Origin of the sequence: Pseudomonas sp. lyk4-R2A-10 (genome assembly GCF_030209075.1) — a bacterium.
In the GTDB taxonomy this organism is placed as follows: domain Bacteria; phylum Pseudomonadota; class Gammaproteobacteria; order Pseudomonadales; family Pseudomonadaceae; genus Aquipseudomonas; species Aquipseudomonas glycinae.
Genome location: NZ_JARVSR010000013.1, coordinates 55,842 through 169,371, shown reverse-complemented (window position 1 = coordinate 169,371; position 113,530 = coordinate 55,842). Strand labels below are relative to the sequence as shown.

108 protein-coding genes (2 of these 108 only partly in view) are annotated in these 113,530 nt (G+C 61.2%); 64 read left to right on the top strand and 44 right to left on the bottom strand.

All coding sequences use genetic code 11. The features are described 5' to 3' along the window. From QRN46_RS24410 to QRN46_RS24395, 4 genes are all read left to right on the top strand, one after another. Positions 1 to 413 carry the 3' end of a hybrid sensor histidine kinase/response regulator gene (locus QRN46_RS24410; RefSeq protein ID WP_285357768.1) on the top strand. It extends 1,936 nt beyond the left edge of the window, so only the last 413 of its 2,349 coding nucleotides appear in the window; its start codon lies off the left edge, out of view; it ends in the stop codon at positions 411 to 413. 95 nt (positions 414 to 508) lie between these two features. Further along, positions 509 to 2,158, top strand: a complete 1,650-nt coding sequence (locus tag QRN46_RS24405; RefSeq protein WP_011336077.1) for an acyl-CoA dehydrogenase family protein — start codon at positions 509 to 511, stop codon at positions 2,156 to 2,158. Positions 2,159 to 2,217: 59 nt separating this feature from the next. Beyond that, a complete protein-coding gene (gene amn, locus QRN46_RS24400; RefSeq protein WP_011336076.1) occupies positions 2,218 to 3,717 on the top strand; it encodes an AMP nucleosidase in 1,500 nt (499 codons plus the stop codon). 72 nt (positions 3,718 to 3,789) lie between these two features. After that, a complete protein-coding gene (locus QRN46_RS24395; RefSeq protein WP_236676572.1) occupies positions 3,790 to 4,425 on the top strand; it encodes a pseudouridine synthase in 636 nt (211 codons plus the stop codon). On the opposite strand, the gene QRN46_RS24390 is transcribed toward QRN46_RS24395, so the two are convergent. Both QRN46_RS24390 and QRN46_RS24385 read right to left on the bottom strand, forming a co-directional pair. Next, positions 4,420 to 4,629, bottom strand: coding sequence for a DUF2788 domain-containing protein (locus QRN46_RS24390; RefSeq protein WP_003228500.1), 210 nt, complete (start codon positions 4,627 to 4,629; stop codon positions 4,420 to 4,422). The genes QRN46_RS24395 and QRN46_RS24390 overlap by 6 nt on opposite strands. Before the next feature lie 106 nt (positions 4,630 to 4,735). Then, positions 4,736 to 5,215 carry an Lrp/AsnC family transcriptional regulator gene (locus QRN46_RS24385; protein ID WP_007909658.1) on the bottom strand — a complete coding sequence of 160 codons (480 nt, stop codon included), beginning with the start codon at positions 5,213 to 5,215 and terminating at the stop codon, positions 4,736 to 4,738. A gap of 455 nt (positions 5,216 to 5,670) precedes the next feature. Between QRN46_RS24385 and QRN46_RS24380 the strand changes: the two genes are divergently transcribed. Then, a complete protein-coding gene (locus QRN46_RS24380; RefSeq protein WP_011336074.1) occupies positions 5,671 to 6,714 on the top strand; it encodes a DUF6515 family protein in 1,044 nt (347 codons plus the stop codon). On the opposite strand, the gene QRN46_RS24375 is transcribed toward QRN46_RS24380, so the two are convergent. Both QRN46_RS24375 and pmcY read right to left on the bottom strand, forming a co-directional pair. Next, positions 6,708 to 7,604: a cation diffusion facilitator family transporter gene (locus tag QRN46_RS24375; protein ID WP_011336073.1), complete on the bottom strand. Its 897-nt coding sequence runs from the start codon at positions 7,602 to 7,604 to the stop codon at positions 6,708 to 6,710. The two genes, QRN46_RS24380 and QRN46_RS24375, sit on opposite strands and share 7 nt — an antisense overlap. Positions 7,605 to 7,619: 15 nt before the next feature. Then, on the bottom strand, positions 7,620 to 8,039 hold the full coding sequence (gene pmcY, locus QRN46_RS24370) for a periplasmic Zn2+ metallochaperone PmcY (protein ID WP_011336072.1): 420 nt from the start codon (positions 8,037 to 8,039) through the stop codon (positions 7,620 to 7,622). A 108-nt stretch (positions 8,040 to 8,147) separates the two neighbouring features. Here pmcY and hrpB point away from each other — a divergent pair, with 108 nt between their 5' ends. Further along, positions 8,148 to 10,667 carry an ATP-dependent helicase HrpB gene (hrpB, locus tag QRN46_RS24365; protein WP_285357759.1) on the top strand — a complete coding sequence of 840 codons (2,520 nt, stop codon included), beginning with the start codon at positions 8,148 to 8,150 and terminating at the stop codon, positions 10,665 to 10,667. 3 nt (positions 10,668 to 10,670) lie between these two features. Here the strand turns inward: hrpB and QRN46_RS24360 are convergent, their stop codons facing one another. After that, the gene (locus tag QRN46_RS24360) at positions 10,671 to 11,585 is read right to left on the bottom strand and encodes a LysR family transcriptional regulator (protein ID WP_007958716.1); all 915 of its coding nucleotides are present in this window, start codon (positions 11,583 to 11,585) and stop codon (positions 10,671 to 10,673) included. Positions 11,586 to 11,824: 239 nt separating this feature from the next. Here QRN46_RS24360 and QRN46_RS24355 point away from each other — a divergent pair, with 239 nt between their 5' ends. The 5 genes from QRN46_RS24355 to QRN46_RS24335 all read left to right on the top strand — a co-directional run bounded on the left by QRN46_RS24355 (position 11,825) and on the right by QRN46_RS24335 (position 17,635). Beyond that, positions 11,825 to 13,318 (top strand): aldehyde dehydrogenase, encoded by a 1,494-nt coding sequence (locus tag QRN46_RS24355; RefSeq protein WP_011336070.1) that lies wholly within the window; start codon positions 11,825 to 11,827, stop codon positions 13,316 to 13,318. A 32-nt stretch (positions 13,319 to 13,350) separates the two neighbouring features. Next, a complete protein-coding gene (locus QRN46_RS24350; protein WP_011336069.1) occupies positions 13,351 to 14,721 on the top strand; it encodes an aspartate aminotransferase family protein in 1,371 nt (456 codons plus the stop codon). A 298-nt stretch (positions 14,722 to 15,019) separates the two neighbouring features. Continuing rightward, positions 15,020 to 15,997: an ABC transporter substrate-binding protein gene (locus QRN46_RS24345; protein WP_201818737.1), complete on the top strand. Its 978-nt coding sequence runs from the start codon at positions 15,020 to 15,022 to the stop codon at positions 15,995 to 15,997. A 10-nt stretch (positions 15,998 to 16,007) separates the two neighbouring features. Beyond that, a complete protein-coding gene (locus QRN46_RS24340; RefSeq protein ID WP_007958721.1) occupies positions 16,008 to 16,811 on the top strand; it encodes an ABC transporter permease in 804 nt (267 codons plus the stop codon). Beyond that, a complete protein-coding gene (locus QRN46_RS24335) occupies positions 16,799 to 17,635 on the top strand; it encodes an ABC transporter ATP-binding protein (RefSeq protein WP_221615903.1) in 837 nt (278 codons plus the stop codon). Before QRN46_RS24340 ends, QRN46_RS24335 begins: the two co-directional genes overlap by 13 nt. A gap of 2 nt (positions 17,636 to 17,637) precedes the next feature. Here the strand turns inward: QRN46_RS24335 and QRN46_RS24330 are convergent, their stop codons facing one another. Then, positions 17,638 to 18,714, bottom strand: coding sequence for an endonuclease/exonuclease/phosphatase family protein (locus QRN46_RS24330; RefSeq protein WP_221615902.1), 1,077 nt, complete (start codon positions 18,712 to 18,714; stop codon positions 17,638 to 17,640). Between the two features lie 74 nt (positions 18,715 to 18,788). Further along, entirely contained in the window at positions 18,789 to 19,463 is a 675-nt protein-coding gene (locus QRN46_RS24325; protein WP_218189661.1) for a YciC family protein, read from the bottom strand. Positions 19,464 to 19,641: 178 nt separating this feature from the next. On the opposite strand from QRN46_RS24325, the gene QRN46_RS24320 reads away from it, so the two are divergent. The 3 genes from QRN46_RS24320 to QRN46_RS24310 all read left to right on the top strand — a co-directional run bounded on the left by QRN46_RS24320 (position 19,642) and on the right by QRN46_RS24310 (position 21,637). Next, positions 19,642 to 20,373 (top strand): DUF2076 domain-containing protein, encoded by a 732-nt coding sequence (locus tag QRN46_RS24320; RefSeq protein ID WP_285357751.1) that lies wholly within the window; start codon positions 19,642 to 19,644, stop codon positions 20,371 to 20,373. A gap of 137 nt (positions 20,374 to 20,510) precedes the next feature. Beyond that, the gene (locus QRN46_RS24315) at positions 20,511 to 20,990 is read left to right on the top strand and encodes an NYN domain-containing protein (RefSeq protein WP_007958730.1); all 480 of its coding nucleotides are present in this window, start codon (positions 20,511 to 20,513) and stop codon (positions 20,988 to 20,990) included. Positions 20,991 to 21,031: 41 nt separating this feature from the next. Further along, positions 21,032 to 21,637 carry a 3'-5' exonuclease gene (locus QRN46_RS24310; RefSeq protein ID WP_285357747.1) on the top strand — a complete coding sequence of 202 codons (606 nt, stop codon included), beginning with the start codon at positions 21,032 to 21,034 and terminating at the stop codon, positions 21,635 to 21,637. 128 nt (positions 21,638 to 21,765) lie between these two features. Here the strand turns inward: QRN46_RS24310 and QRN46_RS24305 are convergent, their stop codons facing one another. Next, the gene (locus QRN46_RS24305; RefSeq protein ID WP_221615899.1) at positions 21,766 to 22,221 is read right to left on the bottom strand and encodes an Lrp/AsnC family transcriptional regulator; all 456 of its coding nucleotides are present in this window, start codon (positions 22,219 to 22,221) and stop codon (positions 21,766 to 21,768) included. A gap of 163 nt (positions 22,222 to 22,384) precedes the next feature. Here QRN46_RS24305 and yedA point away from each other — a divergent pair, with 163 nt between their 5' ends. Continuing rightward, positions 22,385 to 23,335 carry a drug/metabolite exporter YedA gene (yedA, locus tag QRN46_RS24300; protein WP_285357743.1) on the top strand — a complete coding sequence of 317 codons (951 nt, stop codon included), beginning with the start codon at positions 22,385 to 22,387 and terminating at the stop codon, positions 23,333 to 23,335. A 52-nt stretch (positions 23,336 to 23,387) separates the two neighbouring features. After that, entirely contained in the window at positions 23,388 to 24,728 is a 1,341-nt protein-coding gene (gene rhlE1 / locus QRN46_RS24295) for an RNA helicase RhlE1 (RefSeq protein WP_285357740.1), read from the top strand. A 241-nt stretch (positions 24,729 to 24,969) separates the two neighbouring features. On the opposite strand, the gene QRN46_RS24290 is transcribed toward rhlE1, so the two are convergent. Further along, positions 24,970 to 26,211 (bottom strand): TIGR03862 family flavoprotein, encoded by a 1,242-nt coding sequence (locus tag QRN46_RS24290; RefSeq protein ID WP_285357738.1) that lies wholly within the window; start codon positions 26,209 to 26,211, stop codon positions 24,970 to 24,972. 175 nt (positions 26,212 to 26,386) lie between these two features. Beyond that, positions 26,387 to 27,307 (bottom strand): histone deacetylase family protein, encoded by a 921-nt coding sequence (locus tag QRN46_RS24285; RefSeq protein ID WP_285357735.1) that lies wholly within the window; start codon positions 27,305 to 27,307, stop codon positions 26,387 to 26,389. A gap of 82 nt (positions 27,308 to 27,389) precedes the next feature. On the opposite strand from QRN46_RS24285, the gene QRN46_RS24280 reads away from it, so the two are divergent. The 3 genes from QRN46_RS24280 to QRN46_RS24270 all read left to right on the top strand — a co-directional run bounded on the left by QRN46_RS24280 (position 27,390) and on the right by QRN46_RS24270 (position 29,525). Then, on the top strand, positions 27,390 to 27,959 hold the full coding sequence (locus QRN46_RS24280) for a GNAT family N-acetyltransferase (RefSeq protein WP_285357732.1): 570 nt from the start codon (positions 27,390 to 27,392) through the stop codon (positions 27,957 to 27,959). A gap of 106 nt (positions 27,960 to 28,065) precedes the next feature. Beyond that, positions 28,066 to 28,935: an acyl-CoA thioesterase II gene (gene tesB / locus QRN46_RS24275; protein ID WP_039771793.1), complete on the top strand. Its 870-nt coding sequence runs from the start codon at positions 28,066 to 28,068 to the stop codon at positions 28,933 to 28,935. Continuing rightward, entirely contained in the window at positions 28,932 to 29,525 is a 594-nt protein-coding gene (locus QRN46_RS24270) for an HAD family hydrolase (RefSeq protein WP_201818734.1), read from the top strand. Before tesB ends, QRN46_RS24270 begins: the two co-directional genes overlap by 4 nt. Positions 29,526 to 29,554: 29 nt before the next feature. Here QRN46_RS24270 and QRN46_RS24265 read toward each other — a convergent pair whose 3' ends face one another. The 4 genes from QRN46_RS24265 to QRN46_RS24250 all read right to left on the bottom strand — a co-directional run bounded on the left by QRN46_RS24265 (position 29,555) and on the right by QRN46_RS24250 (position 34,140). Then, complete coding sequence (locus QRN46_RS24265) at positions 29,555 to 30,508, bottom strand: alpha/beta fold hydrolase (protein ID WP_201818732.1); 954 nt, start codon at positions 30,506 to 30,508, stop codon at positions 29,555 to 29,557. Continuing rightward, a complete protein-coding gene (gene ypfJ, locus QRN46_RS24260; RefSeq protein WP_039771788.1) occupies positions 30,509 to 31,396 on the bottom strand; it encodes a KPN_02809 family neutral zinc metallopeptidase in 888 nt (295 codons plus the stop codon). A 190-nt stretch (positions 31,397 to 31,586) separates the two neighbouring features. Then, positions 31,587 to 32,420, bottom strand: coding sequence for an aldo/keto reductase (locus QRN46_RS24255; protein ID WP_201818728.1), 834 nt, complete (start codon positions 32,418 to 32,420; stop codon positions 31,587 to 31,589). After that, positions 32,404 to 34,140 carry an FAD-dependent oxidoreductase gene (locus QRN46_RS24250; RefSeq protein ID WP_285357726.1) on the bottom strand — a complete coding sequence of 579 codons (1,737 nt, stop codon included), beginning with the start codon at positions 34,138 to 34,140 and terminating at the stop codon, positions 32,404 to 32,406. The genes QRN46_RS24255 and QRN46_RS24250 overlap by 17 nt, the downstream gene beginning before the upstream one ends. Before the next feature lie 177 nt (positions 34,141 to 34,317). On the opposite strand from QRN46_RS24250, the gene QRN46_RS24245 reads away from it, so the two are divergent. The 3 genes from QRN46_RS24245 (at position 34,318) to QRN46_RS24235 (ending at position 37,036) form a co-directional block, all read left to right on the top strand. After that, positions 34,318 to 35,094 (top strand): IclR family transcriptional regulator, encoded by a 777-nt coding sequence (locus QRN46_RS24245; RefSeq protein WP_201818724.1) that lies wholly within the window; start codon positions 34,318 to 34,320, stop codon positions 35,092 to 35,094. A gap of 181 nt (positions 35,095 to 35,275) precedes the next feature. Next, entirely contained in the window at positions 35,276 to 36,091 is an 816-nt protein-coding gene (locus tag QRN46_RS24240; RefSeq protein WP_201818722.1) for a sugar phosphate isomerase/epimerase family protein, read from the top strand. A gap of 66 nt (positions 36,092 to 36,157) precedes the next feature. Beyond that, positions 36,158 to 37,036: a DMT family transporter gene (locus tag QRN46_RS24235; protein ID WP_039771776.1), complete on the top strand. Its 879-nt coding sequence runs from the start codon at positions 36,158 to 36,160 to the stop codon at positions 37,034 to 37,036. A 60-nt stretch (positions 37,037 to 37,096) separates the two neighbouring features. On the opposite strand, the gene QRN46_RS24230 is transcribed toward QRN46_RS24235, so the two are convergent. Continuing rightward, entirely contained in the window at positions 37,097 to 38,434 is a 1,338-nt protein-coding gene (locus QRN46_RS24230) for an MFS transporter (protein ID WP_007958787.1), read from the bottom strand. A gap of 273 nt (positions 38,435 to 38,707) precedes the next feature. Between QRN46_RS24230 and quiC the strand changes: the two genes are divergently transcribed. Next, a complete protein-coding gene (gene quiC, locus QRN46_RS24225) occupies positions 38,708 to 40,609 on the top strand; it encodes a 3-dehydroshikimate dehydratase QuiC (protein WP_011336046.1) in 1,902 nt (633 codons plus the stop codon). A 102-nt stretch (positions 40,610 to 40,711) separates the two neighbouring features. Continuing rightward, a complete protein-coding gene (locus QRN46_RS24220) occupies positions 40,712 to 41,389 on the top strand; it encodes a TetR/AcrR family transcriptional regulator (RefSeq protein WP_011336045.1) in 678 nt (225 codons plus the stop codon). A 33-nt stretch (positions 41,390 to 41,422) separates the two neighbouring features. On the opposite strand, the gene QRN46_RS24215 is transcribed toward QRN46_RS24220, so the two are convergent. The 3 genes from QRN46_RS24215 to QRN46_RS24205 form a co-directional block, all read right to left on the bottom strand. Next, on the bottom strand, positions 41,423 to 42,277 hold the full coding sequence (locus QRN46_RS24215) for a shikimate dehydrogenase (protein ID WP_011336044.1): 855 nt from the start codon (positions 42,275 to 42,277) through the stop codon (positions 41,423 to 41,425). A gap of 5 nt (positions 42,278 to 42,282) precedes the next feature. Further along, a complete protein-coding gene (gene aroQ, locus QRN46_RS24210) occupies positions 42,283 to 42,723 on the bottom strand; it encodes a type II 3-dehydroquinate dehydratase (protein WP_011336043.1) in 441 nt (146 codons plus the stop codon). A gap of 142 nt (positions 42,724 to 42,865) precedes the next feature. After that, the gene (locus QRN46_RS24205) at positions 42,866 to 43,777 is read right to left on the bottom strand and encodes a LysR family transcriptional regulator (RefSeq protein ID WP_011336042.1); all 912 of its coding nucleotides are present in this window, start codon (positions 43,775 to 43,777) and stop codon (positions 42,866 to 42,868) included. Positions 43,778 to 43,978: 201 nt separating this feature from the next. Between QRN46_RS24205 and QRN46_RS24200 the strand changes: the two genes are divergently transcribed. Continuing rightward, complete coding sequence (locus QRN46_RS24200) at positions 43,979 to 44,407, top strand: hypothetical protein (protein ID WP_011336041.1); 429 nt, start codon at positions 43,979 to 43,981, stop codon at positions 44,405 to 44,407. Beyond that, the gene (locus tag QRN46_RS24195; RefSeq protein WP_011336040.1) at positions 44,404 to 44,850 is read left to right on the top strand and encodes a hypothetical protein; all 447 of its coding nucleotides are present in this window, start codon (positions 44,404 to 44,406) and stop codon (positions 44,848 to 44,850) included. Before QRN46_RS24200 ends, QRN46_RS24195 begins: the two co-directional genes overlap by 4 nt. Positions 44,851 to 44,905: 55 nt before the next feature. On the opposite strand, the gene trmA is transcribed toward QRN46_RS24195, so the two are convergent. Together trmA and QRN46_RS24185 are read right to left on the bottom strand one after the other, a co-directional pair. Beyond that, entirely contained in the window at positions 44,906 to 45,985 is a 1,080-nt protein-coding gene (gene trmA, locus QRN46_RS24190) for a tRNA (uridine(54)-C5)-methyltransferase TrmA (protein WP_285357715.1), read from the bottom strand. Continuing rightward, complete coding sequence (locus tag QRN46_RS24185; RefSeq protein WP_064599583.1) at positions 45,982 to 47,277, bottom strand: NCS2 family permease; 1,296 nt, start codon at positions 47,275 to 47,277, stop codon at positions 45,982 to 45,984. The genes trmA and QRN46_RS24185 overlap by 4 nt, the downstream gene beginning before the upstream one ends. A gap of 219 nt (positions 47,278 to 47,496) precedes the next feature. On the opposite strand from QRN46_RS24185, the gene QRN46_RS24180 reads away from it, so the two are divergent. Together QRN46_RS24180 and QRN46_RS24175 are read left to right on the top strand one after the other, a co-directional pair. Further along, positions 47,497 to 47,946: a DUF4879 domain-containing protein gene (locus QRN46_RS24180; RefSeq protein WP_041475613.1), complete on the top strand. Its 450-nt coding sequence runs from the start codon at positions 47,497 to 47,499 to the stop codon at positions 47,944 to 47,946. Positions 47,947 to 48,013: 67 nt separating this feature from the next. Next, a complete protein-coding gene (locus QRN46_RS24175; RefSeq protein WP_011336036.1) occupies positions 48,014 to 48,565 on the top strand; it encodes a DJ-1 family glyoxalase III in 552 nt (183 codons plus the stop codon). Positions 48,566 to 48,570: 5 nt separating this feature from the next. Here the strand turns inward: QRN46_RS24175 and QRN46_RS24170 are convergent, their stop codons facing one another. Further along, entirely contained in the window at positions 48,571 to 49,809 is a 1,239-nt protein-coding gene (locus tag QRN46_RS24170) for an MFS transporter (RefSeq protein WP_201818711.1), read from the bottom strand. A gap of 399 nt (positions 49,810 to 50,208) precedes the next feature. Here QRN46_RS24170 and QRN46_RS24165 point away from each other — a divergent pair, with 399 nt between their 5' ends. Genes QRN46_RS24165 through QRN46_RS24155 form a run of 3 tightly spaced genes read left to right on the top strand, consistent with a single transcriptional unit; the run spans position 50,209 to position 52,881 of the window. Further along, positions 50,209 to 51,645 (top strand): cytochrome ubiquinol oxidase subunit I, encoded by a 1,437-nt coding sequence (locus tag QRN46_RS24165; RefSeq protein ID WP_011336034.1) that lies wholly within the window; start codon positions 50,209 to 50,211, stop codon positions 51,643 to 51,645. A 3-nt stretch (positions 51,646 to 51,648) separates the two neighbouring features. Beyond that, positions 51,649 to 52,656: a cytochrome d ubiquinol oxidase subunit II gene (cydB, locus tag QRN46_RS24160; RefSeq protein ID WP_011336033.1), complete on the top strand. Its 1,008-nt coding sequence runs from the start codon at positions 51,649 to 51,651 to the stop codon at positions 52,654 to 52,656. 57 nt (positions 52,657 to 52,713) lie between these two features. After that, positions 52,714 to 52,881: a DUF2474 domain-containing protein gene (locus QRN46_RS24155; protein ID WP_007950992.1), complete on the top strand. Its 168-nt coding sequence runs from the start codon at positions 52,714 to 52,716 to the stop codon at positions 52,879 to 52,881. Between the two features lie 69 nt (positions 52,882 to 52,950). On the opposite strand, the gene QRN46_RS24150 is transcribed toward QRN46_RS24155, so the two are convergent. Then, the gene (locus QRN46_RS24150) at positions 52,951 to 54,075 is read right to left on the bottom strand and encodes a methyltransferase (RefSeq protein WP_011336032.1); all 1,125 of its coding nucleotides are present in this window, start codon (positions 54,073 to 54,075) and stop codon (positions 52,951 to 52,953) included. Between the two features lie 175 nt (positions 54,076 to 54,250). Then, a complete protein-coding gene (locus tag QRN46_RS24145; protein ID WP_011336031.1) occupies positions 54,251 to 54,958 on the bottom strand; it encodes a helix-turn-helix transcriptional regulator in 708 nt (235 codons plus the stop codon). Between the two features lie 304 nt (positions 54,959 to 55,262). Between QRN46_RS24145 and QRN46_RS24140 the strand changes: the two genes are divergently transcribed. Then, complete coding sequence (locus tag QRN46_RS24140; protein ID WP_011336030.1) at positions 55,263 to 56,039, top strand: ferredoxin--NADP reductase; 777 nt, start codon at positions 55,263 to 55,265, stop codon at positions 56,037 to 56,039. 32 nt (positions 56,040 to 56,071) lie between these two features. On the opposite strand, the gene mscL is transcribed toward QRN46_RS24140, so the two are convergent. Continuing rightward, positions 56,072 to 56,485 carry a large-conductance mechanosensitive channel protein MscL gene (mscL, locus tag QRN46_RS24135; RefSeq protein ID WP_285357704.1) on the bottom strand — a complete coding sequence of 138 codons (414 nt, stop codon included), beginning with the start codon at positions 56,483 to 56,485 and terminating at the stop codon, positions 56,072 to 56,074. 285 nt (positions 56,486 to 56,770) lie between these two features. Between mscL and katB the strand changes: the two genes are divergently transcribed. Together katB and radA are read left to right on the top strand one after the other, a co-directional pair. After that, entirely contained in the window at positions 56,771 to 58,309 is a 1,539-nt protein-coding gene (gene katB, locus QRN46_RS24130) for a catalase KatB (RefSeq protein ID WP_285357702.1), read from the top strand. A gap of 143 nt (positions 58,310 to 58,452) precedes the next feature. Continuing rightward, on the top strand, positions 58,453 to 59,820 hold the full coding sequence (gene radA, locus QRN46_RS24125) for a DNA repair protein RadA (protein ID WP_007950985.1): 1,368 nt from the start codon (positions 58,453 to 58,455) through the stop codon (positions 59,818 to 59,820). On the opposite strand, the gene QRN46_RS24120 is transcribed toward radA, so the two are convergent. Then, positions 59,821 to 60,189, bottom strand: coding sequence for a PilZ domain-containing protein (locus QRN46_RS24120; protein ID WP_011336027.1), 369 nt, complete (start codon positions 60,187 to 60,189; stop codon positions 59,821 to 59,823). A gap of 159 nt (positions 60,190 to 60,348) precedes the next feature. Between QRN46_RS24120 and QRN46_RS24115 the strand changes: the two genes are divergently transcribed. The 3 genes from QRN46_RS24115 (at position 60,349) to yjiA (ending at position 63,688) form a co-directional block, all read left to right on the top strand. Continuing rightward, complete coding sequence (locus QRN46_RS24115; protein ID WP_007950983.1) at positions 60,349 to 62,415, top strand: carbon starvation CstA family protein; 2,067 nt, start codon at positions 60,349 to 60,351, stop codon at positions 62,413 to 62,415. Between the two features lie 15 nt (positions 62,416 to 62,430). Beyond that, positions 62,431 to 62,628 carry a YbdD/YjiX family protein gene (locus tag QRN46_RS24110; RefSeq protein WP_003228401.1) on the top strand — a complete coding sequence of 66 codons (198 nt, stop codon included), beginning with the start codon at positions 62,431 to 62,433 and terminating at the stop codon, positions 62,626 to 62,628. 88 nt (positions 62,629 to 62,716) lie between these two features. After that, positions 62,717 to 63,688, top strand: a complete 972-nt coding sequence (gene yjiA / locus QRN46_RS24105) for a GTPase (protein WP_201818702.1) — start codon at positions 62,717 to 62,719, stop codon at positions 63,686 to 63,688. A gap of 13 nt (positions 63,689 to 63,701) precedes the next feature. Here the strand turns inward: yjiA and QRN46_RS24100 are convergent, their stop codons facing one another. From QRN46_RS24100 to QRN46_RS24080, 5 genes are all read right to left on the bottom strand, one after another. Further along, positions 63,702 to 64,397 carry a GntR family transcriptional regulator gene (locus tag QRN46_RS24100; RefSeq protein ID WP_201818700.1) on the bottom strand — a complete coding sequence of 232 codons (696 nt, stop codon included), beginning with the start codon at positions 64,395 to 64,397 and terminating at the stop codon, positions 63,702 to 63,704. Between the two features lie 24 nt (positions 64,398 to 64,421). Then, on the bottom strand, positions 64,422 to 65,126 hold the full coding sequence (locus QRN46_RS24095; RefSeq protein WP_007950980.1) for a FadR/GntR family transcriptional regulator: 705 nt from the start codon (positions 65,124 to 65,126) through the stop codon (positions 64,422 to 64,424). Between the two features lie 49 nt (positions 65,127 to 65,175). Next, complete coding sequence (locus QRN46_RS24090) at positions 65,176 to 66,489, bottom strand: C4-dicarboxylate transporter DctA (RefSeq protein WP_011336023.1); 1,314 nt, start codon at positions 66,487 to 66,489, stop codon at positions 65,176 to 65,178. 276 nt (positions 66,490 to 66,765) lie between these two features. Next, on the bottom strand, positions 66,766 to 68,019 hold the full coding sequence (gene glyA, locus QRN46_RS24085) for a serine hydroxymethyltransferase (protein ID WP_007950978.1): 1,254 nt from the start codon (positions 68,017 to 68,019) through the stop codon (positions 66,766 to 66,768). A 238-nt stretch (positions 68,020 to 68,257) separates the two neighbouring features. Then, positions 68,258 to 72,106 (bottom strand): sensor domain-containing protein, encoded by a 3,849-nt coding sequence (locus QRN46_RS24080; protein WP_285357690.1) that lies wholly within the window; start codon positions 72,104 to 72,106, stop codon positions 68,258 to 68,260. A gap of 285 nt (positions 72,107 to 72,391) precedes the next feature. Between QRN46_RS24080 and ettA the strand changes: the two genes are divergently transcribed. Together ettA and gdhA are read left to right on the top strand one after the other, a co-directional pair. Beyond that, entirely contained in the window at positions 72,392 to 74,056 is a 1,665-nt protein-coding gene (gene ettA, locus QRN46_RS24075) for an energy-dependent translational throttle protein EttA (protein WP_007950976.1), read from the top strand. A 193-nt stretch (positions 74,057 to 74,249) separates the two neighbouring features. Further along, positions 74,250 to 75,587, top strand: coding sequence for an NADP-specific glutamate dehydrogenase (gene gdhA / locus QRN46_RS24070; protein ID WP_285357687.1), 1,338 nt, complete (start codon positions 74,250 to 74,252; stop codon positions 75,585 to 75,587). On the opposite strand, the gene QRN46_RS24065 is transcribed toward gdhA, so the two are convergent. The 4 genes from QRN46_RS24065 to QRN46_RS24050 form a co-directional block, all read right to left on the bottom strand. Next, positions 75,584 to 76,078, bottom strand: coding sequence for a GreA/GreB family elongation factor (locus QRN46_RS24065; protein WP_285357686.1), 495 nt, complete (start codon positions 76,076 to 76,078; stop codon positions 75,584 to 75,586). The genes gdhA and QRN46_RS24065 overlap by 4 nt on opposite strands. 70 nt (positions 76,079 to 76,148) lie before the next feature. Further along, complete coding sequence (locus tag QRN46_RS24060; protein WP_064382109.1) at positions 76,149 to 76,505, bottom strand: hypothetical protein; 357 nt, start codon at positions 76,503 to 76,505, stop codon at positions 76,149 to 76,151. 84 nt (positions 76,506 to 76,589) lie between these two features. Beyond that, positions 76,590 to 78,443: an Lnb N-terminal periplasmic domain-containing protein gene (locus QRN46_RS24055; protein WP_285357681.1), complete on the bottom strand. Its 1,854-nt coding sequence runs from the start codon at positions 78,441 to 78,443 to the stop codon at positions 76,590 to 76,592. Between the two features lie 92 nt (positions 78,444 to 78,535). Next, positions 78,536 to 79,024 (bottom strand): DUF3015 domain-containing protein, encoded by a 489-nt coding sequence (locus QRN46_RS24050; protein ID WP_007950971.1) that lies wholly within the window; start codon positions 79,022 to 79,024, stop codon positions 78,536 to 78,538. A gap of 301 nt (positions 79,025 to 79,325) precedes the next feature. On the opposite strand from QRN46_RS24050, the gene QRN46_RS24045 reads away from it, so the two are divergent. After that, entirely contained in the window at positions 79,326 to 81,764 is a 2,439-nt protein-coding gene (locus tag QRN46_RS24045; protein ID WP_011336016.1) for a Lon protease family protein, read from the top strand. A gap of 242 nt (positions 81,765 to 82,006) precedes the next feature. Beyond that, positions 82,007 to 82,336, top strand: a complete 330-nt coding sequence (locus QRN46_RS24040; RefSeq protein ID WP_007950969.1) for a PA4575 family protein — start codon at positions 82,007 to 82,009, stop codon at positions 82,334 to 82,336. A gap of 21 nt (positions 82,337 to 82,357) precedes the next feature. On the opposite strand, the gene QRN46_RS24035 is transcribed toward QRN46_RS24040, so the two are convergent. Then, the gene (locus QRN46_RS24035; RefSeq protein ID WP_011336015.1) at positions 82,358 to 84,187 is read right to left on the bottom strand and encodes a hypothetical protein; all 1,830 of its coding nucleotides are present in this window, start codon (positions 84,185 to 84,187) and stop codon (positions 82,358 to 82,360) included. 162 nt (positions 84,188 to 84,349) lie between these two features. On the opposite strand from QRN46_RS24035, the gene QRN46_RS24030 reads away from it, so the two are divergent. The 3 genes from QRN46_RS24030 to bamJ all read left to right on the top strand — a co-directional run bounded on the left by QRN46_RS24030 (position 84,350) and on the right by bamJ (position 86,023). After that, on the top strand, positions 84,350 to 84,838 hold the full coding sequence (locus QRN46_RS24030; protein WP_007950967.1) for a TIGR00645 family protein: 489 nt from the start codon (positions 84,350 to 84,352) through the stop codon (positions 84,836 to 84,838). Between the two features lie 135 nt (positions 84,839 to 84,973). Beyond that, positions 84,974 to 85,279, top strand: coding sequence for a DUF6482 family protein (locus QRN46_RS24025; RefSeq protein WP_011336014.1), 306 nt, complete (start codon positions 84,974 to 84,976; stop codon positions 85,277 to 85,279). A gap of 126 nt (positions 85,280 to 85,405) precedes the next feature. Then, entirely contained in the window at positions 85,406 to 86,023 is a 618-nt protein-coding gene (gene bamJ, locus QRN46_RS24020) for a BamJ family beta-barrel-assembly machinery protein (RefSeq protein ID WP_011336013.1), read from the top strand. Between the two features lie 49 nt (positions 86,024 to 86,072). On the opposite strand, the gene QRN46_RS24015 is transcribed toward bamJ, so the two are convergent. The 3 genes from QRN46_RS24015 to QRN46_RS24005 form a co-directional block, all read right to left on the bottom strand. Next, positions 86,073 to 86,330, bottom strand: a complete 258-nt coding sequence (locus tag QRN46_RS24015) for a PA4570 family protein (RefSeq protein ID WP_007950964.1) — start codon at positions 86,328 to 86,330, stop codon at positions 86,073 to 86,075. A 207-nt stretch (positions 86,331 to 86,537) separates the two neighbouring features. Further along, the gene (locus QRN46_RS24010; protein WP_011336012.1) at positions 86,538 to 86,879 is read right to left on the bottom strand and encodes a zinc ribbon domain-containing protein YjdM; all 342 of its coding nucleotides are present in this window, start codon (positions 86,877 to 86,879) and stop codon (positions 86,538 to 86,540) included. A 125-nt stretch (positions 86,880 to 87,004) separates the two neighbouring features. Further along, the gene (locus tag QRN46_RS24005; RefSeq protein WP_007950962.1) at positions 87,005 to 87,973 is read right to left on the bottom strand and encodes a polyprenyl synthetase family protein; all 969 of its coding nucleotides are present in this window, start codon (positions 87,971 to 87,973) and stop codon (positions 87,005 to 87,007) included. A 241-nt stretch (positions 87,974 to 88,214) separates the two neighbouring features. On the opposite strand from QRN46_RS24005, the gene rplU reads away from it, so the two are divergent. From rplU to QRN46_RS23980, 5 genes are all read left to right on the top strand, one after another. Then, positions 88,215 to 88,526, top strand: coding sequence for a 50S ribosomal protein L21 (gene rplU, locus QRN46_RS24000; protein ID WP_003228361.1), 312 nt, complete (start codon positions 88,215 to 88,217; stop codon positions 88,524 to 88,526). 35 nt (positions 88,527 to 88,561) lie between these two features. After that, complete coding sequence (gene rpmA, locus QRN46_RS23995) at positions 88,562 to 88,819, top strand: 50S ribosomal protein L27 (RefSeq protein WP_003228360.1); 258 nt, start codon at positions 88,562 to 88,564, stop codon at positions 88,817 to 88,819. Between the two features lie 193 nt (positions 88,820 to 89,012). Beyond that, positions 89,013 to 90,236, top strand: a complete 1,224-nt coding sequence (gene cgtA, locus QRN46_RS23990; RefSeq protein ID WP_011336011.1) for an Obg family GTPase CgtA — start codon at positions 89,013 to 89,015, stop codon at positions 90,234 to 90,236. Between the two features lie 137 nt (positions 90,237 to 90,373). Continuing rightward, entirely contained in the window at positions 90,374 to 91,492 is a 1,119-nt protein-coding gene (gene proB, locus QRN46_RS23985; RefSeq protein WP_041475432.1) for a glutamate 5-kinase, read from the top strand. A gap of 10 nt (positions 91,493 to 91,502) precedes the next feature. Continuing rightward, positions 91,503 to 91,967: a CreA family protein gene (locus QRN46_RS23980; protein ID WP_011336009.1), complete on the top strand. Its 465-nt coding sequence runs from the start codon at positions 91,503 to 91,505 to the stop codon at positions 91,965 to 91,967. Between the two features lie 115 nt (positions 91,968 to 92,082). Here the strand turns inward: QRN46_RS23980 and rpsT are convergent, their stop codons facing one another. Then, positions 92,083 to 92,355, bottom strand: a complete 273-nt coding sequence (gene rpsT / locus QRN46_RS23975; RefSeq protein WP_011336008.1) for a 30S ribosomal protein S20 — start codon at positions 92,353 to 92,355, stop codon at positions 92,083 to 92,085. 252 nt (positions 92,356 to 92,607) lie between these two features. On the opposite strand from rpsT, the gene murJ reads away from it, so the two are divergent. From murJ to ispH, 6 genes are all read left to right on the top strand, one after another. Beyond that, entirely contained in the window at positions 92,608 to 94,146 is a 1,539-nt protein-coding gene (gene murJ, locus QRN46_RS23970) for a murein biosynthesis integral membrane protein MurJ (RefSeq protein ID WP_011336007.1), read from the top strand. Positions 94,147 to 94,275: 129 nt separating this feature from the next. Then, entirely contained in the window at positions 94,276 to 95,214 is a 939-nt protein-coding gene (gene ribF, locus QRN46_RS23965) for a bifunctional riboflavin kinase/FAD synthetase (protein WP_007959537.1), read from the top strand. A gap of 13 nt (positions 95,215 to 95,227) precedes the next feature. Beyond that, a complete protein-coding gene (ileS, locus tag QRN46_RS23960) occupies positions 95,228 to 98,059 on the top strand; it encodes an isoleucine--tRNA ligase (RefSeq protein WP_201818684.1) in 2,832 nt (943 codons plus the stop codon). Next, positions 98,052 to 98,564, top strand: coding sequence for a signal peptidase II (gene lspA, locus QRN46_RS23955; protein ID WP_011336004.1), 513 nt, complete (start codon positions 98,052 to 98,054; stop codon positions 98,562 to 98,564). The genes ileS and lspA overlap by 8 nt, the downstream gene beginning before the upstream one ends. Positions 98,565 to 98,571: 7 nt before the next feature. Continuing rightward, positions 98,572 to 99,009, top strand: a complete 438-nt coding sequence (fkpB, locus tag QRN46_RS23950) for an FKBP-type peptidyl-prolyl cis-trans isomerase (RefSeq protein ID WP_170928297.1) — start codon at positions 98,572 to 98,574, stop codon at positions 99,007 to 99,009. 75 nt (positions 99,010 to 99,084) lie between these two features. Then, positions 99,085 to 100,029, top strand: a complete 945-nt coding sequence (gene ispH, locus QRN46_RS23945) for a 4-hydroxy-3-methylbut-2-enyl diphosphate reductase (protein WP_007959549.1) — start codon at positions 99,085 to 99,087, stop codon at positions 100,027 to 100,029. Here the strand turns inward: ispH and QRN46_RS23940 are convergent. Next, positions 100,001 to 100,555, bottom strand: coding sequence for a GspH/FimT family pseudopilin (locus QRN46_RS23940; protein ID WP_221615877.1), 555 nt, complete (start codon positions 100,553 to 100,555; stop codon positions 100,001 to 100,003). The genes ispH and QRN46_RS23940 overlap by 29 nt on opposite strands. Positions 100,556 to 100,682: 127 nt before the next feature. On the opposite strand from QRN46_RS23940, the gene QRN46_RS23935 reads away from it, so the two are divergent. The 7 genes from QRN46_RS23935 to thiO are packed head-to-tail and all read left to right on the top strand — an operon-like array spanning position 100,683 to position 107,455. Continuing rightward, positions 100,683 to 101,156, top strand: a complete 474-nt coding sequence (locus QRN46_RS23935) for a GspH/FimT family pseudopilin (protein ID WP_011336001.1) — start codon at positions 100,683 to 100,685, stop codon at positions 101,154 to 101,156. Then, positions 101,153 to 101,602, top strand: a complete 450-nt coding sequence (pilV, locus tag QRN46_RS23930; protein WP_011336000.1) for a type IV pilus modification protein PilV — start codon at positions 101,153 to 101,155, stop codon at positions 101,600 to 101,602. Before QRN46_RS23935 ends, pilV begins: the two co-directional genes overlap by 4 nt. Next, positions 101,599 to 102,312, top strand: coding sequence for a PilW family protein (locus QRN46_RS23925; protein ID WP_201818680.1), 714 nt, complete (start codon positions 101,599 to 101,601; stop codon positions 102,310 to 102,312). Before pilV ends, QRN46_RS23925 begins: the two co-directional genes overlap by 4 nt. A gap of 10 nt (positions 102,313 to 102,322) precedes the next feature. Further along, positions 102,323 to 102,802 carry a pilus assembly PilX family protein gene (locus QRN46_RS23920; protein WP_011335998.1) on the top strand — a complete coding sequence of 160 codons (480 nt, stop codon included), beginning with the start codon at positions 102,323 to 102,325 and terminating at the stop codon, positions 102,800 to 102,802. Continuing rightward, positions 102,789 to 105,881, top strand: coding sequence for a pilus assembly protein (locus QRN46_RS23915; protein WP_041475431.1), 3,093 nt, complete (start codon positions 102,789 to 102,791; stop codon positions 105,879 to 105,881). The genes QRN46_RS23920 and QRN46_RS23915 overlap by 14 nt, the downstream gene beginning before the upstream one ends. Before the next feature lie 15 nt (positions 105,882 to 105,896). Next, positions 105,897 to 106,298 (top strand): type IV pilin protein, encoded by a 402-nt coding sequence (locus tag QRN46_RS23910; RefSeq protein ID WP_011335996.1) that lies wholly within the window; start codon positions 105,897 to 105,899, stop codon positions 106,296 to 106,298. Between the two features lie 56 nt (positions 106,299 to 106,354). Beyond that, entirely contained in the window at positions 106,355 to 107,455 is a 1,101-nt protein-coding gene (thiO, locus tag QRN46_RS23905; protein WP_285357653.1) for a glycine oxidase ThiO, read from the top strand. Between the two features lie 49 nt (positions 107,456 to 107,504). Here thiO and QRN46_RS23900 read toward each other — a convergent pair whose 3' ends face one another. The 4 genes from QRN46_RS23900 to QRN46_RS23885 form a co-directional block, all read right to left on the bottom strand. Beyond that, positions 107,505 to 108,851: a sigma-54-dependent transcriptional regulator gene (locus tag QRN46_RS23900; RefSeq protein ID WP_285357651.1), complete on the bottom strand. Its 1,347-nt coding sequence runs from the start codon at positions 108,849 to 108,851 to the stop codon at positions 107,505 to 107,507. Continuing rightward, positions 108,848 to 110,437: an ATP-binding protein gene (locus tag QRN46_RS23895; protein ID WP_011335993.1), complete on the bottom strand. Its 1,590-nt coding sequence runs from the start codon at positions 110,435 to 110,437 to the stop codon at positions 108,848 to 108,850. The genes QRN46_RS23900 and QRN46_RS23895 overlap by 4 nt, the downstream gene beginning before the upstream one ends. Continuing rightward, positions 110,427 to 110,660: a PP0621 family protein gene (locus QRN46_RS23890; protein WP_011335992.1), complete on the bottom strand. Its 234-nt coding sequence runs from the start codon at positions 110,658 to 110,660 to the stop codon at positions 110,427 to 110,429. The genes QRN46_RS23895 and QRN46_RS23890 overlap by 11 nt, the downstream gene beginning before the upstream one ends. Before the next feature lie 125 nt (positions 110,661 to 110,785). After that, positions 110,786 to 111,802 carry an outer membrane protein assembly factor BamD gene (locus QRN46_RS23885; protein ID WP_007959566.1) on the bottom strand — a complete coding sequence of 339 codons (1,017 nt, stop codon included), beginning with the start codon at positions 111,800 to 111,802 and terminating at the stop codon, positions 110,786 to 110,788. A 152-nt stretch (positions 111,803 to 111,954) separates the two neighbouring features. Here QRN46_RS23885 and rluD point away from each other — a divergent pair, with 152 nt between their 5' ends. Further along, positions 111,955 to 112,917, top strand: coding sequence for a 23S rRNA pseudouridine(1911/1915/1917) synthase RluD (rluD, locus tag QRN46_RS23880; RefSeq protein WP_011335991.1), 963 nt, complete (start codon positions 111,955 to 111,957; stop codon positions 112,915 to 112,917). Then, positions 112,914 to 113,530, top strand: the 5' portion of a protein-coding gene (gene pgeF / locus QRN46_RS23875; protein ID WP_285357647.1) for a peptidoglycan editing factor PgeF. 106 nt of this gene lie beyond the right edge of the window; only the first 617 of its 723 coding nucleotides appear in the window; it begins with the start codon at positions 112,914 to 112,916; its stop codon lies off the right edge, out of view. Before rluD ends, pgeF begins: the two co-directional genes overlap by 4 nt.

The window sequence follows — 113,530 nt, the reverse complement described above, 5'->3', positions numbered from 1 at the left end:
CGGAAGTGGAAGCCGTGCCCGCGTTCAGCCGCGACACCGTGCGTGCGCCGCAGGATTGCACCGTGTTGCTGGTGGACGACAACAGCGTCAATCAATTGGTGATGCGCGGCATGTTGCTCAAGCTCGGTTTCCGGGTGCGCACCGCCGACCACGGCGCGGCGGCGCTCGACTGTTTGCAGCGCGAGCGCTTCGATGCCGTGCTGATCGATTGCCAGCTGCCGCCGCTCGACGGGGCATCGCTGTGTTGCCAGATCCGTGACCTGCCGGGATGCGCCCATCTGCCGGTGTTCATGATCGCGCTGGGGGCGGATCGCGAGCATTGTGCGTCGGGTGGCTCGATCGACTACCTGAGCAAACCGGTGAAATTCGAGGATCTGCAGGTGGCGATGCAGCGGCGGGTGTTGAGTTGCTGACAGGGTGAAAGCGCCGGCATTTCGGCCGATATGACACTTTGATCGGTTCCGGTGCGGTGCTTAACTGAAGCTCTGGCCGATCAAGGAGCCCCGTCATGAACCTGCATCAGTTCGCCGAAACCCACGAAGTCACCAACCAGCCACCGTCGCTGGACGGCACCAACCTGTACCGCATTGATCTGCCATTGCAGGAGTGGTCGCGGCGGTTCGGCGCTGGCTGGGCCGAGTCGCGGATCGATGCCTACGGCGCGCTGGCCGGCGGGCCGCTGATGGAGGCCGGGTTCCTTGCCAACCAGAACAAACCGGTATTTGCCAGCCATGACCGCTACGGTCATCGCATCGATCTGGTGGAGTTTCATCCGGCGTATCACGAGCTGATGCGCACTGCCATTGAACATGGCCTGACGTCGTTGCCCTGGGCTCATCCACAGGACGGCGCCCATGTCGCCCGCGCTTCCATGAGCTATCTGCACAGTCAGGCCGAGGCCGGCAGTGGTTGCCCGCTGACCATGACCTTCGCCAGCGTTCCGGCGATGCGTTTGCAGCCGAATCTGGCCGAGCATTGGCTGCCGAAAATCCTCGCCACCGAATACGACCCGCGCAATGTCGGCATGGCCCACAAGGCCGGCGTCACCATCGGCATGGCGATGACCGAGAAACAGGGCGGCACCGACGTGCGTGCCAACACCACCAAGGCTTATCCGGTCGGCGCCAGTGGCCCGGGCCAGGCCTATGAACTGGTGGGGCACAAGTGGTTCTGTTCGGCGCCGATGTGCGATGCGTTCCTGACGCTGGCGCAAACCGACAAGGGCTTGAGCTGCTTCCTGCTGCCGCGCCATCGCCCGGACGACACGCGCAATCAGTTCTACATCCAGCGCCTGAAAAACAAACTCGGTAACCAGTCCAACGCCTCCAGCGAAGTGGAGTTCCGTGGTGCGCTGGCGTGGATGGTCGGTGAGGAAGGGCGCGGCGTGCCGACCATCATCGAGATGGTGGCGATGACCCGTTTCGATTGCATGGTCGGCTCCAGCTCGCTGATGCGTCAGGCGCTGACCCAGGCCAGCCATCACTGCGCCCATCGCAAGGTCGGTGGCAAACTGCTCAGTGAACAACCGCTGATGCAGAACGTGCTGGCCGATCTGGCGCTGGAAAGCGAAGCCGCGCTGGCGCTGAGCCTGCGCATGGGCAAGGCGCTGGATCATCTCGATGACCGCCATGAAGCGCAGTTCGCCCGGTTGGTGACAGCGGTGGGCAAGTACTGGATCTGCAAACGCGCGCCGGCAATGATCAACGAAGCCGCCGAATGCATGGGCGGCGCCGGGTATGTCGAAGACAGCATCCTGCCGCGTTTGTACCGCGAGGCGCCGGTGAACTCGACGTGGGAAGGCTCCGGCAATGTGCAATGCCTCGACGTGTTGCGCGCCTTGTCGAAAGAGCCGGGCGTGCTCGATGTGTTGTTCAGCGAGTTGGGCGACGGCCATGGCGACAAGCGACTGGCCGCGCACATTCAGCAATTGCAGGCGCAGTTCAAGGACACCAGTGACATTCAGTACCGCGCTCGGCAACTGACCGAAGACATCGCTTTGGGACTGCAAGCGAAGCTGCTGCTGGAGGCCGGGAATTCGGCGGTCAGCGATGCTTTTATCGCCAGTCGCCTGAGCGGTGGCGGCCGGGTCTACGGCGCGTTGCCGCGCGGGTTGGATGTCGAAGCCATCGTCGCTCGCTCCACACCACAAGGTTTCTGAAGGGGGATCGCGACAAAGCCATTACGCCACTGTTTCCGTGACGCCACGATGCAGGCAAGATGAAGCTCTGCAAGTCAGAACACAGGAAGCTGATCGTGACCGAAGCGTTTATTGTCGTTCAAACCGCCGAACAGGCCGTGGATCGTCTCGCCGAGCTGCATGAGCGGGCCACCACGGCGCTGAACTCGGCGCTCAAGCGTTATCTCAAGGATCGCGTCGAGCCCGACGCCGAGCAACGTGCCCTGTTCCGTTATCCCGAACTGCGTCTGACCTACCACTGCCAGGGCGAAGTCCCGCAGACCACCCGCGCCTACGCCAAGGTGCAGTTGCCGGGTACTTACAGCGTGACCGTTACCCATCCGAAGGCGTTTCGCAAATACCTGCTCGAGCAGCTCACGCCGCTGATGCACGACTTCACCGTGACTGTCGAAGTCGGAGTCAGCGGGCAGAACATTCCGTACCCGTACGTGGTCGAGCAGGGCGATGAACTGGCCGGCTCCGGTGTCACTGCCGCCGTGCTGGCGCGAGTGTTCCCGAGTACCGACCTGTCCGCCGCCACCGATGGCATTGCCGACGGGCTCTACGACTGGGAAAACACCGATCCGCTGCCGCTGGCGCTGTTTGACGCCGCGCGCGTCGACTTCTCGCTGCGTCGTCTGGTGCACTACACCGGCAGCGACTGGCGCCATGTGCAGCCGTGGATTCTGTTGACCAACTATCACCGTTATGTCGACCAGTTCATCGTCCATGGCCTGGAACAACTGCGCCGCGACCCGCGTTTCGTGCGCATGGTGTTGCCGGGCAACGTGATCATCGAAAAAGGCATGGATCATGGCGAAGCCTCGGCGATTGCGGCCGGCGTGGTCTGGCACCGCTATCAGATGCCGGCCTATCACCTGATCGCCAGCGATGGCCACGGCGTGACCTTGGTCAATATCGGCGTCGGCCCGTCCAACGCCAAGAACATCACCGACCACCTGGCTGTGCTGCGTCCGCATTGCTGGCTGATGATCGGTCACTGCGGCGGCCTGCGTCAGTCACAGACCATCGGCGACTACGTGCTGGCTCACGCTTACATGCGTCGCGACGGGATTCTCGACCGGGTAGTGCCGCCGAACATTCCGATTCCGGCCCTGGCCGAAGTGCAACTGGCGTTGCAGCAAGCGGCGGCCAACATCACCGGCGAAAAAGGCGAAGAGCTGAAGAAGCGCCTGCGCACCGGCACCGTGCTGACCTACGACGACCGCAACTGGGAATTGCGCTGGGCCCAGGAGCGACCGCTGATCAACCTGTCCCGCGCCGTGGCCGTGGACATGGAAAGCGGCACCATCGCCGCCCAGGGTTATCGCCTGCGGGTGCCGTACGGCACGTTGTTGTGTGTGTCGGACAAGCCGCTGCACAGCGAAATCAAGCTGCCGGGTTCGGCCAACGCGTTCTACGAACGTGCGGTCAGTCAGCATTTGAAGATCGGTATCGAAGCAGTGGATCTGCTGCGCACCGAACTCAATTCGCTGCACTCGCGCAAACTGCGCAGCTTCGACGAGCCGCCGTTCCGCTAACGGTTTGTCGTGGTCATTTGGCGGTCGGGGCACTAGCATTGTCAGCCCTGATCGCTAAATGTCTTCTCTCTTATGTCCCGTCCCCAACGTCCGCCTTCCCGCCGCCCCGGCGCGAAGCCAGCTTCTTCAGCCCCGCGCCGTGTCGCCAAGGCACCGCCCGCTGAGCCGAAGCTGATCCTGTTCAACAAACCGTTCGATGTGCTGACGCAATTCAGCGACGGTGAAGGGCGGGCGACGCTCAAGGATTACATCGACATTCCGGGTATTTACCCGGCCGGACGGCTGGACCGCGACAGCGAGGGTTTGCTGCTGCTGACCAACGACGGTCAGTTGCAGGCGCGGATCGCCGACCCCAGGCACAAACTGGCGAAAACCTATTGGGTGCAGGTCGAAGGCCTGCCTACGGCCGAGCAGTTGCAGCGTCTGCGTGACGGCGTTGAATTGAATGACGGCATGACCTTGCCCGCGCAAGCGAGGCAACTGGACGAGCCCGAACTGTGGCCGCGCAATCCACCGGTGCGCTTTCGCGCAACGATTCCGACAACCTGGCTGGAACTGGTGATTCGCGAAGGGCGCAACCGCCAGGTGCGGCGGATGACGGCGGCGGTCGGGCTGCCGACGTTGCGGCTGGTGCGGGTCAGGATTGGTGACTGGACGATCGAAGGGCTCGATCAGGGCCAGTGGAAAGAAGTGCCGGCGCGCTTATAAGGCGCCGGATTCGATCAGGCCGATCACCACGCTTTTGATGATGAACGCGGCCACGCCCAGGCCCAGCACGAAGAACAGAATGAACGAGCCGAAGCGTCCGGCCTTGGACTTCTTCGCCAGATCCCAGACGATGAAACCCATGAAAATGATCAGGATGCTAACCAGACCGGTCATCATCCACTCTTCAAATACTGCTGGATCCATCGGGCATCTCCGGCGCTGCGCGGCTGAAAGGGCGGCCGGGAGTATACGCCAGCGGTGAACGACGCAGCATTGACCTGCGTCGGTGTGCCGCAGTCATTCGTCGATTTCAGCTGCGCAGATGAGTCAGCGGCAGTTCGGTGCTGTTGAGCACCTGATTCAGCACAAAACTCGAGCGCACGCTGGTTACGCCTTCGATCCGGGTCAGATGCCCCAGCAGCAGCTTCTGATAGTGATCCATGTCCGGCACCACCACTTTCAGCTGATAGTCGGCATCCACGCCAGTCACCAGGCTGCATTCCAGCACTTGCGGCAAGGTGCGGATCGCCGCTTCGAAATTCTCGAAACGCTCCGGCGTGTGCCGGTCCATGCCGATCAGCACGTAGGCGGTCAGGCTAAGGCCGAGCATCTTGCGATCGAGCAGGGCGACCTGACGGGAGATGTAACCGTCGTCCTCCAGTTGCTTGACCCGGCGCGAGCACGGGGAGGGCGACAGACCGATGCGCTCGGCCAGTTCCTGGTTGGAGATGCGGGCGTCGCGCTGCAATTCCGCCAAAATACTCAGGTCGTAACGGTCGAGTTTGCTCATCAAACGGTCCTTTGTCTTAACTATTGCGGCGGATTATCTATCCAGGGTTAAAAATTGCGCAAGTGATGTTTATTTGAGCAATCTTCGCAATCATCTGTCGCGGCTCCGGGCCTATTCTTATCACCAGAATCACTGCTCGGTAACACAGTCCACTGCGGCCCGCCCAATCCGGCCCGCCGCGGCCGCCACCCCCACCGGGGTTGTGCCGGCCCCCGAGCTGCACACTGTCCAGAAGACGGCGTGAGGTGAGCCGACGTCAAAAGCGTCGAGCCAGGACGAAGTTCTCTAGAAGGGAGGCCGACGGGTCTCCCTTTTTTCTTGCCCGCGATTTGGCCCATCTCGCTCAATAAATAAATGACGTGACTGATAACCTGTAGCAGAACCCGGTGTGTCCATCCCCGGTCTTAGCTACACGCCCTCTTAATTTCAGGCCTTGGTCCGCAGTGAGGAATTCCATGAAGTCGCGCATCTGGCGTCTGGCCAGTGTTGGTTTGCTGTGTGTGAGTGTCGGTGCGCAAGCGCTGGCGGATGAGCCGCAGAATCGCGGCCCCGACGGCGGCGGACGCGGGCCGGAGCATCAGGGCAGCAATCAGGGCCATGGCGGTGGCAATCAGCCGCACGGTCAGAACAATCCGCAGCGGCAGAACAACGACATCATTCGTGGCGACAACAGCCGCCAGTTCGAGCACAACGGTCAGCAGAACCACGGGCAACCGAACAACGGCCAGTGGCAGAACCAGCCACGTCCGGCGTACAACCCCAACCCGGTGCGCCAGCCGCCACCGCCGCCGCAACTGCCGGCCAATGACCTGCCGATCCAGCCGCGCCCCGACACCGTGCGCCAGACCCAGGAACCTCGTCAGGGTTACTACCGCGACGAGCGCCCGCAGAACGGTTATCACCAGAACTGGCAGACCGGCAACCGCCCCAACGACAACCGCTGGCCGGGTCGTCCCGATGGGCATGGCAACGGTTGGGGCCCCGGCCCGCAGTACCGGCCGGGCCATGTGATCGACCGTTTCCCGGATCGTGACTACCGCGTGCCCTATCGCGGCCAGGACTACTTCTACTCCGGCGGCTACTGGTATCGCCCACAAGGCCCGCGCTACATAGTGGTTCAGCCGCCGCGCGGGATTCGCATCCAGTACCTGCCGGATTACGCCCGTGAAGTGTGGATCGGCGGTTCGCTGCTGTTCCTCGCCGCCGGCTCGTACTACGCCTATCAGGAAGCGACCCAGGATTACGTGGTGGTCGAGCCGCCGGTGCAGCAGCCATCGCAGCCGACCGGCAATGGTTATGACGTGGAAGCCTATCCGGCCAACGGTCAGTCACCGGAGCAGGTTCAGCGCGATGGTTACGAGTGCTATCAGTACGCGGTGCAGCAAAGCGGCTTCAATCCGCGCACCGCGACCTACCAGCCGGCGCCCGAAGTGGTGCAGGCCTACCGCCAGGCCCAGGGCAATTGCCTGAGCAGTCGCGGTTATCAGGTCAACTACTGAGCCCGAGCGGCTTTGACCACTTCCTGCGGGTCGGCGTGCACCAGCACTTCGGCCCGTGGGTAGGCTTTGTGAATGGCATCCGCCGCCTGATCGCTGATGCCGTGAGCCACTGACAGCGTCAGCTCCCCCGGCAGCTCCAGGTGCAACTGCACGAACCAGTGATTGCCGGAAATCCGCGTACGCAAATCATGCGCGCCCAACACGCCCGGTACGCCGCACGCCAGTTCGAGCATGTGCTGACTGACATCCGTCGGCAGCTCTTCATCCATCAGCACCGAAAAACTTTCCCGGGCGATCTGGATTGCGCTCCACAGAATGTATGCCGCGATCCCCAGACCAAACCACGCATCCAGCTGCTCGAAACCCAAACCGGCCAACACCAGCGCAATCAGAATGCTGCCGTTGAGCAACAGGTCCGAACGGTAATGCAGCGAATCCGCCCGCACGGCGTTGGAGCCGGTCTGCTTGATGACCCGATGCTGCAACATCAGCAGCGCCGCCGTCAGCACCAGGGAAAACACGATCACCCCGATGCTCAGCCACGGCGCGCCGAGGGGCTCGGGATTCTTCAGACGCTCATAAGCCTGAAACGCGATCAGCAGCGCACTGCCGCCAATGAACAGCGCCTGGGCCATGCCCGCCAGGGATTCAGCCTTGCCGTGGCCATAACGGTGATCGTCATCCGCCGGGCGCAGCGCGTAATGCACCGCCAGCAGATTGAGCAACGAAGCGATGCCATCGAGGGCCGAGTCGGTGAGGCCGGCGAGCATGCTCACCGAACCGCTCAGCCACCAGGCGATGGCTTTGGCGATGATCAGCGTACAGGCCACCGCCACCGAGGCGCGGGTCGCCAGCCGCAGCAGGCGGGCGTGTTCGGGGCTTGTGGTCATGGGTGCGTCAATTCCTTATGCGGCAGGTTGCAGGCCGAACATCGCCAGTTGCTGGGTGCTGCCCTTGTGCTGGATCAGGCGCGGGTCGTCCAGCGGCAGATTGCGGCCCAGCTCCGTTTCGAGAATAGCCTGCAACTTGAGGTTATCGACTTGGCCGTCCGGGCCGATGGCTTGCTTGAGCCTGGCCGGATCAACTTGCGCCGTGTGGCCCGGTTCGAAATAGATCGCGCCGGTGGCAAAGTCCACGGCAAACGCGATCACGCCCGGAAGGATATAGAACAGCAGGCCCACGGCATCGAGCACGGCGATCGCCGGGTCGATCTTGCCGTCGATCTGGCCGCGCCGGTCGGGATAGAAAATCGAACCGCACGCGGTGATCTGAGTGAGCAGGGTGGCAACCAGTACACCGCCGATCAGGCGAAAAGGTAAGCGCATGGGAATCTCCTGAGTCATCTGTTAACGAAGCGTCATCGTGTGAAGTTAAGACCCTGACGAACGCTCAGCAGTTCGCCGTTATACTCGCCGCTCTGTTTGGGAGCCAGCATGATTTCTTTGCCGATCGACGAAGTTTTACCCGCCCTGCGTGAAGCGTTGGCGACACGCCACGAAGCCGTGCTCGAAGCACCGCCCGGCGCCGGTAAAACCACCCGCGTGCCCTTGGCCCTGCTCAATGAAGCATGGCTGAACGGGCAGACCATTCTCATGCTCGAACCGCGTCGACTGGCCGCGCGCGCAGCGGCGGAACGGCTGGCCAGCGAGCTGGGCGAGAAGGTCGGTGAAACCGTCGGTTATCGCATCCGCCTCGACAGCAAGGTTGGCCCCAACACCCGCATCGAAGTGGTCACCGAAGGCATCCTCACCCGGCGTTTGCAGGACGACCCGGCACTGGAAGGCGTGGGTCTGCTGATCTTCGACGAATTTCACGAACGCAGCCTCGACGCCGATCTGGCGCTGGCCCTCAGTCTGAACGGTCGCGAGCTGTTTCGAGCTGAACAACCGCTGAAGATTCTGCTGATGTCCGCCACCCTTGAAGGCGAACGTCTGGCCGGTTTGCTCGACAACGCGCCAATCCTGCGCAGCGAGGGCCGGATGTTCCCGGTGACGATGCGCTGGGGCCGGCCGTTTCAGCCCGGCGAATACATCGATCAACGTGTCACGCAAACGGTGCTCGAAGCGCTGCACGATGAAACCGGCAGCCTGCTGGTGTTCCTGCCGGGGCAGGCGGAAATCCGGCGGGTTCATCAGCAACTGGCGGACGCCATTGGTGAGCGCAGCGACGTGATGCTCTGCCCGTTGCATGGCGAACTCGACCTGAATGCCCAGCGTGCCGCCATCGACCCGGCGCCGGCCGGCCAGCGCAAAGTGGTGCTGGCCACCAACATCGCCGAGACCAGCCTGACCATCAACGGCGTGCGCGTGGTGATCGACGCCGGGCTGGCGCGGGTGCCGCGTTTCGACCCCGGCAGCGGCATGACCCGCCTCGACACCCAACGCATCTCCAAAGCCAGCGCTACCCAGCGTGCCGGCCGGGCCGGGCGTCTGGAACCGGGCGTGTGTTATCGCCTGTGGTCGCAGGATCAGCATGAACAACTCGCGGCTTATGGCAGTGCGGAAATCCTTTCGGCGGATCTCGCAGGGCTGGCGTTGCAACTCGGGCGCTGGGGCGTGGCGCCGAGTGATTTGATCTGGCTGGATGTGCCGCCAGCGGCCGCTTATGCACAGGCTCAGGATCTGTTGCAGCGCCTCGGTGCGCTGGACGGTGAAAGCCTGAATCGCCACGGTCAGGCCATGGCTGAATTGCCGGCGCACCCGCGCATCGCTCATTTGCTGTTGCGCGGTCAGGCTCTGGGGCTGTCGAACATGGCTTGTGATGTTGCCGCGTTGCTCGGCGAGCGCGACATTTTGCGCGGTGCGGGGGCGGATCTGCACAGTCGTCTGGTGCTGCTGTCCGGCGAAGAACGCGCGGCCCGCGGTGCTCAGGGCGGCGTGCAGCGTGCCCGGCAACTGGCGCGGCAGTATTACGGCTACCTGCGCGGTAAGGCCAGCGAACCGGTCGCCGACCCGGATCATCCACGCTGGCTCGGCGCGCTGCTGGCGCTGGCCTACCCGGACCGCGTCGCCCAGCAGCGGCGGGCCGGTGGCGCCGAATATCGACTGGCCAACGGCCGCGCCGCGCTGTTCGCCGAACCCGACAGCCTGATGAAGGAACCGTGGATCGTCATCGCCGACCTCGGCAGTCGCCAAGGTCAGCGTGAAGAGCGGATTTATCTGGCGGCGGATTTCGATCCGGCGCTGTTCGATTCGGTGCTGGCGGAACAGGTGCACAACGTCGATCAACTGGACTGGGACGAACGCGAAGGCGTGCTGCGCGCCGAGCGTCAGCGCAAGGTCGGCGAACTGATCCTCAGCCGCGAGCCGCTGACCGGTCTCGACGAAAACGCCCGCAGTCAGGCACTGGTCAATCTGGTGCGGCGCAAGGGGCTGGAGCTGCTGCCGTGGACCCCGGAACTGCGCCAGTGGCAGGCGCGAGTCGCGTTGCTGCGTCAGCTCGACCTGGACGCCAAGGGCGACAGCCAATGGCCGGATGTCAGCGACGCAACGTTGCTGAAAACACTCGAAGACTGGCTGATGCCTTACCTGGGCAAAGTCTCGCGCCTCAGCCATTTCGCCAACCTCGACCTGTCGAGTATCGTGCGTAATCTGCTGCCTTGGCCACTGCCGCAACAGCTTGATGAACAGGCGCCCCATCACCTGAGCGTGCCGTCAGGCTCGTCGATTCGCCTCGACTACAGCGAGCAACCACCGATTCTCGCCGTGCGTTTGCAGGAGCTGTTCGGCCTCGCCGACACACCGCGCATCGCCGGCGGTCGGCAGGTGGTCAAGCTGCACCTGCTGTCGCCCGCACGGCGCCCGGTGCAGGTGACGCAGGATCTGGCCAACTTCTGGCGCAGCACCTATGCCGAGGTGAAGAAGGATCTGAAGGGGCGCTATCCGAAGCATTACTGGCCGGATGATCCGCTGGTGGCTGAAGCCACCGCACGAGCCAAACCGCGCGGTACGTGAGAGTCAGCGGCTGGCCTTCGCGGTCAGCTGCTCCCGACAATAATCGGCAAACAACTGCGCCGGTTTGGTCAGTTGTCCACGTTTGAGCCACGCCGCCACCAGACCTGACCCGGTGACATCTTCGACGATGTCGACGCACACGACTTTCTTGCCGTCGTAGGTGCATTCCGAATGCGGGCGGGTGACCAGGATCGAGAAGCCGAAACCTTGGCCGACCATGCCGCGCACCATTTCGATCGACGGCGAGCTGAACTCGATGCGCGGCGACAGGCCGAGTTCTTCGAACAGGCTGACGAAGTAGGTGCGGCTCGGTTGCACGTCGAGCAGGATCATCGGTTCCAGGCACAAGTCCCGCAGCGAAACCTGCTTGAGCTGGGCGAAGCGGTGATCTGCCGGGAGCAGGGCATAAGGCCGTTGGGCCGGCATCAGCGGTTCGGTTTCGATGGTGGCATCGAGGTCGTGTTTGTAGAGGATTGCCAAGTCGAAGGTGCCCGAGGTCAGGCCTTGCACCAGTTCCTGTTGTTCGCCGTCGCGGATGCGGATCTTCACCCCCGGATACAGCGCCGAGAAGCCCGCAATCAACTGCGGCAGGTACAGCGGCGCGACGGTTTCGAAACAGCCGATATCGATCTGCCCGGCCACCACGTCGTTGTCGGCGAGGGCGTTCTGTTCGAACTCCTTGGCCATGCGCAGCAGTTCCTGAGCCTTGCGGAAGAACCGCGCGCCGCTCGGTGTCAGCGACACGCCCTGAGCGTGATGACGGATCAGCAGTTGCACGCCGAAGCTGTCTTCCAGCCCCTTGATCGCCGTGGAAATCGCCGGTTGCGCGATGTACAGCTTGCGCGACGCTTCGGCGACGCTGCCGCATTCGACGGTGGTGATGAAGTATTTCAACTGACGCAGGTTGTAAGCGGCCACGGTGAACCTCAAAGCGAACGGATTTCACATCCAAGCAATTTGTAAGCCGCCGGCCTCCGTTCTGTCGGCGGTTTTTTTGTCCCTGAACAATAGCCCCATACGCGCGCGAAGGGGCCATCGGCTGGTTACCTTTTTTATTGTCTGCGAAGACATTTTTACTGGTTTTAGCGCGCACGGGCCTGAGCGACTATCGACCCCGCACTGTTCTCAAAAGAATAAAAGTCCAAGGAGCAACCACCGTGTTCGAGCTTGCAGACTGGCAGCGCAAGGCCGCTGAATTGAGCTATCCGTACCAGGCCGTGATCGACGGCAAATTGCGTGCGGCGCAGTCGGGGCAGACCTTTGCCGCGATCAACCCGGCCACCGGCCAGCTGCTGGCAAACGTCGCCGCGTGCGGTGAAGAAGACGTCGATGCGGCGGTGCAGAATGCGCGGCAGGTGTTCGAGGCCGGCACCTGGGCCGGGCGTTCACCGACCGAGCGCAAGCAAGTGCTGCTGCGGCTGGCGGATCTGATTCTGGCCCATCGCGAAGAGCTGGCGCTGCTCGATTCGCTGAACATGGGCAAACCGGTGATGGACGCTTACAACATCGACGTGCCGGGCGCCGCCGGGGTGTTCCGCTGGTACGCCGAAAGCCTCGACAAACTCTACGATCAGGTCGCGCCAAGCGCCTCGAATGTGCTGGCGACCATCACCCGCGAAGCGCTGGGCGTGGTCGCTGCGGTGGTGCCTTGGAATTTCCCGTTGGACATGGCCGCGTGGAAACTCGCGCCGGCGCTGGCGGCGGGCAACTCGGTGATTCTCAAACCCGCCGAGCAATCACCATTCTCTGCATTGCGCCTGGCCGAGCTGGCGCTTGAAGCCGGGCTGCCGGCCGGTGTGTTGAACGTGCTGCCGGGGCTCGGCGAACAGACCGGCAAAGCCTTGGGCTTGCACCCGGATGTCGATTGCCTGGTGTTCACCGGCTCGACCCAGGTCGGCAAATATTTCATGCAGTATTCCGCGCAGTCGAACCTCAAGCAGGTGTGGCTGGAGTGCGGCGGCAAGAGCGCCAACCTGGTGTTCGCCGACTGCCAGGATCTGGATCTGGCGGCGCAGAAAGCCGCGTTCGGGATCTTCTTCAATCAGGGCGAAGTCTGCTCGGCCAACTCGCGGTTGCTGGTGGAGCGCTCGATTCATGACGAGTTCGTCGAGCGACTGAAGGCTCAGGCCGAACGCTGGCAGCCGGGCGATCCGCTGGACCCGGCGAGTGCGGCCGGGGCGATTGTCGACACCCGTCAGACCGAAAGCATTCTGCGCTTCATCCACCAGGCCGAGCGTGAAGGCGCGACCCGCGTCTGCGGCGGGCGGCAGCTAAGTTTCAACGGTTCGGACAACTTCGTTCAGCCGACGATTTTCACCGACGTGCAGCCGCACATGACCCTGTTTCGCGAAGAAGTGTTCGGCCCGGTGCTGGCGGTTATTCCGTTCGATGACGAGGCCCACGCCTTGCACCTGGCCAACGACAGCGTCTACGGTCTGGCGGCGTCGCTGTGGACCGATGATCTGCACCGCGCGCACCGGGTGGCGCGGCAATTGCGAGCCGGTACGGTGTCGGTCAACAGCGTCGATGCGCTGGACGTGACCGTGCCGTTCGGCGGTGGCAAGCAATCGGGTTTCGGCCGCGATCTGTCGCTGCACTCGTTCGACAAATACACCCAGTTGAAAACCACCTGGTTTCAACTGCGCTCATGACAGCCGCTCACAACAAGAAAGGAGATCCGGCGATGACCACCTCACGTGAAACCCGCGACTACCAGGCCGCCGATGCAGCGCACCACATTCATGCGTTCGTCGACCAGAAAGCCCTCAACGACGAAGGCCCACGGGTGATGGTGCGTGGTGATCGCCTGCATCTGTGGGACAACGACGGTCGGCGCTACCTCGACGGCATGTCCGGGCTGTGGTGCACCAACCTCGGCTACGGGCGCAAGGATCTGAACGCCGCCGCGAGCCGGCAACTGGAGCAGTTGCCGTACTACAACATGTTTTTCCACACCACCCACCCGCAGGTGATCGAGCTCTCCGAGCTGCTGTTCAGCCTGCTGCCGGGGCACTACAGCCACGCGATCTACACCAACTCCGGCTCCGAGGCCAACGAGGTGCTGATCCGTACCGTACGCCGTTACTGGCAGGTGCTGGGCAAGCCCGAGAAGAAAATCATGATCGGCCGCTGGAACGGCTATCACGGTTCGACCCTGGCCGCGACGGCCCTCGGCGGCATGAAGTTCATGCACGAAATGGGCGGGATGATTCCCGACATCGCGCACATCGACGAGCCGTACTTCTTCGCCCACGAAGGCAATCTGACCCCGGCGGAATTCGGTCTGCGGGCGGCGCAGCAACTGGAAGCGAAGATCCTCGAACTGGGCGCCGACAAGGTCGCCGGGTTCATCGCCGAACCGTTCCAGGGCGCGGGCGGGATGATCTTCCCGCCGGAAAGCTACTGGCCGGAAATCCAGCGCATCTGCCGCCAATACGACGTGCTGCTGTGCGCCGATGAAGTGATCGGTGGCTTCGGTCGCACTGGCGAATGGTTCGCCCACGAATACTTCGGTTTCGAGCCGGACACCCTGTCCATCGCCAAGGGCTTGACCTCCGGTTACATCCCCATGGGCGGGCTGATCCTGTCGAAGAAAATGGCCGACGTGCTGGTGGAGCAGGGCGGTGTGTTCGCCCACGGTCTGACCTATTCCGGGCACCCGGTGGCGGCGGCGGTGGCGATTGCCAACCTCAAGGCGCTGCGCGATGAAGGCGTGGTGACGCGGGTCAAGGATGACATCGGCCCGTACCTGCAACAGTGTCTGCGCGAGGTGTTCGGCAATCACCCGTTGGTGGGCGATATCCAGGGCACGGGCATGGTCGCGGCGCTGCAACTGGCCGAAGACAAGGCCACGCGCAAGCGCTTTGCCAATGAGAACGACATCGCCTGGCGCTGCCGCACGATCGGTTTTGAAGAGGGGGTGATCATTCGCTCGACACTGGGGCGGATGATCATGGCGCCGGCGCTGATTGCCAGTCGTGAAGAGATTGACGAACTGGTGGGCAAGACGTTGAAAGCGCTGGATCGTACCGCGCAGGAATACGGTCGGCTCTGATTTGAAACCTGTGTGAAACGCTAACAATCGCAGCCTTCGGCTGCGATTTTTTTGAGCTTTGCACCCACCTCGGGCACCCCCGTCCGACACGCCCTTTCGCGGTGCGCACTACCCAGTTTTTTCATCGTTCGCGTCTAACTATTTCCTCGTTTTCCTTACGCCAAGCCTGGGTCAACATCGATTTCGCCAGCCAAGGCATTGCCCGCCAGAGTCCAGCAGAGACCGCAGCGTGCATCCGCGCCGACGAGGCTGGCCGTACTGCCCATGACAACTAAATCAACAGCGTTGGGAGTGCTCCATGAACAAGTCCTTGTTTACCCGTCTTGCATGTCCTCTGGCGATTTCCGCCCTTTCCGTCACCGCCGCCCAGGCCGGCACCTTGTCGATTGGCCACACCACGTGGGTCGGTTACGGCACCCTGTATCTGGCTCAGGATCTGGGCTATTTCAAGGAAAACGGTCTGACCGTCGAATTGCCGGTGGTCGAAGAAGCGTCGATGTACATGGCCGCCCAGGCATCCGGGCAATTGTCCGGCTCGGCCTCGACCATCGACGAAGTGCTCAAGTACCGCCCGCAGTTCTGCTTCAAGGCCGTGGCCGCGCTGGATGACAGCCATGGCGGCGACGGTGTGCTGGTCGGCAAGAACGTGAAGAGCCTGCAAGAACTCAAGGGCCAGGCCGTGGCCGTCAACGAAGGCTCGACCTCGCAGTTCTGGCTCTCGTACCTGCTGAAAAAGAACGGCATGAGGATGAGCGACATCACCGTGCAGAACATGACCGCTGACGATGCTGCCACCGCGTTCATCGCCGGTCGTGTGCCGGCCGCCGTGACTTGGGAGCCGCATCTGTCGATGGTGCGCGACAAGCAGCAGGGCAAGGTGCTGATCGACAGTAGCAGTACGCCGGGGGTGATCGTCGATGTGGTGGCGCTCAATTGCACGGTGATCGAGAAGCAGCCGGAAGACGTCAAGGCGCTGGTCGCCGGTCTCTACAAAGCGGTGCAGTTCACCAAGGACCATCCACAGAAAGCCTACGAAATCATGGCCAAGGGTGTCGGCGGTTACCTGTCCGATCCAAAGGAACTGGCCGCCGCTGCGCAGGGCGTGCGCTTCTACGATCAGGCCATGAGCGAAAAACTCCTTGGCTCGCCGGGCAAGCCGGGTGACAGCGCACCGCTGATCAAACTGGCCAACGAAACCGCCAGCGAATTGCAGGGCAAGCCCTACAACGTCAGCAACGACGATCTGGTGGATAACCGTTTCGTCAGCCCGCTCTAGGAGACTACTCATGTTCAAGCGCAATTCATGGCTGAGCCGCTGCATCACGCCGAAGACCGGGTTGCCGGTGCCGGTGGTGTGGAGCGCCAGCGGGCTGGCCTGGGTGTTGCTGGTCGGCCTGTGGGCCGGGTTGTCCTACGGCGGCATCGTGCCGGGGATGTTCCTGCCGACGCCCGGCGCGGTGGTCGAAGCCGCGGTGCGCCTGAGCCGCGACGGCACCCTTGGCCAGCATGTCTGGGCCAGTGTCGAAGTGGTGATGGTCGGTTTCATCGTGTCGTCGCTGGTGGCGGTGCCGCTGGGCCTGCTGATGGGCAGCTTTCGCATCGTCCAGGCGTTCCTCGAACCGTTGGTGAATTTCATCCGCTACCTGCCGGTGACCTCGTTCGTGCCGCTGTTCATCCTGTGGATTGGTATCGGTCTGGAGCAGCGGGTTTCGGTGATCATTTTCGGCGTGTTTTTCCAGCAACTGGTGATGATCGCGGACGTGTCCAAAGGCATCTCCAAGGACTTGATCAACGCCTCTTACACCCTCGGCTCCAACCGGCGTGACGCAGTGCTGCATGTGATCGCCCCGGCATCGTTGCCCGGTGTGCTCGACACCTTGCGGGTGACCATGGGCTGGGCCTGGACCTATCTGGTGGTCGCCGAACTGGTCGCCGCTTCCAGTGGCCTCGGCTACTTGAGCCTCAAGGCCATGCGCGGCTTTCAGGTCGATGTGATTTTTCTCGCCATCGCGATCATCGGCCTGCTCGGCCTGGTCACCGATCAACTGTTCCGCTTCTTGCGTTTGAGGATTGCCGCATGGGCTCAGTAACCGCTGCCAACCGTCGTTTCATCGAGCCGGTCGCCGAACCGGCACACGCCGCGCCAAGGTTGCAGGTGGACAAGGTCAGCCTGCGCTACACCAAACCCGGTGGCGGTACATTCACTGCGCTGGAAGAGGTGTCGTTCGAAGTGCCGGATCAGCAGTTCGCGGTGCTGGTCGGGCCGTCGGGCTGCGGCAAGTCGAGCCTGCTGTACCTCACCGCCGGCCTGGCGGAGCCGACTTCCGGCGAAATCTACGTCGGCGGCCAGCAAGTTCAGGGTCCCGGCGCGGATCGCGGGATGGTGTTCCAGAGCTACACGTTGTTCCCGTGGCTGACGGTGCGGCAGAACGTCGAATTCGGCCTCAAGCGTCGGGGCATGCCGGCGGCGCGGCGCAAGGAAATTGTCGATCACTATGTCCACGAAGTCGGCTTGTCAGGATTTGCCGACAACTACGCCAAGCAACTGTCTGGCGGCATGATGCAGCGGGTGGCGATTGCCCGGGCATTGGCCAACGATCCGCAGATCCTGCTGATGGACGAACCCTTCGGCGCCCTCGACAGCCAGACCCGCCTGCAAATGCAGCAGCTGTTATTGCGGGTGTGGGGCAACAGCAAGAAAACCGTGCTGTTCGTCACCCACGACATCGACGAAGCGATCCTGCTCGGCGATCGGGTGTATGTGATGGGCGCCAGGCCGGGGCGGATCAAGCAGATTCTGGATGTGCCGATCGAACGCCCACGCACGCTGGACATGGTGATGGAGCGCTCGTTCATCGACATGAAGCGGCAGATTTTCGGGCTGTTGCACGACGATCTCGAAGAGGCTCATTGAGGTCAGTTGGGTGGCAGGAGGAACCGCGCAATGACCGGCAAATGATCGGAGATGCGCAAGGTGTCGTCCTGCCGCACCGTGGCTTCGACCCGTTTGATCTTCGGGCTGTAGAACAGGTAATCGACCGTGCGGTCCGGGCCATTGAGGCCGGGGTCGTTGGGGTAATGGGTCAGCCACTTGGCGCGGTCGATGCCGCTGGCTTCGTTGTTGGTCGGGATCATCGGGTATTTGTCCCACAGCACATGCAGCGCACTGTCGGCGGAGTACGGCGTGCGCTGCTCGGTGGGCAGGCGCCGGTACTGGCCGAGCGGTAACAGATTGAAGTCCCCCCCGATCAGCCACGGCGTGCCGTGGCTTTCGTGTTTGTCGAGAACCTTGGCCACCGCTGTCACCTGCGCCTGCAAGGTGTCGTCCGGTTGGGTGGCGCGATCCAGATGGGTGTTGAACACCACCAGTTGCCCGCCATCGCTGAGCGGCAGGGTGGTGGCGAGCAGGGCATCTTTCGGCTGGAACTGACGGCTGATGAAATTCGCCGGCTGCACCGGCAATTGCAGGCGTTCGGCGTGTTCGATGCGGTAGCGGCTGAGGGTGGCGAGTTGCCGGCCGACGCTGCCGAAGATGTGCGGATCCGGGACGAAATCGGCCTTCCAGTCGAAGGCGTGGGCGCTGCACGGGTAGAGGTCGGTGAGGCGTTCCTGCAACAGCTTGAGCTGGTTCTGATAGTCGCTGGCCTTGGCGCCGTCATCCAGTTCCTGCAACAGCACCACGTCGGGCTGTTCGTCGCGGATCACCCGCGCCACTTCATCGAGGCTGAACGCCATGTCTTCCGGAGTCGGGGCTTCGTCGTCGCCTTGCGCCAGGTCATTCCAGAACACGTAGCGCTTGCCGGCCAGGTATTGCACGTTCCAAGTCATGACTTTCAGGGCCTGGCCGGGGACCAGCATCGGCGGTTGCCCGGTGCAACTGACCGGCAGGGTTTCCCGGGCGTCGGGGCGCCAGGTCAGGCTGTAGATCAGCGTGCCGATCAGGGCGAGGACGAACAGTACGGGCAACAGGATGTAGCGCAGTAGACGGGTCATGGCTCGGCTTATAGCGATACGGAAGTGGTCCCGAGCATACCCGAGACCCATCCATCAGCCCAAGCTCGGTGCAGTCAGACTATTCCGTCACGTTTGTCGGGCAATTCGCTGATCAGCATGAACAGGCGGAACAGCACCACGCTGGTGAACAGTTGCAGGAAGCTGTGGCCGCTGTCGATCAGCACCGCAATCAACGGATTCTGCGGATCGGGATAGACCTGCAAAGTCAGGCCCTTGAGCAGCCACAGCGGCCCCATCACACACAGAATGCACACCAGAATCCGCAGAAAATGCCCACGGCTCAGGCGCAGGCTTTCCTTCATGGCCTGCAACGGACCGTAACCGCGCAGCACCAGCAGATATTCACCGAAGGCCAGAGTGACCATCAGCCACAGCCCCGGCAGGAAGTACAGGGAAAGACCGAGCAGGATCAACAGCGTGTTCAGTGCAGTCAGCAGAGCGAAGCGCGGCCATAGACGAGCGGCCATCGCCAGCAGATCGCGGGTTTGCGGGGATTCGCCGCGGGTGCGGGCATCGAGGAAAAGAATCAGCGCGGCGGTGTACAGCGGATACACCAGCAGGCCGACGATCACGCTGATGGCCGAGTAGCCGTCCGGATCGCTGGCATGGTCTACCACCTGTTGCAGCACGGCTTCGACAATCACCAGCGGCAGGCACAACTGGACGATCCGGCCCAGATTGCGTTTGAAGAAATACAGGGAGTCGCGCAGCACATCGAAGGCATTCATCAGTCGGTATCGCAGGTCAAAAACAGTGGCCCACTTTAACCGATGATCCGTTTCGCTGCGCAAACGTAAACGTTCGGTAAAGGTCATTGAAACATTCTGTTGCTGCCTCCATTACAGAGGTGCGCCTTCTCCGACGTGGAGGAGGGCAACGTTATCCCCGGCAATCTACGAGGTCGCCATGAACAGCGAAGAACAAACCCTGATCGATGGACTGTTTTCCCGGCTGCAACAGGCCGAAACGGAGGCAGCCCCGCGCGACGCCCAGGCCGAGGCGCGGATCAAGGAACACCTGACGCGCCAGCCGGCCGCAGGTTATTTCATGACCCAGGCGATTCTGGTGCAGGAGGCTGCCCTCAAGAGCCTCGACGAACAAAACAAACAACTGACTCAACAGGTCAAGCAATTGCAGGCAGAACTGCAGTCGGCCAAGGCGCAGAGCGCGCTGCCGGCCTCCAGCGGTGGCGGCTTCCTGTCGAGCATCTTCGGTGGCAGCAGCCCGCGCCCGGCACCGACCCAGAGCGCCCCGGCCTCCACTGGCGGCTGGCGTGAACCGGCACCGCAGCAGAACTTCGGTGCGCCACCACCGGGTTATGGCCAGCAACAAGCGGCCCCGGCGGCGGGCAGCAGCTTCCTCGGCGGCGCCCTTAAAACAGCGGCCGGTGTGGCCGGTGGCGTGATGCTGGCGCAAGGCATCAGCAGCCTGTTCCATCACAACCAGCAGCCGGAAGAAATCGTCGAAGTCATCAAGGAAGAGCCGGCTCAAGTCAACGACCAGAGCAACAACGGCTGGGGTGATGATCAGCGCATGGCCAACAACGACTCCTACGGTAATGACCAGGGCGGCTTTACCGACACCGACTACAGCGATGACAACTCATCGTTCTTCGATGACGACGATTCCTTCGTCTGACTCACCATTCGTCCGGGGCGCCTGAGCGCCCCGGGCCGATTATTCGCGGAACCTTCCTTCGGGCTGGCATACTGAGCGCCTTTTTCGGGCCTGGTGCCTGATCCGGCTCATGCGCGTCAGCGCTCACAGGAACTCCGGTGAAAAAAATCGCAGTGTTCGCCGATGTGCAGAACCTCTACTACACCGTGCGTCAGGCCTATGGTTGCCACTTCAACTACGCGGCGCTGTGGGCGGATGTCAGCCAGCACGGGCAGATCGTCGAGGCCTACGCCTATGCCATCGACCGGGGCGACAGCAAACAGCAGCAGTTCCAGCAGATCCTGCGCAACCTCGGTTTCACCGTAAAACTCAAACCCTACATCCAGCGCAGTGACGGCTCGGCCAAGGGCGACTGGGACGTGGGCATCACCCTCGACATCATGGACGCCGCCGATCACGTCGACGAAATCGTCCTGGCCTCCGGTGATGGCGATTTCGACATGCTGCTCGAACGCATCATCAACAAACACGGCGTGCAAGCGGTGGCCTACGGCGTTCCCGGCCTGACGGCCAACTCGCTGATCCGCGCCGCCAGCCGTTACGTGCCGATCGAAGGCGCGCTGCTGTTGAAAAATTGAGCGCAAGCTCAAGCATTGATTTGGACGGAGTACCACCCGGTTTGGAACGCATTGCAGTCATCGACTTTGAAACCACCGGCATCTCGCCGAGCAGCAGCTGCCGGGCCACGGAAATCGCCGTGGTCATGCTGGAAAACGGCCGCATCGTCGAGCGCTACCAGAGCCTGATGAACGCCGGCGTCCGCATCCCGGCCTTCATCGAACAACTCACCGGCATCAGCAACGCCATGCTGCGCACCGCGCCTTCGGCGGAAAAGGTGATGAACGAAGTCAACGAATTCGTCGGCTGCACACCCCTGCTGGCGCACAACGCCGCGTTCGACCAGAAGTTCTGGGACTTCGAACTGGGCCGGATCAAACGCACCCGTTTGCAGAACTTCGCCTGCTCGCTGCTGCTGGCCCGCCGCCTGATGCCGGCGGCGCCGAACCACAAGCTCGGTACGCTCACGACCTTTGCCCAACTGCCGCATACCGGTCAGGCGCACAGGGCGATGGCGGATGCGGAGATGGCGGCGAATTTGCTGGCGCATCTGGCGGATGAACTGCGGCAAAAGCATGGGGTGCGGGAGCTATCGCACGACTTGCTATGCAAATTGCAGAAAGTGCCGGCAGCGAAAGTCGGCGAGCACCTGCAACGCTATCGCTGATTTTCAGGCAAACAGATTTTCCTGTGGGAGCGGGCTTGCCCGCGATGGCGTATTGTCTGTCAGCCAAATTGTCGGATGTGATGGCCTCATCGCGGGCAAGCCAGCTCCCACAGGGATCAACCCTTGCCTCAGGGTTTGCCGTTGCCCTCGATATGCCCCAACGGCACCCGCTTCTCTATCGCACTCGACAACACGATCGACGTCTTGCTGAACCCGAATTTCGCCACCCGGTTGATCAGCTCTTCCAGCTCGGTCATCGAGCCCACAGCCGCCTGCATGATCACGCACGGGTCGCCGGTGACGCGGTGGCATTCGGTGAGTTGTGGAATTCTGATCAGTTCGTCGTACACCTTCGGGTTGCCGTGCTGGTTCAGGCGCAGTTCGATGACGCACTGGATCGGCAGGCCGAGCTTGGCCATGTCGACTTTGGCCGAGTAGCCGGTGATGACGCCGCTGGCCTCGAGTTTGGCCACGCGCTCGGCGACGGCGGGGGCGGAGAGGTTCACTTTGCGGGCGAGGTCGGCGTAGGACGCGCGACCGTTTTCGAGCAGGGCGCCGAGCAGCATGCGGTCGTATTTGTCCAAGGTCGTACTCCTGAAATTGCCAGACTTTCGAAATCGCGGTTTTGGCCGTCGATCTCCGTGTTTTCAAAAGTGTACCGGCGCTATAAACAGGCTTTGTAACTTATTTTTAGCGGTTGGCCTTTCTAGAATAACCAATCCACTGAGTCTGACTTTCGAGCTGCCCATGTCTGCCTTGCGCCGTTTTTCCTTGCCCTTGATCGCTGCGTTTTTTGCGTTGTACGTGATTTGGGGATCGACCTATCTGGTGATCCGCATCGGCGTCGAGTACTGGCCGCCGCTGATGCTCGGCGGCGTGCGCTTCGTGATTGCCGGCACCCTGATGTACGCGTTCCTGCGCTGGCGCGGGGCACCGGCACCGACTTGGGCGCAGTGGAAAGCGGCGGGGATCATCGGGATTCTGTTGCTCAGTTTCGGCAACGGCGCGGTGACGCTGGCCGAGCACAGCGGCGTGGCGTCGGGTGTCGCGGCGTTGGCGGTGGCGACGGTGCCGCTGTTCACTTTGCTCTGCGGTTATCTCTGGGGGGCGCGCAACACCCGCCTGGAGTGGGCCGGGGTGGTGATGGGGATTATCGGCATCGCGATGCTCAACATGGGCTCCAACCTGCAATCGAGTCCGCTGGGCGCGGCGTTGCTGATTTTCGCGGCAGCGAGCTGGGCGTTCGGTTCGGTGTGGAGCAAATACCTGCCGCTGCCTCAAGGCGCAATGGCCAGTGCCGTGGAAATGCTGGTGGGCGGCGTGGTGCTGTTGATCGGCAGCGCGGCCAGCGGTGAACACCTGCAGGCCATGCCGCCGCTGGAAGGCTGGCTGGCGCTGGCGTACCTGATCTTCTTCGGCTCGATCATCGCCTTCAACGCTTACATGTATCTGTTGAAAAACGTTCGCCCGGCGGCGGCCACCAGCTATGCCTACGTCAACCCGGCGGTGGCGGTGTTGCTGGGGATCGTGTTTGTCGGCGAGACCATCGGCATCGAAGAGGCGCTGGCGATGCTGGTGATCATCGGCGCGGTGGTGCTGATCAGTCTCCCACAGTGGCGGCGTCCGGCGCGGCCACCAGTGGTCAGCGAGCCGACTGCCGCAGCGAAGGTCATAGCGACGGAGCAGCGTGCGAATTAGGGTAAACTGCGCGCCATCGCACACATGCTCTGATTTTTCCTACGGTACTCCCATGACTTTCGCCACCCTTGGCCTGATCGAACCCTTGCTGCGCTCCCTCGAGAAGCTCGGCTACCAGACCCCGACGCCGGTGCAGGCCCAAGCCATTCCGGCTGTGCTGGCCGGTCGTGACCTGATGGCCGCGGCCCAGACCGGCACCGGCAAGACCGCCGGTTTCGCCTTGCCGCTGCTGCAACTGCTGGCGATGGAAGGGCCGAAAGTCACCGCCAACTCGGTGCGCGCGCTGATTCTGGTGCCGACCCGCGAGCTGGCCGAGCAGGTCCACGAAGCCGTGCGTCAGTACGCAGAAAACCTGCCATTGCGCACTTACGCGGTGTACGGCGGCGTCAGCATCAACCCGCAAATGATGAAGCTGCGTGGCGGCGTCGATCTGTTGGTCGCGACCCCAGGCCGTTTGCTCGACCTGTTCCGCCAGAACGCGCTGAAATTCAACCAGTTGCAGGCTCTGGTGCTGGACGAAGCCGACCGCATGCTTGACCTGGGCTTTTCCGAAGAGCTGGCGAACATTTACCGCGCGCTGCCGAAGAAACGCCAGACACTGCTGTTCTCCGCGACCTTCTCCGATGACATCCGCCTGCTGGCCGGGCAGATGCTCAACGATCCGCAGAGCATCGAAGTCAGCCCGCGCAACGTGGCCGCCAACACTGTCAAGCAATGGGTGGTGACGGTGGACAAGAAGCGCAAGCCGAAACTGTTCGTGCACTTGATGCGCAAGAACAAGTGGAAGCAGGTGCTGGTGTTCGCCAAGACCCGTAATGGTGTGGACGCGCTGGTCGAGAAACTCCAAGGCCTGGGCGTGAACGCCGACGGCATCCACGGCGACAAGCCGCAAGCGACCCGGCAGCGGGCACTGGACCGTTTCAAACTGAGCGAAGTGCAGATTCTGGTGGCCACCGACGTGGCGGCCCGTGGTCTGGATATCGAAGACCTGCCGCTGGTGGTCAACTTTGATCTGCCGATCGTGGCCGAGGATTACATTCACCGTATCGGCCGCACTGGTCGCGCGGGTTCGACCGGTGAGGCGATTTCGCTGGTGTGTGCCGATGAAGTGAACATGTTGTCGGCGATTGAAATGCTGACTCGCAGCACATTGAAGCGTGAGATTGAGCCGGATTTCGTGCCCGAGCACCGCGTGCCGGACACCGATGCCAGTGGCCAGGTGATCAAGAAGCCGAAGAAACCGAAAAAGCCGAAAGCTTCCGGTGGCGGTGGTGGCAAGCGCAATCTGGGCAAGTGGGTGGACAGCGGCGAGACTCAGGCGCCGGAGCCTTCGATCAAGCCTGTGCGCAAGGTGCCGGTGTTCAATACCGGGCCGCGCAAGCGTAAGCCTTAAAGATTGCCTTAAAGATCAAAAGCCCCCTCACCCTAACCCTCTCCCGGGGGGAGAGGGGACTGACGGAGTTGTTTTTGCGAGTTACGCCGACCTGAAATACCGAGTCGACCTCTGGACTTAAAGAGCACTTAATCGATGAATCCATAATCGGCTCGGTCTTTCAGGTCGATGTATGACGCCAGACACCGCGGTCGGCTCCCTCTCCCTCCGGGAGAGGGCTGGGGTGAGGGGTGAGGGCGACTCAGCTTTTACGTCGTAACCAGTCCAGCATTCCCAACCCCGCCGCCCGGCCACTGGCAAAACACGCCGTCAGCAAATACCCACCCGTCGGTGCTTCCCAATCCAGCATCTCCCCCGCACAGAACACCCCCGGCAACGCCTTGAGCATCATCCGCTCATCCATCGCCTCGAACGTCACCCCGCCGGCACTGCTGATCGCCTCATCCAGCGGCCGGGTTTTCACCAGCGTCAGCGGCAAGGCTTTGATCGCCCGGGCCAACAACGCCGGATCGGCAAACGTTGCAGCATCAGTGAGTTCTCGCAACAGCGCCGCTTTCACCCCATCAATCCCCACCTGACTGTGCAGGTGCTTGGCCATCGAGCGCGAACCCGGTGGTTTGCTTAGTGCCGCCTGCAATTTATCCACAGGGCGGCCGGGCAGCAGGTCGATGTGAATGGTCGCGGCACCGTGCACATTGATCGCCTCACGAATCGGCGCCGACAGCGCGTAGATCAGGCTGCCCTCGATGCCGGTCGCGGTAATCACGCATTCACCCAGACGAGGGACGTCGTCGTTCAAACCGATGGCGATATTTTTCAGCGGCGCGCCGGCGAATTTGCTGACCATCACTTCGCTCCAGGCCTGCACCTCGAAGCCGCAATTGCTCGGCTGCAACGGCGCCAGGCCTACACCGCGCTGCTCCAGCGGCAGCATCCACGCGCCGTCGGAGCCAAGCCGCGACCAGCTGCCGCCGCCGAGGGCGAGCAAGGTGGCGTCGGGGTTGAGGGTTTTCTCGCCTTCCGGGCTGTCGATGCGCAGCGCCCCGTTTTCATCCCAGCCGAGCCAGCGGTGGCGGGTGTGGATAACCACGCCGCTGTCGCGCAGGCGCTTGAGCCAGGCGCGCAGCAGCGGTGCGGCTTTCATGTCGGTGGGGAACACCCGGCCGGAGCTGCCGATGAAGGTTTCGATGCCCAGTTCATGGATCCAGCGGCACAGTGCGTCGGCGTCGAACGCTCGCAGCAGCGGGGCGATGTTCGGGGCGCGTTCGGCGTAGCGCGAGAGGAAGGCCGGCCAGGCTTCGGAATGGGTGATGTTCATGCCGCCGACCCCGGCCAGTAGGAACTTGCGGCCCACCGAGGGCATGCCGTCGTACAGGTCGACGCGGACTCCGCCCTGGCTCAGCACTTCGGCGGCCATCAGGCCGGCGGGGCCACCGCCGATGATGGCGACGTGAGCGGAAGGGGCGGCGGAAGTCTGGGTCATGGCAGCGGCAATAGCGTGGCGGAATAAGCCGCGCATTCTAGCAGCAGCGACCCTCGTCAGGTCTGATCAAAAAACAACCAGTGCGCTGCAGGCCATGTTCAGCATGGGCTGTAGTCCCTTTCGCTCAGGTTATCCACAGGCCGTTCCACAGCCATTGTGGGTAACGCAGCACAACTCAATGACAACCCGATGACTGCCAGACGCGCTGCGCACTGTGATGCAGGATCCCGTGACGGCGGGCGAGGGCGTGGCGATCCTTGCTGTAACCGCCGCCGATCACCCCGACCACCGGGATGTCGCGGCCCAGGCAGTGGCGCATCACGCTTTCATCGCGGGCGGCGACGCCTTCGTCGGTCAGTTGCAGATAACCGAGGGCGTCGTCCTTGTGCACGTCGACGCCGGCGTCGTACAGCACCAGATCCGGCTGATACAGCGGCAGCAGATAGTTGAGCGCGTCATCGACAACCTTCAAGTAGTCGGCGTCGCCCATGCCGTTGGGCAGCGGAATGTCCCAGTCGCTTTCGGCCTTGCGTGCAGGAAAGTTCTTCTCGCAGTGCAGGGAAACGGTGATCGCTTCCGGGGTGTTGTGCAGAATTCGTGCAGTGCCGTCGCCCTGATGCACGTCGCAGTCGAAGATCAGCACCCGGTTCACCCGGCCGCTTTGCAGCAGGTAGTGGCTGATGATCGCCAGGTCATTGAAGATGCAGAACCCGGCGGGGTAATCGTAGTGGGCGTGATGGGTGCCACCGGCGAGGTGACAGGCCAGGCCATGTTCCAGGGCTTTCTCTGCCGCGAGAATCGAACCGCCGACCGCCCGCACCGTGCGTCGGGCCAGCGCTTCGTTCCACGGCAGACCGAGGCGCCGCTGGTCTTCGCGGGACAACTCGCCACTCATGTAGCGCTCGATATAACTGCGGTCATGGGCCAGGGCGAGAATGTCGGCAGGGCACAGTTCAGGGCGCAGCAGGTCTTCGTCGCGGGTCAGGCCGCTGTCCACCAGGTGATCGCGCAGCAGGCGGAACTTGTCCATGGGGAAGCGGTGTTCCGCCGGGAATTCCGGGCTGTAGTCTTCGTGGTAGATCAGCGGCAACGGCATGGTGGACTATTCATAAAGGCTGCAGGAAAGAGTGCAAAGCCTAACAGCGATGTAGACTGACGGCATCAAGCGGAGGGGCGGGATGGAACCGATACTGGAGCTGGAAAGCGCAAGGCTGCTGATGCGCCAATGGCAGGACGAGGATTTGCCGGCGTTCGCGGCAATGTGCGCCGACCCGCAGGTGATGCGCTACTTCCCCGCGCCCTTGAGCCGGCTGGAAAGCGCCGCGCTGATCGGCCGGGTGCGCGGACATTTCGCCGAGCACGGTTACGGCCTGTGGGCGCTGGAGCGCAAGGACAGCGGCGAGTTCATCGGTTTTACCGGGCTCGGCGTGGTCGGCTTCGATGCGCCGTTCACACCCGCGGTGGAAATCGGTTGGCGGCTGGCCAAGGATCACTGGGGCCTTGGATATGCCAGCGAGGCGGCGTGGACCGCGCTGCGCTGCGGTTTTGACCGGTTGGCCCTGAAGGAGATCGTGTCTTTCACCGCGCAGAGCAATCTGCCGTCGGAAAAAGTCATGCAGGCGATCGGCATGCATCACGATCCAGCCGACGATTTTGATCACCCGAAACTGGCGGTCGACCATCCGTTGCGTCGACATGTGTTGTACCGCATCACCCGGGAGCAATGGCTGCAGACCTTGCATGGCTAAGCCGACACGGACGTTTACAATGGCGCGATCATTGGCTCGCGCCAGAATCTGAATTGGCCGCCGCAGTCAGGACTGCGCGGCATAGCGTTGTGTGAGGAGAGTCTGAATGAGCCAAGTGTTGGAAGATCTGGTGGATCTGCTGACCCTCGAACCGATCGAGGAAAACCTGTTCCGTGGTCGCAGTCAGGATCTGGGCTTTCGCCAGTTGTTCGGCGGCCAGGTGCTCGGCCAGTCGCTGTCGGCGGCCAGTCAGACCGTTGAAGAAGCGCGTCATGTGCATTCGATGCACGGTTATTTCCTGCGTCCTGGCGATGCCAAGTTGCCGGTGGTCTACTCGGTGGACCGCGTGCGTGACGGCGGCAGTTTCAGCACCCGCCGCGTGACCGCGATCCAGAAGGGCCACCCGATTTTCACCTGCAGCGCTTCGTTTCAGTACGACGAAGAAGGCTTTGAACACCAGAGCCAGATGCCGCAAGTGGTCGGCCCGGAAAACCTGCCGTCGGAGCTGGAACTGACCCAGCAACGTGCGCACCTGATCCCGGAACACATGCGCGAAAAGCTGCTGTGCCCGAAGCCGATCGAAGTGCGCCCGGTCACTGAAAAAGACCCGTACAACCCGCAACCGGCGGACCCGATCAAGTACGTGTGGTTCCGTGCCGACGGCGCGTTGGCCGATATTCCAGCGCTGCACAAATATCTGCTGGCCTACGCCTCGGACTTCGGTCTGCTGACCACCTCGATGCTGCCCCACGGCAAATCGGTCTGGCAGAAAGACATGCAGGTCGCCAGCCTCGACCACGCATTGTGGTTCCACAACGATCTGCGCGCCGATGACTGGTTGCTCTACGCCATGGACAGCCCATGGGCCGGCAACTCTCGCGGGTTCTCCCGTGGCAGCGTGTTCAACCGCGCCGGGCAACTGGTGGCGTCGGTGACCCAGGAAGGCCTGATCCGTCATCGCAAGGACTGGGCATGAGTCTGGCGGAGGTGCGGCACTGGGTGTTCGACATGGACGGCACCCTGACCGTCGCCGTGCACGACTTCGCGGCGATTCGCGTGGCGCTGGCGATCCCGCCGGAGGATGACATCCTCACCCACCTCGCGGCGTTGCCGGCCGAGGAAGCAGCGGCGAAACATGCGTGGCTGCTGGAACATGAACGCGATCTGGCGCTCGGCTCGACCCCGGCGGTCGGTGCCGTGGAGCTGGTGCGCGACCTGCACGCCCGGGGCTATCGCCTCGGTATCCTGACCCGCAATGCGCGGGAGCTGGCCCATGTGACGCTGGAGGCCATCGGCCTGGCTGACTGTTTTGCGGTGGAGGATGTGCTGGGTCGTGATGAAGCACAGCCAAAACCGCATCCCGGTGGCCTGCTGAAACTGGCCGAGGCCTGGCAAGTGCCGGCGAGCGAGATGGTGATGGTCGGTGATTACCGGTTTGATCTTGATTGCGGCCGGGCCGCGGGGGCGCACACGGTGCTGGTAAACCTGCCGGATAATCCGTGGCCGGAGCTGACCGACTGGCATGCGAAGGATTGTGTGGAGTTGCGGCGGATGTTGTTCGCCTGAAAAGAAACGGGGGCTTCGGCCCCCGTTTTTTATTGCTCGAACAGTGCTTTCTGGCCTTCCGGCGAGGTCAGCATGCCGTCGCCGTTATGCCCGACGCCGGGCACTTCGATCAGTCGCTGATTGACCCCTTCAGGGTGACGACGCAGCAAGTAACCGAAAAACAGCTTCCCGCGCTCCAGTCGATATGCCCCTTGGGCTTTGGCGGCGCAACTCTTGTCCAGCGCCGGATGTTGCGGGTCGGTGTCCTGCTGGCCCAGCAGATAAATTACCTCGCGTTTGACGTAACGGCCTTCAAGCTGCGCGGGCGTTTGCCCACCCGAGTAGATCGGCGGGTCCATCAGTCCGTACTTCCAGCGGTTGAAACCCGGACACTTCGCATGATCGAAGGCCACGGGGCGTTGCTCATTGAAGTAGGCGTAGGACGACGGGTTGGCGACCACGTAGCGCAAGCGAATGCCTTCGGTCTTGAGCGCCGGTTGTTCCTGGGCCAGCAGCGCATAACGCTGCACCACCTGCGCGCCGCCGGAGTGACCGAAGATCACGATCTGCTTCACGTCTGGAAACTGCTTGCGATCGCTCAGCCGCCCGACGATTTCGTCCAGTGCGGCGTAGGAACTCAGCGGGTTCGGCCCTGTGGATAACCCGCCGCCCATCCAGTCGTTGCCTTGCCAGCGCAGCACGCTGGCGGGTAACGAGTAGAGCGACACATCGCTTTCGTTGAGAAACTGCGGGGCGATCACCAGGGTGTTGGCGGTTTGCCCGGCCAGTTCCGCCGCGACTTCACCGCTTTTGCGATAGGTCTCGGCGTTACGCAGACGGCCATGAATGACGATCAGCACGCGCTCGATTTTCGCCGGCGCCGGGCCGATGCCCACCGCCATTTCGCCGGCCTGCAATTGCAGGCGCCCGGGACTGATTGCGTCGACGCCGGCCGCTTGGGCGGTGCCGCCGATGAACAGTAAAGCCAACAGCCATTTATGCATTTACAGGTTTTTCGCCGCAAAGGTATCGCACTGGCCGACCTGGCCCTGGGCGAATCCGGTTTTGAACCAGCGCACCCTTTGCGCCGACGTACCGTGGGTAAACGAGTCCGGCACCACGCGGCCCTGACCCTGTTGTTGCAGGCGATCATCACCGATGGCGTTCGCTGCGTTCAAGGCTTCTTCGATGTCGCCCGGTTCCAGCCAGTTCAAGCGTTTCTGCGCGTTGTAGGCCCAGACCCCGGCCAGACAATCGGCTTGCAGTTCCTGACGCACAAGCAGTCCGCCGTCACCTTCCATCTGCCGGCCTTGCTGGCGGGCTGTCTGAATTTTCGCCGAGACACCGAGAAGCGTCTGCACATGGTGTCCGACTTCATGAGCGATCACGTAGGCCTGGGCGAAGTCGCCGGCGGCCTTGAAGCGTTGGGCCATTTCCTGGAAGAACGCCATGTCGAGATAGACTTTCTGGTCCGCCGGGCAATAGAACGGGCCGGTGGCCGAGGTCGCCAGACCGCAGGCGGAATTGACCCGGTTGCTGAACAGCACCAGGGTCGGATCCTTATATTGCCGGCCGGCCTGCTGGAAGATCGCGCCCCAGGTGTCTTCGGTGTCGCCGAGGATCGAGCGCACGAATTCGGCCTGTTCATCGTTGGCCGGCGGTGCCTGACGGGTTTGCGAAGTAGGGGCCGATTGTTCGGTCATCTGCCCGGTGAGCTGGCCGAGAATCTGCAGCGGGTCCTGGCCGGTGATCCAGCCGATGCCGACGATCAGCAGGATCGCCCCGAGACTCAGCCCCTTGCCACCGCCGAAGCGCATGCCACCGCCACCACCCATGTCATCGCCACGGGCATCGACGACGTTGTCACTGCGTCGGCCTTTTTTCCATAGCATGTGGGAATCCTCTGTCTGATCGTGGTGATGAGTGTTGCTGGTGTGTGAGTGTGGCGCCACTCCGGTCGTCCGTCTATTCGTACACACGCACAAAGGCCCGGCCTCGGGGTGACGAGGTCGGGCCTGTTATTGACGGGCAGGAGCGCCGGGAATTCAATCCGCCGGCGGATTTCTTTCGCCGGGTCAGGTATCAGCGGTCGAAGGCATCCCACACCGGCGCGAAGTCCGGGCTGACCTGACGTTCGCGCTTGGGCAGCGCGGCGATCAGCGCCCGGTCGTCATCATCCAGTTCGACATTCAGCGAGGCCAGGTTGGCCAGTTGATTGGTCTTGCTGCTGGCCTTGGGAATCGCCGCGACGTTGTCCTGATCCAGCAGCCACTTCAGCGCGATCTGAGTCGGCAGCACGCCGTGTTTTTCGGCGATCTGCTGAATCTGTGGAATCTCCGAGACCTTGTTGCGCGCCAGTGGCGTGTAGGCCGTCAGCGCCAGATCGTGTTGACGGGCGTAGTCGAGCAGGGCGTTTTGTCCGAGCAGGACGTGGTACTCGATCTGGATGGCTGACAGAGGGATGCCGTATTCCTCGACGACTTTGCGCAGCAGCGGCAGCGGAAAGTTCGCCACACCGATGTTGCGAGCCAGACCTTGCTCCTTGAACGACGCGAGGGTTTCAAGGGTGTGCGGCAGGTCCCAGTCAGTGGTCGGCCAATGGATCATGAACAGATCGACATATTCGCTGCGCAAGGCCTTGAGGCTGCGATCCAGCGAGTGACGCATGGCGTCCGGTTGCAACTGATCCCACCAGACCTTGGTGGTGACGTGGATCTGCTCGCGGGGTGTCGGGGTATTCGCCAAGGCTTGTCCGACTGCGTCTTCGTTGTTGTAGGCGGCTGCCGTGTCGATGTGGCGGTAACCGAGTTCCAGCGCTTGCTCCACGGCGCGGGTGCATTCGTCGCCAAGCATCGGCCAGGTGCCGAGGCCGAGTTTTGGCAGGTTCAGTCCTTGTCTGTTAACGATGTGCTGCATGGTCGATCTCCTGTTCGAAAGCCGTGACGCCCGCCATGTGCCGGGCGGCGATGTAACCGAACGTCAGCGCCGGTCCGAGGTTGATCCCGCCCGCCGGGTAATGCCCGCCCATGATGCTGGCCATGTCGCCACCGGCGGCGTACAGCCCGGGGATAGGCCGGTCTTCGGTGTCGAGCACTTGTGCATGCGGGTTGACCTTGAGCCCGGCGAAGGTGCCGAAGCAACCAGGCTGCACCTTCACCGCGTAGAACGGGCCTTGTTCTATAGGGGCCACGCACGGGTTGGGCTGTTGTGCCGGATCGCCCTGTTTGCGGTTGTACGGGGTCGAGCCGCGACCGAACAACGGGTCTTTGCCGTGCCGGGCATGGTGGTTGTAGTCATGCAGAGTGGCGCGTAAACCGATCGGATCGATGCCGCATGCGGTGGCCAATCCCTCAAGGGTATTGCCGGTTTTCAGATAGCCGCTGCGGATAAAACCTGACACCGGAACCGGAAACGGACGAGACATGCCGAGCCCGTAACGCCGCTGGAACGCGCGGGTGCAGATCAGCCAGGACGCGACCTCTTCGCCTTCGGGAGCTGCAGCGACCATGGCGCTGACATAGTCGTAATAGCCGTTGGCTTCGTTGACGAAGCGCTGGCCGTTGCGCAGCACGCCGATGACGCCCGGTTTGCCACGTTCGATGATGTGCGGGAAATGGCCGATGCTGCCGTCGGAATGTGGCACCTGCGAGACCGGGGCCCAGGCGACTGGCGAGGCCACATCGGTGTTGACCCGGCCCCCGACGGTTTCACCCAGTCGCAGGCCGTCGCCATTAACTCCCAAGGGTGGCAGCGCCCAATGTTCATGACCGGTGGGCGTACGAGGCAACAACGCTCTGCGCCGCTCGATGTCATTGGCGAACCCACCAGCGGCGAGCACCACGGCTTTGCGGGCATGGACATTGAGCGGGCCTTTTGTGGTGTTCACGCGAGCGCCGGTGATGCGTGATTCATCGCGCAGCAGTTCGGTCACCGGTGCCGACTCCCACAGCAGAACGCCGAGGTCTTCGGCGGATTTCCCCAGCCGCGCCACCAGCGCCACGCCGTTGACCAGTTGCATCGCCCGGCCGTGCAGTGCCAGGTCCAGCAGGTGGCGAGTGAAACGTCGGGTCACGTGCCAGGCTGCCGACAACGAGCGAGTCAGATTGAGAAACGCCGACAGGTCCGCACCGGCCATGATCGGCATGCCCATGAACGATGTTTCGCGCATGGTTGTGCGAAGACGCTTGAGCAGGCGCCCGACCTTTCGTCCGTCATAGGGGGCGGCAATCACCGAGCGTCCGCCGTTGCCGGCGCCCGGTGTTTCACCGTGGATGTCGGCGATGGCGTTGCCGTCGGCGAATTGCAGGGCGGTGTGTTGTTCGAAGAACGCCACCATACGCGGGCCGGCCTCAAGGAAGGCGTCGATCATGGCTGGGTCGTAATGCTCGCCGAGTTCGTGGCGCAGATAGGTGCGCGGCAGTTCCACGTCTTCAACGATCCCGGCGCGCCGGGCCAGCGGATTGCACGGCACCCATGCCCAGCCGCCGGACCACGCGGTAGCGCCGCCGAACACGGGATCCTTTTCCACCACGATGACCTTCAAGCCATGCCAGGCGGCGGTGACGGCGGCCGACAAACCGGCGGCGCCGGAGCCGACCACTAGAACGTCGCAGTCGATATCGGGAAGGGCAGGCATCAGCAAGGGCTCCAGCAATCAATTATTTTTAGAATCATGTTTCAGAAAATAACCAGTGAGGAGGAAGCAGATCAACTGACTGACGCGCAAAGTGGGCGGTTATCGGACGCCGGGTTCCAGATTTCGCATTCCTCGGGATGTCTTCTAGAATCGGCGAAATTTCATCGAGAGCGCACCATGGCCGGCAGTCAAATCGAACGGGTTTTCAGCGTGCTGGAAAGCCTCACCAGTGATCCGCGCGGGCTGCCGATGCAGACCCTGGCCGAGCAACTGGACATTCCGAAGAGCGCGACGCACCGCTTGCTCGCCGAGCTGATTCGCCTGGGGTATGTGCGGCAGAATCCGGAAACGTTGCGTTATCACCTGTCGACCAAACTGGTTGCCATGGGCTTTCAGTACCTGTCGAGCAGCGGTGCCGATATCGTGCAGCCGGTGCTCGATCGGCTGGCCCAGGAAACCGGTGAGCTGGTGCGTCTGGGCGTGATCGACGGCGAGCGCCAGACCTGGATCGCCAAGGCCCAGGGCGCGCGCATCGGTCTGCGTTACGACCCGGACATGGGCCGCGATGCGCCGCTGTTCTACACCGCGTCGGGCCATGCGTGGCTGGCGTGCATGAGCGATGCCGAGGCGTTGTCGCTGGTCGAGCGCCAGGGCGCGGAGGTGCCGGCGGATATCGGGCCGAACGCGCCGCGCTCCAATATTGAACTGCTAGAACGCCTGCGCGTGGCACGGGAACAGGGCTATGCCTGTGTCGAGGAAAGTTCGGCGGTAGGCACTTCGGCGATTGCCGCCGTAGTGAAACATCCCGCCGATGGCCGGGTGATCGGCGTGCTCAGCATCGCCGGCCCCAGCGCCCGGATGCCGGGGGTGCGATTGCATGACCTGGCGCCGTTGCTACTGACGTTTACCGAGGAATTGTCGGCAGCCAGCCTGGCCTCGGAGTTGTTCGTTTAAACAAAGCTGTGCGCTGTTCGCCCACTTTTCAATCAGGTGGGTGGGATAATCTGGAACCGGGTTCTAAATTGTCGATGGAGTGGCTATTCCCACAACAATCACAAGAGGATCGCACCTTGAACCCGCCCCTTCGAATCGGCATTGGCTACGCCACTTCACCGGAATTGGCCGAGGCGCGGCCATGAGCGAGCGAATTCTGTCCCTGGCCAGCCTGACCGTCCTCGAATTGTCGCCACCCGACATGGTCGAGGTCGCGGCCCGTGCCGGTTACAGCCATGTCGGCCTGCGCCTGGAGCCGGCGACGCCCGAGGAGTATCACTTCCCGTTGGTAGCCGATGGCGATTTGCGGCGTCAGACACTGGCGCGTTTGCGTGACACCGGAATCGGCGTGCTCGACGTGGAAATCCTTCGATTGAAACCGCAGACAGTGGTCGCGGATTTCGAGCCACTGCTCAGCGTTGGCGCGGAGTTCGGCGCCAGTGAATTGCTGGTCGCCGGTAACGATCCTGACGAACAGCGGCTCACCGATCATTTCGCAGCACTGTGCGATCTGGCAGCGCCCTACGGTTTGCATCCGCATCTGGAATTCATGCCGTGGACCGATGCGCGCAATCTCGAACAGGCATTGCGCGTCGTCGACAACGCCGGGCGCGAAAACGGTGCGGTGCTGGTGGATGCGTTTCACTTTGACCGCTCCGGTTCGCGGCTGGAAGATCTGGCCGGTGTGCCGGCTTCGCGGCTGCGCTACGCACAGTTGTGCGATGTTGCCGGGCCGAGGCCAACGGACATGGCCGAGATCTTGCGTCAGGCTCGCAATGAGCGCCGGTTTCCCGGCGAGGGCGATTGTGACCTGATCGGGTTGTTGCACAGTCTTCCGGCTAACCTTCCCCTGAGTCTGGAAATTCCCACGGTCAAATTGCTGGAGCAGGGCGTGAGCGGATTGCAGCGGGCGCAAATGGCGATCGACCGGACACGGGAATTGTTGGCCCGGCTTTAAGTCTGCTTCAAGGGGCGAGGGCGCCTGCGTCCTCGTCACCGTTTATTTTTCATTCAGAGAGAGCCAATGACCGTCAGCACTCCGCTTTCCGGCGTCAACCAACCCTTCAAGGGGATCTTGCTGATTGTCGTGGCAACCTTCCTGTTCTCCAGCCACGACGCGCTGTCGAAATACCTTTCGGGTTTTTATCCGATCGTGATGGTGGTGTGGGCGCGGTATCTGGTGCACACGCTGCTGATGGCGGGGATTTTCCTGCCGCAGTCCGGGCTGCGCGTGCTGCGCACCAAACGCCCGTTGTGGCAGTTGGCACGGGCGTTGTGCCTGCTGGGCACCAGTCTTTTTTTCACCACGGCGTTGCTGTACATCCCGCTGGCCGAAGCCACGGCGGTCAACTTTCTTGCGCCGGTGCTGGTGACGGCGCTGTCGGTGCCGCTGCTCAAGGAACGGGTGACGCGCGGTCAGTGGATCGCGGTGGTGTGCGGGTTCATCGGGGTGCTGATCATCGTCCATCCGGGCGGTGACTTGTTTACCCCGGCAATTCTGTTGCCGTTCTGCTCGGCGCTGTTTTTCTGCTTCTATCAGTTGCTCACCCGCAAGCTCGCGGAAGTCGACAGCCCGACCACCAGCAACTTTTTCGCCGGGCTGTGCAACACGCTGGTGATGAGTGCACTGGTGCCGTTCTTCTGGCAGGTGCCGAGCCTGGGGCATGCGTTGTTGATGCTGGCGCTGGGCAGTTGCGGAATGACCGCGCACCTGTTTCTGACCCAGGCATTCCGCCATGCCGCGCCGGCGTTGCTGGCGCCGTTCGGTTATTGCCAGATCGTGTTTGCGGGGTTGCTGGGCTGGTTGCTGTTTGCTCACACGCCAACCCTGATGACGGTGATCGGGATCGCGGTGATCTGTTGCAGCGGGCTGGCGGCAGCGTGGCAGCAGAGCCGGCGCTAAAAGCAAAACCGGCCTGAAAACAGGCCGGTCGGTGCAGGAAGGTTATTCAGTATTGGAAGGCTACTCAGTGACGGTAGGAATCTTGCGCGGTGCCATGAAGTACATCCAGGTCAGGGCAATGAAGTACATCGCCGGGATCAGAGTGAACAGCACGGTGTAGTTGTTGTTGGTGACGGTCAGGATGTGGCCGACGATCTGGGTCATGAACATCCCGCCGATCGCCGCGCACATGCCGCCGAAACCGAACACCGTGCTCATCATGTGCTTGGGCGTGTAGTCCATCACCAGGCTCCAGATGTTGGCGGTCCAGGCCTGATGCGCGCCGATGGCCAGGGAGATGGCGGCAACCGCGATCCACAGGTTGGCGGAGCCGGCGGCCATGACCACACCAATGATGCAGCAGGCGAACAGGAACATCGACAGCAGTCGAGCCTTGATCGAGTTCATGCCGCGACCGATCAGGAACGAAGACAGAATCCCGCCGCCCACGCTGCCGAAGTCGGCGGTGACGTAGATGATGATCAGCGGAATGCCCATCTGGGTGACGTTGATGCCCAGGTTGTATTGCTGATTGAGAAACGGCGGCAGCCAGTACAGGTAGAACCAGAACACCGGCGCGGTCAGCGAGTAGGCGAGGGCGAAGGCCCAGGTGCCGCGCATGCGCAGGATTTTCGAGAACGGCACGCGGGCCTGTTCCGGTTCGACTTCTTTCTGGATGTATTCCAGCTCCGACTGTTTCACGCTCGGGTGATCTTCAGGGTTGAAATACTTCAGGCCCCAGAACAGCAGCCAGATCCCGCCCAGCGCCGACATGCACAGGAACGCGGCCTGCCAGCCCCACACGTGAAGGATCAGTGGCAGCAGCATCGGAGTGAACATCGCACCGACGTTGGTGCCGGCGTTGAAGATGCCGGTGGCCACGGCGCGCTCGCCGGCCGGGAACCACAGGCGCGTGGTCTTTACGCAGGCCGGGTAGTTCGCCGCTTCAGTCAGGCCGAGGATGAACCGGCAGACCATGAAGCCCACCGCCGAGGTCGCCAGACCGTGGGCACCGGTGGCCAGGCTCCAGAGCAGCACCGCGCAGAAGAACACGCGCTTGACGCCGACCCGGTCGATCAGTCGTCCTTGCAGCACGAAGCCGATCGCGTAGCCGACCTGAAACCAGAAGTTGATGTTGGCGTAGTCCATCGCCGTCCAGCTCATTTCCTTGGCAAGGATCGGCTGCATGACGCCGAGGGCGGCGCGGTCGATGTAATTGAGGGTGGTGGCGAAAAACACCAGCGCCAGCATGCCCCAACGGGTCTTGCCGACGGCCATGGCGCCGCGGATCTTGTCGCCGATGCCACCCGTGGCAGTGCTCATGGCCGGAGCCATGCGGGAAGTCTGTGAAGGAATCATGTGTTCCACCCGTTTTTGGATTTGTTATTTGGTGTGCTTTTTTTGTGCACGCTGCGACCGGTGGTTCAGTTCCGGACTCAAGGTGAAAGGGATGTTGGGCAGTGGACGAAAAATCGTCAATTCGCCAAACCGGCATTGTGTTCGATAATCGCACGCAAAACTAACCGGGTAGTACAGTTTAAATTGCTCAATGAAAAACCGGGACCAATAATTCGCTCACCCTATAAAAGCGGCGCAATTTTCGTAGCCGACGTCTCCACCGGGAGTTGAAACATGCAGCGATCCATTGCCACCGTCTCCTTGAGCGGAACCCTGCCGGAAAAACTCGAAGCCATTGCCGCCGCCGGGTTCGACGGAGTGGAGATTTTCGAGAACGATCTTCTGTATTACGACGGCAGTCCCCGGGAAATCCGGCAGATGTGCGCCGACCTCGGGATTGCCATCACGCTGTTTCAACCGTTCCGCGATTTCGAAGGCTGCCGCCGCGATCGCCTGGAGCGCAACCTGGAGCGGGCCGAGCGCAAGTTCGACCTGATGCAGGAGCTGGGCACCGACCTGGTGCTGGTCTGCAGCAATGCCTCCCCCGACAGTCTCGGCGAGCAACAGATCCTCATCGACGACCTGCGCCTGCTGGCCGAACACGCGGGTGCCCGTGGCTTGCGCATCGGTTATGAAGCGCTGGCCTGGGGCCGTCACGTCAATACTTATCAACAGGTCTGGGACATCGTGCGTCAGGCCGATCACCCGGCCCTCGGCGTGTTGCTCGACAGCTTCCACACCTTGTCGCTCAAGGGCGATCCACGGGCGATCGCCGAGATTCCCGGTGACAAGATTTTCTTCGTGCAGATGGCCGATGCGCCGATCCTGGCGATGGACGTGCTGGAGTGGAGCCGGCATTTCCGCTGCTTCCCGGGGCAGGGCGAATTCGATCTGCCGGGCTTCCTCGCACCAATTATTCAGAGCGGCTACACCGGGCCGCTGTCGCTGGAAATCTTCAACGACGGCTTCCGCGCCGCACCGCCTCGCGCCAATGCGGCCGACGGTCTGCGTTCGCTGCTGTACCTGGAGGAGAAAACCCGCCAGCGTCTGGAGCAGGAAATCCGGCCTGTGGATAACCGCGACATCCTCTTCGAAACGCCGAAGGCCAGCGAATACAACGGCATCGAGTTTCTTGAGTTCGCCGTGGATGAAAGCCTCGGCGCCAAGCTGTCGAACTGGCTGGAACGGCTGGGTTTCGTCAAGGCTGGCCAGCATCGTTCCAAGAGCGTCAGCCTGTTGCGCCAGGGCGATATCAATCTGATCCTCAACTCTGAACCCTATTCGTTCGGTCACAGTTTTTTCGAGGCCCACGGCCCGTCGCTGTGCGCCACCGCCGTGCGGGTCAAGGACAGCGCCAGTGCGCTGGCCCGCGCCGTCGCCTATAAAGGTCAGCCGTATCGCGGACTGGTCGGCCCCAACGAACTGGAGCTGGCGGCGGTGCGTGCACCGGACGGCAGCCTGATTTATCTGGTGGATCAGGAGGCGGATGTCTACGGCACCGACTTCAATCTGCTGCCGGATGCGGTAGCGCGTGGCGGCCTCAAGCGCATCGATCACATGGCCATGGCGCTGCCGGCGGACAGCCTCGACAGTTGGGTGCTGTTCTACAAGAGCCTACTGGATTTCGAGGCCGACGATGAAGTGGTGCTGCCCGACCCGTACGGTCTGGTGAAAAGCCGTGCCCTGCGTAGCCGCGACAGTTCGATCCGTCTGCCGCTGAACATTTCCGAGAACCGCAACACCGCGATCTCACACGCGCTGTCGAGTTATCGCGGCTCCGGGGTGCATCACATTGCCTTCGATTGCGACGATATCTTCGCCGAAGTCAGTCGCGCGAAGGAGGCGGGCGTACCGCTGCTGGATATCCCGCTGAACTATTACGACGATCTGGCGGCGCGTTTCGATTTCGATGACGAGTTCCTCAGCGAGCTGGCGTACTACAACGTGCTGTACGACCGCGATGCGCAGGGCGGCGAGTTGTTCCACGTCTACACCGAGCCGTTCGAAGGGCGTTTCTTCTTCGAGATCATCCAGCGCAAGAACGGTTACGCCGGTTATGGCGCGGCCAACGTCGCGGTGCGGCTGGCGGCGATGGCCAAGTCACGCAGTGGTGCGGTTCGCCAGGCGAAGTTGTAGGAAATTCGTAAACGCGGGATTAAACACCGGCCGCGCGGCTTCCTTCACTGGGGCGCGCGGCCCATAATCGCCAGCCTGTGCAGTGATGGCCGTGAGCCCGCAATGACAATGACTTCAGAACTTCCCGCAGCTTCCGCTCTACCCGCGGTAGAGCCGCGCAAAAGTCGCAAGAACAACCCGGAAAAGACCCGCGAGAATATCCTGCAGGAGGCGATCGTCGAGTTCGTCCAGCAGGGGCTGTCCGGCGCTCGCGTCGATGCGATCGCCGAGCGCATCCACACCTCCAAGCGCATGATCTATTACTACTTCGGCAGCAAGGAGCAGTTGTACGTCGAGGTGCTGGAGAAGCTCTACGGCGATATCCGCAACACCGAGAACCGCCTGCACCTGGCTGAATTGCCGCCAGTGGAAGCGATCCGGCGTCTGGTGGAATTCACTTTCGATCACCACGATCGCAACGTCGATTTCGTGCGGATCGTCAGCATCGAAAACATCCACAACGCCGAGTACGTGAAGCGTTCCGACGCGATCAAGGCGATGAACAACACCATCCTCGATTCCCTGGGCGAGATTCTGCGTCGCGGTGCTGAAGAAGGCGTGTTCCGCGCCGGGCTCGACGCGCTGGACGTGCATCTGCTGATCAGTTCGTTCTGCTTCTATCGCGTATCGAACCGCCATACGTTCGGTGAGATCTTTCAGATCGACCTGCCGGACGAAAGCATCAAGCAGCGTCATCGCGAGATGATTTGCGAGTCGGTGCTGCGCTACCTGCAAGCGTGACTGAAGTCGAGGGGGCGTCGCCCCCTCACGGTTTTATCCATTCATGCTTTGAAAATGCGCGAGCATTCGCTGCGCATCCGGCACTCTGCCGCTGAACAGTTCAAACGCTTTCACCGCCTGAAATACCGCCATGTTGCCGCCGTCCAGGGTTCGGCAACCCAGGGCGCGGGCGTTGCGCAGTAGTTCGGTTTCCAGCGGGAAATACACGATCTCCGCTACCCACAACTCGGGTCGCAGCAATTCCGTCGGCACGGGCATGCCTGGCAATTTGGCCATGCCCATCGGCGTGGTGTTTACCAGGCCATTCGCCTGACTCAGTGTGCTCGCCAGATCATGCCCGGCAACCGCCCGGCCAGCGCCGAAATGCTGGTTGAGGTTGTTGGCCAGGCTTTCGGCGCGCTCCACGTCCACATCAAAAATGCTCAGTTGCTGTACGCCTTCGCTCAACAAGGCGTGGGCGACTGCCGCGCCTGCGCCACCGGCGCCCATCTGGACCACACGTTCGCGGGCGACGTCTGGCAGTCCGCGACGAAAACCTTCGGCAAAACCCAGGCAATCGGTGTTGTGGCCGACGCGTTTGCCGTCCTTCAGCACCACTGTGTTCACGGCGCCGATGCCTCGGGCTTCCGGGGACAATTCATCGAGCAGCGGGATGATTGCCTGCTTGCACGGGAAGGTGATGTTCAGCCCGGTGTAGTTCATCCGTTCGGCGGCCAGCAGCAGGTCGGGCAGGGCGTTGCTGTCCAGTTGCAGTTGATCGAGATCGATCAGCCGGTACAGGTAACGCAGGCCCTGTTCGTCACCTTCGTGTTCGTGCAGGGCCGGGGTGCGGGAGGCCTGGATGCCGGCACCGATCAGCCCGGCGAGTATCACGTTGTTGCGATTCATGCGGATCACCCCTTCAGCCGCTGGCTGAAATGTTCCAGGGCCAGGCGATAGCCGTGGCTGCCGAAGCCGCACATCACGGCGGTGGCGATGGCGGAGACGAACGAGTGATGACGGAACGGCTCGCGGGCGTGGACGTTGGACAGGTGCACTTCGATCACCGGCAATTCGCTGGCGACCAGAGCGTCGCGGATCGCGACCGAGGTGTGAGTCCAGGCGGCCGGGTTGATCACGATGCCGGCGCAGCGCTGGCGGGCGCCGTGAATCCAGTCGAGCAGTTCGCCTTCGTGGTTGGTCTGGCGAAACTCCACGGCCAGGCCGAATTCTTCGGCGGCGCGCCCGCACAGGGCAGAGATATCGGCCAGGGTTTCGTGACCGTAGGTCGCCGGTTCACGGGTGCCGAGCAGGTTCAGGTTCGGGCCGTTAAGCACCAGAACGATAGGGGGCATGGGGGGCAAACTCCACTTATTGTTTTTGGCTTGGGCCGAAGGTTTCGACCTGTGGAGTTAAATTGTACTAGATGGTTACTTTAATCAATTGCCCTGCATCGACGACCCGGTTTTGTGGGCGGTGATCGCACACTGATGCAATTCAGTGCGGCAACTGCTCCACCAGAAAATCGATGAAAGCCCTGACACGCAGCGGCATGTGGCGATTCTGCGGGTACAACAAGGTGAACGGCCGCGAGCGTCCGCTGTAGGGTTTGAGCACTTCTATCAGCGAGCCGTCGGCCAGTTCTTTTTCGACAATGAAGCGATAGGTCTGGAACAATCCGGCACCGTGCCTGGCCAGGGTCACGCCACCGAGCACATCGTCCGAGCAGCAGAAATTGCCCTCGGCGAGGATTTCCCGTGGCGTCTCTTCGTCGTAAAACAGCCAGGTGATCCGCCGCCCGTTGCTGGGTAATTCGTACTGGATGCACTCGTGCTGTTCGAGGTCTTCGAGGGTCTGCGGCGTGCCGGCGCGTTTGAGGTAATCGGGGCTGGCAACCATCACCAGCGCCGCATCTTCCAGGTGGCGGGCGATCAGGCCGGAATCGGGAATCGCCCGCACGCGGATCGCCATGTCGTAGCCCTCGCCGACGAAGTCGATGTTGCGGTTGCTGATGTGCATGTCCACCTTCACCTGCGGGAAGCGCGCGCGAAAGGCCGGCAGCAGCGGCAGGATTCGGTGATGGGCGTAGGTCGTAGGAATACTGATACGCAGGGTGCCGGACGGTTCCTGCTGCTGGCCCATGACTTCCCGCTGCGCCTCGACCAGTTGTGCCAGCGCCTGACTGCATTCTTCGTAATAGCGCCGGCCGCTGTCGGTCAGTTTCACGCTGCGGGTGGTACGCGCGAACAGCCGCACGCCCAGGCGTTCCTCCATGCGGGATACCGAGCGGCTCACCGCTGCCGGCGTCACCGAAGCCGCCTGCGCCGCGCCGGTGAAACTGCCGCACTCGGCGGCCAGGCAAAACAGCTCGATGCTGCCCAGCTGAAGATCGTCGAAGTGTCTCTGCATGATTGATTACGCCGGGGAATGAGTCTTCGTATGTAGCAAATGCGTGGCCGCTGCGAAAGAACTGCTTACCATTTTGCGCGCGGCTTTTGCGGCTCCCGCACTAGGCTCGAAAGGTAACGGCCACAACAGGCGTTGGCGCCGATGGTCGGATTTGCCAGGGAATGGCAAGTGTTGAAACTTTAAACCTAACGGATGGGTAGCATGAAGGTATGCAGTTACAAAGGACTGTCAGTGGTGATCATGTTGCATGACGAACATTGTCCGCCCCACGCACATGTGGATGCAGGCGCCTGGAGCGCCCGCTTCAAATTCAGTTTCTGGCACAACGGCGTTGAACTGTGGGATGTGCTGCCGTTGTCGCATCGACCGCCGGTCAGCCTGCTTGAAGGGCTGCGCCAGTCGCTGCGTGAAACCGATCATCTGCGGCGGGCGCGCTGGATCTGGTGGACTCGGTTGCGAACGGCCTGTCTCGACAATCAATGGTGGGACGGGCAGTCGAATCAGGTGGCGGTGCTGCGGGAAGTCACCAGCACGAGTTTCAGGATTGGCTCGGCGTATTACGAGCCGGAGGTCAACAAAACCCTGTTGGCCCTGGTCGGCGCCAACGAAGGAGTGGAAATAGAATTATGAAAACAGTCAAAGCCACGCTGCACGCGGATCGACCCGTCACGGAAAAGCGTCTGGACGAAGCGGTCGACCGTGGTGGCGTGCGCCGACGCAGCAGCCTGCAAGCCGTGTCGGTGGCCTTTCAGAAACCGTGTCTGATTATCCACTTCGAAGACAACAGTGGCGTGCTGCTCCCAGTGAATCTCTACCGGGAATTCGATGATTTCGAACCGGAAGACTTCACTGGATTGAACGTTGGCTTTGCCGGCACAGCGCTCTGCCACGACGGCAAGGATTTGCAGGTTTCCATCGCCGGCATGATCTCGGCCAGTCAGCCACTGATGGCCATGGCAGCCTCGGTGATCGCCTCCCGCAATGGTCGCCAGAGCAGCACTGCGAAAGCTGAAGCTGCACGGGCCAACGGCAGGAAGGGCGGGCGTCCGCGCAAGATCGATCCCGTGCCATGAACAGGCACAAAAAAGCCGTCGATGAGGACGGCTTTCTTGTTTCTGGCACCTGCGATCAACGTCGGGTCAGCAGCACGCCGGATTCCATGTGGTGAGTCCACGGGAACTGGTCGAACAGTGCGCAGCGGGTGATGCGGTGCGTGTCGTGCAGTTGGGCAATGTTGGCCGCCAGCGTTTCCGGGTTGCAGGAGATGTACAGGATGTTGTCGAAGCGCCGGGTCAGCTCGCAGGTGTCCGGGTCCATGCCGGCCCGTGGCGGGTCGACGAACACGCTGCCGAATTCGTAGCTTTTCAGATCGATGCCGTGCAGGCGACGGAACGGGCGAACTTCGTTCAGGGCTTCGGTCAGCTCTTCGGCGGACAGGCGCACCAGGGTGACGTTATCCACAGCGTTTTCGGCCAGGTTGCTCAGTGCGGCGTTGACCGAAGTCTTGCTGATTTCGGTGGCCAGCACTTTGCGCACGCGGGTTGCCAGCGGCAGGGTGAAGTTGCCGTTGCCGCAATAAAGCTCCAGCAGATCGTCGCTGCGATCGCCCAGTGCTTCGTAGGCCCAGTTGAGCATCTTCTGGTTGACGGTGCCGTTGGGCTGGGTGAACGCGCCTTCCGGTTGGCGATAGCTGAAGGTGCGACCGCCGACGTCGAGTTTCTCGACCACGTAGTCGAGGCCGAGCACTTCGCGCTTGCCCTTGGAGCGACCGATGATGCTGACGCCCAGATCCGCCGTCAGTTTGGTGGCCGCCGCGTGCCAGTGCTCGTCCAGCGGACGGTGATAGCACAGGGTGATCATTGCGTCGCCGGCCAGGGTGGTCAGAAACTCCACCTGGAACAGCTTGTGGCTCAGTGCTGCACTGGCCTGCCACGCCGCCTTCAATTGCGGCATCAACTGGTTGATGCGCAGGCTGGCGATCGGGAACTCTTCGATCAGGATCGGCGTGCGTTTGTCGTCCTGCGAGAACATCGCGTAATGCCGCTCACCCCCCTCGCGCCACAGGCGGAATTCGGCGCGCAGGCGGAAGTTCTGCAGCGGCGAGTCGAACACCGTCGGCTCCGGTGCATCGAACGGGGCCAGCAGGTCACGCAGGCGCGTGACCTTGTCTTCGAGTTGTGCGGCGTAGGCCTGGGAATCAAAAGTCATGCGTTGAACCAACCCAGCTTGATCACGAACAGAATCGACAGGATCACCAGCGCCGGGTTCAGCTCACGGGCGCGGCCGGACAGCAGTTTGATCGCAGTCCAGGCGATGAAGCCGAAGGCGATGCCGTTGGCGATGGAATAGGTGAAAGGCATCGCCAGGGCGGTGACCACGACCGGCGCGGCGACGGTGATGTCTTCCCAGTCTATTTCCGCCAGGCCCGAAGTCATCAACACGGCGACGAACAGCAGCGCTGGTGCGGTGGCGAAGGCCGGTACGCTGGCGGCCAGCGGCGAGAAGAACAGCGCCAGCAGGAACAGGATTGCGACGACGATGGCGGTCAGGCCGGTGCGGCCGCCGGCACTCACGCCCGCAGCGGATTCGATGTAGCTGGTGGTGGTCGAGGTGCCCAGCAGCGAACCGGCCATTGCCGCGGTGCTGTCAGCGATCAGCGCACGGCCCATTTTCGGCATGTGGCCGTCCTTGCCCATCAGGCCTGCGCGCTTGGCGACGCCGATCAGGGTGCCGGAGTTGTCGAACAGGTCGACGAACAGGAAGGCGAAAATCACGCTGACCAGACCGATGTCCAGAGCGCCCTTGATGTCCAGTTGCAGGAAGGTCGGGGCCAGCGAAGGCGGCATCGACGTCACGCCGCCGAACGGGGTGAAGCCCATCACGATGGAAACGATGGTCACCGCCAGAATGCCGATCAGCACCGCGCCGCGCACTTTCAGGGCTTCAAGGGCAACGATCAGGGCGAAACCGAGGGTGGCGAGGATCGGGGCCGGTTGTTTCAGGTCACCGAGGCCGACCATGGTCGCCGGGTTGCTGACCACGATGCCGGCGTTGTGCAGGGCGATCAGTGCCAGAAACAGGCCGATACCGGCGGCAATCGCCGAGCGCAGCGGCAGCGGGATGCTGTTGATGATCCACTCACGGATGCGGAAGATCGACAGCAGGAAGAAGCACACCGCCGAAATGAACACCGCGCCCAGCGCCACTTGCCAGGTGTGGCCCATGTGCAGCACGACGGTGTAGGTGAAGAAGGCGTTCAGGCCCATGCCCGGCGCGAGGGCGATCGGGTAGTTGGCGATCAGGCCCATGACCGTGGAACCGATGGCGGCTGCCAGACACGTGGCGACGAACACCGCGCCCTTGTCCATGCCGGTCTCGCCGAGGATGCTCGGGTTGACGAACAGAATGTAGGCCATGGCCAGGAAGGTCGTGACGCCCGCCAGAATCTCGGTCCGCACGTTGGTGTTGTGTGCCTTGAGTTGAAACAGCCTTTCCAGCATGTCTGCTCCCCGTGGCGCGCGTGGCGCCGTGAATGTATCGACCTCAACAGCAAAGCACAGACCGTCGCAAGCGCCTGGAAAATTGTGGTGGGCCGGAAAAAGCCGCGCATCATACCAGCAGCGTGAGGAAGATGGCGGATGTTGGTGTCGATCGTCGGCGAAGTTTTGCACCACGGCCAAGTACGCCATACTGCGCGCTGTTTTTCGGGGATGAATCGCATGAACAAGGGTTGGACCAACACTGCCGGACTGATGGCCTTGCTGCTGACCGGTGTACCGGCGGTATTCGCGGCGTCGGCACCGCCATTGAGCGAGGTGAAAGTCATCAAGGTTCAGTCGTCGTCCTGCGGGCTCGAAGACATTACCGATGGCCAGGTGCAGACCCGTTGCGATCACAGCGCGCCGGGCATCAAGGTGTACGTGCTGGAAATCGGCTACGGCCAGAGTCAGCCTCAGGCGGCGCTGGACGGTTTCGAAGTGAATGGCACCCGGAGTCCGGTCTGTGCCTTCGATAACGGCAACCTGACCGAGTGCACGCCCGGCAGCAAAACCGTCGGCTCGCTGTATACCTTCGATCTGGCGGCCCGTCAGGAAGGTACCTTTACCTTCAGCAACACGTCGATCAACGCCCCGCGCAACACGATGTCGACCCAGCTTTACATCAAGTAACGGCTGTCGCCGAACAGGGCAGGGCAAAGCTGACTACGCTTTAAAGACCACCCAGCGGAAAGCGCCCATGACCTATAGAGCCCTGATTACCCTCGCCGAGGGCATCGATGATCTGCAATGCGTGACCCTGATCGACGTGCTGCGCCGCGCCGGCATCGAAGTAGTGGCGGCCAGCATCGAGGGCCGGCGCATGCTGACCTGCGCCCGAGGCACGCGATTGACCGCCGACGGCATGCTCATTGATGTGCTGGCCCAGACCTTCGACCTGATTGTCCTGCCCGGTGGTGCCGTCGGTGCGCAACACTTGGCCGCGCACCAGCCTCTGCAACAATTGCTCAAGGACCAGGCCAGCGCCGGACGCCTGTTCGCCGCCATCGCCGAAGCCCCGGCCGTCGCCCTGCAAAGCTTCGGTGTATTACGTCAACGCCGGATGACCTGCCTGCCCGTCAGCAGTCATAACCTTTCCGGTTGCACGTTTGTTGATCAACCTGTGGTGGTCGACGGTAATTGCATCACCGCCCAGGGCTCCGGCGCCGCGCTTGCGTTTGCGCTGACACTGGTCGAGCAACTGGCGGGCAAGGCCGTCAGAGCGAAGGTGGCGGGGGAGTTGCTGGCCTGAGAGCGTCAGGCCTTCACCTCTTCCACCGGCACATGCATCCGGTCGCGGTTGGCCAGGGTCGGGAACAGTTTGATCCAGGTTCCGGTCACCACCAGCGTGCCGATGCCGCCCATCACCACCGCCGGCACGGTGCCGAACCAATGCGCGGTGAGACCGGACTCGAATTCGCCCAACTGGTTTGAGGCACCGATGAACAGGCCGTTCACCGCGCTGACCCGGCCGCGCATTTCGTCCGGGGTTTCCAGTTGCACGAACGAGGCGCGGATCACCATGCTGATCATGTCCGCCGCGCCCAGCACCGCAAGTACCGCCAGGGAAAACCAGAACGAGGTCGACAGACCGAAGGCGATGGTTGCCACGCCGAATACACCGACGGCGGTGAACATTACTCGACCGACGTTTCGCTCGACGGCAAACCGCGCCAGGAACAGCGACATCATCAGTGCGCCAACCGCCGGCGCCGAGCGCAGCAACCCCAGCCCCCACGGCCCGGTCAGCAGGATGTCCTTGGCGAACACCGGCAACAGCGCCGTGGCGCCACCCAGCAACACGGCGAACAGATCCAGCGAAATCGCCCCGAGAATGTCCGGGCGGCTGCGGATAAAGCGAATCCCCGCCAGCAACGAGTCCAGCGTCGCCTTGCCCTTGTTCAGCGGGGTTTGCCGGGCCGGCAGGTTGAGCATCAGCGTGCAGGCGATGACATACAGAATCACCGTCGGCCCGTAGACCCACACGCTGCCGAAGGCATAAAGCAGACCGCCGAGCGCCGGGGCGACGATGGTGGCCGATTGCTGTGCAGATTGCGCGGCGGCGACTGCACGCGGGAACAGCGCACTGGGTACGATGCTCGGCAGCAGCGCTTGAGTGGTCGGCATTTCGAACGAGCGTGCGGCGCCGAGCAGGAACGCCAGGATAAAGATCATTTCCCGGGTGACATGATCGGTTGCACTGCCGATGGCCAATGCCAGCGCGATCAGGGCCTGCAACGACTGGCAGATCGCCGCGACTCTGCGTCGGTCGTAGCGATCGGCAACGTGGCCGGTGTGCAGCATGAACAAGACCCGTGGTGCGAATTCCACCAACCCGACCAGACCCAGGTCGAGCACATTGCCGGTCAATTGATAGAGGTTCCAGCCGATCGCCACGGTGAGCATCTGAAAACCACTGGCGGTGAAGATCCGGGCAAACCAGAACGCAAGAAAGGGACGGTGGTGACGTAACAGCAAGGGCTCTTGGCTGGGCATTTGCGGGCCGGTCGTGATCGAGGGGAACCGCGAGATTATCACCAGTCTGTAACAGGAAGTTGCTATGACAGAAAATTTAGTTAGCCAGACATCGATTTTTCTGCGCCGTGGCGCGAAACCCGGCCACCGATGTATTTCAGGGCGTTGCCGTGACTGTGAGGCAACTTGTCACGCGGCAAAAGACCACGCGGTTTCCCGTCGGAAATGGGACTACTCTTTCTACGTTGATTGATCCAGATCAAGACCTTTCGTGGAAACGATCGCGGACCCGTCGGCAGACTCCCTGCGTCGCGATGCCTGTAAAAAGAAGAACGAATCCGAGTTCGCCGCACTCCATACCCGTGGGGGCAGTGGTTCAAGGCCGCCAGTCCTGGACCGTTATCTGATAGAGGAAAGCTTATGTTCGGTTTAGAGGCCCTGGATCTCGCCCGAATTCAGTTCGCATTCACCATCTCGTTCCACATCCTGTTCCCGGCGATCACCATCGGTCTTGCGAGCTATCTCGCGGTGCTGGAAGGCCTGTGGCTGAAAACCGGCAACGACACCTACCGTGATCTTTATCACTTCTGGTCGAAGATCTTTGCCGTCAACTTCGGCATGGGCGTGGTCTCGGGCCTGGTCATGGCTTACCAGTTCGGCACCAACTGGAGTCGCTTCTCGGACTTCGCCGGCTCCGTTACCGGGCCGTTGCTGACGTATGAAGTGCTCACGGCGTTCTTCCTCGAAGCCGGTTTCCTCGGGGTGATGCTGTTCGGCTGGAACAAGGTCGGGCGCGGCCTGCACTTTTTCTCCACGGTGATGGTCGCCATCGGCACACTGATTTCGACCTTCTGGATTCTCGCTTCCAACAGCTGGATGCAGACCCCGCAGGGCTTCGAGATCGTCAACGGTCAGGTCATTCCAACCGACTGGCTGGCAATTGTCTTCAACCCATCGTTCCCCTATCGCCTGATGCACATGGCGACCGCAGCGTTCGTCGCAACGGCGTTCTTCGTCGGTTCGTCAGCGGCCTGGCACCTGCTGCGCGGCAAGGACAACCCGGCGATCCGCACCATGCTGTCGATGGCGATGTGGATGGCGTTGATCGTTGCGCCGATCCAGGCTGTCATCGGCGACTTCCACGGCCTCAACACCCTCGAGCATCAGCCAGCGAAAATCGCTGCGATCGAAGGCCACTGGGAAAACGTCGGCGACGAAGCGACACCGCTGATTCTGTTCGGCTGGCCGGACATGAAGGAAGAAAAAACCAAGTTCGCTGTCGAGATTCCATACCTCGGCAGCCTGATCCTGACCCACTCGCTGGACAAGCAAGTCCCGGCGCTCAAGGAGTTCCCGCCAGAAGACCGGCCGAATTCCACCATCGTGTTCTGGTCGTTCCGGATCATGGTCGGCCTCGGCTTCCTGATGATCTTCACCGGTCTGTGGAGTTTGTGGCTGCGCAAGCGTGACTCGCTCTACACCTCGCGGCCGTTCCTGTACCTGGCGTTGTGGATGGGGCCGTCCGGTCTGATCGCGATCCTGGCGGGCTGGTTCACCACTGAAATCGGTCGTCAGCCGTGGGTGGTCTACGGGCTGATGCGCACGGCGGACGCGTCTTCCAACCACAGTTTCATGCAGATGAGCATCACGCTGATCATGTTCGTGGTGGTGTACTTCGCGCTGTTCGGTGCGGGTCTGGGCTACATGATGCGTCTGGTGCGCAAAGGACCGAAGACCGACGAAGGCAAGGAAACCAACGAAGGTGGTCCTGGCCAGAAACGTACGCCGGCCCGTCCGTTGTCCGCTGCCGACGACGATGGTGCCGAACACGACCGCAGCCTGACCAAGGAGATTTGAGTCATGGGTATTGATCTTCCGCTGATCTGGGCCGTGATCATCATCTTCGGCATCATGATGTACGTGGTCATGGACGGTTTCGATCTGGGGATCGGGATTCTCTTTCCGTTCATCCCCGGCAAGACCGACCGCGACGTGATGATGAACACCGTCGCCCCGGTGTGGGACGGCAACGAAACCTGGCTGGTACTGGGCGGCGCTGCGTTGTTCGGCGCCTTCCCGTTGGCTTATTCAGTGGTGTTGTCGGCGCTGTACCTGCCGCTGATTTTCATGCTGATCGGGCTGATCTTCCGTGGCGTGGCGTTCGAGTTCCGCTTCAAGGCCAAGGACGACAAGCGTCACCTGTGGGACAAGGCATTCATCGGTGGTTCGATTGCCGCAACGTTTTTCCAGGGTGTGGCGCTGGGCGCGTTCATCGATGGTCTGCCAGTGGTCAACCGGCAATATGCCGGCGGTTCACTGGACTGGCTGACGCCGTTCACGCTGTTCTGCGGCGCCGCACTGGTGGTGGCGTATGCCTTGCTCGGCTGCACCTGGCTGATCATGAAGACCGAAGGCAAGTTGCAGGAACAGATGCATGACCTGGCGCGACCTTTGGCCTTCGTGCTGTTGGCGGTGATCGGTGTCGTCAGTCTGTGGACGCCGCTGGCCCATCCGGAAATTGCGACGCGCTGGTTCAGCATGCCGAATCTGTTCTGGTTCATGCCGGTGCCGATTCTGGTGCTGGTGACGATGTACGGTCTGATTCGCGCGGTGGCACGCAATGCCAACTACATGCCGTTCCTGCTGACCCTGGTGCTGATCTTCCTCGGCTACAGCGGTCTGGGCATCAGCCTGTGGCCGAACATCGTGCCGCCGTCGATCTCGATCTGGGACGCCGCCGCACCACCGCAAAGCCAGGGCTTCATGCTGGTGGGCACGCTGTTCATCATCCCGTTCATCCTGGGTTACACCTTCTGGAGCTATTACGTGTTCCGCGGCAAGGTCACCCATGAAGACGGTTATCACTAAGGGTGATCACGATGGCGCCGACAGCGGCGCCATCTCCCTCAACCGGAGGATGCAAGCATGACCGGCAAACATTCCCTGCACGACATTGAAGAAGCCGAAAAAAAGCCGCTGTGGCAGCGGCTCGGCTGGTTGGCCATGATCTGGGTCGGCAGCGTCGGTGCATTGTTCATCGTCGCCAGCCTGATGCGCATGTTCATGAATGCAGCAGGCCTGACCACGCACTAAGACTTCCCATCCCGCTGCCTTGCGGCACGGATTTTTAACCCTCCGACCGGAGGGTTTTTTTTGCCCGGATTATTTGCGTGCCTTGAGGATCACGAATTTCGGCGTGGCCGCGACCTGCTCGACACCCCGGAACAGTCGCGCCAGTTTGCTGTGATAACCCAGGTGACGGTTGCCGACGATGTACAGCGCACCACCGACGACCAGTGCTTCGCGGGCCTGCTGGAACATGCGCCAGGCAAGGAAGTCGCCGACCACCTGTTGCTGGTGAAACGGCGGGTTGCACAGCACCACATCCAGCGATTGCGCTTCCTGTCCGGCAAGGCCGTCGCCTGCGCGCACGATCGCTTCACGTTCACCCAGCGCCGCGCGCCAGTTTTCGGCCGCCGACTGCACGGCCATGAACGATTCGTCCACCAGCGTGTAATGCGCATCTGGGTTTTGCAGGGCGCTGGCGATGGCCAGTACGCCGTTACCGCAGCCTAGGTCGGCGACCCCTGCCGCGCCGAGGTTTTTCGGCAGGTGCGGAAGGAAGGCACGGGTGCCGATGTCCAGCCCTTCACGGCAGAACACGTTGGCATGGTTGAGCAGTTCGATGGCCGGCTCGTCGAGGCGATAACGGGTCGGGTAGGGCGAGACAGCGGGTGCCTTCGCCTCGGGCGTGGCGATCAGCAAGCGTGCCTTCTTCACCGCCAGCGAAGCCTGAACCGGGCCGATATAGCGTTCCAGCAGATCACCGGCGGCGCGGGGCAGATGTTTGACCATGGCTGCGGCGACCACTTGCGCGCCGGGCGCCAATTGGCCTTGCAGGCGAATCAGTTGTTCTTCCAGCAGTGCCAGGGTTTTCGGAACGCGGATCAGCACCCGGTCAAATGGCCCGACCAACGGCTCGCTGGCGGGAATGCCGCGCAGCGCATCGAATGCCTGACCATTGCGCAGCAGGTTTTTTTCAAGGCCTTGAAACGCCAGGAACGAATCGCCGCTGGTGCTGACCTGCACGTTGCCTGACAGGCTGATGGCCAGCGCGCCGAAACTGTCGTTGAGCACCAGAACCCGTGTCTCGATCGGCAGATTCTGTTCGGCCAGATGATTGAGCAGGTATTCGTCGGCTGCGTCGAAGGCTTGCAGCGGTTCGTTCTGCTGTTCGGGCTGGCGGATCAGATCAAGCTGGGCGAAGGGCGTATCGAGCAAAGGCATGGGGCGGGGACTCTGGGTAATCGACGGGTGTCCCGCGGCCCAGGGTTTAGTGCGGCGGAACCAACCGAGTGCACTGCGACGTGAACGCTCACGACATCACTCAGGAAGGCTGCAAATGGTACTTTTTTTTTGTTGGCAATACTCGTCTGATTTCACTGCGAGGGTTGAACGAGGTCTAGAGGAATCCGAGCTTGGAAGCCTTGACGATGGCTGACATCTTGTTGCACGCGTTGAGTTTAACGATCAGATTTTTGATGTGATAGTTCACGGTCCGCTCGGCCACATTCAGAATCTGACCGATTTCCCAGGCGGTCTTGCCATAGGCGCACAGCCTGACAATTTCCAGCTCTCGAGTAGACAGGCGCACGGGAGGCGGTTTGGCCGGCACTGGCGGTAGTGCATGGACGAATAATTCACTCAAGTGCTGCGTGATGAAATGCATGACGCCGTATTGATCGTAGAGTTCCAGTGCGAAGATTTCGCTTTGGGGACGTGCCAGACTGATTGTGCAGCACAGGTCATTTTCTTCGTTGAGATACGATTGCGACCAGCCATGTTCCATTCCGTGATTTCGAAGTGCATTCCACATTTGCGGTGCTTTCGAGAAGGCTTTTCTGTTCCAGAGAAATGGCAACATGGATTGGTGGCAGTATGATGTTATTGGGTCCTCTTCACTGTAGTTATTCTCGTATTCTTCGTTCCACGCTTTAGTGAAGTTATTGATATGGAACGGTTTGAATGACGGGGACTCAGGTCGCGAGACTTGAATGCCGCAAAACTGGAAACCTATGTTATTGGCAAACGTTCTCAAAATCGGGAATGCACTCTCGATTTCCTTCGCGCGCGTAAGCTGTTTTATCTGGTACTCCTTCCACCTATCCATTTTTTAGTTCTCCAGGAGCTGGTTCGCAGGGGGGGGGGGATTGGATCCAAGATCCCCGACACGAAATCCAGTGTAGGACGCTTCCTGCAAAGTGTTTAAACTTTTTTGCTCTTGAAGAGGCGGGTTATAGAGAATATCCATAACCGGATTTTATATGTGAGGGTTCATATAAAGATCTTTAATGCTCACACTAATTGATTGAATTTTTTCAGAGTGATAGCACTATGGAATGTCATTACAAACTGTCGGTGTTCCCGCGAGGACTAATGCGTAACACTTGAGTCATTGTTGATGGAGTAAATCGATGACCGCCAGCAGCGAAAAATTCAGCCGCCAGACACTGCTCGATGTGCAACCACTGACCCCGAACCTGTTCACGCTGCGTACCACGCGGGATACAGGTTTCCGCTTCCGTGCCGGACAATTTGCCCGGATCGGCGTGACGCGCGAGGATGGAAGTACGGTGTGGCGCGCCTACTCGATGGTGTCTTCGCCGTTCGACGAATTTCTTGAATTCTTTTCCATCGTGGTGCCGGGTGGTGAATTCACCAGTGAACTGAGCCGGCTGAAAGCCGGGGATACCTTGCTGATCGAGCGCCAGGCCTTTGGTTATCTGACGCTGGATCGCTTCATTGATGGCCGCGATCTCTGGCTGTTATCCACCGGCACAGGCGTGGCGCCGTTTCTGTCGATCCTTCAGGACTTCGAGGTCTGGGAGAAGTTTGAACGAATCATTCTGGTCTACAGCGTGCGAGAGGCGCGGGAACTGGCTTATCAGCAGCTGATTGCCGAGCTGACTCAGCGTGACTACCTGGCTGAATATGCTCATAAGTTCCAGTTCATCCCGGTGGTTACCCGTGAACCGTATGCCGGCGCCCTCAACGGGCGCATCACCACGCTGATCGAAAATGGCGAGCTGGAGAATAGGGCAGGCGTGGAGCTGACGCCGGCGCATTCGCGAGTCATGCTTTGCGGTAACCCGCAGATGATCGATGACACCCGGGCCCTGCTCAAGCAACGTGGCATGGCCTTGAGTCTGACCCGGCGACCGGGGCAGGTCGCGGTGGAAAACTACTGGTAAGAAAACGGCGCCCTCAGGCGCCGTTTCAGTCTTCAGGGCCGTTTGTTCTGGGCCTTGAGCAGATCGCGGATCTCGCCCAGCAGTTCTTCTTCCTTGGTCGGCACGGGCGGCAAGGTAGGCGCTACGGCTTCTTCGCGTTTCAAGCGGTTGATGGCTTTGACGCCCATGAAAATCGCGAAGGCGACGATCACGAAGTCAAGAACGCTCTGGATGAATTTACCGTACGCCAGCACCACCGCAGGGGCGCTGCCCTCGGCGGCTTTCAGCGTGATGGCCAGGTCACTGAAATCCACTCCGCCGATCAGCAGGCCGATTGGCGGCATGATCACATCGCCGACAAACGACGAAACGATTTTGCCGAAGGCCGCGCCGATGATGATACCGACGGCCATGTCGACCACATTGCCTTTGACCGCGAAGGCCTTGAACTCGCTGAGCACGCCCATAGTTATTTCCTTGTTACAGATGAGTTTGGTGTACGCAGTGTAAATCAGCATAACGCGTCCTGCGCGTAACACCTTCTTACAAAGCCCGTTTTTATCGACACACCATTTCGCAATTAGTTTGCAAAGTGCCACTAATCGCGCGCGAAATACGCTGCAACTCCCTGATCCTGAAGAAAAATTAATCAATCATCGCGTTACGATCTTTCTATTTATGTTTGTCTGGCTGAGCTCTTAGCCTCTGTCTGGCGCACCTGGATGCGCCTCAAAAAAACAGAGGAACCTGAAATGAATTCCACACTTGGTTCAGGGATTATTCCCCGTCGCACCATTGGCGTATTGGCCGCCAGCCTGCTGACCCTTTCCGTGAACGCCGCCCCCCTGACCCGGGATAACGGTGCGGCAGTCGGCGACAACCAGAACTCGCAAACCGCCGGCGCCAATGGCCCGGTGCTGTTGCAGGACGTGCAACTGATCCAGAAGCTGCAACGTTTCGACCGTGAACGCATTCCCGAACGTGTCGTGCATGCTCGCGGCACCGGTGCCCATGGCACGTTCACCACAACCAACGATCTGAGTGATCTGAGCAAGGCCAAGGTGTTTACCGCCGGCCAGGTCACGCCGGTGTTCGTACGTTTCTCGGCGGTGGTTCACGGCAATCACTCTCCGGAAACCCTGCGTGACCCTCGGGGGTTCGCAACCAAGTTCTACACCGCTGACGGCAATTGGGATCTGGTGGGCAACAACTTTCCGACGTTCTTCATCCGCGATGCGATCAAGTTTCCGGACATGGTGCATGCCTTCAAGCCCGATCCGCGTACTAACCTTGACGATGACTCGCGTCGCTTCGATTTCTTCTCCCATGTACCGGAAGCCACCCGCACATTGACCGAGTTGTATTCCAACTCGGGCACTCCGGCCAGCTATCGGGAGATGGACGGCAATAGTGTGCACGCCTACAAGTTGGTTAACGCCAAGGGCGATGTGCACTATGTGAAGTTTCACTGGAAAAGTTTGCAAGGCATCAAAAATCTCGATCCGCAACAAGTTGAGAAAGTTCAGGGGCGCGACTACAGCCACATGACTCACGACTTGGTAGAAAACATTCAAAAAGGAAACTTTCCCAAGTGGGACTTGTACATTCAAGTCTTGAATCCGCAAGACTTGTCCAAGTTTGAATTCGATCCTCTTGATGCAACCAAGATCTGGCCAGGTGTTCCAGAGCGAAAAGTTGGACAAATGGTGTTGAACCGTAATCCTGCGAATGTCTTCCAGGAAACTGAACAGGTCGCCATGGCGCCATCGAATGTGGTGCCGGGCATCGAGCCTTCGGAAGACCGTCTGTTGCAAGGCCGGATATTTGCCTACGCCGATACCCAGATGTATCGCCTTGGCGCCAACGCCCTGCAATTGCCGATCAATGCCGCCAAAACTGCTGTCAACAATGGCAATCAGGATGGCGCGATGAATGCCGGTGCGAGCACCTCGGGCGTCAACTATGAGCCTAGCCGTCTGCAGCCGCGTGAAGAGACGGCAGGCGCGCGATTCAGCCAGACCGCGCTGCAGGGCAGCACGCAACAGGCGAAGATCCAGCGTGAACAGAACTTCAAGCAGGCCGGAGATCTGTATCGCTCGTTCAGCAAGAAGGAACGTCAGGATCTGATCGAGAGCTTTGGCGGTTCGCTGGCGAGTGCCGATGACGAGAGCAAGCACATCATGCTGTCCTTCCTCTATAAGGCGGATCCGGAATACGGCGCCGGGGTGACCAAAGTGGCCAAGGGTGACCTGAGTCGGGTCAAGGCGTTGGCGGCCAAACTGGCCGACTGACCGCGCGCCCCTCAAACCCCGGCAACTGTCGGGGTTTGACCGACAGCAGCGCCGCGCGTCTGGCCAGCGGAGAAATCCGGTCCGGTGCGCCGCGCTGATCGACGATGGCTGCGTTATCATCTCGGTTTTTGCCGGGGGTTCAGATGGCCAAGGCCAAGCGCATGTACGGCTGCACCGAGTGCGGCGCAACCTTTCCCAAGTGGGCCGGGCAGTGCGGCGAATGCGGCGCCTGGAACACCCTGACCGAAACCATGGTCGAGAGCGGCGGTGCCGCCGCCCCGAGCGGGCGCACCGGCTGGGCCGGACAACAGGCCCAGATCAAGACCCTGGCCGAAGTCAGCATTGAAGAGATTCCGCGTTTTTCCACAGCCTCCGGTGAACTCGACCGAGTCCTTGGCGGCGGTCTGGTGGACGGTTCGGTGGTACTGATCGGCGGCGACCCCGGCATCGGCAAATCGACGATTCTGTTGCAGACCCTGTGCAACCTCGCCAAGAGCATGCCGGCGCTGTACGTCACCGGTGAGGAATCCCAGCAACAGGTCGCCATGCGCGCACGCCGCCTGGGCCTGCCGCAGGATCAACTGCGGGTCATGACCGAAACCTGCATCGAAACCATCATCGCCACCGCCCGCCAGGAAAAACCCAAGGTGATGGTGATCGACTCGATCCAGACGATTTTCACCGAACAATTGCAATCGGCGCCGGGCGGCGTATCCCAGGTACGCGAAAGTGCGGCGTTGCTGGTGCGTTACGCCAAGCAAAGCGGCACGGCGATTTTCCTGGTCGGCCACGTGACCAAGGAAGGCGCGCTTGCAGGGCCGCGGGTTCTGGAACACATGGTCGATACCGTGCTGTATTTCGAAGGCGAGTCCGATGGCCGGTTGCGTTTGCTGCGAGCGGTAAAAAACCGTTTCGGTGCCGTCAACGAACTCGGCGTGTTCGGCATGACCGACAAGGGCCTGAAAGAAGTCTCCAACCCTTCGGCGATTTTTCTTACCCGCGCTCAGGAAGAAGTCCCGGGCAGTGTGGTGATGGCAACGTGGGAAGGCACCCGACCGATGCTGGTGGAAGTCCAGGCACTGGTGGATGACAGCCATCTGGCCAATCCGCGTCGGGTGACGCTGGGTCTGGACCAGAATCGTCTGGCGATGCTGTTGGCTGTTCTGCACCGGCATGGCGGCATTCCGACCCACGATCAGGACGTGTTTCTCAACGTGGTCGGCGGGGTGAAGGTGCTGGAAACCGCGTCTGACCTGGCGTTGATGGCCGCCGTCATGTCGAGCCTGCGCAACCGTCCGCTCCCCCATGATTTGCTGGTGTTTGGTGAAGTCGGCCTGTCCGGCGAAGTGCGCCCGGTGCCGAGCGGTCAGGAGCGATTGAAGGAAGCCGCCAAGCACGGCTTCAAGCGCGCGATCGTGCCCAAGGGCAATGCGCCGAAGGAAGCGCCTCCGGGTTTGCAGATCATTGCGGTGACGCGTCTGGAGCAGGCGCTGGACTCGTTGTTCGAGTGATCAGACGTCAATCAGCGCCCCAAGCTCGCGTTCCAGTTCGGTTTCGTCGGTCAGATTGAGTTCGATCAGGCGACGCAGGCGCTGAATCGACTCCAGGCTGATATGCCGGCACACGAAACCGAGCTGGCCGTGATCTTCATGAGCCAGTTGCACATCCATCTCGATGTGCACGTCCTCGCTCAGATGAATGTCGACGAAAAAGTCCTGCTCGGGATTGCCCAGCCACGGCTCGGGCCGCTCGATCAACAGCCCTTTGAGCGACAGGTCGATCAGCTTCACCGGCCAGATGTACTCGCCCTGGCTCAATTCGGTTCTGGCGTCGAACGCGATACGTTTGAAGCGGCGACGCTCGGACGGGTGCTCGCTCATGGCGCAATCCTCAGGAAGGTCAGCTGACTATAGACCCGACCGGCGGGGTGATGCCAACGAATGGACTGTCTAGACCAATGTCGGGGTATGGCCTTTGCCGCCAGTAGCGCTAAACTCGGGGTGGCTGTCTTTCTTGTCCACCCTGGCTGGAATAATAAAATGAAAAATAATAATAGCCTGCTACGCCACTTACCCTGGCTGCTGCTGGCAATCGTAGGAGCGTGCGCCCTTGGCGTAGTGGCATTGCGCCGAGGCGAGGCGATCAACGCCTTGTGGATTGTGGTCGCCGCCGTGGCCATCTATCTGGTTGCGTACCGTTACTACAGTCTGTTCATCGCTAACAATGTGATGCAACTCGATCCGCGTCGGGCCACCCCCGCCGTGCTCAACAACGACGGTCTGGACTACGTTCCAACCAACAAACACATTCTCTTCGGTCACCACTTCGCGGCCATCGCCGGCGCGGGACCTCTGGTTGGCCCGGTACTGGCGGCGCAGATGGGCTATCTGCCCGGTACGCTGTGGCTGATCGCCGGCGTGGTGCTGGCGGGTGCGGTGCAGGACTTCATGGTCCTGTTCATGTCGACCCGTCGCAACGGCCGTTCGCTGGGTGACATGGTGCGTGAAGAAATGGGCCGTATCCCCGGCACCATCGCCCTGTTCGGCTGCTTCCTGATCATGATCATCATCCTCGCGGTGCTGGCGCTGATCGTGGTGAAAGCCCTGGCTGAGAGCCCGTGGGGCATCTTCACCGTGATGGCGACCATCCCGATCGCGATGTTCATGGGCATCTACATGCGCTACATCCGTCCGGGCCGCATCGGCGAGATCTCGGTCGTCGGCGTGTTGCTGCTGCTGGGTTCGATCTGGCTGGGTGGGCAGATTGCCGCCGATCCGGTCTGGGCCAAGGCCTTCACCTTCACTGGCGTGCAGATTACCTGGATGCTGGTCGGTTACGGTTTCGTCGCCGCTTCGCTGCCGGTGTGGCTGATTCTGGCGCCGCGTGACTATCTCTCCACGTTCCTCAAGATCGGTACCATCGTCGCCTTGGCGATCGGCATTCTGGTGACCATGCCCGAGCTGAAAATGCCGGCACTGACCCAGTTCGTCGACGGCACCGGCCCGGTGTGGAAGGGCGGTCTGTTCCCGTTCCTGTTCATCACCATCGCTTGCGGTGCGGTATCCGGTTTCCACGCGCTGATCTCTTCCGGGACCACGCCGAAGCTGCTGGATAACGAAACCAACGCCCGTTACATCGGTTACGGCGGCATGCTGATGGAATCGTTCGTGGCCATCATGGCCATGGTCGCTGCCTCGGTGATCGAGCCAGGCGTGTACTTCGCCATGAACAGCCCGGCCGCCGTGGTCGGCGGTGATGTGGTGTCCGTGGCAACCGCAGTCAGTAACTGGGGCTTTGCAATTACCCCGGAAGCCCTGCAAGCCGTGGCGCATGACATCGGCGAAACCACCATTCTGGCTCGTGCCGGTGGTGCACCGACCCTGGCGGTCGGTATCGCGCAGATCCTGCACAGTGTCCTGCCGGGTGAAAACACCATGGCGTTCTGGTACCACTTCGCGATCCTGTTCGAAGCGCTGTTCATTCTGACCGCAGTCGATGCCGGTACACGTGCCGGTCGCTTCATGCTGCAGGACTTGCTCGGCTCCTTCGTGCCGGCACTCAAACGTACTGAATCCTGGTCCGCCAACCTGATCGCCACCGCCGGTTGTGTGGCGATGTGGGGCTGGTTGCTGTATCAGGGCGTGGTCGATCCACTGGGCGGGATCAACACCCTGTGGCCGCTGTTCGGTATCTCCAACCAGATGCTGGCCGGTATCGCGCTGATGCTCGGTACCGTGGTCCTGATCAAGATGAAGCGCCAGCGTTACATCTGGGTCACCCTGCTGCCGGCCACCTGGCTGCTGATCTGCACCACGACTGCAGGCTTCATCAAGCTGTTCGACGCCAACCCGGCGATCGGCTTCCTGTCGCTGGCCAAGAAGTACAGCGATGCACTGGCCAACGGTCAGGTGCTGGCGCCGGCGAAAAGCGTCGAGCAGATGCAGCACGTGATCTTCAACGCCTACACCAACGCTACATTGACCGCGCTGTTCCTGTTCGTGGTATTCAGCATCCTGTTCTATGCGCTCAAGGTCGGCATCGCCGCCTGGGGCAAAAAAGAGCGTACGGACAAAGAATCGCCATTCCAGGCCCTGCCGGACGCGTAACCAGAGGATTGCAGCATGTTCAATGACCTCAGTCGCCTCGGTAAATACCTCGGTCAGGCCGCGCGCCTGATGGTCGGCATGCCCGACTACGACACCTACGTCGAGCATATGCAGACCAAACACCCGGACAAACCGGTGATGAGCTACGAGATGTTCTTTCGCGAACGTCAGGAAGCCCGTTACGGTGGCAAGGGTGGGCCGAAGTGCTGCTGAATCGCTGATCGCGGTTCACCAGAGATAGGTGGGAGCAGGTCTTTCGGCCTGCTCCCATTTTTATTTGTGCAATTGAAGGAGATCGAGTTTGTCTTCTCCCATCCCGGTCACGGTGCTCAGCGGTTTCCTCGGCGCCGGCAAGACCACCTTGCTGCGTCATTTATTGAAAGCCGAGCACGGCCTGAAAATCGCCGTGATCGAAAACGAATTCAGCGACGCCGGCATCGACAGCCAATTGCTGGGCGATGAGCCGGTGCAAGTCATGACCCTGGCCAACGGCTGCGTCTGTTGCACCATCCACACCGACCTGACCAAGGCCTTGTACCTGCTGCTCGAACGGCTGGACAGCGGCGAAATCGCCTTCGATCGGCTGGTCATCGAATGCACTGGTCTGGCCGACCCGGCCCCGGTAGCACAGACCTTTTTCATCGACGAAGAACTGCGCGAGCGCTATTTGCTCGACGGCATCATCACCCTTGTGGATGCGGCCCATGCCGAACTGCACCTGACCCAGACCATCGCCCAGGCGCAGATCGGTTTTGCCGACCGCCTGCTGGTGAGCAAGACCGATCTGGTGGACGAGGCCGCGTTCACCGCGCTCAGCGAGCGACTGACCCGCATCAACCGCCGGGCACCGATTCGCGTGGTCGAACACGGCAACATCGATCTGGCCGAATTGCTTGATGTGCGCGGTTTCAACCTGAATGCCGATCTTGGCGGCGGGGTGAGCTTGCGGCCCGTGAGCAAGGCGCCGTCCATCGACCGGATTTCCAGTCTGGTGCTGCGTACCGACCAGCCGCTGGATATCGATCAGCTCAGCGAATTCATGAATGAATTGCTGGAAGAGCACGGCAAGCAATTGCTGCGGTACAAGGGCGTGTTGAACATTGCAGGCGAAGAACGGCGCCTGGTATTCCAAGGCGTACTGAAACTCTACGGCTTCGACTGGGACACCGAGTGGGCGGAAGGCGAGGCGCGGGAAAGCGTGATCGTGTTTATCGCTGACGATTTGCCGGAAGAGAAAATCCGGGCGGGGTTTGCCAGGGTGGCGGCGAACTGAGTCCGCCGCGCTCTCAGTGCGTGGAGCCGCTGAGAATCGTCTGCTCCAGGTGATCCAGATGACGGTTCATCAGCGACGCCGCCTCGACGGAGTCATCACGCTCGATCGCCTCGACGATCCGGGCGTGATCCTGCCAGCCGCAACAGCTGTGCGTGGTTTCTGTGCATCGCGCAATCGCCAGTGAGGTCAACGGCACCAACGTGCCGAGAAAATGCGCCAAAGGTGCATTCTGCGCCATTTTCGCTACCTGCAAATGAAACTCCCCGGACAGGCGAATTGCCGCCCCGCGCCGATCTTGATCCACAGCTTGACGCTCCCGTTCGATCAGTGCTCGCAGGCGCTTCAAATCTTCAGCCTGCGCATGCTGACAAGCCAGCCGCACCAGCGTGTTCTCGGCCAGACGCCGGGCGTGCAGGGCCTGACGTGTCTGCTCGGCGTCCGGCGCGGCCACTCGTGGTCGATGGTTGGCCCGCAGCACGATGATCTGTTCGTGGGACAGCTGGGTCAGCACCCGACGCACATCGGCGCGGCTGACGCCGAACATCTGCTTGAGACTTTCTTCGGTGAAACGGCTGGCAGCATCGATGCGCTGTTCGAGGATTGCGTCGAACAGGCGCGGATACAGATCCTCCACCGGCGCGTGCAGGCGGGAGAAGGGCAGGGCCGTCGGGGTCGGGCGAGGATGCGACGGCGTGGCAAGACTGTTCATGGCCGGTCTCCAGTGTGAGGCGTGTCAGTGGCTCAGGTTGTCATCCGGGATATTCAGCTCGATGCCCATCCGCTGGCCTTCACGCAGGATGTGCCGGCGCATTTCGGCGCTGGCCTGGGCGCTGTTCTTGCTGCGGATCGCGCGTACTACGGCTTCGTTTTCCTCAAGGCGTTCGGCCAGGTGCTCCGGTGAATTGCGCAGCACTTCGGCGCTTTGCTTGAGGGCATTGCTGGTCTGTTGCACCACGCTCTGGAAAATCGGGTTCGAGGTCAGGGTGAACAGTTCTTCGTGAAAGGCGATGTAGGCGCTGACGCCGGCCTCGCTGTCACCCGCTTCGAGGGCTTCGCGCATGTCCATCAGGGTCAGGCGCAGTTGCCCGACTTCCTTGCTGCTGATCGACTGCGCCACCAGACCAACGATGAACGGTTCAAGGGTGTAGCGCAGTTGCAGCACGTCTTCGAGGCTGGCGCCGGCCACGGCGCTGTCGTGGCTTTGGCTGTCACTGGCCTGGGCGTCGAGGACCACCACGCCTTTGCCGGGCATCGAGCGCACCAGGCCAAGGGTCTCCAGCACGATCACCGCTTCACGCAGGCTCGGGCGGCTGATGCCCAGTTGTTCGGCCAGTTCACGCTGGCCCGGCAGCATTTCGCCGGAGCGCCACTGACCCCGGGCCAGCGCGGCCCGGAGTTTTTCCACCACTGAGTTGACGACGGTTGATGTAGTAATCACGTGTTCGCTCCATGAGCCGTGCCTGCATTGGCGCAGGCACGGCGCTCATTCAGAATTCTTTGGCCGCCGCTTGAGCGACCGTTTTTCTCGGCTGAAAGTTATAGCCCTGCTCGCCGTTGAGCACCTTGTTCGCCCGCTGCACGTCGATGTCCTTTTCCCAACGGGCGATGGCCACGGTGGCGACGCAGTTGCCGATCAGGTTGGTCAGCGCCCGGCCGATGCCCATGAACCAGTCCACCGCCAGTACCAGCACCAGACCGACCACCGGGATCGCCGGGATCGCCGTCAGCGTGGCCGCGAGAATCACCAGCGCCGAACCGGGAATGCCGTGGGCACCTTTGGAGGTAATCAGCGATACCAGCAAAATCGTCAGAAGATCGGTCATGGCCAGCGGTGTACCGGTGGCGTTGGCGATGAACACGATGGCCAGGGTCAGGTAGATCGAAAAACCGTCGAGGTTGAACGAGTAACCGGTGGGAATCACCAGCCCGACAGTCGAGCTGCCGATGCCCAGATGTTCAAGCTTGCGCATGATCTGCGGCAGCACGGCGTCGGAGGACGCGGTGCCCATGACGATCAGCAACTCTTCACGCAGGTACTTGAGCAACGGCCACATGCGCAGGCCGGAAAGACGCATTACCAGACCGAGAATCAGCGCGACGAAAGCGATGCAGGTCAGGTAGAACAAACCGACCAGGCTGCCCAGGTGTTGCAGCGAATCCAGGCCATATTTGCTGGTGGTGAAGGCGATGGCGCCGAACACGCCGATCGGAGCCAGACGCACGATCATGCCCATGATGCGGAAGATCACATGGCTCAGTTCGTTGATCAGCCGCGAGATCCCGGAAGCCGCTTCGCCCACCAGATTCAACGCGCTGCCGAACAGCACCGAGAACAACAGCACTTGTAGGATGTTGTTGTCGGCAAAGGCGCCGAGTACCGAAGTCGGGATCAGGTCCATCAGGAACTGGGTGGTGGTGTGCATGTGCTGGCCGCGTTCGGCGATGTCGCCCATGTCGGCGGCGGACAGCTGCTCCAGATGGATATTGGCGCCGCTGCCGATCCCGGTGGTGAAGGCAAACACCAGACCGATCACCAGGGCGATGGTGGTCAGTACTTCGAAGTAGATAACCGACTTGAGGCCGATGCGCCCGACCTTCTTCAAGTCGCCGGCGCCACTGATGCCGCTGACCACCACGCAGAACACGATCAGGCCGATGAGCATCTTGATCAGTTTGATGAAACCGTCGCCGAGCGGTTTGAGCTGGGCCGAGTATTCGGGAAGGGTCAGTCCGCAGACGATGCCGAGCATCAGTCCGAGAACCACTTGGAGGAAGATTGAACGCGAGCACCATCTGAGCATGGGAGGAATCCTGGTCGGTGTCCTTGCTGCCGTGCGCGGGGCGCATCAGATTCAGGACTTAATTATTGTGGTCTTACCGGTATGTCCAGTGCGGGTGCAGTCTAGGCGCTGTTTTTTAGGGATCGCAAGTGAAAAATGACGAATTGGCATGACCGGTCTGACCAGTTGAGCGCGAGGCCCCGACCTTGAGCCATTTAGCGATCGAAACTTTTTTGCGGGCGAAAAAAAACCGGCCATCACTGGCCGGTTTTTCATGTTACGGGTTTAACGTCGCAATCAAGCGCCGTATACCGGCAGTTTCTTGCAGATGGCTTTGACTTTCTCACGAACGGCGTCGATCACCGCTTCGTTGTTCAGGTCAGCCAGGATGTCGCAGATCCAGCCCGCCAGCTCTTTGCACTCCGCCTCTTTGAAGCCGCGAGTGGTCACTGCCGGAGTACCGAAGCGCAGGCCGGAGGTGACGAACGGGGAGCGTGGGTCGTTTGGCACGGAGTTCTTGTTCACAGTGATGAACGCTTTGCCCAGAGCGGCGTCGGCGTCTTTACCGGAGATTTCCTGCTTGATCAGCGACAGCAGGAACAGGTGGTTTTCAGTACCGCCGGAAACCACGTCGAAACCGCGCTCGATGAACACGCCGGCCATGGCCTGGGCGTTTTTCACCACTTGTTGCTGGTAAGCCTTGAACTCAGGCTGCAGTGCTTCCTTGAAGCAGATCGCTTTGGCGGCGATCACGTGCTCCAGCGGGCCACCTTGGGCGCCCGGGAATACGGCGGAGTTCAGCTTCTTCTCGATGTCGGCGTTGGCCTTGGCCAGGATCAGGCCACCACGTGGACCGCGCAGGGTCTTGTGGGTGGTGGTGGTCACGACGTCAGCGAACGGAACCGGGTTCGGGTAGACGCCAGCGGCGACCAGACCGGCCACGTGAGCCATGTCGACGAACAGGTAGGCGCCAACCTTGTCGGCGATGGCACGGAAGCGCGGGAAGTCGAGGATCTGCGAGTAGGCAGAGAAACCGGCCACGATCATTTTCGGCTTGTGCTCGACCGCCAGGCGCTCGACTTCGTCGTAGTCGATCAGGCCGTTGGCATCGATGCCGTACTGGATGGCGTTGTACAGCTTGCCGGAGGAGGAAACGCTGGCGCCGTGGGTCAGGTGACCGCCGTGAGCCAGGCTCATGCCCAGGATGGTGTCACCGGCCGACAGCAGGGCCAGGTAGACAGCGGCGTTGGCTTGGGAGCCAGCGTGCGGCTGAACGTTGGCGTAGTCGGCGCCGAACAGTTCCTTGGCGCGGTCGATGGCCAGTTGCTCGACAACGTCGACGTACTCGCAACCACCGTAGTAGCGCTTGCCCGGGTAGCCTTCGGCGTACTTGTTGGTCAGTACCGAGCCTTGAGCTTCCATCACCGCTGGGCTGGTGTAGTTCTCCGAAGCGATCAGCTCGATGTGTTCTTCCTGGCGCTGGGCTTCTTGCTCCATGGCGGCAAAAAGATCGGCGTCGTACTTGGCAATAGTCAAATCACGGCTGAACATGGCGGTCCTCAAGGATCGGGGGCAGAAAAGGGGGGCATTCTACCCCAACAGGTTTTGGATGGCATATGAAACGACATCATGTCGCAGACAAGTGGCGTTCATGACCAGATATGTGGCGTCCGTGCCGGCCTTCGCTGACCAGCCGGTTCGCACAATAACCGAGGCCGGCCCGCGATTTTGTGATCAACATCAATCCCTGTGGGAGTGAGCTTGCCCGCGAAGATTGCGCCGCCGATCTTCAGTCGAACATGAACAGCGCATCATTGCTGAACTGCGCCTCGAACCGGCCCGCCGGCATCGGCCGCCCGAACAGATAACCCTGAACCTCGTCGCAGCCATGCTCGCGCAGGAAGTCCAGTTGTTCATGGGTTTCCACACCCTCGGCAATCACCGCCAGATTCAGGCTGTGGGCCATGGCGATGATCGCCCGGGCAATCTGCGCGTCCTGCTCGCCGGACGGCAGGCCGTCGACGAAGGTGCGGTCGATCTTCAGCACGTCGATCGGGAATTGCTTGAGGTAGTTCAGCGATGAGTAACCGGTGCCGAAGTCGTCGACTGCGATGCTCAGGCCGAGGTTCTTCAAACCGGCAAGGATCTGCATCGCTTCGCTGACTTCGCGCATCAGGATACTTTCGGTCAGTTCCAGCTCCAGGCACGCCGGCGGCAGGCCGGTCTCCTTGAGGATGGTGGCGATCCGCGTGCCGAGCTGGCCATCGGAGAACTGCCGCGCCGAGATGTTTACCGAGACCTTCGGCACGCGCACGCGGCTCTGGTGCCAGGTCTTGAGCTGACGGCAGGCCTCGCTGATCACCCAGTCGCCGACGTCCACCACCAGCCCGAGTTCTTCGAGCACCGGAATGAAGTCCCCCGGCGGCACCAGTCCGCGGCGGGGATGACGCCAGCGCAGCAGGGCTTCGGCGCCGGTCAGGCGTTTGCCGTCGCCGCTGAACTGCGGCTGGTAATACAGCACGAATTCGTTCTGCTCCAGCGCGTGGCGCAGATCGCTTTCCAGTTCCAGGCGCTCCAGCGCACTGGCGTTCATGTCGGCCTGATAGAACTGGAAGTTGTTCTTGCCGCGCTCCTTGGCGTGGTACATCGCGGTGTCGGCGTTCTTCATCAACTGGCTGAGTTCATTGCCGTCCTGCGGGCTCAGGGCGATGCCGATGCTGGCGGTGACGAAGAATTCGCGACCCTCCAGCACGAACGGCCGCACAAGGCTGGCGAGAATCTGCTCGGCCACGTGGATCGCACGGTTCAGCGCCATCTCGCGGCTGGAGCGGTGTTGCAGCAACAGGGTGAATTCGTCGCCGCCCATCCGCGCCACGGTGTCGTCATCGTCGACGCAGGCCAGCAGCCGGGTGGCCATGTCCTTGAGCATGCGGTCGCCGGCGGCGTGGCCGAGGGAGTCGTTGATCGGTTTGAAACGGTCGAGGTCGAGGAACATCAGCACCACCCACGACTTCTGCCGTTCGGCCGATTGCAACGCGGTGTGCAGACGATCCTGGAACAGCGTGCGGTTCGGCAGGTGGGTCAGGGCGTCATAGTAGGCGAGGCGGTGAATCCGCTGCTCGCTGGCCTTGCGCTCGCTGATGTCGCTGAAGAAGCACACGTAACTGGCCAGATCGCCCTCGTCATCGAGCACCGCAGTGATGCCGACCCACGCCGGGTAATGCTCGCCATTGCGGCGCTTGAGCCAGACTTCACCTTCCCAGGTGCTGTGCTGATGCAACTGCTTGAGCACGTAGCGCAGGTGCGCGTCCTGCTGTTCGTCGACGGTCAGCATGTTCGGCAACTGGTCGAGCACTTCGCTCACCGCGTAGCCGCTGACCCGGCTGAACGCCTCGTTGGCCTGGACGATGTAACCGGCCGGATCGGTGATCAGGATCGCCGAGGTCGAGTGCTCGAATACCGTGGCCGCCATGCGCAGGTCTTTCTCGGCGCGGCGCTGCTGGCTGATGTCGCGGCCGACCCCGAGCACGCCTTCGAAGGCGCCATGCTCGTCCCACACCAGCACCAGACGCAGTTCGATCGGGATCTTGCGACCGTCGGCGCGCAGGCAGTCGAACAGGAACATCTGGGTCTGCACCTGGCTGCGCAAAGTCACCAGTTGCTCGGGTTTGCCCAGCGCTTTGCTGACCCGATCCATCAGGTGATAGATGCCGCTCAGTTGCTGCGGGTTGGCGATGGTCGATTGCCAGCCGTTCTGGAAAATCCACTCGGCGTCATAGCCCAGCACCGCTTGCACCGACGGGCTGACGTAGTTCAGCGACAGCTGGCTGTCGGTGGAGAAAATCACGTCGCTGATGCTTTCGGCGAGCATCCGGTAGCGTTGTTCGCTGTCACGCAGGGATTCGCTGGCTTCGATCTGCTCGGTGATGTCCTTGGCCACGCCGATGATCCGCGTCACCTGATCGTGCTTGTCCCGGGCCAGCGCCTGTTCACGAATGTCGAAGCGCCGCCATTTGCCGTCGCGATGACGGAAGCGCAGCTGGCATTGCAACAACTGGCTGTAACCGGCGTGACGCTGCATCTGCCGCGAGCGGTGGTAATAGTCGGCGTCTTCCGGGTGCAGAAGGATTTCCCAGAAATACTCGCCCATCTGATGCAGTTCGGTGCGGTTGTAACCGAGGGTCTGGCCGAGGTGGTGGTTGCTGAAGATCATCCGCTGGCTGATCACGTCCTGCACGTACAGGTGATCCGGCACGGTGCGCACCACGTCCGACCAGAAACCTTCGCGCTCCAGCAGCGACAGTTCGATCAGTTTGCGGCTGGTGATGTCGTTGATGCTCAGGATCACGGCCTTGTAGTCGTGCTGCTCCTGCGGCAGGCGCAGCACCAGCCACAGATGCTGGTCGCGGCCATTGATGTCCGGGAGCTTGATTTCCAGTTCCAGCTGCTTTTGCTGCTGGAGTACGGCGTCGAGGACCTGATTGCCGATGGCGCACTGATTGTGCGGCTGACCGTCGATCAACAGTTGCCAGGCGTGGTCGCAGGAATTGACGTTGAGCAGTTGCAGCGCGACCTGGTTGACCTCGGTCACCCGCAGTTCGTGGAGCAATTGCTGGCGCTGCGCCGGCTGGTCGAGCCAGGCCTTGAGCTGGTCGCTGGTCTGGATCTGGGCCCTTTCGAAAAGCTGCTTGAGCCCTGAAAGATCCAGCACGCACAACGCCACGCCGGTGCCTTCGAAAATATCCTGATAACGCCGACGCCCTTCATGCACCTGACGCTGACGGCGACGCATGTTGAGCAGCGCGATAAACGGCAGCAGCGAGAGCGCCAGGCCCAACAGGCATTTGCCGATGAACGCCGGCAGCAGTTGTTCGAGTACATGCTGACGGTCGAACAGGCCACGCAGTTGCCAGTCGCTGCTGCTCAGCGGCACGGTCAGCACGCTGTTGGCCAGATCGTCCGGGGTCAGGACGCTGGTGCTGCCGATGGGCATCGCTTCGTCGCGGCTGATGATCTGATGGTTGATGCGATTTTCCACCAGCCACAGGGGACGGATACCGGTTTCGCCTTGTTTGGTCAGTGCTTTAAAGAAGGTGGGTGTCAGCCGCAGTGCCCAGTAACCGCGAGTGCTGCCACTGGCCTGATGCAACAGCAGATGCACCACCGAGCCGTCGTCGTCATTGCTGAAGTAATGCGCCTGAGCGCGGCTGCGGCGTACCAGATCGCTGAGGTAATCGGCGTCTTGGCTGTCAGTCGCGCTGTCGCTGAGGATTTTTCCGGAGGGGCTGAGCAGGGCCAGGCTGCGCAGGTCGGGCAGCGACTTTTGAAGTTTGCGCAGCAGCGCCTGCTGTTCGTCGGCCGACTGCGGTTGTTCGACGATCGGTAGCAGGTTGAGGGCGATCTGCGCGTTCAACGCCATGTTCAGGCTGACCTGCGCGGCGAGGTCGGCGGTGTAGTCGATGGTGTACTGACGCTGGTTTTTCTGGGTTTCACGCAGTTGATCGAGCAACTGCCAGAACAGCAGCGCCAGCAGCAAAAGCACCAGCGTCGCCAGCGCGCCTTTCAATGTTCCGCGCAGGGACGAGCCGGGCGCCGGTTGGGTGCTGCTCACAGAGGCTGGCGGAGTGACGTTGGACAAGCTGTAATCCTGCGGTCTGGCTGGACTGGCGCGACGTGCACTATAAGCCGGACGCCCAAGGGCGGCTAGCATGCCTTGAGTTGTGGCGAAGTGCCAGCCCCACTCGGCTGGACTGCCACCGGTCATTCAGGTAGCTTTGCCGGTTACGCGGGAGCGTTCCAGCTCCTAGACTCAGACTTTTTCAGCGCGCACGCATTGATGACTATCAAGTGAACGACGCGCATCGGTCTGGCCGGGCATCGCCTGCGCTCCAATCATTCATCTGTCACTGACCCAAGGTTCTCCATGGCTCAATACGTCTTCACCATGCATCGGCTGGGCAAAGTTGTTCCGCCGAAGCGGGAAATCCTGAAAAACATTTCGCTGTCTTTCTTCCCCGGCGCCAAGATCGGCGTGCTCGGTCTCAACGGTTCGGGTAAATCCACGCTGCTGAAAATCATGGCCGGCGTCGACACCGAGTTCGAGGGCGAGGCGCGCCCGATGCCGGAACTGAACATCGGTTACCTGCCGCAAGAGCCGCAACTGGATCCGACCAAGACCGTGCGTGAAGTGGTCGAGGAAGCGGTCAGCGTGATCAAGGATGCGCAAGCGCGTCTGGACGAGGTCTACGCCGCTTACGCCGACCCGGACGCCGACTTCGACAAGCTGGCCGCCGAACAGGCCAAGCTCGAAGCGATCCTGCAGGCCAGCGACGGTCACAACCTGGAGCGCCAGCTGGAAGTCGCCGCCGATGCGCTGCGTCTGCCCGCCTGGGACGCCAAGGTCGAGCACCTGTCCGGTGGTGAAAAACGTCGTGTGGCCCTGTGCCGTCTGCTGCTGTCCGCCCCGGACATGCTGCTGCTCGACGAACCGACCAACCACCTGGACGCCGACTCCGTTGCGTGGCTCGAACACTTCCTGCACGACTTCCCGGGCACTGTGGTAGCGATCACGCACGACCGTTACTTCCTGGACAACGTCGCCGGCTGGATTCTGGAACTGGATCGCGGCGCGGGCATTCCTTACGAGGGCAACTACTCGGGTTGGCTGGAAGCCAAGTCCGATCGTCTGGCCCAGGAATCCAAGCAGCAATCGGCCCACGAAAAAGCCATGAAGGAAGAACTGGAGTGGGTGCGCAAAGGCGCCAAGGCCCGCCAGTCGAAATCCAAGGCTCGTCTGCAGCGCTTCGAAGAAATGCAGTCGCAGGAATTCCAGAAGCGTTCGGAAACCAACGAGATCTACATCCCGGCCGGTCCGCGCCTGGGCGACAAGGTCATCGAGTTCAAGAACGTCACCAAGGGCTACGGCGATCGCGTCCTGATCGACAACCTTTCGTTCTCCATGCCGAAGGGCGCCATCGTCGGCGTGATCGGCGGTAACGGTGCCGGTAAGTCGACCCTGTTCCGCATGCTGATGGGCAAGGAAACCCCGGATTCCGGGAGCATCGAGATCGGCGAAACCGTGCAACTGGCCTGCGTTGACCAGAGCCGCGAAGACCTGGACGGCAGCAAGACCGTGTTCCAGCAGATCTCCGATGGTTCCGACCAGATCCGCATCGGCAACTACGAGATCCCGTCGCGTACCTACGTCGGTCGCTTCAACTTCAAGGGCGGCGATCAGCAGAAGTTCGTCAAGGACCTGTCCGGTGGTGAGCGCGGTCGTCTGCACCTGGCGCTGACCCTGAAGGAGGGCGGCAACGTCCTGCTGCTCGACGAACCGTCCAACGACCTCGACGTTGAAACCCTGCGTTCCCTGGAAGAAGCCCTGCTGGACTTCCCGGGCGCCGCCATTGTGATCTCTCACGATCGGTGGTTCCTTGACCGCGTCGCGACTCACATCCTGGCGTACGAAGACGACTCGCAAGCAGTGTTCTTCGAGGGCAACTACACCGAGTACGAAGCCGATCGCAAAAAGCGCCTCGGCGAAGCAGCGGCCCAGCCACACCGGGTACGCCACAAGAAACTGGCCTGATTACGGGTTGTTTGCATGAAAAAGCGGAGCCTTCGGGCTCCGCTTTTTTTTGCCTGCAATGCAGACTGTCTTATAGCGTGTGTACTATTTGTTTTCATAAATGCGACATTTTTGTCTGTTGCTGTGTACATATCGTTTGTTACAGTCCGGCTCAATCTCCTCCAACGACAACAAATCTGCCGAGACTTTTCCCATGATCGAATCCGTCGAATCCTTCCTCGCCCGTCTGAAAAAACGCGATCCGGATCAACCCGAATTCCACCAGGCCGTCGAAGAAGTCCTGCGCAGTCTGTGGCCGTTTCTCGAGGCCAATCCGCACTATCTGACCTCGGGAATTCTGGAGCGTATCTGCGAGCCGGAGCGGGCGGTGGTGTTCCGAGTGTCGTGGGTCGACGATCAGGGCAGGGTCCAGGTCAATCGCGGTTTCCGCATCCAGATGAACAGCGCCATTGGCCCCTACAAGGGCGGTTTGCGTTTCCATCCTTCGGTGAATCTGGGCGTGTTGAAATTCCTCGCCTTCGAGCAGACCTTCAAGAATTCCCTGACCTCGCTGCCCATGGGCGGAGGCAAGGGTGGCTCGGACTTCGATCCGAAGGGCAAGAGCGACGCCGAAGTCATGCGTTTTTGCCAGGCATTCATGAGCGAGCTGTACCGCCACATCGGTGCCGACGTGGACGTCCCGGCCGGTGATATCGGTGTCGGCGCACGGGAAATCGGTTTCCTGTTCGGCCAGTACAAACGCCTGAGCAACCAGTTCACCAGCGTGCTGACCGGCAAGGGCATGACCTACGGCGGCAGCTTGATTCGCCCCGAAGCCACCGGTTTCGGTTGCGTGTACTTCGCCGAGGAAATGTTCAAGCGTCGCGAGCAGACCGTCGAAGGCAAACGCGTGGCGATCTCCGGTTCCGGCAACGTTGCGCAATACGCGGCTCGCAAAGTGATGGATCTGGGCGGCAAGGTGATTTCCCTCTCCGACTCCGAAGGCACGCTGTATTGCGAGGCGGGCCTGAGCGAAGAACAGTGGTTGGCGCTGCTGGAACTGAAGAACGTCAAGCGTGGGCGGATCAGCGAATTGGCGTCTGCCTTCGGTCTGGAGTTCCGCGCCGGTCAGTTGCCATGGTCGTTGCCGTGCGACATTGCGCTGCCATGCGCGACCCAGAACGAACTTGACGCGGAATCCGCCCGCACCTTGCTGCGCAACGGCTGCGTCTGCGTGGCCGAAGGCGCGAACATGCCGACCACCCTTGAGGCTGTGGATATCTTTATCGAAGCGGGCATTCTGTTCGCGCCGGGCAAGGCCTCGAATGCCGGCGGCGTAGCGGTCAGTGGGCTGGAGATGTCGCAGAACGCCATGCGCCTGCTGTGGACGGGCGGCGAGGTGGACAGCAAGCTGCACGGGATCATGCAGTCGATCCACCACGCCTGCGTGCATTACGGTGAGGAAAACGGCCGGATCAACTACGTCAAAGGCGCGAACATCGCCGGCTTCGTCAAGGTCGCCGACGCGATGCTCGCCCAAGGCGTGGTTTAAGAACGCTCTATGCGGATCACTTCAATCACTTGATCGCCGGCCGGGCGCTGCCACAGCACTTCATCGTTGAGCCGCGCGCCAAGCAGCGCACGGCCCAGCGGTGAAGCCCAGTTGATCAGCCCGTTGACCGCATCGGCCTGATCCTCGCCGACCAGTTGCACCCGGCGCTCGGTGCCGTGTTCGTCGGCGTAGGTCACCCAACTGCCGATCTGCACCTTGTCGTTCGACGTCGGGGCCGGCGCGACCTGAGCGCTGGCGACCCGTTGATTGAAATAACGCAAATCCCGTTCGAGATCGGCCAGCCGCTGCTTGTCGGCCTGTTCGCCCTTGGCGGACTGTTCGGCGTGCAGGCTTTGCAGTTCGGCGAGTTTCGTCTGCAACTGGGTAAGTCCTTGCGGCGTGACGTAGTTGGGCTGGGTGCTGACCTGCCGTTCGACCGGCTGATCGGCTTGCGCAGCGGCGTTGTCTTCGTTGACGAAAGCGCGACTCATGGTGGGCTCCTGTTATAGCCGTTGGGCCATGGTCGCAGGCAAAAGGTTTCGCTGGATGTCTGGAAGCGACCTACTGCGAACGATAAGCCCGCGCTGCGCCCTGATCCTTCTCCTGCTGCCAGGCGCGTTCGCGTTCGTCCCAGTGTTCGTTGCGATACTGTTCGCGATCCTTGTTTTCCAGCATCGCCTGACACTGGCGGAAGCCGTCGCTCCAGCCTTCGGCGTATTGCTTGTCCTTGAGATAACGCGGCACGTTCTTGCGAAACTCGCCGCTGATCGAGCCGGCGGCCTGGCGACCGCTGATGCAACCGTCATCGAAACCGTCAGCGAACGCCGGTGGATAACCCTTGGCAATCAGATCTTCGTGGGTGCTCTGACAGCCACCCAGCAACAGCAACACGCCCGCAAAACACACACAGCGCCACATCACACTCTCCCGGGCCGTCAAACGGCTGATAAGGAAAGTCTAGAAGCGGATTCGTCGATGGGTCGTGAAAGAAAGATCAAAACCTCAGTAGTGATACCACTTCACTTCCAGCATCACTTCGGTCTCCGGCGTGGCCAGATGGCTGAACTCACGCTGGGCGCTCAGACGCAGGCCGAGGTTGCGCGACAATTCCCACTGCTGATTCAGGCTCAGGCTACGGCGTACTTCACCGTTGAAGAAGTAATCACCTTTGGCCTCCAGGCTGAGATTGCCCAACGGGTTTTTCCACAGTACGCCGGTATTGAAACCGCCTGCGGGGGAAACGAACTCGGCGAAATCATTGTTGTGTTCAACGCGCACCGTGCCGAGGGCGAACCCCAGCACATCGTCAGCCAACGCCCAGGTGCCGCCACCGCCACCGTTGACGTGGCTGACCAATGTCTCGTCATCGTGCTTGCCCGGTACGCGTTCAAGACCACCGGTGACTTGCCACGACAGCGGTTGCAACAGCGCATTGCGCGGCGTCAGCGAGCGGATGGTCGCCAGATCCAGTTGCTGGAACTGCCAGTGATTGCCTTCGTACTGGCGCAGCTTCATCTGCAGGATTTCGATCTGTGCGCCGAGGGGGAAACTCTCGGCGTTGTCGTTGAGATCGTGATAGGCCATGCGCAAGCCGTACTCGCCGAATGCGCGGTCACCGCGAGTGCCGAGACCGGCCTGCCAGGTGCGCGATTCGTGTCCGTCTTCGGGCAGGCCCGGTTGAGGAATCTGCAGCTCCGGCGCCGGGTTCTTGTTGATCGCCCGCAGCAGTTCGAAACTGCGCTGGGCGCGCTGTGGATCCCGTTCCTGGCCGTTGGCGCGGTAGCGCTCCAGCCGATACGCCGCGTCAACAATCAGCGCCTGGCGATCCCGAGGCAGGGCCTTGAAGGACGGGTCCTGAAGTTGCTGTTGATCGGCGCTGACCTTCAGCACCCAGTCCTGTTCTTCGCCGCTCAGGGGCTCGGCGCGGCTGAGCAGTTCGCGCTCGCGGGACGGGCGGTATTCGATGTGCTCGACCAGACCGGCTTCCTTCACCGCTTTGACGGTGTCGGTGGGGATCGCCGTCAGCGGGAATTGCTCGGTCAGGCGCAGGCTCGGACGGGCGACCTGCAACAGTTCGAGCAGGCGATAGGAGCAGTTTTCATCGAAGAAGAAGTAGTCGAACTGGATCTGCTTCAGCTCCCACACATGCTCGACCATCCGCGCTGTTTCGGCTTGCGTCAGATTGAGCCGGTATTCCCACAGGTCGCGGTTTTCCAGGCTGCGGTATTCCGAGAGTTTTTCCTGATACGGCACCAGCGCGAACAGTCCCGGATAACCACCCATCAGGCCTTTCCAGGCGTAAAGAATGCTGTTGTCCGAGCCTTCGATGTAGGCGCCGAAGTTGATCGCGTAACTGAGCAACGAAGTCTTGTCGCTTTGCACGTCGGCCTGGTCGATGCGCAGCAGGGTATGGCCGAACATCGACGACGGGCTGTTGAGATAGGCCGCCGGGAAAATCATCACTGCGCTGTGGGGGGAGACGTCCTTGAACCATTTCTTGAATTCGGCGCAGTCCGGCGTCGGCAGGTCGGTCAGGTTGAGTTGATCTTTCAGCCAGCGGGTGCGTGCCGGGTAGACGCACTGGGCGTGTTGCTCACCGAGACTGGCGGGGGCGTACAGCGCCTGCACGGTGGCGGCCAGTTCATGGTCGGGGTGTTCGTTGCCGTCGGGGGCGAGGAAGAATTTTTTGTCACTGACGTAGCTGCGCCAGCCACCGAGCTTGGCGGTTTCGTAATGGCCGAGGGAAATCCAGAATCGGTCGTTGGCCAGTTGCTGCAAACGTTGAGGGTCGATGTGGGGCGCGGCGGACAGCGGGGCGCAGACACACAGCGCCAGCCAGGCAAGGCGTTTGAGCATAAATGGCAACTTAAGTCGAAAAGAAACAAAGCCCGGAAAGGGCGGGCCGAAAAAATAAAACCCGCTTCCCGAAGGAAGCGGGTGGGTCGAGCTTAAGCCTGAGTCGCGTACTTGGCCAGACGTGGGTCTGCCTTCAGAACGGCCAGGGTGTTGGTATGCACGTCTTCGGCGGTCACGTCAGCCTTGCTGAAGATCTGCTGGAAGTGCTCGTGAGTGACGGCAGCGAAGTGCGCACGGTCTTCCGGCGCCACGCCCAGTACCACGGCATAGGTCGTCAGCGCTTCGCCGTTGCCTTTTGCCATGTCTTCGGACAGCTCGTTCATCATGCCATTCATGGCAAACCAGGATTTGCCGCCATAGGTCAGCGAAGCGTTGGTGGAGCAACCGTTGGTGCCGGACGTCATGCCGAACGTGGCGTTACCGGAAGTGCCGTTAGTGGTGGATGCCAGGAAGTGAGCCGGGGTGCCACGCTGACCTTCGAACAGCATGTTGCCCCAACCGCAATCCGGGCCGCCTGGAGCTTGCGCCATTGCGTTGATGGATACAGCGGTGAAGAGAGTACCGAGAAGAATCCGTTTCATAGCTTTGTTCTCTTTATGTGCATACCAATGGACAGGGTTCTGGCCCCCCAAGCTCTGTACGAAACAGATCCAAACGAAGCCAGTGGGCCGGTATTAGTTCCAGCCGCGCAGTTTGGAGTTTAGGCGCGTTCCCGGGGTTCCGTGATTTTTTAAGAAAGATTTGGCGATACCCCCGGTTTCACGGGGGCTGCGTCAAGGTCGGCCGGTTGTCTATGCTTTGTCGTGTGGCGCGCCTTGCCAGTGGGGCTCGGGCAGCGCCAGAATGCCGCTATCTGCCCCGCCTGATTGTTAAGGAAGCCCGATGCCTGATCCTGTTGCTGCCAGCTTGCGTCTAGCGCCCGAAGCGCTGACCCGTCCGTTTTCCGCTGAACAGTTCAGCTTCACTACCACCAATGATCTGGAGCCCTTTCGCGGTGTGCTCGGCCAGGAACGTGCGGTCGAAGCCTTGCAGTTCGGTGTGGCCATGCCACGCCCCGGTTACAACGTGTTCGTCATGGGCGAGCCCGGCACCGGCCGGTTCTCGTTCGTCAAACGCTACCTGAAGGCCGAAGGCAAACGCCTGCAGACCCCGGCGGACTGGGTCTACGTCAACAATTTCGATGAGCCGCGCGAGCCCCGTGCCCTGGAACTGCCATCGGGCACTGCCGGTGCTTTTATCGGCGATATCAACGGCCTGATCGACAACCTGCTGGCGACCTTTCCTGCGGTGTTCGAACACCCGTCCTACCAGCAGAAAAAGAGCGCCATCGACCGCGCCTTCAACCAGCGCTATGACAAGGCACTGGATGTCATCGAACGTCTGGCTTTGGAAAAAGACGTCGCCCTGTATCGCGACAGCAGCAACATTGCCTTCACCCCGATGCTCGAAGGCAAGGCGCTGGACGAAGCTGAATTCGCTCAATTGCCGGAAGCCGAGCGCGAACGCTTTCACGACGATATTTCCGCTCTCGAAGAACGCCTGAACGAAGAACTCGCCAGCCTGCCGCAATGGAAGCGTGAGTCGAGCAACCAGTTGCGTCAGCTCAACGAAGAAACCATCACCCTGGCGTTGCAGCCCTTGCTCGCACCGCTGTCGGAAAAGTACGCGGAAAACGCGGCCGTCTGCGGCTATCTGCAAGCGATGCAGGTCTATCTGCTGAAAACCGTGGTCGAGCAACTGGTCGATGACAGCAAGACCGACGCCGTCGCGCGCAAGCTGCTGGAAGAGCAATACGCCCCCAGCCTGGTGGTCGGCCATCCGGCCAGCGGCGGTGCGCCGGTGGTGTTCGAGCCGCATCCGACCTACGAAAACCTGTTCGGCCGTATCGAGTACACCACCGATCAAGGCGCGCTCTACACCACCTATCGCCAGCTGCGTCCGGGTGCGTTGCACCGTGCAAACGGTGGTTTCCTGATCCTTGAAGCAGAAAAAATGCTCGGCGAGCCGTTCGTGTGGGATGCGCTCAAGCGCGCCCTGCAATCGCGCAAGCTGAAGATGGAGTCGCCGCTGGGCGAGATGGGCCGTTTCGCCACCATGACGCTCAACCCTCAGCACATTCCGCTGCAGGTCAAAGTGATCATCATCGGTGCCCGTCAGCTGTATTACACGCTGCAGGACCTCGATCCGGACTTCCAGGAGATGTTCCGCGTTCTGGTGGACTTCGACGAAGACATCCCGATGGTCGACGAAAGCCTGGAGCAGTTCGCCCAGTTGCTGAAAACCCGCACTTCGGAAGAGGGCATGGCGCCGCTGACCGCCGACGCGGTGGCGCGCCTGGCGACTTACAGTGCGCGTCTGGCCGAACACCAGGGGCGTTTGTCGGCGCGGATCGGCGATCTGTTTCAGTTGGTCAGCGAGGCGGATTTCATCCGGCATCTGGCCAACGATGAAATGACCGACGCCGGCCACATCGAGCGTGCGCTCAAGGCCAAGGCCACTCGCACCGGTCGGGTGTCGGCGCGGATTCTCGACGACATGCTGGCGGGGATCATCCTGATCGATACCGATGGGGCGGCGGTCGGCAAGTGCAACGGGCTGACGGTGCTCGAAGTCGGTGACTCGGCGTTCGGTGTGCCGGCGCGGATTTCCGCCACGGTGTACCCGGGCGGCAGCGGCATCGTCGACATCGAACGTGAGGTCAACCTCGGCCAGCCGATCCACTCCAAGGGCGTGATGATTCTTACCGGGTATCTGGGCAGCCGTTACGCCCAGGAATTCCCGCTGGCGATTTCCGCGAGCATCGCGCTGGAGCAATCCTACGGCTACGTCGATGGCGACAGTGCGTCGCTGGGCGAGGCGTGCACGCTGATTTCGGCGTTGTCGAAAACCCCGCTCAAGCAATGCTTCGCGATCACCGGCTCGATCAACCAGTTCGGTGAAGTGCAGGCGGTGGGCGGGGTCAACGAGAAGATCGAAGGCTTCTTCCGTCTCTGCGAAGCGCGCGGGCTGACGGGCGAGCAGGGCGCGATCATTCCGCAGGCCAACGTCGCCACCTTGATGCTCGATGAGAAGGTGCTGGCAGCGGTGCGTGCCGGGCAGTTCCACGTTTACGCGGTGCGTCAGGCCGACGAAGCGTTGAGCCTGCTGGTGGGCGAGCCGGCCGGTGAGCCGAACGAACAGGGCGAATTTCCGGAAGGCAGCGTCAACGCGCGGGTGGTGGAGCGTCTGCGGGTGATTGCCGAGATGATCAGCGAAGAGGATCTGAAGGAGGCCGAGAAGGAACTGGCGCAGGAGGCGCTGGCGGAGGCCAAACCGGCCTGAGTCAGCGGCAGTCAAAAAAACGGGAGTCTTGGCTCCCGTTTTTGTTTTGTCGCGAACGTCGGCAAAAGTGCCATCACTCTGGCGTCAATATTCACACAATGACCATTCGGCGCCTTCTGGTTCTGGGCGGCTTGCGCGGCGGACTTTTCTTCTATTCTCTGCTCAAGGACATCGACAGTATCACTGGATCGAAACAGCTCTTCAGCAAGGGCTGAACACCGGCTTTACCGAGGGTCGCCGCCATGTCGCGCAACCTCTGCCTCACCCGTCAATGCCTGGGTCTCGTGACCCGTATCGAATGCGCCATCAAGCCGTTGGCCGGCGATAACGGCATGTGGACATTGCTCTTCGCCGCCGGCATGGCTGGTGAACAACCTTCCGCCATCAAAGCCCAGGGCCCGTTTCACGGGCCGATCGCCGCCGAGTCGATTCTCGACACCATCGTTGAAAGCCTGACGATGCACGGCTATGAGCTGGCCAATGATCCACAGATCTGGTCGTTGCATCTGCAGGCGCAGTTGCGGCAGATCAACGGTGGGCGCGGACGCAGTATCGGCACTTTCGATCACTAGAGTGCCGATCATCAGCGCCGATCAGGGTGCAGCGCCCTGGGTCTGCGCCTTGTCGAGTTTGACCTCAAAGCCGTATTGCACGGTGGCGAGGTCGGTTCGCTGGTAGGTTTCCACGTGCGTCGGACGGCCATAGAAATAATGCACGCCGAATAACGCCGGCCCTTCCGCGCTCGCGTCGTGGCTGACCGACAGAATCTGCTTCAGGTAATGACCGCTGTCGTCCTTGACGAAGAAGCGCCATTCGTTGGCCGGGTATCGCTTCAAATCCACCACCAACGCGTTGTTCCTGATTTCCAGACCTTTGGGCAGGGCCTTGGCTTCATAAGCCTGTTTGTCCACCGTGGCCAGGAACAACGGCATCGAGCCGACGGCAATCGCCGGGGTTTCCGGGAACAGGTTCAGGTCGTAGGTGATGGTCGCCTGTAGTGGATCGACCTGGTATGCCTCGGGCGGCAGCTCGATGGGCTCGTCGAGTTTGCCGTTGTGCTTTTCAGTGAAGAACGTCACCGGGCTTTCGCCGGGGCTGAAGTCGTCGCCGAGCATTTCATCATTGAAGGTTTTGCGGTGGTCGAATTCGATGCGCGCGGCGCTTGGTTCTTCAACCGACTGGCGGATATGAACGCCGCTTTTCAGCTGTTCTTCAGTCAGGGACGCGCCTTTGAGCCATTCGGGAGCCTGATCGTCGTAGACAGTGATCGGCAGGTCGAGCGGCTGCACGGCTTTTTCCGTGGTATGCGGATCGAATTCGCGCACCGGCAGGTCCAGCGCCTTGCGGGTGACGGTCGCCTCGGAAAAATCCAGCAGGCTGACTTCGAGGGTGTCGATCGGGCCGTTGAAGTACACCTTGTTGTAGTGGTGCGGATGCTGTTGCTCAAAGGCCTGTTGTTCATCGTCCAGCTTTTTTTCCAGCGCCTCGCTCCAGGCTTTTTGCTGCTGCAGGTACGCCAACTGCTTTTGATAGAACGCCACCTGCTCGGGGTTTTCGTTGATGGCGCCGGCACGCACCAGATATTGGCCCGTCGAGTCGCGGGCCTGAACGATCAACGGATTGAGCCGGGTGTTGGCGACTTCCGGGGCGAGCGGCAGCTGGTTGCTGAACTCGAGTTCGGCGTAGTGCGTGTCCAGTTTCAGCAGGGTCACGCTGAGGTTGCCGTCGGAGCGGGTCTGGCCGACGTCCTTTTTGTCCAGGTTGAAACTGTGCAGGCGTTTCGGGGCGATGACTTCCACCTGGCCTTGCAGGCTGACCGGGCGCGGCAGGTTCTTCTTGTCGACATTCAGCCCTTCGATGAACGGGTAGGTGACGGTCAGGTCATCGGGGTTGGTGACGTTGGAGCTGGACGGACTCAACTGAATGCCCGGATCGGTCTCCGACCATTCCGGCTGATAGGCGATGATCCGTTTGTTGCTCAGGGTCACCGAATGCCATTCCACGCCATGGGGGAACAGAAAACCGCCGGGGATGTTGAGCACGAAGGGGAACACCGGCTGCAGGTCGGTGAGGTAATCGGAACTGGAGTCCTTGTGCAGCACGAACAGGCCATTGATGAACGTGTCGACCAGCGCCTGGGGTGTTGGGTAATGCCTGAGCACGCCGAGAGCGTCCTCGCCGTATTCGGTGCGGGGCGGTTTGTTGTCGAGCTTCTGTTGTGCGCGTTCAAGCAACAGCAGCGAACCGCCGAGTTCGGTCACGGCGTCCTTGAGTTTCGGGTCGGTGATGGCGTCCAGCGATTGCTCGAACCGCGCAGTCTTTTCTTCGAGGCTGACGGCGGGTTTTTCATCGCCGGGCGAACACCCGCCAAGCAATATGGCGAGACAAATTCCGGCAGTCGTTATCGGCAATCGCACATCCATTTCCAGTCGTCCTGTCCACTGTCGCTGGGCTGTCAATGGTTTGGACACTAGCAGAAAAACTTTGACACACACACGCAGGTGGCGGATTTCCGGGCGGTTTCTGGCTGTCATGGGCGGCTGGTATACTCGCCGCCGATTTCAACCCTTCTTGTGTGAGAGTCAATGGAACGCTTTATCGAAAATGCAATGTACGCCACGCGCTGGCTGCTGGCGCCGATCTACATCGGGCTGTCCCTGGGGCTGCTGGCGCTGGCATTGAAATTCTTCCAGGAAGTGTTTCATGTCATTCCCAATGTCTTCTCCATGGCCGAGTCCGAGCTGATTCTGGTGCTGCTGTCGCTGATCGACATGGCGCTGGTCGGTGGCTTGCTGGTGATGGTGATGATTTCCGGCTACGAGAACTTCGTGTCCGAGCTGAACATCGATGAAGGCAAGGAAAAGCTCAGCTGGCTGGGCACCATGGACTCCTCGTCACTGAAGATGAAAGTGGCGGCGTCGATCGTGGCGATCTCCTCGATCCACCTGCTGCGGATCTTCATGGATGCCAAGAATGTCGATCCCGAACACCTGATGTGGTACGTGATCATTCACATGACCTTCGTGATTTCGGCGTTCGCCATGGGTTATCTGGACAAGCTCACCAAGCACTGATGCGCTGTCGTTGGCTGTAACAAAACCGCCCGTCTGTTGCGAAACAGACGGGCGGTGTCGTTTGTGGCTTGTACTTTGTTCGGCCGAGGCATATCCCTGTAGGTCTCAAGGCTTGCCACCGCGTGAGGTGCGTTCATGAACCTGCAAGAACTGAATGCGTTTGCCGTCGCCAGAAAGGTCGACGAACTGAACCTGATCTCCATGGAAGGCGGAATCTATCTGCTTGAAGCCCGGATGCATGGTGCGGCGTACCCGCTGAGCGATGCGCAGGGAAAAATGCTGACACTGCGTTCGGTCGAGCATGCCCGGGATGTGCTGCATAACTTTCCGATGCTGCCGTTCAACCTGGTGCACACCTCGGTGCACGATGAAATGTGCGGTCTTGGCGCCAGTGCCGAAGAAAGCCTGAAGGTGCCGCTGGCCTGGCGGTCCGCACTGTAGGCCCAGGGGCCTGATCATTGCCGGAACATCTGTGCTAGTCTGCTCGCCCTTTTGGTTCCGGGCGCGCCGGGACGCGCTGTGTACGCACGGCGTGTTCCGAGGCCGTCCGCACAGCGGAGCAGTGTCATGTCCGAAGTAAATCTGTCCACCGACGAAACCCGCGTCAGCTACGGTATCGGCCGTCAGCTGGGTGACCAGCTGCGCGACAACCCGCCACCGGGTGTCAGCCTGGACGCCATCCTGGCCGGTCTGACCGACGCATTCGCCGGCAAGGAAAGCCGTGTCAGCCAGGAAGCCATGTCCGCCAGCTTCAAGGTGATCCGCGAGATCATGCAAGCTGAAGCCGCTGCCAAGGCTGAAGCCGCCGCAGGCGAAGGTCTGGCATTCCTGGCTGAAAACGCCAAGAAAGAAGGCATCACGACTTTGGCATCCGGCCTGCAGTTCGAAGTGCTGACTCAGGGTGAAGGCGCCAAGCCATCCCGTGAAGACACCGTGCGTACTCACTACCACGGCACACTGATCGACGGCACTGTGTTCGACAGCTCCTACGAGCGCGGCCAGCCGGCTGAATTCCCGGTCGGTGGCGTTATCGCGGGCTGGACCGAAGCCCTGCAACTGATGAATGCCGGCAGCAAATGGCGTCTGTACGTGCCGAGCGAACTGGCTTACGGCGCTCAAGGCGTTGGCAGCATCCCGCCGCACAGCGTTCTGGTATTTGACGTCGAGCTGCTCGAGGTTCTGTAATCCCGTTACCCTGCACAAGCGTGGCTTGTGCAGGGTTTCTCCGCGTTTTTCATACTTCGATCTTGTTGTGCAGTTCACTGGTCGGGCGCAAGGCCCGGGCATAGCAGAACAGGAACAGATTGCGCACCAGCTCCTTGAGCACCAATGGCTCGCTGGAACTCAGGCCGCTGACGTCCAGATCCCCTTGATCCTGCAACTCGTGCAGGGCTTCTTCTTCCAGTACGGCACAGACTTCACCGGTTTCCCGATGCAGGATTCTGAGGTACGGGTGCGGGCGATCCAGCCAGGCGTCGATCAAATAAGTCATGGGTCTCATCTCCATTGAAAGGGTTTCAATGAGAATAATTCTTATTCGTCAAATAGCAAGCGCCTATTGGCGGTTTGTGATTTTTTGCGGGTAAAGATTGCGTAAGGTCAAAACAGCTGGCGTTTGGCTATCGCGAGGATTTGCTGGGGATTGCGGGGGAGGGTGAAGCTCCATCCCACGGCGGGCGCGGGATGGAAGACAGCAGACTCAGACTTTTCTGACGAACTCGGATTTGAGTTTCATCGGGCCGATGCCGTCGATCTTGCAGTCGATGTCGTGATCGCCATCGCACAGGCGGATGTTCTTGACCTTGGTGCCGACCTTGACCACCAGCGAGGTGCCTTTGACCTTCAGGTCCTTGATCACGGTGATGGTGTCGCCGTCTTGCAGGACGTTACCGACCGAATCTTTCTTCACGGCATCATCGGACGTCACTTCGGCTTCACCGCCGGCAGACCACTCGTGGGCGCACTCCGGGCACACCAGTTGGGTGCCGTCTTCGTAGGTGTATTCGGAATTGCATTTCGGGCAGGGTGGCAACGTGCTCACTAAGGCTCCTTGGAGAGGGGATCGCTAAAAGTCGCACATTGTATAGGGTTTTAACCGCTGATGGCAGGCAACAAAAAACCGCAGGCTCCAACGGAGGCTGCGGTTTTTTGATGACGCGATGCTGATCAGTGCGTGCGGGCGACCGCGAACTCGCTCAGCTCAACCAGTGCATCGCGGTATTCGCTGGCCGGCAGCGCGTCGAGGCACTTGATCGCGCGAGCCACGTAATCACGGGCCAGTTGCGCGGTGTATTCCAGCGAACCGGAGGCTTCCACGGCGATACGGATGCTTTCCAGGTCTTCGATCCCGCCTTTCTGGATCGCCTGGCGTACCAGTGCGGCTTGCTCCGGCGTGCCTTCGCGCATGGTGTAGATCAGCGGCAGGGTCGGCTTGCCTTCGGCCAGATCGTCACCGACGTTCTTGCCCAGGGTTTCGGCGTCGCCCTTGTAGTCGAGCAGGTCGTCGACCAGCTGGAACGCAACGCCCAGGTGATCACCGAAAGTGCGCAGGGCTTCGCTCTGCTCGGCGGTCGCGCCAGCCAGTGCTGCGGCGCTGTGTGTCGAAGCCTCGAAGAGCATCGCGGTCTTGCCGCGGATGACTTCCATGTAGGTTTCTTCGGTGGTGCTGGCGTCGCGAACCTTGGACAGTTGCAGCACTTCGCCTTCGGCGATGATGCGCGTGGCCTGGGACAGGATTTTCATCACCGGCATCGAGCCCAGTTCGACCATCATCTCGAACGAGCGCGAGTACAGGAAGTCGCCGACCAGCACGCTCGGGGCGTTGCCCCACATGGCGTTGGCGGTCGAACGGCCACGGCGCATGCCGGACATGTCGACCACGTCGTCATGCAGCAGGGTGGCGGTGTGCAGGAATTCGATGGTAGCGGCCAGCAGGCGCATGTCGTCGCCTTCGCGACCCAAGGCCTTGCCGCACAGCAGCACCAATAAAGGACGCAGGCGTTTGCCGCCGGCCGACGTGATGTAATCGCCGATTTTCGATACCAGCGGCACTCGGGAAGTCAGCTGCTTCTTGATGATGCCGTCGACGGCGCTAAAATCGTCCGCCACCGCGCGGTAGAAAGCTTGGGGTTGCATCAGCGACAGGTGCTCCAGAAGGGTTGCGCGGCATGCTAGGACCCACGTCCGGGCCTGTCAAGGCGCGATGGACGGCCCCTTGCATGACTTCGAAGGCTTGCGTACAATCGCGCACCCTGAACTTCCTGGGCAGCACCTGCCTTACGCAATTGCACTTGGGCCGTTCCAGCCCCATGCAGCCATGCCAGCCAATACCTCTTCTTATAAAGAGCTGGGTGAGCAGGATTATCGGAGAAATACCATGTACGCAGTAATCGTTACCGGCGGTAAGCAATACAAGGTCGCTGAAGGTGAATACCTGAAGATCGAAAAACTGGAAGTCGCCACTGGCGAATCCGTGACTTTTGACCGCGTTCTGTTGGTCGCCAACGGCGACGACGTGAACATCGGCGCACCTGTTGTTGCTGGCGCAACCGTCAAGGCTGAAGTGATCTCCCAAGGTCGTCACGATAAAGTCCGCATCATCAAGTTCCGTCGCCGTAAGCACCACATGAAGCGTATGGGCCACCGCCAGTGGTTCACCGAGATCAAAATCACCGGTATTCAGGCTTAATTACAGCCTAATTCCTCACTAGGAGAATTGAACTCATGGCACACAAAAAAGCTGGTGGTAGTACCCGTAACGGTCGCGACTCAGAAGCCAAACGCCTTGGCGTGAAGATGTATGGCGGCCAGGTCATCAAGGCCGGCAACATCATCGTGCGTCAGCGCGGCACCCAATTCCACGCTGGCTACGGCGTTGGCATGGGTAAAGATCACACCCTCTTCGCGAAAATCGAAGGCGTGATCAAGTTTGAAGTAAAAGGCGCCTTCGGTCGTCGTTACGTGAGCGTTGTCGCAGCCTAACTGCGAGAGTGCTGGAGAAGCCCTGTCTTGCGACGGGGCTTTTTCGTTTGTGGGGTGAGTCTCTTGCAAAGCTGTTTGTATGGGCTGCCGGCGTGCGATGCAGGTCGTGGATTGGGGTCGCTGCGCTCATTTTTGCAAGAGTCTTATGTCTTGATTGTTTTTCGGCTCGTCCGTACGGCGAGAGGCGTTGGTTATGAAGTTTGTTGATGAAGTATCGATCCGCGTAAAGGCTGGTGACGGCGGCAATGGCTGCATGAGTTTCCGTCGGGAAAAGTTCATTGAAAACGGCGGTCCGAACGGTGGTGACGGCGGTGATGGCGGTTCCATCTTCATGATGGCCGACGAAAACCTGAATACCCTGGTTGACTACCGTTACACCCGGCACTTCGATGCCGAGCGTGGCTCCAACGGCGGCAGCACCGACTGCACCGGCAAGAAGGGTGAAGACCTGATCCTGCGCGTGCCGGTCGGCACCACCGTGATCGATTCCGCCACCCAGGAAGTCATTGGCGACCTGACCAAGGCTGGTCAGAAGCTGATGGTGGTTCAGGGCGGCTGGCACGGTCTGGGTAACACCCGTTTCAAATCCAGTACCAACCGTGCACCGCGTCAGACTACGCCGGGCAAGCCGGGCGAGCAGCGCGACCTGAAGCTGGAAATGAAGGTTCTGGCCGATGTCGGTCTGCTGGGCCTGCCGAACGCCGGTAAAAGTACCTTTATCCGTTCGGTGTCGGCTGCCAAGCCGAAAGTCGCCGATTACCCGTTCACCACTCTGGTGCCGAACCTCGGTGTGGTCAGTGTTGACCGCTGGAAGAGTTTCGTCATTGCCGACATTCCGGGTCTGATCGAAGGTGCTTCCGACGGTGCCGGCCTGGGGATCCGTTTCCTCAAGCACCTGGCGCGTACTCGTCTGTTGCTGCACCTCGTGGACATGGCGCCGCTGGATGAAAGCAGTGCGCCGGACGCCGCTGAAGTGATCGTCAACGAGCTGATCAAGTTCAGTCCGTCGCTGGCCGAGCGTGATCGCTGGCTGGTGCTGAACAAGTGCGACCAGATCCTCGAAGAAGAGCACGAAGCGCGGGTCAAGGAAATCGTTGATCGTCTGGAGTGGACCGGTCCGGTCTACGTGATTTCGGCCATTGCCAAAGAAGGCACCGAGCGCCTGACGCGCGACATCATGCGCTACCTGGAGGATCGTGCCGATCGCCTGGCCAATGATCCGGCCTACAAGGAAGAGCTGGCCGATCTCGATCAGCGCATCGAAGACGAAGCCCGTGCGCAGTTGCAGGCGCTGGATGACAAGCGTGCCCTGCGTCGCAGTGGCGTGAAGTCGGTTCACGACATCGGCGACGATGATTGGGACGAAGAAGATGTGGATGACGAAGACGGTCCGGAAATCATTTACGTGCGTGACTGATTCGTTGCAGTAAACTTAAGCGCCGCTCAATCGAGCGGCGTTTTAGTATCTGGAAATCGATTGTTGGTCACGAAGAATCACGAATAACGTCACGGGCAGAGCCAGGTCGCGCTGCCCTCAAGCTAAGGTTGAAGATGATGCGGAGCAAGGTGACAGGTGCGCAGCGTTGGGTCGTGAAGATCGGCAGCGCTTTGCTGACAGCGGATGGCAAAGGGCTGGATCGCACGGCAATGGGTGTCTGGGTCGAGCAGATGGTGGCTCTGCATGAGGCTGGCGTCGAGCTGGTGCTGGTGTCCTCCGGGGCGGTGGCGGCAGGCATGAGTCGCCTGGGCTGGACTGCGCGACCCAGTGCGATGCATGAGCTCCAGGCTGCCGCTGCAATCGGTCAGATGGGTCTGGTGCAAGCCTGGGAATCGAGCTTTGCCGAGCATGGCCGGCACACCGCGCAGATTCTTCTGACTCACGACGACCTGTCCGATCGCAAGCGTTACCTGAACGCCCGCAGCACCTTGCGTGCGCTGGTCGAGCTGAAAGTCATCCCAGTGATCAACGAGAACGACACCGTGGTCACTGACGAAATCCGCTTCGGCGACAACGACACGCTCGCGGCGCTGGTGGCCAACCTGGTCGAGGCTGATCTGCTGGTGATCCTGACGGATCGCGACGGCATGTTCGACGCCGATCCGCGCAGTAACCCTGACGCCCAACTGATTTACGAAGCGCGCGCCGATGATCCGACACTGGATGCGGTGGCGGGCGGTACTGGCGGTGCATTGGGTCGTGGCGGCATGCAGACCAAGCTGCGCGCGGCGCGGCTGGCGGCACGTTCCGGGGCGCATACCATCATTGTTGGTGGGCGTCTGGAGCGCGTGCTTGATCGTCTGAAGGCGGGCGAGCGCATCGGTACGCTGCTGTCGCCTGAGCGCGGCATGCTCGCGGCGCGCAAGCAGTGGCTGGCCGGGCATCTGCAAACCCGTGGCACGCTGGTGCTGGATGATGGCGCGGTTTCTGCGTTGTCCCAGGGCAACAAAAGTCTGCTGCCGGTCGGCGTCAAACTGGTTCAGGGCAGTTTCCGTCGCGGCGAAATGGTGGTTTGCGTGGCGCCGGACGGTCGTGAGATCGCCCGCGGCCTGGCGAACTACAGTGCTCTGGAAGCACAAAAAATCATCGGTCAGTCGTCAGATGCGATTGTCGGTTTGCTGGGTTACATGGCTGAGCCGGAACTGGTTCATCGTGACAACCTGATTCTGGTGTAAGGAAAACGCGATGTGCATGGCAAAAGGATTGTTGGGCTTGCTGATGGCGCTGCCATTGCTGGCCTCGGCCGAGGAAATCGGTCAGGTGTCGACGGTGTTCAAGTTTGTCGGGCCGAACGACCGGATCGTGGTCGAGGCATTCGATGATCCAAAGGTCGAGGGTGTGACTTGCTACCTGTCGCGCGCCAAAACGGGCGGTGTGAAGGGTGGGTTGGGGCTGGCCGAGGATCGTGCCGAGGCGTCCATTGCTTGTCGTCAGGTCGGGCCGATCAACTTCAAGGGTGAATTGAAGGATGGCGAAGAGGTGTTCAAAGAGCGCACTTCGTTGGTGTTCAAGACCATGCAGGTGGTGCGCTTCCTCGACAAGAAGCGCAATACGCTGGTGTATCTGGTCTACAGCGATCGCCTGATCGAGGGCAGCCCGCAGAATGCGGTGACGGCGATCCCGATTCTGCCGTGGGCATCGGCTCATTAATCGCGCGTAAAAAAAGAGGAGCCGGTTGGCTCCTCTTTTTTTTGGCCTTGATTTCAGCAAAATCACAGGCAATAAAAAACCGACCCTGAGGTCGGTTTTTTAATGACTACGTCGCTTAGGCAGCTGCTTTCAGTGCCTTGACGTGGCCATTCAGGCGGCTCTTATGGCGAGCAGCCTTGTTCTTGTGGATGATGCCTTTATCGGCCATACGGTCGATAACTGGCACAGCCAGAACGTATGCAGCTTGAGCTTTTTCAGCGTCTTTTGCGTCGATGGCTTTAACTACATTCTTGATGTAGGTACGAACCATGGAACGCAGGCTGGCGTTGTGGCTGCGACGCTTCTCAGCCTGTTTTGCACGTTTTTTGGCGGAAGGTGAGTTGGCCACCGTCGAGCTCCTCGAAAGACTTTTTAGGAAATAGCAAACAAAATAGGCCGCGAATCATGCCGATGAAGAGATGTCTTGTCAAGGGCGCTTGAGACGTTCCGCTAAGTGGTAGGTATAAAGAGGCGGGATATTTATTTCCGGCGCTTGACCTGTAAACTCGCGAGCTTTGGCTCTGTGCTGTTGCGGCGCGGAGTATCGCACAAGTGGGCGCGTTATTCGCCTGCTGTTTATCGACAGGCACACATTCCTTCAATGAATCTGCTCAAATCGTTGGCCGCCGTCAGCTCTATCACGATGCTTTCCCGGATTCTCGGGTTTGTTCGCGACACGCTCATTGCCCGCATCTTCGGCGCCGGAATGGCGACCGACGCCTTCTTTATCGCCTTCAAACTGCCCAATCTGCTGCGCAGGATCTTCGCCGAGGGGGCATTTTCCCAGGCTTTTGTGCCGATTCTGGCCGAATATAAAAGCCAGAAGGGCGAAGAGGCGACCCGCACCTTTATTGCCTACGTTTCCGGCCTGCTGACGCTGGTACTGGCGCTGGTCACCGCGCTGGGCATGATCGCCGCGCCCTGGGTGATCTGGGCCACGGCGCCGGGTTTCACCGATACGCCGGAAAAATTCCAGCTGACCTCCGACCTGCTGCGAGTGACCTTCCCTTATATATTGCTGATCTCCCTGTCTTCGCTGGCGGGTGCGATCCTCAATACCTGGAACCGCTTCTCGGTGCCAGCGTTCGTGCCGACCCTGCTCAACGTCAGCATGATCGTGTTTTCGCTGTTCCTGACGCCGTATTTCGATCCGCCGGTCATGGCCCTCGGTTGGGCAGTGTTGGTAGGTGGACTGGCGCAATTGCTCTATCAACTGCCTCACCTGAAAAAAATCGGCATGCTGGTGCTGCCACGCCTGAATCTGCGCGACACCGGCGTCTGGCGGGTGATGAAGCAGATGTTACCGGCGATCATCGGCGTTTCGGTCAGCCAGATTTCCCTGATCATCAACACTATTTTCGCCTCGTTCCTGGTGGCGGGCTCGGTGTCGTGGATGTATTACGCCGACCGTTTGATGGAGTTGCCGTCCGGTGTACTCGGTGTGGCGCTGGGCACGATCCTGCTGCCGACACTGGCCAAGACCTACGCCAGCAAGGATCGCCACGAATATTCGCGGATACTCGACTGGGGCCTGCGGCTGTGCTTCGTGCTGGTACTGCCGTGTGCGCTGGCGTTGGGGATTCTGGCCGAGCCGTTGACGGTTTCGCTGTTCCAGTACGGCCAGTTCAGCGGATTTGACGCGGAGATGACGCAGCGGGCATTGATTGCCTATTCTGTCGGTCTGCTTGGGATCATCGTGATCAAAGTGCTGGCGCCCGGCTTTTATGCGCAACAAAACATCCGTACGCCGGTAAAAATCGCAATCTTCACTCTGGTAGTTACTCAGCTGTTCAACCTGGTGCTGATCGGTCCGCTGGCCCATGCCGGTCTGGCGTTGGCGATCAGTGCCGGTGCCTGCCTTAATGCCGGGTTGCTGTTCTATCAACTGCGCAAACAACAGATGTATCAACCACAGCCGGGCTGGTTGAAGTTCGGTTTCAAGCTGTTGGTCGCGGTGGCGGTGATGTCGGCGGTGCTGTTGATCGGCATGCATTTCATGCCCGCGTGGGATCAGGGTCACATGTTGGAGCGCTTCCTGCGCCTGGGCGCCCTGGTGGTTGCCGGTGTGGTGGCTTACTTCGGCATGTTGCTGCTGCTCGGTTTCCGCCTGCGCGACTTCAATCGCAAGGCCTTGAGCTGAGGTTTCACCCTTGAAAAGCGGGCGCGAGCCGGCAGTTTTGTCGGCTCGTTCACTTTGGGTTACGGTGTTGCCTGTCGTCGGCCGTCGGGTGTGGTTATAATCGGCCACTTTATGAGCAAGAAGCGCGTTATGCAGCTGGTTCGAGGCCTCCACAATCTGCGCCCCCAGCATCGGGGCTGCGTCGCCACTATTGGCAACTTTGACGGTGTTCACCGCGGTCACCAGGCCATCCTGGCCCGACTGCGTGAGCGTGCGCTCGAGTTGGGCGTACCCAGCTGCGTGGTGATTTTTGAGCCGCAGCCACGGGAATTCTTTGCCCCGGAGACCGCGCCGGCGCGCCTGGCCCGGTTGCGCGACAAGCTGCAACTGCTGGCCGCCGAAGGCGTCGACCGGGTTCTGTGCCTGGCGTTCAACCAGCGCCTGAGCAAGCTCAGCGCCAGCGAGTTCGTTGATACCATCCTGGTTGATGGCCTCGGCGTGCAGCATCTGGAGGTCGGTGACGATTTCCGCTTCGGTTGCGACCGTCTCGGCGATTTCGATTTCCTGTTGCAGGCCGGGCAGGTCCACGGTTTTACCGTGGAAGCGGCGCAAACCGTCGAGCTGGACGGCATCCGCGTCAGCAGCACTCAGGTGCGCAACGCGCTGGCCGCCGCCGATTTTGCCTTGGCCGAGCGCCTGCTGGGTCGCCCGTACCGGATTGCCGGGCGCGTGCTGCATGGCCAGAAGTTGGCCCGCCAGTTGGGTACGCCCACGGCGAATATTCAACTCAAACGCCGTCGCGTGCCGTTCACCGGGGTTTACCTGGTCGACGTCGACATCGACGGCAAGACCTGGCCCGGCGTCGCCAATATCGGCGTGCGGCCCACGGTGCAAGGTGATGGCAAGGCCCACCTTGAAGTCCATCTTTTAGATTTTGCCGGCGATCTGTATGACCGGCGTTTGACGGTGGTTTTCCACCAGAAGCTGCGTGAAGAGCAGCGTTTCGCCTCCCTGGAGGCATTGAAAACGGCGATCAGCGCGGATGTCGCCGCCGCCCGTGCACTAGCCGCACCTAGCGCCCATCGCTAATGAAGAGCCTTAAATGACCGACTATAAAGCCACGCTAAACCTTCCGGACACCGCCTTCCCAATGAAGGCCGGCCTGCCACAGCGCGAACCGCAGATCCTGCAGCGCTGGGACAGTATTGGCCTGTACGGAAAGTTGCGCGAGATTGGCAAGGATCGTCCGAAGTTCGTCCTGCACGACGGCCCTCCGTACGCCAACGGTACGATCCACATCGGTCACGCACTGAACAAGATTCTCAAGGACATGATCATCCGCTCGAAGACCCTGTCGGGCTTCGACGCGCCGTATGTCCCGGGCTGGGATTGCCACGGCCTGCCGATCGAGCACAAGGTTGAAGTGACCCACGGCAAGAACCTTGGCGCGGACAAGACCCGCGAACTGTGCCGTGCCTACGCCACCGAGCAGATCGAAGGGCAGAAGACCGAGTTCATCCGCCTCGGCGTGCTGGGCGACTTCGCCAATCCGTACAAGACCATGAACTTCAAGAACGAGGCCGGTGAAATCCGCGCCCTCGCCGAAATCGTCAAGGGCGGTTTCGTGTTCAAGGGCCTGAAGCCTGTGAACTGGTGCTTCGATTGCGGTTCGGCCCTGGCCGAAGCGGAAGTCGAGTACGAGAACAAGAAGTCCTCGACCATCGACGTCGCGTTCCCGATCGCTGACGAGGCCAAACTGGCCGCCGCGTTCGGTCTGCCATCGCTGGCCAAACCTGCTGCCATCGTGATCTGGACCACCACCCCGTGGACCATCCCGGCCAACCAGGCGCTGAACGTTCACCCGGAATTCACCTACGCCCTGGTCGACATCGGCGACAAGCTGCTGGTGCTGGCTGAAGAGCTGGTCGAATCCTGCCTGACCCGTTACGGCGTCGAAGGCACTGTATTGGCGACCGCTCCGGGTTCGGCGCTGGAACTGATCAATTTCCGTCACCCGTTCTACGACCGTCTGTCGCCAGTGTACCTGGCCGACTACGTGGAACTGGGCGCCGGCACCGGCGTGGTTCACTCCGCCCCGGCCTACGGCGTGGACGACTTCGTGACCTGCAAAAAATACGGCATGGTCAACGACGACATCCTCAACCCGGTACAGAGCAACGGCGTCTACGTGCCGTCGCTGGAGTTCTTCGGCGGCCAGTTCATCTGGAAGGCCAACCCGGCCATCGTCGACAAGCTGACCGAAGTCGGTGCGCTGCTGCACACCACCGTCATCGAACACAGCTACATGCACTGCTGGCGCCACAAGACCCCGCTGATCTATCGCGCTACCGCGCAATGGTTCATCGGCATGGACAAGGAGCCGGTATCCGGCGACACCCTGCGCGTACGCTCGCTCAAAGCCATCGAAGACACCAAGTTCGTCCCGGCCTGGGGCCAGGCGCGCCTGCATTCGATGATCGCCAACCGTCCGGACTGGTGCATCTCCCGTCAGCGCAACTGGGGCGTGCCGATCCCGTTCTTCCTGAACAAGGAAAGCGGTGAACTGCACCCACGGACCGTCGAGCTGATGGAAGAAGTCGCCAAGCGCGTTGAAGTCGAAGGCATCGAAGCCTGGTTCAAACTCGACGCTGCCGAACTGCTGGGCGATGAAGCGCCGCAGTACGACAAGATCAGCGACACCCTCGACGTCTGGTTCGACTCGGGCACCACCCACTGGCACGTCCTGCGCGGTTCGCACCCGATGGGCCACGAGACCGGCCCGCGTGCCGACCTTTACCTGGAAGGTTCGGACCAGCACCGTGGCTGGTTCCACTCTTCCTTGCTGACCGGCTGCGCCATCGACAATCACGCGCCGTACCGCGAGCTGCTGACTCACGGCTTCACCGTCGACGAGACGGGCCGCAAGATGTCCAAGTCGCTGAAAAACGTGATTGAGCCGAAAAAGATCAACGACACCCTGGGTGCCGACATCATGCGCCTGTGGGTGGCCTCGACCGATTATTCGGGCGAAATCGCCGTGTCGGACCAGATCCTGGCCCGCAGCGCCGATGCCTACCGTCGTATCCGCAATACCGCACGTTTCCTGCTGTCGAACCTGACCGGTTTCAACCCGGCCACCGACATCCTGCCGGCCGAAGACATGCTGGCGCTGGATCGTTGGGCCGTGGACCGTGCCCTGCTGCTGCAACGCGAATTGCAGGAAAACTACGGCGAATACCGTTTCTGGAACGTCTACTCGAAGATCCACAACTTCTGCGTGCAGGAGCTGGGTGGTTTCTATCTGGACATCATCAAGGATCGCCAGTACACCACCGGCGCCGACAGCAAGGCCCGTCGTTCGTGCCAGACCGCGCTGTTCCACATCTCCGAAGCGCTGGTGCGCTGGATCGCGCCGATCCTGGCCTTCACCGCCGACGAACTGTGGCAATACCTGCCGGGCGAGCGCAACGAATCGGTGATGCTCAACACCTGGTACGAAGGCCTGACCGAGTTGCCGGAAGGCTTCGAGCTGGGTCGCGAGTACTGGGATCGCATCATGGAAGTGAAGGTGGCGGTCAACAAAGAGATGGAAATCCAGCGCGCGGCCAAGGCCGTCGGTGGCAACCTGCAAGCCGAAGTGACGCTGTTCGCCGAAGACGCGCTGACTGCCGACCTGGCCAAACTGAGCAACGAGTTGCGCTTTGTCCTGATCACCTCGACTGCCACTGTTGCGCCGTTCGTGCAGGCTCCAGCCGACGCTGTGGCCACCGAAGTCAGCGGGCTGAAGCTGAAGATCGTCAAATCCGCCTTCCCGAAATGCGCCCGTTGCTGGCACTGCCGCGAAGACGTCGGCGTGAACCCGGAGCATCCGGAGATCTGCGGCCGTTGCGTGGACAACATCGATGGCGCCGGTGAGGTTCGTCACTATGCCTAATGCCGTTGGCCGTTTCGGACGGCTGAGCTGGCTCTGGTTGAGCTTGCTGGTTCTGGTCATCGACCAGGCCAGCAAGTTCTACTTCGAAGGCAAGCTCGAGATGTTCCAGCAGATCGTGGTCATTCCCGATCTGTTCAGCTGGACGCTGGCCTACAACACCGGCGCTGCCTTCAGCTTCCTCGCGGACAGCTCCGGCTGGCAGCGCTGGCTGTTTGCCCTGATCGCGATTGCGGTCAGTGCGGTGCTGGTGGTCTGGCTCAAACGCCTGGGTCGCAACGAAACCTGGCTGGCCATTGCGCTGGCGCTGGTGCTGGGCGGCGCACTGGGCAACCTTTATGACCGCATTGCCCTCGGCCATGTGATCGATTTCATTCTGGTGCACTGGCAGAACCGCTGGTACTTCCCGGCGTTCAATTTCGCCGACAGCGCCATCACCGTTGGCGCGGTGATGCTGGCACTGGACATGTTCAAAAGTAAAAAAACCGGAGAAGCCGTTCATGACTGAACAGGTATTGGCTGAGCAACGCATCGGCCAGAACACGGAAGTCACCTTGCACTTTGCATTGCGCCTGGAGAACGGCGACACGGTCGACAGTACTTTCGACAAAGCCCCTGCGACCTTCAAGGTCGGCGACGGCAACCTGCTGCCGGGCTTCGAGGCGGCACTGTTCGGTTTCAAGGCTGGCGACAAGCGTACACTGACCGTCGAGCCGGAAAACGCCTTCGGCCAGCCGAACCCGCAAAACGTGCAGATCATTCCGCGTTCGCAGTTTGCGGACATGGAACTGTCGCCGGGTCTGCTGGTGATCTTCAACGATGCGGCCAATACTGAGCTGCCGGGTGTGGTGAAAGAGTTCGACGACGCGCAAGTGACCGTCGACTTCAATCACCCGCTGGCTGGCAAGACGCTGACCTTTGACGTGGAAATCTTCTCCGTCAAAGCGCTGTAATTGCTGTTCTGCAGGAGCCGGCTGACCGGCTCCTGTAATGATCCAATCTTTCGCGCGCAAGACACGAGGCACCGCATGCAAATCAAACTCGCCAACCCCCGTGGCTTCTGCGCCGGCGTGGACCGGGCGATCGAAATCGTCAACCGCGCCCTGGAGGTCTTCGGGCCGCCGATCTATGTGCGTCACGAAGTGGTGCACAACAAGTTTGTGGTCGAAGACCTGCGCAGTCGTGGCGCGATTTTCGTCGAGGAACTCGATCAGGTACCGGACGACGTTATCGTGATCTTCAGTGCCCACGGCGTCTCGCAAGCCGTGCGCACCGAAGCCGCCGGCCGTGGCCTGAAAGTGTTCGACGCTACCTGTCCATTGGTGACCAAGGTACACATCGAAGTCGCGAAATACAGCCGCGACGGCCGTGAATGCATCCTGATCGGTCACGCCGGTCACCCGGAAGTCGAAGGCACCATGGGCCAGTACGACGCCAGCAATGGCGGTGCGATCTACCTCGTCGAAGACGAGAAGGATGTCGCCGAGTTGCAGGTACATAACCCGGACAAACTGGCCTTCGTCACCCAGACCACACTGTCCATGGATGACACCAGCCGTGTCATCGATGCGCTGCGTACGCGTTTCCCGGCCATTGGCGGGCCGCGCAAGGACGATATCTGCTACGCCACACAAAACCGTCAGGACGCGGTCAAGCAACTGGCCGACGAATGCGACGTGGTGTTGGTGGTGGGCAGCCCTAACAGCTCCAACTCCAACCGCCTGCGTGAACTGGCCGAACGCATGGCCACGCCGGCCTACCTGATCGACGGCGCCGAAGACCTGCAAAAGAGCTGGTTCGACGGTGTCGAGCGTATCGGCATCACCGCCGGTGCCTCCGCTCCGGAAGTTCTGGTGCGTGGCGTGATCCAGCAGTTGCAGGCCTGGGGCGCCACCGGCGCCGACGAACTGGCCGGGCGTGAGGAGAACATCACGTTCTCGATGCCTAAAGAGCTGCGCGTTCGCTCGATCTGATCGCTTTATCCTTTCGGCAAAGCGCCTGTTCAGCCTTTTGGCTGGTCAGGCGTACGCGACCGGTTGCCGCCAGCACCACCTGGAGCTGGCTGACCGGCTCGCGAGCCGAGCATAGATGTAACGTCCCCGCCTGAAATTTCCGGTCCGGCACCAGTGGCTGGCCCAGGCTGCTGAAGCGTATGTAGCGGCTCACCAGCCAGTTGCCGACAATCGGTATCTTTGCGTCACTCGCCTGCTCGATCAGCAAGGGATTACCGGCATCTCCCGGACCCTTTCCGCTGATATCCAGAATGATCCGCCAGCCTTGGCCCCAATCACCGTTGATGCCATGAATCACCACGCTTTGGTTGCGCGTGATGGCCATGGTCCGGGCATTGCGGATCCCGTCGAGCAAAGACTGCGCGGCCAGCTGCCGCCGGTTTGATTCGGTGAGGTCCGCCAGCGCCGGACTGACCAGCGACAGAACAATTGCGCCGATCGCCAGTCCCATAAGCAGTTCGACCAGACTGAAACCCTGTTGCGGCATGTGCGCGTCCTCCCTGGATTGTGCACAGCGGCGCAATCCGTGCGCCGTTCGCGGTAAATCAACCGGCGCATGCCGGTCGAATGTTCTAGGTTTGTACAGGTATAGCCGACGGCAACGGAGGGCATCGATGGATCATCGTACAAAAGGTTTCACGCTGATCGAGCTGTTGGTGGCGGTCGCGGTGTTTGTGATCCTGATCACGATGGCGGTGCCGGGATTCACCCGTTCGGTGCAGGGCAGCAAGGCCGACACCGAGGTCGGCGACCTGCAACGGGCCCTCAACTACGCAAGGCTCGAGGCGATCAACCGGGGCGTCACCACCCGCTTGCGGCCGAGCGCCGGCGGCAGTGTCTGGACCGGCGAGTTGTCGGTCTACGACAGTACTGGCACTCCGGCCAATGTATTGCGGGTTGTTCCAGCGATGAGCAGCGGCGCGGCTCTGACGCTACCCTCTGGAGTGACCGCGCTGGATTTCAACAATCTGGGCGGACTGGCGGCACCGTCCACGGCGGTGGTCATCAGTTATGTGCTGGGAACGCAAAGCAGGACGCTGAACGTGTGTCTGAACGGACGAATTCAATTGGGTGGAAGTTGCGGATGAGGGCAGGGAGCAAGCACGCACAGGAGGGCATGACGCTGATCGAAGTGCTGGTCGCGTTGTTGATTCTGACGGTCGGATTGCTTGGCGCGGCGGCGGTTCAGCTCAATGCGCTGAAGTACACCGACAGCTCGCGCATGACCAGCCAGGCGAGTTTCATCGCCTACGACATGATGGACCGAATCCGCGCCAACTCGGGCGCCGACTACACCGTCACACCGCCGACCACGGGCAACCTGAGTGTCGCCCGGGATCAGGATCTCTACGACTTCACCACCAACATCGTCAATTTCGGCGGCCCGACCGCCACCGGCAGCATCACCCTCAATCAGCGCGTGTACACCATCACCATCACCTGGAGTGACGCGCGCGCCGCCAATACGACCAGTGCGCCCCGCAGTTTCGTCCTGACCAGCCGCGCCGCGGTCGATCCGGTGGCCACGCCATGAAGCGCCATAACCTCGGCTTTGGCCTGATCGAAATGCTGGTCGCCCTGGCGCTGGGATTGATCGTGGGGCTGGGTGTGGTGCAAATCTTCCTGGCGGCGAAGAACACCTACGTCAGCCAGAACAGTGCGGCCGCCATGCAGGAAGACGCGCGGTTCGTGTTGAGCAAGATGATTCAGGAACTGCGCATGGTGGGCATGTTCGGTTGCCTGGGCACGATTACCGATTCCAGCTCGGCGGGAGATTTCAATGCGGCCCAGATCACGCCGATCAGCTGGGACAACGCCAACCTCAAGCTGACCCTGGTCACCGCCGATGTCGGCAGCGCGGGCGGGACGCCGACCTGGACCGTGGTCTCCGATTGCCGCAACAGCGCCACCGCTTATACCGGCGCACGGGCTGCGGCGACGGGACAGATCGCGTTTCCGATCCGTCGGTTGATCTACAGCTTCAGCAACAACCAGATTCTGATGGGCACCGGCAGCGGTAATCCGGCCCAGCAAGTGCTGGTGAATAACGTCAGTGCGTTCACTGTGATGTTCGGTCTGGCGAGTTCCGCGACCGACGTCGCGGCTTCCACCTACAGCGCCAACCCGGGTGATCCGGCGCGGATCCGCAGCGTGCGCCTGAGCCTGACCCTCACTGACCCGAATAACCGGGTCCGCAATCAAACCTTCAACGTGGTTGCCGCCTTGCGCAACCGCTTGCAGTGAGGGGCGAGCGATGAGTGTTTCTCTCCATCGGCGACGGTCCCAGGGCGGCATGGTGTTGCTGGTCAGCCTGGTGTTTCTGCTGCTCCTGACGGTGATCGGCCTGTCATCGATGCAGAGCGCCAACCTGCAGGAAAAAATGGCTGGCAGCGTGAGCCTGCGCAATCAATCGTTCCAGACTGCCGAGGCGGCACTGCGCATCGGCGAAAGTGCGGTGCAGCTGGATGGTTACACGCTGGCGGTGTGTGCCAGCACTACTCAATGTGCGCCGCCGGCGGAATCCTCGGTGGTCAGCGCGGCGGGGTTCAACTCCACGTCGGGCGTGACCTGGATCGCCGCCGGCAGTGGGTTCTACGGGGTGCAGAACATCGGCACGACCCTGACTGCGGTGAACGTGCCGAGCAACACCTCGGCGACCTTGTACCGGGTCACGGCCGTTGGCATCGCGGGTACTTCGCGCAGTGTGGTGGAGAGTGTCTATGCGAAGTATTGAGCGACGCTTCAAGTGGCTGTCGCTGCTACTCGGCATGCTGGCCGGGCTCTATCTGGCCGCGCCGGCGTATGCCTTCACACCGTCCGATTCGCCGCTGTTGAGCGCGGCCGCCGTGCCGCCGAACGTGATGTTGATGATCGACGACTCGGGCAGCATGAACAGCATCATCTATGCGACAGGATTTGATCCGACCGTGGATCGCACGGCGGCCCGCCAGTGCAACGCAGTCATTGGCCTGTGCCTGAGCTCGAGCGCCATTACCGGCGATACGATCTTTCTCTCGAGCCTGCCAACCTCCGGCTGCTCCGGCGGCGCTTATGCGTTCTACAACAACAGCCTGACGCCGCTCTGCCTGAAGCTGCCGGATCCGGTGGGCAGCGGCAACACTCGCTATTCGGCGGATTACATTTCCTACGTGGTCGGGCTGGCGATCAACAACGGCACACGCGACTTCACCACCGGGGCCATTCCCAATGATTACCGGATCAACGTGGCGCGCAACGTCTCCACCGCACTGGTCACCAGCAACCGCAACCTGCGCATGGGCCTGGCCACCTTCAATCCGGCTACCAGCAACAACCCCGGCAACGGCGGTTTCATTGCACGCTCCATCAGCGACCTGTCACCGGTCAGCGGCAGCGTGACCCAGGCCCAGGCCGACACCAACTACAACGCACTGATTTCCTCGATCAACGGCCTGAGCGCGGTGGCCAACACTCCCCTGGCCGAGACCTATTATGAAATCACCCGCTACATGCGCGGGATGGCGCCTTACTACAACAGCACGCCGAGCACCTACACCAGCCCGATCCAGTATCGCTGCCAGAAAAACTACGGCGTGTTGATCACTGACGGTTTGCCGACCTACGACCGCACCTTTCCGAGCAACGACCCGCTGGGCGGCAGCCGCTTGCCGAACTGGGATGGCATCAACAATGACGGGAACAACCTGAACGGGGACGGGGAGGGCGATACGCTGTACCTGGACGATATCGCCAAGTTCGCCTTCGACATCGACATGCGTTCCTCCGGCACCGACGCGGCGGGCAAGAGCTGGAATGCGGTGGACTTTCCCAGGCAGAACATGAACACCTACACCGTGGGTTTCACCGCTTCCAACGACATGCTCTCGGACGCAGCGGATTACGGACAGGGCCGCTACTACCAGGCGACCGACAGCGCCGGCCTGAATGCCGCGCTGTCGTCGGCACTGAGCGATATCACCTCCAAGGCCGGCTCCGGCGGCAGCGGTGTGGCCAGTGGCACCACGCTCGCGAGCGGCACCAGTTACTTCCAGACCAGTTATGACCCCAAGGACTGGCGCGGCACGATCAAGTCCTTTGGTTTTACCTCGGCCGGGGCGGTCAACACCTCGGCGGTATTGTGGTCCACCGACACGGCCATCGTGCCCGGCGCCACCGCGCCGACCTACCAGTCGTGGAACACCCTGAACAACGCGGCGGTGACGCTGGCCTACGGCAACCTCTCCCCGGCCCAGCAGACTGTTCTCAGCCAGGGGTTGCCCACCGGTATCAGCGGCATCGACCTGGTCGAATGGAGCAAGGGCACCAACAAGACCGGGCTCAAAGTGCGCAGCGTATTGCTCGGGGACATCATCAACTCACCACTGGTGCTGGCTTCGCCCACGGAAAAAACCGCCTCCGATCTGGCCGGTGACACCACTTACAGTACCTACCTGACCACCAAAGCCTCGAACATGAATGCCAGCCTCGTGGTGAACGCCAACGACGGTTTTGTCAGTGTCATCAACTCGGCCAACGGTACCCGACGCTATGCCTACATGCCGTCCAGCGTATTGCCCTCGCTGCGCCTGATTGCCGATCCGAACTACGTCAACGGCGTCAGCCACAAGTTTCTGGTGGATGGTCAGCTCGGTGTATTCGACGCGCAATTCGGCACGGCCTGGAAAACCCTGGCCATCGGCGGTACGGGTGCCGGCGGCAAGACTTTCTACGGGCTCCAGTTGTTCGATGCCTCGGCGGGCAACGTCATCCGTGCCTTGTGGGAGGTCAGCGCTCCGGCCACCGCCAGTACTTCCAACGCATTTAATGATCTGGGTTACGCCTATGCCCGCCCGGAAGTGGCACGCTTGGCCGATGGTCGCTGGGCGGCATTCATTGCCAACGGTTACGGCAGCAACTCCGGCGTGGCGGCGCTGTATGTGCTGGATGTGCGTGACGGCTCGCTGATCAAGAAAATCGTCATCGACAGTACGGAAACCACCAACGGTTTGTCCTCGGTGAAGCTGCGGGTCAATTCGCAGAACGTGGTGCAGGCTGCGTATGGCGGTGACTTGAAGGGACGGTTGTGGAAGTTCGACCTGAGCGCCACGTCGTCCGACAGCTGGGGCGTAGCGTTTTCCGGCAAGCCGTTATTTACCACGGCTGGCGGGGCGACTCAGCCGATCACCGCGCAACCGTTGCTGGCGGACAACGCTCTGGGTGGCAAACAGATTTTCGTCGGCACCGGCAAATTCAACGAAACCGCTGACAAGACCAACAAGGATTTGCAGGCGTTCTATTCGGTGTGGGACGCCGATGGCGGGTCGGGCCAGATCACGGTCAGCAGTTTGCAGGCGCAGGCGATTACCGGGGTGCTCTCCGGCAGTACCGGGCAGTTCGTCACCACCAGCCAGAACGACACGACGTATCCGGCGGAGAAGGGCTGGTACCTGCCGCTGGTGTACAACAACGCATTGACCGGCGAACGGGTGATCAACCAGGCCAGTCTGGTGCTGGGACGCATCGTGTTTACCACGGCCAGCGTCGATACCACAGACCCGTGTTCCAGTTTCGGTACCGGCAAACTGATCGAACTCGATGCGTTCAGCGGTAAGATGCTCAACTACGCGGTGCTCGACACCAACGCTGATGGCGTGGTCGACAGCAACGACACGATTTCCAGCGGCGTGGTGTTCACCGGCGGTATCCCGACCCTGAACGCCATCGTCAACGGTGCATCACGCAAGGTCGTGAACGATTCCAGTGGCGGTATCACCACCCTGGTGGAAAAATCCGGCGGCGGCAGCCGTCGTATCATGTGGCGGCAAATTCAGTAAGCGAGAGTTCGAGGCATGCGCAGATCCAACCGAGGTTTCACCCTGATCGAAATCATGATCGTGATTGCGATCATCGGTATCGTCATCACCATCGGCTATCCGAGCCTCACCGAATACGTAAAGAAGGGCCGCCGTGCCGACGTAGTCAGCAATTTGTCGGAACAGGCACAGATCCTCGAACGCTTCTATTCGAAGAACAACGTCTACACCGGTGTCACTGGGTTGAGCACCGGCAACGATTTCTACACCATCACGCCGACGATCACCGATCAGACCTTCCAGCTGACCGCGACCCGCAAGACCGGCACGGCTATGGCCACTGACAAGTGCGGGGATTTCACTCTCACCAACACCGGTGTCAGAAGCATGAACAACGCGACCACCGGGCTGACTACCAAGGATTGCTGGGGCCGCTGAGCCGCTTTATTTCGGGCGCCTTTTGCGCCCACTGTCTTTTTACGGTTGGATCAAACATGACCAGGCAACAGCAAGTGGTGATTGTCGGTGGCGGGGTGATTGGCCTGCTCACTGCGTACAACCTCGCCTCCGAGGTCGGCAGCGTGGTGCTGCTGGATCGTTCGAACGTCGGCCAGGAATCGTCCTGGGCCGGCGGCGGTATCGTGTCTCCGCTGTACCCGTGGCGCTACAGCCCGGCCGTCACCGCGCTGGCGCACTGGTCGCAGGATTTTTATCCACAGCTGGGCGAGCGCCTTTTTGCCGATACCGGGGTCGACCCCGAAGTGCAGACCACCGGCCTGTATTGGCTGGACCTGGATGACGAAGCCGAAGCGCTGGCCTGGGCCGCGCGGGAAAACCGTCCGCTGCGGGCTGTGGATATCTCGGCGGCGCATGATGCGGTGCCGGTGCTCGGTGGCGGTTTTTCCCGGGCGATCTACATGGCGGACGTGGCCAACGTGCGCAATCCGCGGCTGGTGAAGTCTTTGAAAGCGGCGTTGCAGGCGCTGCCGAACGTGACGATTCACGAGCAGTGTGAAGTCAGCGGGTTTGTCCGTGATGGCGAGCGGGTGGTGGGCGTGCAGACCTCCACGGGTGTGATCACCGGTGATCAGGTCGTTCTCACCGCAGGGGCGTGGAGCGGCGAACTGCTCAAGAACCTGGACCTGTCGCTGCCGGTGGAACCGGTCAAGGGTCAGATGATTCTGTACAAGTGCGCAGCGGATTTCCTGCCGAGCATGGTGCTGGCCAAGGGGCGTTATGCGATTCCGCGCCGCGATGGGCACATTCTGATCGGCAGTACGCTGGAACACGAAGGCTTCGACAAGACCCCGACGGACAGCGCGCTGGAAAGCCTCAAGGCCTCGGCAGTCGAGTTGTTGCCGGCGCTGGCCGATGCTGAAGTGGTGGGGCATTGGGCCGGGCTGCGACCGGGTTCACCGGAAGGCATTCCATACATTGGCCGTGTTCCGGGGTTTGACGGTCTGTGGTTGAACTGCGGGCATTATCGCAACGGGCTGGTGCTGGCGCCGGCGTCCTGCCAGTTGTTTGCCGACGTGATGCTGGGGCGCACGCCGATCATTGATCCGGCGCCGTATGCACCGGCCGGACGGATCTGAAGCCATATCAACAAAACGCAGCCGACAAAGGCTGCGTTCCCCTGAATGTTCAATCCAGCCCCAGTTTCTTGAGCCTGTAGCGCATCGACCGAAACGAAAGACTCAACCGCTGCGCCGCCGCCGTGCGATTCCAGCGGGTTTCCTCCAGCGCCTGCAGTATCAGTTTGCGCTCGACACTTTCCAGATAGTCTTCCAGGTTGTCGATCTGCGTCAGATCGGCAATGCCAGCCTCCGCGGTGCCATTACCTTCACTCAGACGTAAATCCTCGGCCTCGATCGTGCGGTTTTCACACAGGGTGTGCGCCCGCTCGAGTACGTTTTCCAGCTCCCGCACATTGCCCGGAAAACGGTAGTTTTTCAGCGCCTCGAGGGCATGGGGATGAAGGCGTGCCGCCGGTTGCCCGGTGCCATTGGCCAGGCGCTTGAGCATGTGGCCGGCCAGTGCTTCGATGTCCTCGCGACGTTCGCGCAGGGACGGTACACGCAGTTCGATCACGTTCAGCCGGTAATACAGATCCTGACGGAATCGCTCGGCAGCCACTTCAGCATCGAGATCCTTGTGCGTCGCGCAGAGTATGCGCACATCGACCACGGTTTCCTGTTGGCCGCCGACGCTGCGCACGGCTTTTTCCTGGATCGCCCGCAGCAGCTTGACCTGCATCGGCAGTGGCAGGTCCGCCACTTCATCGAGAAACAGTGTGCCGCCATGAGCCGCCTGAAACAGCCCCGGTTTATCCTCCACCGCGCCGCTGAAACTGCCTTTGCGGTGGCCGAAGAACTCGCTTTCCATCAACTCAGACGGAATCGCCCCGCAGTTCACCGGCACGAACGGCTGGCTGGCGCGCGGGCCCTGTTCATGAATCAGTCGGGCCACCAGCTCCTTGCCGCTGCCGGACTCGCCGCTGATGTAGACCGGTGCCTGGCTGCGGGCCAGTTTGTCGATCTGCTTGCGCAGGTTGCGCATCGGCGGTGAATCGCCGAGCAACCGCCGGTCGATCGAAGTGCAGACATTGCCCGGCGCCGGCATGCGCAATGCCGAGCCGACCAGCTCGCGCAGGCGTGTCAGGTCCACCGGTTTGGTCAGGAAGTCGAATGCCCCGGCCTTCAGGGCGTTGATTGCCGTTTCCAGGCTGCCGTAGGCGGTGATCATCGCCACCGGCAGTTGTGGATAACGTTGCTGAATGTGCTGCACCAACTCCAGGCCGGTGCCGTCGGGCAGGCGCATGTCGGTCAGGCACAGATCGAAGGTCTCGCGGTGCAGCAGTGCCTGGGCTTCTTCGAGATTGCGTGCGCTGAAGGTGTCGAGTTTCATCCGTCCCAGGGTGATTTCCAGGAGTTCGCGGATATCCGGCTCGTCGTCGACGATGAGGATTTTTTGCCGTGGGCTCGTGTTCAACTTTGTTTCCGTCCGTGAGCAAAGGTGATGCGAAAGCAGCCGCCGCCTTGGCGTGATTTGAAGTCTAGGCGCGCTTGATTGCTTTCGCACAGCTCACGGGACAGATAAAGCCCAAGGCCGGTACCCTGGCTACTGGTAGTAAAAAACGGTTCGAACAGGTGAGCCTGTTGATCCAGCGGCACGCCGGGGCCGTTGTCCTGCACTTCGAGCACGGCCAGCGTGCTCTCGGGGTCGATGAACAGCGTCATCCAGACCTCGGCCGGGTCGTGCAAAAGGGCGCTGTGGCGCCAGCCGTTGCGTAACAGATTGTCGAGAATCTGCGTGAGCTGGCCGGGATCCATCAACGTGCGGAAATCCCCCAGGCCGATGTGCAGGTGAATGTGCTGGCGCTCGCCGGAGCGTTCGCGGCTCTCGTTGACGAACTGCTCCAGCCACGGCTTGAGGTCGAGCCGTTGCGGTGCGCTTTGCTGGCGGCGGGACAGTTGCAGGACGTTTTCGATGACTCGGTTCATGCGCTGGGAGTGGTCTTGAATGATCTGCGTCAGACGCCGATCCGCGCTGTCGAGTTCCTCGGACTCCTGCAACAGCTGCGCTGCATGACTGATGGCCCCCAGCGGATTGCGGATTTCATGGGCGATACCGGCGGTCAGCCGGCCCAGCGCAGCCAGTTTCAATTGTTGGGCCTGCTGGGCTATCTGGGCGAGGTCTTCAAGAAACACCAGGGTCTGGCGGTTCGGGTTCTGTTCCAGGGCGATGAAACTCGGCTGCAGCTCCAGGCCGTTGCCGGCAATTTTCAGGCTTTGCGGCCGCAGGGTCGGGTTGTTCAGCCACAGTTGCAGGCGTTCGACCAATGCGCTCGAGTGCTCGTCGATCAAGTCACCTTCAAGATGCGTTTGGCCCAGCAGGACCCTGGCACTGTGGTTGGCCAGTTGCACCCGGCGTTGTTCGTCGAGCACCAGAATGCCGGTGCGCATGCGTTGCAGGATCAATGCGTTGAGGGCTTCCAGCCCCACGACTTCGCTGGCGCGCTGTTCGGCCAGGTTCTCACTGACTTCGAGACGGCGCATCAAACCTTGCACCAGCAATGACGCCGCGAAGCAGAGGGCGCCGAGGGTGCCGGCCTGCAGATAATCGTTGGCGCTCAGGGGATGGCTGAAACTCAGCAGAAAGCTGAGCCCGACGATGCCGAGGGTGGCGATGGCGGCGATCAGCAAGCCGATACGTCGTCGCAGCAAGGTGTTGCTGATGGCCACCGAGACGATCAGCAGGTTGCCGATCGCGCTGGCCACGCCGCCGGCCGCATAGAACACGCCGCATAGCAGCAGGATGTCGACCAGTGCCAGGCCGAACAACTGGGCGGGGCGGCGAATGTTCTCGAGAAACACCACCAGCAGGATGTTCAGCACCAGGTACAACCAGCTGCCATTGCGCAGCCACTCGTCGTTGGCCGAGGTCAGCAGGCGGTTGTCCATGTTGCTGGAGATCAGCAGCACCAGGGTGATGCCGACACTCAAACGGTACAGATGATAGAGGCGCAGCAGTCGCTGAGCCTGTTTGCTGTCGGCGTTGTCGGCCTCAGCGATCACTGGAGCCGGGGCCTTGCTCAAGATGAGCCTGGCTGCAATACCACTGTTGTTGAAGGTTCAGCGCGCGGTCGCGGGGCAGATGCACGCCGCAGTGGGCGCAGCGCACCATCGGCGCGGCATCCTGTTCGCGAGGCGATCGGTTGGACGAGGCGGGGGCCTTGAATTTGCGCCACAACCAGACAGCGGCGGCGATCAAGGCAATCCAGAACAGTAAACGAAGCATGATGGGCGGCTTTTCGGCTAATGATCCGGCAGTTTAGCCAAGGACCCGACAAGCGCACAGCCCAATCACGCGCGGCAATAAAAAGGGAGATCCGAAGATCTCCCTTTTTGGCATCACCGAAGTGATCAGTCGAACAGACCGAAGGTCATGTAACTGAAGATGGAACGGTCGCTGTCGCTCGACTCTGGTTCCGGCTCTTCGATCACGTCGCCGTTTTCGTCTTTCGGCTTGAGCTCGTTCGGGATCGCGTCTTTCGCGTCCTGGAACTGCTTCTGCACGTCCTGGTTGGCGCGGGTCTCTCCCGGCGGCAGCGGCGGACGGGATTCGATCAGGCCCAGAGTGGCCTTGCTCAGGAATGAACGGTTGTCGGCTTCGGCAACGCGAGGCACGAACTGACCGTCCTGCAGGCTCGGGTGATTCGGGTAGTTGAGCTTCAGGGTTTCCAGGCTGGTGGCCGCCAGTTCGTCCAGATGCAGGCGCTGGTAGGCTTCGGTCATCACCGCCAGGCCGTCACCGACCGATGGGGTTTCCTGGAAGTTTTCCACTACATAACGACCACGGTTGGCAGCGGCGACATAGGCCTGACGGGTCAGGTAGTAGTCGGCCACGTGGATTTCGTAGGCGGCCAGCAGGTTGCGCAGATAGATCATGCGCTGCTTGGCGTCCGGCGCGTAGCGGCTGTTCGGGTAGCGGCTGGTCAGCTGGGCGAACTCATTGTAGGAGTCGCGGGCGGCACCCGGGTCACGCTTGGTCATGTCCAGCGGCAGGAAGCGCGCCAGCAGGCCGACGTCCTGGTCGAACGAGGTCAGGCCCTTCAGGTAGTAGGCGTAATCGACGTTCGGGTGCTGCGGGTGCAGACGAATGAAACGCTCGGCAGCGGATTTTGCAGCTTCCGGCTCGGCGTTCTTGTAGTTGGCATAGATCAGTTCCAGCTGCGCCTGATCGGCATAGCGACCGAACGGGTAACGCGACTCCAGAGCCTTCAGCTTGGCTGTGGCGCTGGTGTAGCTGTTGTTGTCCAGGTCCTGTTGAGCCTGCTGGTACAGCTCGGCTTCACTCAGGTTTTCGTCTACGACTTCCTTCGATGAGCAAGCAGCGGTCAATGCGAGGATGGCGATCAGCAGCAGGTGTTTCACTTGCATGGCGGCTTGCGTCCCTATGACGGCCGCTGTCTTGGGCGGGGCCGTCCTGTTATGATGAGCGCCCCGTTGAAAAGCCCCGGGGCAAAAGACGCCGTATTTAACCACAAGCGCGCAGCCGAAACCAAAGGCTGTAGCCGACGCCCAGTCCGAGCATGTCCGATAAAATTGAACTTCGCGCAGAGGTGCCGTCCGAATTGGGCGGCCAACGCCTCGATCAAGTCGCCGCCCAACTCTTCGCCGAGCACTCGCGCTCGCGCCTTTCCGCCTGGATCAAAGAAGGTCGCCTGACTGTGGACGGGGCGGTCATCCGCCCGCGCGACATTGTTCATGGCGGTGCCATCCTTGAGCTCACTGCCGAGCAGGAGGCCCAGGGTGAATGGGTCGCTCAGGACATCGAACTCGACATCGTCTATGAAGACGACGACATTCTGGTGATCAACAAGCCTGCGGGTCTGGTGGTGCACCCGGCTGCCGGTCACGCTGATGGCACCTTGCTCAACGCCTTGCTGCACCACGTGCCGGACATCATCAATGTCCCGCGCGCCGGTATCGTGCATCGTCTGGACAAGGACACCACCGGTCTGATGGTGGTGGCCAAGACCATTCAGGCGCAGACCAAGCTGGTCGCCCAGCTGCAGAGCCGTAGCGTCAGCCGGATCTACGAGTGCATCGTGATCGGCGTGGTGACCGCCGGCGGCAAGATCAACGCCCCGATCGGCCGCCACGGCCAGCAGCGCCAGCGCATGGCGGTGATGGAAGGCGGCAAGCCTGCCGTCAGCCACTACCGCGTGCTGGAGCGTTTCCGTTCCCACACCCACGTTCGGGTGAAGCTGGAAACCGGTCGTACCCACCAGATTCGCGTGCACATGGCGCACATCAACTTCCCGTTGGTCGGCGACCCGGCATACGGCGGTCGTTTCCGCATTCCCCCGGCCGCGAGCCAGACCATGGTCGAATCCCTCAAGCACTTCCCCCGTCAGGCCCTGCATGCGCGGTTCCTTGAGCTGGATCACCCGACCACCGGTGAGCGCATGAGCTGGGAATCGCCGCTGCCGGAAGATCTGGTGTGGCTGCTGACCCTGCTCAAGCAGGATCGCGAGGCATTCGTCGGATGAACTGGCTGACGCCGGACTGGCCCGCGCCGGCCAGCGTCAAGGCCTGTGTCACCACCCGCGGGGGCGGCGTCAGCGAGGCGCCGTTCGACAGCCTCAACCTGGGCGATCATGTCGATGACCGCCCGGAGGCTGTTGCCGAAAACCGTCGGCGTCTGACCGAACACTTCTCTATAAAGCCTGCCTGGCTGCAGCAAGTGCACGGGATTGCCGTGGCGCATGCTGATCCGTCCGTGGTGGCCACGGCGGATGCCAGTTGGACGGCAACACCCGGTATCGCTTGTGCAGCGATGACCGCCGATTGTCTGCCGGCACTGTTCTGCGACCGTGCCGGTACTCGCGTGGCAGCGGCTCATGCGGGTTGGCGTGGATTGGCGGCCGGCGTGCTGGAAGCCACCCTCGACAGTCTGGATGTGCCCGCCGAAGACGTTCTGGTCTGGCTCGGCCCGGCCATCGGCCCGCAAGCCTTCGAAGTGGGTCCGGAAGTCCGGGAAGTCTTCATCAATCAATTGCCCGAGGCCGAGACAGCCTTTGTGCCGAGCCACAACGCCGGCAAGTTCATGGCCGACATCTATAAGCTGGCGCAACTGCGTCTGGCGGTTCGTGGTGTCACCGC

Coding starts and splice junctions, on each gene's coding strand:
- QRN46_RS24405 (WP_011336077.1), top strand. CDS start 509: ATGAACCTGCATCAGTTCGCCGAAACCCACGAAGTCACCAACCAGCCA.
- amn (WP_011336076.1), top strand. CDS start 2,218: ATGAAGCTCTGCAAGTCAGAACACAGGAAGCTGATCGTGACCGAAGCG.
- QRN46_RS24395 (WP_236676572.1), top strand. CDS start 3,790: ATGTCCCGTCCCCAACGTCCGCCTTCCCGCCGCCCCGGCGCGAAGCCA.
- QRN46_RS24390 (WP_003228500.1), bottom strand. CDS start 4,629: ATGGATCCAGCAGTATTTGAAGAGTGGATGATGACCGGTCTGGTTAGC.
- QRN46_RS24385 (WP_007909658.1), bottom strand. CDS start 5,215: ATGAGCAAACTCGACCGTTACGACCTGAGTATTTTGGCGGAATTGCAG.
- QRN46_RS24380 (WP_011336074.1), top strand. CDS start 5,671: ATGAAGTCGCGCATCTGGCGTCTGGCCAGTGTTGGTTTGCTGTGTGTG.
- QRN46_RS24375 (WP_011336073.1), bottom strand. CDS start 7,604: ATGACCACAAGCCCCGAACACGCCCGCCTGCTGCGGCTGGCGACCCGC.
- pmcY (WP_011336072.1), bottom strand. CDS start 8,039: ATGCGCTTACCTTTTCGCCTGATCGGCGGTGTACTGGTTGCCACCCTG.
- hrpB (WP_285357759.1), top strand. CDS start 8,148: ATGATTTCTTTGCCGATCGACGAAGTTTTACCCGCCCTGCGTGAAGCG.
- QRN46_RS24350 (WP_011336069.1), top strand. CDS start 13,351: ATGACCACCTCACGTGAAACCCGCGACTACCAGGCCGCCGATGCAGCG.
- QRN46_RS24345 (WP_201818737.1), top strand. CDS start 15,020: ATGAACAAGTCCTTGTTTACCCGTCTTGCATGTCCTCTGGCGATTTCC.
- QRN46_RS24340 (WP_007958721.1), top strand. CDS start 16,008: ATGTTCAAGCGCAATTCATGGCTGAGCCGCTGCATCACGCCGAAGACC.
- QRN46_RS24335 (WP_221615903.1), top strand. CDS start 16,799: ATGGGCTCAGTAACCGCTGCCAACCGTCGTTTCATCGAGCCGGTCGCC.
- QRN46_RS24330 (WP_221615902.1), bottom strand. CDS start 18,714: ATGACCCGTCTACTGCGCTACATCCTGTTGCCCGTACTGTTCGTCCTC.
- QRN46_RS24325 (WP_218189661.1), bottom strand. CDS start 19,463: ATGAATGCCTTCGATGTGCTGCGCGACTCCCTGTATTTCTTCAAACGC.
- QRN46_RS24320 (WP_285357751.1), top strand. CDS start 19,642: ATGAACAGCGAAGAACAAACCCTGATCGATGGACTGTTTTCCCGGCTG.
- yedA (WP_285357743.1), top strand. CDS start 22,385: ATGTCTGCCTTGCGCCGTTTTTCCTTGCCCTTGATCGCTGCGTTTTTT.
- rhlE1 (WP_285357740.1), top strand. CDS start 23,388: ATGACTTTCGCCACCCTTGGCCTGATCGAACCCTTGCTGCGCTCCCTC.
- QRN46_RS24290 (WP_285357738.1), bottom strand. CDS start 26,211: ATGACCCAGACTTCCGCCGCCCCTTCCGCTCACGTCGCCATCATCGGC.
- QRN46_RS24285 (WP_285357735.1), bottom strand. CDS start 27,307: ATGCCGTTGCCGCTGATCTACCACGAAGACTACAGCCCGGAATTCCCG.
- QRN46_RS24280 (WP_285357732.1), top strand. CDS start 27,390: ATGGAACCGATACTGGAGCTGGAAAGCGCAAGGCTGCTGATGCGCCAA.
- tesB (WP_039771793.1), top strand. CDS start 28,066: ATGAGCCAAGTGTTGGAAGATCTGGTGGATCTGCTGACCCTCGAACCG.
- QRN46_RS24270 (WP_201818734.1), top strand. CDS start 28,932: ATGAGTCTGGCGGAGGTGCGGCACTGGGTGTTCGACATGGACGGCACC.
- QRN46_RS24265 (WP_201818732.1), bottom strand. CDS start 30,508: ATGCATAAATGGCTGTTGGCTTTACTGTTCATCGGCGGCACCGCCCAA.
- ypfJ (WP_039771788.1), bottom strand. CDS start 31,396: ATGCTATGGAAAAAAGGCCGACGCAGTGACAACGTCGTCGATGCCCGT.
- QRN46_RS24255 (WP_201818728.1), bottom strand. CDS start 32,420: ATGCAGCACATCGTTAACAGACAAGGACTGAACCTGCCAAAACTCGGC.
- QRN46_RS24250 (WP_285357726.1), bottom strand. CDS start 34,140: ATGCCTGCCCTTCCCGATATCGACTGCGACGTTCTAGTGGTCGGCTCC.
- QRN46_RS24245 (WP_201818724.1), top strand. CDS start 34,318: ATGGCCGGCAGTCAAATCGAACGGGTTTTCAGCGTGCTGGAAAGCCTC.
- QRN46_RS24240 (WP_201818722.1), top strand. CDS start 35,276: ATGAGCGAGCGAATTCTGTCCCTGGCCAGCCTGACCGTCCTCGAATTG.
- QRN46_RS24235 (WP_039771776.1), top strand. CDS start 36,158: ATGACCGTCAGCACTCCGCTTTCCGGCGTCAACCAACCCTTCAAGGGG.
- QRN46_RS24230 (WP_007958787.1), bottom strand. CDS start 38,434: ATGATTCCTTCACAGACTTCCCGCATGGCTCCGGCCATGAGCACTGCC.
- quiC (WP_011336046.1), top strand. CDS start 38,708: ATGCAGCGATCCATTGCCACCGTCTCCTTGAGCGGAACCCTGCCGGAA.
- QRN46_RS24220 (WP_011336045.1), top strand. CDS start 40,712: ATGACAATGACTTCAGAACTTCCCGCAGCTTCCGCTCTACCCGCGGTA.
- QRN46_RS24215 (WP_011336044.1), bottom strand. CDS start 42,277: ATGAATCGCAACAACGTGATACTCGCCGGGCTGATCGGTGCCGGCATC.
- aroQ (WP_011336043.1), bottom strand. CDS start 42,723: ATGCCCCCTATCGTTCTGGTGCTTAACGGCCCGAACCTGAACCTGCTC.
- QRN46_RS24205 (WP_011336042.1), bottom strand. CDS start 43,777: ATGCAGAGACACTTCGACGATCTTCAGCTGGGCAGCATCGAGCTGTTT.
- QRN46_RS24200 (WP_011336041.1), top strand. CDS start 43,979: ATGAAGGTATGCAGTTACAAAGGACTGTCAGTGGTGATCATGTTGCAT.
- QRN46_RS24195 (WP_011336040.1), top strand. CDS start 44,404: ATGAAAACAGTCAAAGCCACGCTGCACGCGGATCGACCCGTCACGGAA.
- trmA (WP_285357715.1), bottom strand. CDS start 45,985: ATGACTTTTGATTCCCAGGCCTACGCCGCACAACTCGAAGACAAGGTC.
- QRN46_RS24185 (WP_064599583.1), bottom strand. CDS start 47,277: ATGCTGGAAAGGCTGTTTCAACTCAAGGCACACAACACCAACGTGCGG.
- QRN46_RS24180 (WP_041475613.1), top strand. CDS start 47,497: ATGAACAAGGGTTGGACCAACACTGCCGGACTGATGGCCTTGCTGCTG.
- QRN46_RS24175 (WP_011336036.1), top strand. CDS start 48,014: ATGACCTATAGAGCCCTGATTACCCTCGCCGAGGGCATCGATGATCTG.
- QRN46_RS24170 (WP_201818711.1), bottom strand. CDS start 49,809: ATGCCCAGCCAAGAGCCCTTGCTGTTACGTCACCACCGTCCCTTTCTT.
- QRN46_RS24165 (WP_011336034.1), top strand. CDS start 50,209: ATGTTCGGTTTAGAGGCCCTGGATCTCGCCCGAATTCAGTTCGCATTC.
- cydB (WP_011336033.1), top strand. CDS start 51,649: ATGGGTATTGATCTTCCGCTGATCTGGGCCGTGATCATCATCTTCGGC.
- QRN46_RS24155 (WP_007950992.1), top strand. CDS start 52,714: ATGACCGGCAAACATTCCCTGCACGACATTGAAGAAGCCGAAAAAAAG.
- QRN46_RS24150 (WP_011336032.1), bottom strand. CDS start 54,075: ATGCCTTTGCTCGATACGCCCTTCGCCCAGCTTGATCTGATCCGCCAG.
- QRN46_RS24145 (WP_011336031.1), bottom strand. CDS start 54,958: ATGGATAGGTGGAAGGAGTACCAGATAAAACAGCTTACGCGCGCGAAG.
- QRN46_RS24140 (WP_011336030.1), top strand. CDS start 55,263: ATGACCGCCAGCAGCGAAAAATTCAGCCGCCAGACACTGCTCGATGTG.
- mscL (WP_285357704.1), bottom strand. CDS start 56,485: ATGGGCGTGCTCAGCGAGTTCAAGGCCTTCGCGGTCAAAGGCAATGTG.
- katB (WP_285357702.1), top strand. CDS start 56,771: ATGAATTCCACACTTGGTTCAGGGATTATTCCCCGTCGCACCATTGGC.
- radA (WP_007950985.1), top strand. CDS start 58,453: ATGGCCAAGGCCAAGCGCATGTACGGCTGCACCGAGTGCGGCGCAACC.
- QRN46_RS24120 (WP_011336027.1), bottom strand. CDS start 60,189: ATGAGCGAGCACCCGTCCGAGCGTCGCCGCTTCAAACGTATCGCGTTC.
- QRN46_RS24115 (WP_007950983.1), top strand. CDS start 60,349: ATGAAAAATAATAATAGCCTGCTACGCCACTTACCCTGGCTGCTGCTG.
- QRN46_RS24110 (WP_003228401.1), top strand. CDS start 62,431: ATGTTCAATGACCTCAGTCGCCTCGGTAAATACCTCGGTCAGGCCGCG.
- QRN46_RS24100 (WP_201818700.1), bottom strand. CDS start 64,397: ATGAACAGTCTTGCCACGCCGTCGCATCCTCGCCCGACCCCGACGGCC.
- QRN46_RS24090 (WP_011336023.1), bottom strand. CDS start 66,489: ATGCTCAGATGGTGCTCGCGTTCAATCTTCCTCCAAGTGGTTCTCGGA.
- glyA (WP_007950978.1), bottom strand. CDS start 68,019: ATGTTCAGCCGTGATTTGACTATTGCCAAGTACGACGCCGATCTTTTT.
- ettA (WP_007950976.1), top strand. CDS start 72,392: ATGGCTCAATACGTCTTCACCATGCATCGGCTGGGCAAAGTTGTTCCG.
- gdhA (WP_285357687.1), top strand. CDS start 74,250: ATGATCGAATCCGTCGAATCCTTCCTCGCCCGTCTGAAAAAACGCGAT.
- QRN46_RS24065 (WP_285357686.1), bottom strand. CDS start 76,078: ATGAGTCGCGCTTTCGTCAACGAAGACAACGCCGCTGCGCAAGCCGAT.
- QRN46_RS24060 (WP_064382109.1), bottom strand. CDS start 76,505: ATGTGGCGCTGTGTGTGTTTTGCGGGCGTGTTGCTGTTGCTGGGTGGC.
- QRN46_RS24055 (WP_285357681.1), bottom strand. CDS start 78,443: ATGCTCAAACGCCTTGCCTGGCTGGCGCTGTGTGTCTGCGCCCCGCTG.
- QRN46_RS24050 (WP_007950971.1), bottom strand. CDS start 79,024: ATGAAACGGATTCTTCTCGGTACTCTCTTCACCGCTGTATCCATCAAC.
- QRN46_RS24045 (WP_011336016.1), top strand. CDS start 79,326: ATGCCTGATCCTGTTGCTGCCAGCTTGCGTCTAGCGCCCGAAGCGCTG.
- QRN46_RS24040 (WP_007950969.1), top strand. CDS start 82,007: ATGTCGCGCAACCTCTGCCTCACCCGTCAATGCCTGGGTCTCGTGACC.
- QRN46_RS24035 (WP_011336015.1), bottom strand. CDS start 84,187: ATGGATGTGCGATTGCCGATAACGACTGCCGGAATTTGTCTCGCCATA.
- QRN46_RS24030 (WP_007950967.1), top strand. CDS start 84,350: ATGGAACGCTTTATCGAAAATGCAATGTACGCCACGCGCTGGCTGCTG.
- QRN46_RS24025 (WP_011336014.1), top strand. CDS start 84,974: ATGAACCTGCAAGAACTGAATGCGTTTGCCGTCGCCAGAAAGGTCGAC.
- bamJ (WP_011336013.1), top strand. CDS start 85,406: ATGTCCGAAGTAAATCTGTCCACCGACGAAACCCGCGTCAGCTACGGT.
- QRN46_RS24015 (WP_007950964.1), bottom strand. CDS start 86,330: ATGACTTATTTGATCGACGCCTGGCTGGATCGCCCGCACCCGTACCTC.
- QRN46_RS24005 (WP_007950962.1), bottom strand. CDS start 87,973: ATGCAACCCCAAGCTTTCTACCGCGCGGTGGCGGACGATTTTAGCGCC.
- rplU (WP_003228361.1), top strand. CDS start 88,215: ATGTACGCAGTAATCGTTACCGGCGGTAAGCAATACAAGGTCGCTGAA.
- rpmA (WP_003228360.1), top strand. CDS start 88,562: ATGGCACACAAAAAAGCTGGTGGTAGTACCCGTAACGGTCGCGACTCA.
- cgtA (WP_011336011.1), top strand. CDS start 89,013: ATGAAGTTTGTTGATGAAGTATCGATCCGCGTAAAGGCTGGTGACGGC.
- proB (WP_041475432.1), top strand. CDS start 90,374: ATGCGGAGCAAGGTGACAGGTGCGCAGCGTTGGGTCGTGAAGATCGGC.
- QRN46_RS23980 (WP_011336009.1), top strand. CDS start 91,503: ATGTGCATGGCAAAAGGATTGTTGGGCTTGCTGATGGCGCTGCCATTG.
- murJ (WP_011336007.1), top strand. CDS start 92,608: ATGAATCTGCTCAAATCGTTGGCCGCCGTCAGCTCTATCACGATGCTT.
- ribF (WP_007959537.1), top strand. CDS start 94,276: ATGCAGCTGGTTCGAGGCCTCCACAATCTGCGCCCCCAGCATCGGGGC.
- ileS (WP_201818684.1), top strand. CDS start 95,228: ATGACCGACTATAAAGCCACGCTAAACCTTCCGGACACCGCCTTCCCA.
- lspA (WP_011336004.1), top strand. CDS start 98,052: ATGCCTAATGCCGTTGGCCGTTTCGGACGGCTGAGCTGGCTCTGGTTG.
- ispH (WP_007959549.1), top strand. CDS start 99,085: ATGCAAATCAAACTCGCCAACCCCCGTGGCTTCTGCGCCGGCGTGGAC.
- QRN46_RS23940 (WP_221615877.1), bottom strand. CDS start 100,555: ATGCCGCAACAGGGTTTCAGTCTGGTCGAACTGCTTATGGGACTGGCG.
- QRN46_RS23935 (WP_011336001.1), top strand. CDS start 100,683: ATGGATCATCGTACAAAAGGTTTCACGCTGATCGAGCTGTTGGTGGCG.
- pilV (WP_011336000.1), top strand. CDS start 101,153: ATGAGGGCAGGGAGCAAGCACGCACAGGAGGGCATGACGCTGATCGAA.
- QRN46_RS23925 (WP_201818680.1), top strand. CDS start 101,599: ATGAAGCGCCATAACCTCGGCTTTGGCCTGATCGAAATGCTGGTCGCC.
- QRN46_RS23920 (WP_011335998.1), top strand. CDS start 102,323: ATGAGTGTTTCTCTCCATCGGCGACGGTCCCAGGGCGGCATGGTGTTG.
- QRN46_RS23915 (WP_041475431.1), top strand. CDS start 102,789: ATGCGAAGTATTGAGCGACGCTTCAAGTGGCTGTCGCTGCTACTCGGC.
- QRN46_RS23910 (WP_011335996.1), top strand. CDS start 105,897: ATGCGCAGATCCAACCGAGGTTTCACCCTGATCGAAATCATGATCGTG.
- thiO (WP_285357653.1), top strand. CDS start 106,355: ATGACCAGGCAACAGCAAGTGGTGATTGTCGGTGGCGGGGTGATTGGC.
- QRN46_RS23890 (WP_011335992.1), bottom strand. CDS start 110,660: ATGCTTCGTTTACTGTTCTGGATTGCCTTGATCGCCGCCGCTGTCTGG.
- QRN46_RS23885 (WP_007959566.1), bottom strand. CDS start 111,802: ATGCAAGTGAAACACCTGCTGCTGATCGCCATCCTCGCATTGACCGCT.
- rluD (WP_011335991.1), top strand. CDS start 111,955: ATGTCCGATAAAATTGAACTTCGCGCAGAGGTGCCGTCCGAATTGGGC.